At 62.1% G+C, this 112,031-nt stretch carries 112 protein-coding genes (1 of these 112 only partly in view); 48 read left to right on the plus strand and 64 right to left on the minus strand.

Features of this window, described 5'->3' with window-relative positions; translation table 11 throughout:
* Positions 1–100: 100 nt before the first annotated feature.
* From madM to pilG, 18 genes are all read right to left on the minus strand, one after another.
* Positions 101–865: a malonate transporter subunit MadM gene (madM, locus tag C0058_RS30430; protein ID WP_003216820.1), complete on the minus strand. Its 765-nt coding sequence runs from the start codon at positions 863–865 to the stop codon at positions 101–103.
* 1 nt (position 866) lies between these two features.
* A complete protein-coding gene (gene madL, locus C0058_RS30435) occupies positions 867–1,280 on the minus strand; it encodes a malonate transporter subunit MadL (protein ID WP_003216818.1) in 414 nt (137 codons plus the stop codon).
* A gap of 246 nt (positions 1,281–1,526) precedes the next feature.
* Positions 1,527–2,432: a malonate decarboxylase subunit epsilon gene (gene mdcH / locus C0058_RS30445; RefSeq protein ID WP_102370087.1), complete on the minus strand. Its 906-nt coding sequence runs from the start codon at positions 2,430–2,432 to the stop codon at positions 1,527–1,529.
* On the minus strand, positions 2,429–3,025 hold the full coding sequence (locus tag C0058_RS30450) for a malonate decarboxylase holo-ACP synthase (RefSeq protein WP_102370088.1): 597 nt from the start codon (positions 3,023–3,025) through the stop codon (positions 2,429–2,431). The genes mdcH and C0058_RS30450 overlap by 4 nt, the downstream gene beginning before the upstream one ends.
* A complete protein-coding gene (gene mdcE, locus C0058_RS30455) occupies positions 3,019–3,795 on the minus strand; it encodes a biotin-independent malonate decarboxylase subunit gamma (protein ID WP_102370089.1) in 777 nt (258 codons plus the stop codon). Before mdcE ends, C0058_RS30450 begins: the two co-directional genes overlap by 7 nt.
* Positions 3,792–4,634 (minus strand): biotin-independent malonate decarboxylase subunit beta, encoded by an 843-nt coding sequence (locus C0058_RS30460; RefSeq protein ID WP_102370090.1) that lies wholly within the window; start codon positions 4,632–4,634, stop codon positions 3,792–3,794. The genes mdcE and C0058_RS30460 overlap by 4 nt, the downstream gene beginning before the upstream one ends.
* On the minus strand, positions 4,627–4,926 hold the full coding sequence (locus tag C0058_RS30465) for a malonate decarboxylase subunit delta (RefSeq protein WP_003216806.1): 300 nt from the start codon (positions 4,924–4,926) through the stop codon (positions 4,627–4,629). Before C0058_RS30465 ends, C0058_RS30460 begins: the two co-directional genes overlap by 8 nt.
* Complete coding sequence (locus C0058_RS30470) at positions 4,926–5,774, minus strand: triphosphoribosyl-dephospho-CoA synthase (RefSeq protein ID WP_102370091.1); 849 nt, start codon at positions 5,772–5,774, stop codon at positions 4,926–4,928. The genes C0058_RS30465 and C0058_RS30470 overlap by 1 nt, the downstream gene beginning before the upstream one ends.
* Positions 5,775–7,445: a malonate decarboxylase subunit alpha gene (mdcA, locus tag C0058_RS30475; RefSeq protein ID WP_102370092.1), complete on the minus strand. Its 1,671-nt coding sequence runs from the start codon at positions 7,443–7,445 to the stop codon at positions 5,775–5,777.
* Between the two features lie 327 nt (positions 7,446–7,772).
* Positions 7,773–8,201 carry a hypothetical protein gene (locus tag C0058_RS30480; RefSeq protein ID WP_003216800.1) on the minus strand — a complete coding sequence of 143 codons (429 nt, stop codon included), beginning with the start codon at positions 8,199–8,201 and terminating at the stop codon, positions 7,773–7,775.
* On the minus strand, positions 8,164–8,793 hold the full coding sequence (locus C0058_RS30485) for a nucleotidyltransferase domain-containing protein (protein WP_003216798.1): 630 nt from the start codon (positions 8,791–8,793) through the stop codon (positions 8,164–8,166). Before C0058_RS30485 ends, C0058_RS30480 begins: the two co-directional genes overlap by 38 nt.
* Positions 8,794–8,855: 62 nt before the next feature.
* Positions 8,856–9,182 carry a DUF6124 family protein gene (locus tag C0058_RS30490; RefSeq protein ID WP_102370093.1) on the minus strand — a complete coding sequence of 109 codons (327 nt, stop codon included), beginning with the start codon at positions 9,180–9,182 and terminating at the stop codon, positions 8,856–8,858.
* A 497-nt stretch (positions 9,183–9,679) separates the two neighbouring features.
* Positions 9,680–10,135: a chemotaxis protein CheW gene (locus C0058_RS30495; protein WP_003213725.1), complete on the minus strand. Its 456-nt coding sequence runs from the start codon at positions 10,133–10,135 to the stop codon at positions 9,680–9,682.
* Positions 10,128–15,968 carry an Hpt domain-containing protein gene (locus C0058_RS30500; RefSeq protein ID WP_102370094.1) on the minus strand — a complete coding sequence of 1,947 codons (5,841 nt, stop codon included), beginning with the start codon at positions 15,966–15,968 and terminating at the stop codon, positions 10,128–10,130. Before C0058_RS30500 ends, C0058_RS30495 begins: the two co-directional genes overlap by 8 nt.
* Before the next feature lie 198 nt (positions 15,969–16,166).
* A complete protein-coding gene (locus tag C0058_RS30505; protein WP_003213729.1) occupies positions 16,167–18,218 on the minus strand; it encodes a methyl-accepting chemotaxis protein in 2,052 nt (683 codons plus the stop codon).
* The gene (locus tag C0058_RS30510; RefSeq protein WP_003213731.1) at positions 18,215–18,739 is read right to left on the minus strand and encodes a chemotaxis protein CheW; all 525 of its coding nucleotides are present in this window, start codon (positions 18,737–18,739) and stop codon (positions 18,215–18,217) included. Before C0058_RS30510 ends, C0058_RS30505 begins: the two co-directional genes overlap by 4 nt.
* 12 nt (positions 18,740–18,751) lie before the next feature.
* Positions 18,752–19,117, minus strand: coding sequence for a twitching motility response regulator PilH (gene pilH / locus C0058_RS30515; protein ID WP_003213734.1), 366 nt, complete (start codon positions 19,115–19,117; stop codon positions 18,752–18,754).
* 47 nt (positions 19,118–19,164) lie between these two features.
* Complete coding sequence (pilG, locus tag C0058_RS30520; RefSeq protein ID WP_087693247.1) at positions 19,165–19,572, minus strand: twitching motility response regulator PilG; 408 nt, start codon at positions 19,570–19,572, stop codon at positions 19,165–19,167.
* 239 nt (positions 19,573–19,811) lie between these two features.
* On the opposite strand from pilG, the gene gshB reads away from it, so the two are divergent.
* From gshB to C0058_RS30555, 7 genes are all read left to right on the plus strand, one after another.
* Positions 19,812–20,765: a glutathione synthase gene (gene gshB, locus C0058_RS30525; protein ID WP_003213738.1), complete on the plus strand. Its 954-nt coding sequence runs from the start codon at positions 19,812–19,814 to the stop codon at positions 20,763–20,765.
* A gap of 77 nt (positions 20,766–20,842) precedes the next feature.
* Positions 20,843–21,742 carry an energy transducer TonB gene (locus C0058_RS30530; RefSeq protein WP_003213740.1) on the plus strand — a complete coding sequence of 300 codons (900 nt, stop codon included), beginning with the start codon at positions 20,843–20,845 and terminating at the stop codon, positions 21,740–21,742.
* Positions 21,743–21,809: 67 nt separating this feature from the next.
* Positions 21,810–22,379, plus strand: a complete 570-nt coding sequence (locus C0058_RS30535) for a YqgE/AlgH family protein (protein ID WP_102370095.1) — start codon at positions 21,810–21,812, stop codon at positions 22,377–22,379.
* Positions 22,379–22,816 (plus strand): Holliday junction resolvase RuvX, encoded by a 438-nt coding sequence (gene ruvX, locus C0058_RS30540; RefSeq protein WP_003213744.1) that lies wholly within the window; start codon positions 22,379–22,381, stop codon positions 22,814–22,816. The genes C0058_RS30535 and ruvX overlap by 1 nt, the downstream gene beginning before the upstream one ends.
* A 72-nt stretch (positions 22,817–22,888) precedes the next feature.
* Positions 22,889–23,395 carry a bifunctional pyr operon transcriptional regulator/uracil phosphoribosyltransferase PyrR gene (gene pyrR / locus C0058_RS30545; RefSeq protein WP_003213746.1) on the plus strand — a complete coding sequence of 169 codons (507 nt, stop codon included), beginning with the start codon at positions 22,889–22,891 and terminating at the stop codon, positions 23,393–23,395.
* A gap of 24 nt (positions 23,396–23,419) precedes the next feature.
* A complete protein-coding gene (locus C0058_RS30550; protein WP_003213748.1) occupies positions 23,420–24,424 on the plus strand; it encodes an aspartate carbamoyltransferase catalytic subunit in 1,005 nt (334 codons plus the stop codon).
* The gene (locus C0058_RS30555) at positions 24,421–25,692 is read left to right on the plus strand and encodes a dihydroorotase (RefSeq protein ID WP_003213750.1); all 1,272 of its coding nucleotides are present in this window, start codon (positions 24,421–24,423) and stop codon (positions 25,690–25,692) included. The genes C0058_RS30550 and C0058_RS30555 overlap by 4 nt, the downstream gene beginning before the upstream one ends.
* 134 nt (positions 25,693–25,826) lie before the next feature.
* On the opposite strand, the gene C0058_RS30560 is transcribed toward C0058_RS30555, so the two are convergent.
* On the minus strand, positions 25,827–26,255 hold the full coding sequence (locus C0058_RS30560; protein WP_003213752.1) for a TM2 domain-containing protein: 429 nt from the start codon (positions 26,253–26,255) through the stop codon (positions 25,827–25,829).
* Between the two features lie 250 nt (positions 26,256–26,505).
* Here C0058_RS30560 and C0058_RS30565 point away from each other — a divergent pair, with 250 nt between their 5' ends.
* Positions 26,506–27,141, plus strand: coding sequence for a C40 family peptidase (locus C0058_RS30565; protein WP_023659314.1), 636 nt, complete (start codon positions 26,506–26,508; stop codon positions 27,139–27,141).
* A 115-nt stretch (positions 27,142–27,256) separates the two neighbouring features.
* Here the strand turns inward: C0058_RS30565 and C0058_RS30570 are convergent, their stop codons facing one another.
* Positions 27,257–28,291 carry a type IV pilus twitching motility protein PilT gene (locus tag C0058_RS30570; protein WP_008434153.1) on the minus strand — a complete coding sequence of 345 codons (1,035 nt, stop codon included), beginning with the start codon at positions 28,289–28,291 and terminating at the stop codon, positions 27,257–27,259.
* 57 nt (positions 28,292–28,348) lie between these two features.
* On the opposite strand from C0058_RS30570, the gene C0058_RS30575 reads away from it, so the two are divergent.
* The 9 genes from C0058_RS30575 (at position 28,349) to C0058_RS30615 (ending at position 35,088) form a co-directional block, all read left to right on the plus strand.
* Positions 28,349–29,035 (plus strand): YggS family pyridoxal phosphate-dependent enzyme, encoded by a 687-nt coding sequence (locus C0058_RS30575; protein WP_008434154.1) that lies wholly within the window; start codon positions 28,349–28,351, stop codon positions 29,033–29,035.
* A 33-nt stretch (positions 29,036–29,068) separates the two neighbouring features.
* Positions 29,069–29,887, plus strand: a complete 819-nt coding sequence (gene proC / locus C0058_RS30580; RefSeq protein WP_008434156.1) for a pyrroline-5-carboxylate reductase — start codon at positions 29,069–29,071, stop codon at positions 29,885–29,887.
* A gap of 24 nt (positions 29,888–29,911) precedes the next feature.
* Positions 29,912–30,499 (plus strand): YggT family protein, encoded by a 588-nt coding sequence (locus C0058_RS30585; protein ID WP_003213764.1) that lies wholly within the window; start codon positions 29,912–29,914, stop codon positions 30,497–30,499.
* A gap of 230 nt (positions 30,500–30,729) precedes the next feature.
* Entirely contained in the window at positions 30,730–31,869 is a 1,140-nt protein-coding gene (locus tag C0058_RS30590; RefSeq protein ID WP_008434158.1) for a homoserine O-acetyltransferase, read from the plus strand.
* A gap of 7 nt (positions 31,870–31,876) precedes the next feature.
* Positions 31,877–32,497, plus strand: a complete 621-nt coding sequence (gene metW, locus C0058_RS30595; protein WP_102370096.1) for a methionine biosynthesis protein MetW — start codon at positions 31,877–31,879, stop codon at positions 32,495–32,497.
* Positions 32,498–32,518: 21 nt separating this feature from the next.
* On the plus strand, positions 32,519–32,953 hold the full coding sequence (locus tag C0058_RS30600) for a DUF4426 domain-containing protein (RefSeq protein WP_003213770.1): 435 nt from the start codon (positions 32,519–32,521) through the stop codon (positions 32,951–32,953).
* Complete coding sequence (gene rdgB / locus C0058_RS30605) at positions 32,950–33,546, plus strand: RdgB/HAM1 family non-canonical purine NTP pyrophosphatase (RefSeq protein ID WP_102370097.1); 597 nt, start codon at positions 32,950–32,952, stop codon at positions 33,544–33,546. Before C0058_RS30600 ends, rdgB begins: the two co-directional genes overlap by 4 nt.
* Positions 33,543–34,745, plus strand: coding sequence for a radical SAM family heme chaperone HemW (gene hemW / locus C0058_RS30610; protein WP_102370098.1), 1,203 nt, complete (start codon positions 33,543–33,545; stop codon positions 34,743–34,745). Before rdgB ends, hemW begins: the two co-directional genes overlap by 4 nt.
* A gap of 19 nt (positions 34,746–34,764) precedes the next feature.
* Positions 34,765–35,088 carry a DUF3392 domain-containing protein gene (locus C0058_RS30615; protein ID WP_102370099.1) on the plus strand — a complete coding sequence of 108 codons (324 nt, stop codon included), beginning with the start codon at positions 34,765–34,767 and terminating at the stop codon, positions 35,086–35,088.
* 143 nt (positions 35,089–35,231) lie between these two features.
* Here the strand turns inward: C0058_RS30615 and trmB are convergent, their stop codons facing one another.
* The 4 genes from trmB to C0058_RS30640 all read right to left on the minus strand — a co-directional run bounded on the left by trmB (position 35,232) and on the right by C0058_RS30640 (position 37,476).
* On the minus strand, positions 35,232–35,957 hold the full coding sequence (gene trmB, locus C0058_RS30625) for a tRNA (guanosine(46)-N7)-methyltransferase TrmB (protein ID WP_003213778.1): 726 nt from the start codon (positions 35,955–35,957) through the stop codon (positions 35,232–35,234).
* Positions 35,958–35,966: 9 nt separating this feature from the next.
* Entirely contained in the window at positions 35,967–36,761 is a 795-nt protein-coding gene (locus tag C0058_RS30630) for a thiazole synthase (protein ID WP_102370101.1), read from the minus strand.
* 65 nt (positions 36,762–36,826) lie between these two features.
* Positions 36,827–37,027 carry a sulfur carrier protein ThiS gene (thiS, locus tag C0058_RS30635; RefSeq protein WP_008434168.1) on the minus strand — a complete coding sequence of 67 codons (201 nt, stop codon included), beginning with the start codon at positions 37,025–37,027 and terminating at the stop codon, positions 36,827–36,829.
* A 71-nt stretch (positions 37,028–37,098) separates the two neighbouring features.
* On the minus strand, positions 37,099–37,476 hold the full coding sequence (locus C0058_RS30640; protein ID WP_003213781.1) for a DUF423 domain-containing protein: 378 nt from the start codon (positions 37,474–37,476) through the stop codon (positions 37,099–37,101).
* 74 nt (positions 37,477–37,550) lie between these two features.
* Between C0058_RS30640 and mtgA the strand changes: the two genes are divergently transcribed.
* The gene (gene mtgA, locus C0058_RS30645) at positions 37,551–38,273 is read left to right on the plus strand and encodes a monofunctional biosynthetic peptidoglycan transglycosylase (RefSeq protein WP_102370102.1); all 723 of its coding nucleotides are present in this window, start codon (positions 37,551–37,553) and stop codon (positions 38,271–38,273) included.
* Between the two features lie 134 nt (positions 38,274–38,407).
* On the opposite strand, the gene rpoH is transcribed toward mtgA, so the two are convergent.
* The 4 genes from rpoH to ftsY form a co-directional block, all read right to left on the minus strand.
* Positions 38,408–39,262, minus strand: coding sequence for an RNA polymerase sigma factor RpoH (rpoH, locus tag C0058_RS30650; protein ID WP_003176698.1), 855 nt, complete (start codon positions 39,260–39,262; stop codon positions 38,408–38,410).
* A 129-nt stretch (positions 39,263–39,391) separates the two neighbouring features.
* Positions 39,392–40,414: a permease-like cell division protein FtsX gene (gene ftsX / locus C0058_RS30655; RefSeq protein WP_003213783.1), complete on the minus strand. Its 1,023-nt coding sequence runs from the start codon at positions 40,412–40,414 to the stop codon at positions 39,392–39,394.
* Positions 40,411–41,082, minus strand: a complete 672-nt coding sequence (gene ftsE, locus C0058_RS30660; protein WP_003213784.1) for a cell division ATP-binding protein FtsE — start codon at positions 41,080–41,082, stop codon at positions 40,411–40,413. Before ftsE ends, ftsX begins: the two co-directional genes overlap by 4 nt.
* Positions 41,079–42,494, minus strand: a complete 1,416-nt coding sequence (gene ftsY / locus C0058_RS30665) for a signal recognition particle-docking protein FtsY (protein WP_102370103.1) — start codon at positions 42,492–42,494, stop codon at positions 41,079–41,081. The genes ftsE and ftsY overlap by 4 nt, the downstream gene beginning before the upstream one ends.
* Before the next feature lie 232 nt (positions 42,495–42,726).
* Between ftsY and C0058_RS30670 the strand changes: the two genes are divergently transcribed.
* The 4 genes from C0058_RS30670 to C0058_RS30685 all read left to right on the plus strand — a co-directional run bounded on the left by C0058_RS30670 (position 42,727) and on the right by C0058_RS30685 (position 47,296).
* A complete protein-coding gene (locus C0058_RS30670) occupies positions 42,727–44,082 on the plus strand; it encodes a pitrilysin family protein (protein ID WP_003213786.1) in 1,356 nt (451 codons plus the stop codon).
* On the plus strand, positions 44,075–45,565 hold the full coding sequence (locus C0058_RS30675) for a pitrilysin family protein (protein ID WP_003213787.1): 1,491 nt from the start codon (positions 44,075–44,077) through the stop codon (positions 45,563–45,565). Before C0058_RS30670 ends, C0058_RS30675 begins: the two co-directional genes overlap by 8 nt.
* Positions 45,565–46,170 carry a 16S rRNA (guanine(966)-N(2))-methyltransferase RsmD gene (gene rsmD, locus C0058_RS30680; RefSeq protein WP_003213788.1) on the plus strand — a complete coding sequence of 202 codons (606 nt, stop codon included), beginning with the start codon at positions 45,565–45,567 and terminating at the stop codon, positions 46,168–46,170. The genes C0058_RS30675 and rsmD overlap by 1 nt, the downstream gene beginning before the upstream one ends.
* Positions 46,171–46,300: 130 nt before the next feature.
* On the plus strand, positions 46,301–47,296 hold the full coding sequence (locus C0058_RS30685) for a hydrolase (protein ID WP_102370104.1): 996 nt from the start codon (positions 46,301–46,303) through the stop codon (positions 47,294–47,296).
* A gap of 47 nt (positions 47,297–47,343) precedes the next feature.
* Here the strand turns inward: C0058_RS30685 and C0058_RS30690 are convergent, their stop codons facing one another.
* Positions 47,344–48,198, minus strand: coding sequence for a sulfurtransferase (locus tag C0058_RS30690; protein WP_008438971.1), 855 nt, complete (start codon positions 48,196–48,198; stop codon positions 47,344–47,346).
* Positions 48,199–48,237: 39 nt separating this feature from the next.
* Positions 48,238–48,909 carry a TetR/AcrR family transcriptional regulator gene (locus C0058_RS30695; protein ID WP_003213791.1) on the minus strand — a complete coding sequence of 224 codons (672 nt, stop codon included), beginning with the start codon at positions 48,907–48,909 and terminating at the stop codon, positions 48,238–48,240.
* Positions 48,910–49,055: 146 nt separating this feature from the next.
* Between C0058_RS30695 and C0058_RS30700 the strand changes: the two genes are divergently transcribed.
* The 5 genes from C0058_RS30700 (at position 49,056) to C0058_RS30720 (ending at position 53,715) form a co-directional block, all read left to right on the plus strand.
* A complete protein-coding gene (locus tag C0058_RS30700) occupies positions 49,056–50,483 on the plus strand; it encodes a coniferyl aldehyde dehydrogenase (RefSeq protein WP_008438970.1) in 1,428 nt (475 codons plus the stop codon).
* Positions 50,484–50,511: 28 nt separating this feature from the next.
* Positions 50,512–51,057, plus strand: coding sequence for a twin-arginine translocation pathway signal protein (locus C0058_RS30705; RefSeq protein WP_102370105.1), 546 nt, complete (start codon positions 50,512–50,514; stop codon positions 51,055–51,057).
* A gap of 33 nt (positions 51,058–51,090) precedes the next feature.
* Positions 51,091–52,686, plus strand: coding sequence for a GMC family oxidoreductase (locus C0058_RS30710; RefSeq protein WP_003213795.1), 1,596 nt, complete (start codon positions 51,091–51,093; stop codon positions 52,684–52,686).
* A 114-nt stretch (positions 52,687–52,800) separates the two neighbouring features.
* Complete coding sequence (gene coaD, locus C0058_RS30715; RefSeq protein WP_003176711.1) at positions 52,801–53,280, plus strand: pantetheine-phosphate adenylyltransferase; 480 nt, start codon at positions 52,801–52,803, stop codon at positions 53,278–53,280.
* Between the two features lie 183 nt (positions 53,281–53,463).
* On the plus strand, positions 53,464–53,715 hold the full coding sequence (locus C0058_RS30720; RefSeq protein WP_003213796.1) for a YfhL family 4Fe-4S dicluster ferredoxin: 252 nt from the start codon (positions 53,464–53,466) through the stop codon (positions 53,713–53,715).
* A 133-nt stretch (positions 53,716–53,848) separates the two neighbouring features.
* Here C0058_RS30720 and mutM read toward each other — a convergent pair whose 3' ends face one another.
* A complete protein-coding gene (mutM, locus tag C0058_RS30725) occupies positions 53,849–54,661 on the minus strand; it encodes a bifunctional DNA-formamidopyrimidine glycosylase/DNA-(apurinic or apyrimidinic site) lyase (RefSeq protein WP_008438968.1) in 813 nt (270 codons plus the stop codon).
* A gap of 21 nt (positions 54,662–54,682) precedes the next feature.
* The gene (locus tag C0058_RS30730) at positions 54,683–55,495 is read right to left on the minus strand and encodes an HDOD domain-containing protein (protein ID WP_174717803.1); all 813 of its coding nucleotides are present in this window, start codon (positions 55,493–55,495) and stop codon (positions 54,683–54,685) included.
* A gap of 299 nt (positions 55,496–55,794) precedes the next feature.
* Between C0058_RS30730 and C0058_RS30735 the strand changes: the two genes are divergently transcribed.
* From C0058_RS30735 to ilvD, 4 genes are all read left to right on the plus strand, one after another.
* Positions 55,795–56,991 (plus strand): class I SAM-dependent rRNA methyltransferase, encoded by a 1,197-nt coding sequence (locus tag C0058_RS30735; RefSeq protein ID WP_003213799.1) that lies wholly within the window; start codon positions 55,795–55,797, stop codon positions 56,989–56,991.
* Positions 56,992–57,223: 232 nt separating this feature from the next.
* On the plus strand, positions 57,224–58,420 hold the full coding sequence (locus C0058_RS30740; RefSeq protein WP_102370107.1) for an MFS transporter: 1,197 nt from the start codon (positions 57,224–57,226) through the stop codon (positions 58,418–58,420).
* A 218-nt stretch (positions 58,421–58,638) separates the two neighbouring features.
* Positions 58,639–59,097 carry a transposase gene (locus C0058_RS30745; RefSeq protein WP_003213801.1) on the plus strand — a complete coding sequence of 153 codons (459 nt, stop codon included), beginning with the start codon at positions 58,639–58,641 and terminating at the stop codon, positions 59,095–59,097.
* Positions 59,098–59,427: 330 nt separating this feature from the next.
* Positions 59,428–61,269 (plus strand): dihydroxy-acid dehydratase, encoded by a 1,842-nt coding sequence (gene ilvD / locus C0058_RS30750; RefSeq protein WP_003213802.1) that lies wholly within the window; start codon positions 59,428–59,430, stop codon positions 61,267–61,269.
* Between the two features lie 193 nt (positions 61,270–61,462).
* Here ilvD and C0058_RS30755 read toward each other — a convergent pair whose 3' ends face one another.
* Positions 61,463–62,521 carry a phosphorylcholine phosphatase gene (locus C0058_RS30755; protein WP_003213803.1) on the minus strand — a complete coding sequence of 353 codons (1,059 nt, stop codon included), beginning with the start codon at positions 62,519–62,521 and terminating at the stop codon, positions 61,463–61,465.
* Positions 62,522–62,762: 241 nt separating this feature from the next.
* On the opposite strand from C0058_RS30755, the gene C0058_RS30760 reads away from it, so the two are divergent.
* Positions 62,763–64,154, plus strand: a complete 1,392-nt coding sequence (locus tag C0058_RS30760; RefSeq protein WP_003213804.1) for an L-cystine transporter — start codon at positions 62,763–62,765, stop codon at positions 64,152–64,154.
* A gap of 94 nt (positions 64,155–64,248) precedes the next feature.
* On the opposite strand, the gene C0058_RS30765 is transcribed toward C0058_RS30760, so the two are convergent.
* Positions 64,249–64,761, minus strand: coding sequence for a dihydrofolate reductase (locus tag C0058_RS30765; RefSeq protein WP_008438965.1), 513 nt, complete (start codon positions 64,759–64,761; stop codon positions 64,249–64,251).
* Positions 64,762–64,851: 90 nt separating this feature from the next.
* Here C0058_RS30765 and C0058_RS30770 point away from each other — a divergent pair, with 90 nt between their 5' ends.
* Positions 64,852–66,231, plus strand: a complete 1,380-nt coding sequence (locus C0058_RS30770; RefSeq protein WP_102370108.1) for a DUF2868 domain-containing protein — start codon at positions 64,852–64,854, stop codon at positions 66,229–66,231.
* Positions 66,224–67,597, plus strand: coding sequence for a DUF3482 domain-containing protein (locus C0058_RS30775; RefSeq protein ID WP_102370109.1), 1,374 nt, complete (start codon positions 66,224–66,226; stop codon positions 67,595–67,597). Before C0058_RS30770 ends, C0058_RS30775 begins: the two co-directional genes overlap by 8 nt.
* Here C0058_RS30775 and C0058_RS30780 read toward each other — a convergent pair.
* From C0058_RS30780 to C0058_RS30810, 7 genes are all read right to left on the minus strand, one after another.
* Complete coding sequence (locus C0058_RS30780) at positions 67,594–68,148, minus strand: phosphonate degradation HD-domain oxygenase (protein WP_102370110.1); 555 nt, start codon at positions 68,146–68,148, stop codon at positions 67,594–67,596. The genes C0058_RS30775 and C0058_RS30780 overlap by 4 nt on opposite strands.
* Positions 68,148–69,272, minus strand: a complete 1,125-nt coding sequence (locus tag C0058_RS30785; RefSeq protein WP_102370111.1) for a TIGR03364 family FAD-dependent oxidoreductase — start codon at positions 69,270–69,272, stop codon at positions 68,148–68,150. The genes C0058_RS30780 and C0058_RS30785 overlap by 1 nt, the downstream gene beginning before the upstream one ends.
* Positions 69,273–69,397: 125 nt before the next feature.
* Positions 69,398–70,414: a putative 2-aminoethylphosphonate ABC transporter substrate-binding protein gene (locus tag C0058_RS30790; RefSeq protein WP_102370112.1), complete on the minus strand. Its 1,017-nt coding sequence runs from the start codon at positions 70,412–70,414 to the stop codon at positions 69,398–69,400.
* A 23-nt stretch (positions 70,415–70,437) separates the two neighbouring features.
* On the minus strand, positions 70,438–72,162 hold the full coding sequence (locus C0058_RS30795) for a putative 2-aminoethylphosphonate ABC transporter permease subunit (protein WP_102370113.1): 1,725 nt from the start codon (positions 72,160–72,162) through the stop codon (positions 70,438–70,440).
* A gap of 1 nt (position 72,163) precedes the next feature.
* Positions 72,164–73,228 (minus strand): putative 2-aminoethylphosphonate ABC transporter ATP-binding protein, encoded by a 1,065-nt coding sequence (locus C0058_RS30800; RefSeq protein ID WP_023659299.1) that lies wholly within the window; start codon positions 73,226–73,228, stop codon positions 72,164–72,166.
* 225 nt (positions 73,229–73,453) lie between these two features.
* Complete coding sequence (locus C0058_RS30805; RefSeq protein ID WP_102370114.1) at positions 73,454–74,317, minus strand: LysR family transcriptional regulator; 864 nt, start codon at positions 74,315–74,317, stop codon at positions 73,454–73,456.
* A 16-nt stretch (positions 74,318–74,333) separates the two neighbouring features.
* Positions 74,334–76,604 (minus strand): heavy metal translocating P-type ATPase, encoded by a 2,271-nt coding sequence (locus C0058_RS30810; RefSeq protein WP_102370115.1) that lies wholly within the window; start codon positions 76,602–76,604, stop codon positions 74,334–74,336.
* 85 nt (positions 76,605–76,689) lie between these two features.
* Between C0058_RS30810 and cadR the strand changes: the two genes are divergently transcribed.
* A complete protein-coding gene (cadR, locus tag C0058_RS30815; protein ID WP_017476559.1) occupies positions 76,690–77,139 on the plus strand; it encodes a Cd(II)/Pb(II)-responsive transcriptional regulator in 450 nt (149 codons plus the stop codon).
* Positions 77,140–77,263: 124 nt separating this feature from the next.
* Here cadR and C0058_RS30820 read toward each other — a convergent pair whose 3' ends face one another.
* The 3 genes from C0058_RS30820 to C0058_RS30830 form a co-directional block, all read right to left on the minus strand.
* Positions 77,264–78,097: a thymidylate synthase gene (locus tag C0058_RS30820; protein WP_003213821.1), complete on the minus strand. Its 834-nt coding sequence runs from the start codon at positions 78,095–78,097 to the stop codon at positions 77,264–77,266.
* 51 nt (positions 78,098–78,148) lie between these two features.
* Positions 78,149–78,961 (minus strand): prolipoprotein diacylglyceryl transferase, encoded by an 813-nt coding sequence (gene lgt, locus C0058_RS30825; RefSeq protein WP_010167785.1) that lies wholly within the window; start codon positions 78,959–78,961, stop codon positions 78,149–78,151.
* Positions 78,962–79,027: 66 nt separating this feature from the next.
* Positions 79,028–79,810, minus strand: a complete 783-nt coding sequence (locus tag C0058_RS30830; protein ID WP_003213825.1) for a sulfite exporter TauE/SafE family protein — start codon at positions 79,808–79,810, stop codon at positions 79,028–79,030.
* Between the two features lie 89 nt (positions 79,811–79,899).
* Here C0058_RS30830 and C0058_RS30835 point away from each other — a divergent pair, with 89 nt between their 5' ends.
* Positions 79,900–80,646 (plus strand): NRDE family protein, encoded by a 747-nt coding sequence (locus C0058_RS30835; protein WP_102370116.1) that lies wholly within the window; start codon positions 79,900–79,902, stop codon positions 80,644–80,646.
* A 137-nt stretch (positions 80,647–80,783) separates the two neighbouring features.
* On the opposite strand, the gene ptsP is transcribed toward C0058_RS30835, so the two are convergent.
* Both ptsP and C0058_RS30845 read right to left on the minus strand, forming a co-directional pair.
* Entirely contained in the window at positions 80,784–83,063 is a 2,280-nt protein-coding gene (gene ptsP / locus C0058_RS30840; protein WP_003213828.1) for a phosphoenolpyruvate--protein phosphotransferase, read from the minus strand.
* A 22-nt stretch (positions 83,064–83,085) separates the two neighbouring features.
* Complete coding sequence (locus tag C0058_RS30845) at positions 83,086–83,565, minus strand: RNA pyrophosphohydrolase (RefSeq protein WP_003176750.1); 480 nt, start codon at positions 83,563–83,565, stop codon at positions 83,086–83,088.
* A gap of 143 nt (positions 83,566–83,708) precedes the next feature.
* On the opposite strand from C0058_RS30845, the gene C0058_RS30850 reads away from it, so the two are divergent.
* Positions 83,709–84,365 carry an HAD family phosphatase gene (locus tag C0058_RS30850; protein ID WP_102370117.1) on the plus strand — a complete coding sequence of 219 codons (657 nt, stop codon included), beginning with the start codon at positions 83,709–83,711 and terminating at the stop codon, positions 84,363–84,365.
* Between the two features lie 112 nt (positions 84,366–84,477).
* Here the strand turns inward: C0058_RS30850 and C0058_RS30855 are convergent, their stop codons facing one another.
* Together C0058_RS30855 and ilvA are read right to left on the minus strand one after the other, a co-directional pair.
* On the minus strand, positions 84,478–84,891 hold the full coding sequence (locus tag C0058_RS30855; protein ID WP_102370118.1) for a DUF2269 family protein: 414 nt from the start codon (positions 84,889–84,891) through the stop codon (positions 84,478–84,480).
* Positions 84,892–84,931: 40 nt separating this feature from the next.
* Positions 84,932–86,446 (minus strand): threonine ammonia-lyase, biosynthetic, encoded by a 1,515-nt coding sequence (gene ilvA, locus C0058_RS30860; RefSeq protein ID WP_003213834.1) that lies wholly within the window; start codon positions 86,444–86,446, stop codon positions 84,932–84,934.
* Positions 86,447–86,582: 136 nt separating this feature from the next.
* Between ilvA and rpiA the strand changes: the two genes are divergently transcribed.
* Positions 86,583–87,254, plus strand: coding sequence for a ribose-5-phosphate isomerase RpiA (gene rpiA / locus C0058_RS30865; RefSeq protein WP_003213836.1), 672 nt, complete (start codon positions 86,583–86,585; stop codon positions 87,252–87,254).
* 118 nt (positions 87,255–87,372) lie between these two features.
* On the opposite strand, the gene C0058_RS30870 is transcribed toward rpiA, so the two are convergent.
* From C0058_RS30870 to C0058_RS30885, 4 genes are all read right to left on the minus strand, one after another.
* The gene (locus C0058_RS30870; protein ID WP_003213837.1) at positions 87,373–88,287 is read right to left on the minus strand and encodes an SdiA-regulated domain-containing protein; all 915 of its coding nucleotides are present in this window, start codon (positions 88,285–88,287) and stop codon (positions 87,373–87,375) included.
* Positions 88,288–88,404: 117 nt separating this feature from the next.
* On the minus strand, positions 88,405–89,334 hold the full coding sequence (locus tag C0058_RS30875) for an SdiA-regulated domain-containing protein (protein ID WP_003213840.1): 930 nt from the start codon (positions 89,332–89,334) through the stop codon (positions 88,405–88,407).
* A gap of 246 nt (positions 89,335–89,580) precedes the next feature.
* Entirely contained in the window at positions 89,581–90,246 is a 666-nt protein-coding gene (locus tag C0058_RS30880) for a fumarylacetoacetate hydrolase family protein (protein WP_003213842.1), read from the minus strand.
* Positions 90,247–90,268: 22 nt separating this feature from the next.
* Entirely contained in the window at positions 90,269–91,663 is a 1,395-nt protein-coding gene (locus C0058_RS30885) for an FAD-binding oxidoreductase (RefSeq protein ID WP_003213844.1), read from the minus strand.
* Between the two features lie 204 nt (positions 91,664–91,867).
* On the opposite strand from C0058_RS30885, the gene serA reads away from it, so the two are divergent.
* Complete coding sequence (gene serA / locus C0058_RS30895; protein ID WP_003213846.1) at positions 91,868–93,097, plus strand: phosphoglycerate dehydrogenase; 1,230 nt, start codon at positions 91,868–91,870, stop codon at positions 93,095–93,097.
* 61 nt (positions 93,098–93,158) lie between these two features.
* On the opposite strand, the gene C0058_RS30900 is transcribed toward serA, so the two are convergent.
* A complete protein-coding gene (locus tag C0058_RS30900) occupies positions 93,159–93,599 on the minus strand; it encodes a DUF4399 domain-containing protein (protein ID WP_003213848.1) in 441 nt (146 codons plus the stop codon).
* 134 nt (positions 93,600–93,733) lie between these two features.
* On the opposite strand from C0058_RS30900, the gene C0058_RS30905 reads away from it, so the two are divergent.
* Complete coding sequence (locus tag C0058_RS30905; protein ID WP_003213851.1) at positions 93,734–94,513, plus strand: transporter substrate-binding domain-containing protein; 780 nt, start codon at positions 93,734–93,736, stop codon at positions 94,511–94,513.
* 110 nt (positions 94,514–94,623) lie between these two features.
* On the opposite strand, the gene C0058_RS30910 is transcribed toward C0058_RS30905, so the two are convergent.
* Together C0058_RS30910 and C0058_RS30915 are read right to left on the minus strand one after the other, a co-directional pair.
* Positions 94,624–95,118 carry a DUF523 domain-containing protein gene (locus C0058_RS30910; protein ID WP_063033885.1) on the minus strand — a complete coding sequence of 165 codons (495 nt, stop codon included), beginning with the start codon at positions 95,116–95,118 and terminating at the stop codon, positions 94,624–94,626.
* A 2-nt stretch (positions 95,119–95,120) separates the two neighbouring features.
* Positions 95,121–95,753, minus strand: coding sequence for a 2OG-Fe(II) oxygenase (locus tag C0058_RS30915; RefSeq protein WP_003213854.1), 633 nt, complete (start codon positions 95,751–95,753; stop codon positions 95,121–95,123).
* Between the two features lie 131 nt (positions 95,754–95,884).
* On the opposite strand from C0058_RS30915, the gene C0058_RS30920 reads away from it, so the two are divergent.
* Complete coding sequence (locus C0058_RS30920; RefSeq protein WP_008438922.1) at positions 95,885–96,637, plus strand: DUF2059 domain-containing protein; 753 nt, start codon at positions 95,885–95,887, stop codon at positions 96,635–96,637.
* A gap of 104 nt (positions 96,638–96,741) precedes the next feature.
* On the opposite strand, the gene C0058_RS30925 is transcribed toward C0058_RS30920, so the two are convergent.
* Positions 96,742–97,683, minus strand: coding sequence for an alpha/beta hydrolase (locus tag C0058_RS30925; protein ID WP_008438921.1), 942 nt, complete (start codon positions 97,681–97,683; stop codon positions 96,742–96,744).
* A gap of 111 nt (positions 97,684–97,794) precedes the next feature.
* On the opposite strand from C0058_RS30925, the gene C0058_RS30930 reads away from it, so the two are divergent.
* The 4 genes from C0058_RS30930 (at position 97,795) to C0058_RS30945 (ending at position 100,517) form a co-directional block, all read left to right on the plus strand.
* Positions 97,795–98,379 carry a DUF6436 domain-containing protein gene (locus C0058_RS30930; protein WP_102370119.1) on the plus strand — a complete coding sequence of 195 codons (585 nt, stop codon included), beginning with the start codon at positions 97,795–97,797 and terminating at the stop codon, positions 98,377–98,379.
* Between the two features lie 145 nt (positions 98,380–98,524).
* Positions 98,525–98,881 carry an EamA family transporter gene (locus C0058_RS30935; RefSeq protein ID WP_102370120.1) on the plus strand — a complete coding sequence of 119 codons (357 nt, stop codon included), beginning with the start codon at positions 98,525–98,527 and terminating at the stop codon, positions 98,879–98,881.
* Positions 98,881–99,294: a multidrug efflux SMR transporter gene (locus C0058_RS30940; RefSeq protein ID WP_008438917.1), complete on the plus strand. Its 414-nt coding sequence runs from the start codon at positions 98,881–98,883 to the stop codon at positions 99,292–99,294. Before C0058_RS30935 ends, C0058_RS30940 begins: the two co-directional genes overlap by 1 nt.
* Entirely contained in the window at positions 99,291–100,517 is a 1,227-nt protein-coding gene (locus tag C0058_RS30945) for a DegT/DnrJ/EryC1/StrS family aminotransferase (protein WP_102370121.1), read from the plus strand. The genes C0058_RS30940 and C0058_RS30945 overlap by 4 nt, the downstream gene beginning before the upstream one ends.
* On the opposite strand, the gene C0058_RS30950 is transcribed toward C0058_RS30945, so the two are convergent.
* The gene (locus tag C0058_RS30950) at positions 100,514–101,389 is read right to left on the minus strand and encodes a hypothetical protein (protein WP_003213870.1); all 876 of its coding nucleotides are present in this window, start codon (positions 101,387–101,389) and stop codon (positions 100,514–100,516) included. The genes C0058_RS30945 and C0058_RS30950 overlap by 4 nt on opposite strands.
* Positions 101,386–102,471 (minus strand): GNAT family N-acetyltransferase, encoded by a 1,086-nt coding sequence (locus tag C0058_RS30955; protein WP_102370122.1) that lies wholly within the window; start codon positions 102,469–102,471, stop codon positions 101,386–101,388. The genes C0058_RS30950 and C0058_RS30955 overlap by 4 nt, the downstream gene beginning before the upstream one ends.
* 239 nt (positions 102,472–102,710) lie before the next feature.
* On the opposite strand from C0058_RS30955, the gene C0058_RS30960 reads away from it, so the two are divergent.
* Complete coding sequence (locus C0058_RS30960) at positions 102,711–105,074, plus strand: penicillin acylase family protein (protein WP_102370123.1); 2,364 nt, start codon at positions 102,711–102,713, stop codon at positions 105,072–105,074.
* A 131-nt stretch (positions 105,075–105,205) separates the two neighbouring features.
* Here the strand turns inward: C0058_RS30960 and C0058_RS30965 are convergent, their stop codons facing one another.
* Positions 105,206–106,108, minus strand: coding sequence for an AraC family transcriptional regulator (locus C0058_RS30965; RefSeq protein ID WP_102370124.1), 903 nt, complete (start codon positions 106,106–106,108; stop codon positions 105,206–105,208).
* A 99-nt stretch (positions 106,109–106,207) separates the two neighbouring features.
* Here C0058_RS30965 and C0058_RS30970 point away from each other — a divergent pair, with 99 nt between their 5' ends.
* Positions 106,208–106,561: a carboxymuconolactone decarboxylase family protein gene (locus C0058_RS30970; protein ID WP_102370125.1), complete on the plus strand. Its 354-nt coding sequence runs from the start codon at positions 106,208–106,210 to the stop codon at positions 106,559–106,561.
* Here C0058_RS30970 and C0058_RS30975 read toward each other — a convergent pair.
* Entirely contained in the window at positions 106,539–107,504 is a 966-nt protein-coding gene (locus tag C0058_RS30975; RefSeq protein WP_102370126.1) for a GlxA family transcriptional regulator, read from the minus strand. The two genes, C0058_RS30970 and C0058_RS30975, sit on opposite strands and share 23 nt — an antisense overlap.
* 264 nt (positions 107,505–107,768) lie before the next feature.
* Here C0058_RS30975 and C0058_RS30980 point away from each other — a divergent pair, with 264 nt between their 5' ends.
* Positions 107,769–108,410, plus strand: a complete 642-nt coding sequence (locus C0058_RS30980) for an HD domain-containing protein (RefSeq protein WP_003213877.1) — start codon at positions 107,769–107,771, stop codon at positions 108,408–108,410.
* A 144-nt stretch (positions 108,411–108,554) separates the two neighbouring features.
* Here C0058_RS30980 and C0058_RS30990 read toward each other — a convergent pair whose 3' ends face one another.
* From C0058_RS30990 to C0058_RS31005, 4 genes are all read right to left on the minus strand, one after another.
* On the minus strand, positions 108,555–109,442 hold the full coding sequence (locus C0058_RS30990) for an ABC transporter permease subunit (protein WP_008438909.1): 888 nt from the start codon (positions 109,440–109,442) through the stop codon (positions 108,555–108,557).
* Entirely contained in the window at positions 109,439–110,359 is a 921-nt protein-coding gene (locus C0058_RS30995; RefSeq protein WP_102370127.1) for an ABC transporter permease subunit, read from the minus strand. Before C0058_RS30995 ends, C0058_RS30990 begins: the two co-directional genes overlap by 4 nt.
* Positions 110,356–111,498: an ABC transporter ATP-binding protein gene (locus C0058_RS31000; RefSeq protein ID WP_003195240.1), complete on the minus strand. Its 1,143-nt coding sequence runs from the start codon at positions 111,496–111,498 to the stop codon at positions 110,356–110,358. Before C0058_RS31000 ends, C0058_RS30995 begins: the two co-directional genes overlap by 4 nt.
* A gap of 75 nt (positions 111,499–111,573) precedes the next feature.
* Positions 111,574–112,031, minus strand: partial view of a polyamine ABC transporter substrate-binding protein gene (locus tag C0058_RS31005; protein ID WP_102370128.1) — the 3' end only. The gene runs 637 nt beyond the window's last position; 458 of the gene's 1,095 nt are visible here — the last part of the coding sequence; the start codon falls outside the window, past its right edge; it ends in the stop codon at positions 111,574–111,576.

A 112,031-nucleotide genomic window follows, 5' to 3' on the forward strand; every position in this document is an offset into this window, starting at 1 on the left:
AATCAGCGCCCGCGTTGTTTCAGGAAGAATGCATTGGGACCGCTTCGCGCTCCAGCGGGAGCAAGCTCCCTCGCCACAAAAGCGGTCGACACATCTCGGGTCAGCCGACAATCCCGCGCACGATGAAGTACAGCACCGACGGCCCCAGCAAACACCCAAGCCCGGTGTGAAAGGTGGCGGTCAGTGCGCCATACGGCACCAACCGCCGGTCCGTCGCTGCCAGGCCTGCCGTCACGCCGCTCACCGTACCGGCCAGGCCGCCAAACACCATCGCCGAGCGCGGGTTATCCAGGCCCATCCAGCGTGCCGCCATGGGCGTGCCCACCATCACCAGGATCGCCTTGATCAACCCAGTCGCGATGGACAGCGCCACCACATCCGAGCTTGCACCCAACGCCGCCCCGGTCACCGGCCCGACGATGTACGTCACCGCGCCCGCGCCGATGGTGGTCATGCTGATCGCATCACGATAACCAAACGCCCAGGCGATACTCGCGCCCACGATAAACGGCAGCACCGTGCCCAACAGCAAGGCAATCGCACCAATCAAGCCGGCCTTGCGCGCCTCGGTGGCCTGTACTTCAAACGCCGTGGCCACGATGGCAAAGTCCCGCAGCATGGCGCCGCCCATCAAGCCGATCCCGGAAAACAGCGCCACATCCGCCAGGCCTTTCTGCCCGCCGGTCAAGGTACCGCCCACCCAGGCCAGCACCAGCCCGATCACAATCGCGATGGCTGAGCCGTGGATGCGTCCGAAGGTCAGGCGCTTGGACAGCACCACCGAAATCCACATCACCACGCCAACAAATGCAAAGGCGGTGACCAAGCCGTTATTTGCCAGGCCTTTCTCGATGAGTTCCCACATATCAGCGACCTCCCGCGACAGGTGCAGCCGCAATCAGCGGCTCTTCATCGGGCAGCGGTTCGCCCTTGTGCGTGCGGCTGATCAAGGCAATCGTGCAACCGCACACCACCACCGAACCAATCGCCGCCAGCACCGCCACCGGGCCGCCGTGCAGCGCGGTCACCACGTTCTGTTGCGCCGCCATCGCCACCACTACCGGGATGTACATGGCACCCCAGAAGCCGACACCCATCTCGCATTCCTTGGTCATGCCGCCGTGTTTGTGCATCCACAACCGTGCGCAGATCAGCAGGATCATCGCGATCCCCACCCCGCCCACGTTGGATTTGACTCCCAGCAACACGCCGAGCATGTCGCCCAGAATCACGCCGGCCAACATGCAGATCGCCAGCAACGCCACACCGTAAATAATCATGATGGTTGTCCTCAAAGTGCTTCATCGAAATTGTTGTTTTTGTGCTTCGAAAGCCTTGGGCGGCAATGCCGATCCGATAAAGATGAATACCGTACCTGTGGCGAGGGAGCTTGCTCCCGCTGGGCTGCGTAGCGGCCCTGAAATCCTCGGAGCGCTGCGCACTCCAACGGGAGCAAGCTCCCTCGCCACAGGTCATTGATGACCCGCTCTATCTCTTGACCGACCAGCATCAGCCTTGGTGGAGCTCTATCGGTGATGGTTTCCCTCCTCTCGCAGCAAGGCCTGCAAGGTGTCCAGGCGGGCGCCTTCGAAGGCGATGACGGTGCCTTGCTCGAACACCCGGCGCGCAAGGCCTGTAAGCACGGCACCGGGAGGCAGTTCGATATGCAGGCGCACACCGCGCTCGAAGGCGCTTTGCACGGTGCCGCGCCAGTCGACGATGCGGCACATGTTGAAGGCGAGGTCGTCGCGCAGGTGTTCGGTGTTGTGGATCGGCCGGGCGCGGGTGCTGCTCAGGTAGGTGATGCTCGGCGGTTTCAGTGTCACTTGGGCGAATGCTTCGGCCAGGGCCTCGGCGGGTTTTTCCAGCAGTACGCAATGAGACGGCACGCTGACGGCCAGGCGTTTGGCGACGCCGTTGCCGCGCACCAGATTGGCGACCGCCTTCATGGCCTCATCGCTGCCGGCGATGACCGTCTGGTTGTCGGCATTGATATTGGCCAGGTAAACCGGGGTTTGCGGGCTGTGGACCTGAGCAAGCAAGGCTTCGACGGTGGACAGGTCCGGGCCGATAAGGGCGGTCATGCCGTAGCCGTGGGGATACGCTTGCTGCATCAGTTCGCCGCGCAGGCTGACGAGTTTCAACGCGTCGGCAAAGTCCAGCGAGCCGGCGATCACGGCGGCCGGATAAGCACCAATGGACAGGCCGGCGACGTAATCGGGGGTGTGTTCCAGCAAACGCGCACTGGCCACACCGGCAATCAACAGGCAGAGCTGCACGGCACGGGTCGAGGCCAGCGCTTCGGCAGAATCCAGGGTAAGCACATCCTCATTGAGGGCAGCACTGGCTTCGTCCAGCACCGCACGCGGCAGTTGCTGGAGCATGCCGGGACGCTGGGCGCCCTGCCCCGGGAATGCCAGGAGGCTGCTCATGCCAAGGCCTGCCACGGGTCGAGCACCAACTGCGCGCCACCGGCATTTTTCAGCAGCACGCGACGCGAACCACCGGCCCATTCACGCAACGCGACCGCGCCAAAAGGCGTTTGCAGTTGCAGGTCCACGGCGCACACCGGCGTATCCAGTATCGCCAGCAGGTCCTCTGCATCGCTGCGTTCAAGGCGCTCGGGCGTGCGCAGAATCAAATCCAGATCGCTCTTGGCATGCAGCGCTTCGACGCCGCTGGCCAACTCGAAACCCGCACTGCCGGTGACGCCCCAACTCTCTCCCGCCAGCACCGGTCGTAACTGAGCGAGAGCCTGCAACGCCGGCAAATCCCTTGGCGAGATCACACCGCGCAGGTCTTCCGGCACCACGCGCCGCTGCACGGCCGCCATCGGCATCACGGCGGCGAAGCGCTGCTCGCGCAAGCGCCCGCGTACCCCCACCGCTACCTGGCCCGGTGACGCGACGGCACGCCGCACCACCACCGGATGCCCAGCGGCCAATGCTTCCAGCACCCAGGCCGGCGCATCAGCGGGCGCATGCGCCGGGGTCATGCCCCAGAGCAAGTCGTGAGCGTTCACCATTGCTCCCGCAGCAGTTGGCGCACGTGGCTGGAGGCCGCGCGGTTAGTGGCGCCCAGGCGACCGCTCAGGTCCCGACCGCCGGCCTGCACATCCTTGATCGCCTGCACCAGGCAATCGCTGACACGCGCCACATCTTCGCTGGTGGGCTGCTCGATCTGGCTGACCGACAAGGTCTCCCAGAGCAAGCCGAGGCTGGCATAGCTGTCGATGTCATAGGCCATCGGCGGCACGCTGGCGGCCAGGGTTTCCAGCTCTTCAACACTGCGCAGGGTTACCCGTGCCGCCGAAGCCTTGCCCATGGCATGCACCATCACGCCGGGGTCGCGCAGGGCAATCAGGCGGTTGGCCTGGTAACCATGGGCGAGGAAGGCGCCGGACATCGCCTTGCCCACCAGCAGCGCGATCACCGGGTGACCGGCCAGGCGGGCACGGGCGTAGCTGTCGGCAGCGGCGGCCAATGCCTGGTGAATGCCCAACGCCTCTTCGCGACGACCGTAGGCCTGGCTCGGCACATCCACGATGGCAATCAGCGGACGCTTGTCGCCGGTGTTGATCGCCTCATCAACGGCCTTGGCCAAGCCCCAGCCTTCCAGCAAACCGACTTCACCGTTGCGAGCGCGAGGGAAGCGGTTTTGTGGGTCGGTGACCACCGCGATAAAGCGCACTGGCTGATCACCGAGCACACCGTCGGCGACTTTCAGCGAGTTCGGCAAACCGCTCACTGGCGCTGCGTCGCCGCTCAATGCGTTGAACCACTGCAAACCTCTCATGAGCGTTCTCCCTGATACAGATCGCGAACCGTCGCCGGGTCGATTTGCGGTTCGGCGTTCAGTGCGGCCAGGCGTTCCAGATAGTGATCAACCTGACGGCTGCGCTGGTTTTCCGGCAAGCCTTGTTGCAGCAACTCAGTGATCTGCTGCTGAATCTGCGCCACGTCGTCGGCCACATACCGGTCGGCCAAGCCGCTGTTGAAACGCTGCTCACCGCCGGTCAGGCTCCAGATGAAGGGCCGGTCGCGGGAGTCGTATTCTTCAAGGCCGGCTTCCTGCTCGATCACCTGCGGGCCGTTCAGGCCAAGGCGCGCCTCACGGGTCACCAGCAGATAACTGCACAAGCCTGCCGCGATGGACATGCCGCCAAAGCAACCGACGCTGCCCGCCACCACGCCGATCACCGGCTGGTACTGGCGCAGGTCGACAATCGCTGCGTGGATATCGGCGATGGCGGCCAAGCCCAGGTTGGCTTCCTGCAAGCGCACGCCGCCGGTTTCCAGCAGCAGGATCGCGCGAGTAGGGATACCGTTGCGATTGTCTTCAGCAGCCAACTCCAGTGCACCGGCCATCTTCGCGCCGCCGACTTCACCGAGACTGCCGCCCTGGAAATTGCCTTCGATGGCCGCGATGACCACCGGCAAGCCGGCGATGCTGCCCTTGGCGATCACCACGCCGTCATCTGCCTGCGGCACCACGCCCTGGCGGCTCAGCCACGGCGACATGACGCGCTGGAACGGGTCGATCAGTTCGCGATAGCTGCCCGCGTCGAGCAAGGCCTTGGCCCGTTGCCGGGCGCCGAGTTCGACGAAGCTGTGTTTGTTCAGCAAGTCAGTCATGACCGATCTCCTCGAAGCCTTGCTCCAGGCGCAAGCGCACCACGCCGGGTGTGGCGCCGAAGTCGTGGATATCGATGTTCAATGCGGGGGGTGTCTGTTCCTGGAAGATCCGCTCGAACAGATGCTGCCAACGCAGCTGCGCACCGTTCACCGAGGTCTGCACCTGGATCGTCAGGGTGCCGGCGGTTCCCGGTTCCAGCAGCACTTCGAGGTCGCCGGAGCCGACGCAACCTACCAGCGCGCGGCCCTTTGCGGGCTGCCCGGCGGGGAATTCAAAGGATAAGGTTTCCATCACAGCGCTCCGTCGAGGCGGTCGATAAACAGGCAGGCGGCCAACAGGTCGGCGGCGCCACCGGGGGAGGCATTCAGCGCCAGCAGTTGCTGGTCCAGCTCATGCAGTTGGCGGCGGCCGGCGAGGCTTGCACTGCCGCCGGCGTCCAGCACCGCTTGGGCGCCTTGTTGCATGGCCTGCAAGCCTTCAGGACCGGCGCGGTAGAGCACGCAGGTGTCGGCCAGGTCGGTCATGATCGCCAGCAAGGCGTCGAGGCGCGCGTTCTGTTCGCCGTGTTGCTGCAGGCGGCTTTTCTTCAGTTGGGGCAGGCCGCGTTGCAGCACCGACGGGAAGCCCAATTGCGCTTCTTCGCGGGCACCGCGTGCACCGTAGCGTTGTGCGACCTGGGCGCCGTGGCTCAGCGGTTGCGGTGCGTAACGGTCGTTGAGCAAGGCCAGGCGGGCGGCGCGCAACGTCACCGCGCTGGCAGTGCAGGATTCCGGTTGCAGTGCGGCGGCGGCGACTAACAGGCCGAGCGCCCAGATCGCGCCACGATGGGTATTAACGCCGCTGGTGGTGACGAGCATCACCTGCTCACCTTCGCGACCGATGCGCCCGAGGGCTTCACGCAGGGGCAAACCGACTTCGCCAAATTCGACAGCGGCCTCGGCCATTTCCTTGAACGCCGGCCACAGCGACAGCGCCGAGGCGTGCATCAAGCCGAGGTGCAAATCGGTATGGGCGCCGTTGCCGCGACGGTCTACCAGGGCGGGTTTCGGCGACAGGTCTGCCTCATCGATCAACGCGTCGACGGCCATGTCGGCCAGGCGTTCGGCCAGCGTCAGGTCGTGCAGTTTGAGTGCGTGCATTTACCAGCTCCTGAACTTGGCGGGCGGGTTGTACAAGCCACCGGACCACTCCACCAGATCGGCCACGCTCTTGGCGGCCAGCAGCTCGCGGGTGGCATCGGTGCGGCGGATGCCGAGGTCTTCGGGCAGCGCAATCAAGCCTTCGCGACGCATGCGTGCGGTGTCCTTGGGGTTGTGGCGCAAGCCGATGGCGGTCACCCCGGCCACGGCGGCGATCATCGCCTGGCGCTCTTCCAGGGAGCGGGCCTTGTACAGGTAGGCGATGCCTTCTTCGGTGAGCAGGTGTGTGACGTCATCGCCGTAGATCATGATCGGCGCCAGGGGCATGCCGCTTTTGCGGGCGACTTCCACCGCGTCGAGGGTTTCGACAAAGGTGGGTTTGCCGCCTTCCTGGAAGGTCTCGACCATCTGCACCACGAGCTTTTTGCCGCGTTCGAGCAAGGCTTCCGGGGCGTCGTCGTGGCGCATGTCGAGCCAGGCGGGTGTGCCATGGCGGCGACCGCGCGGGTCGTGGCCCATGTTCGGCGCACCACCAAAACCGGCGAGGCGGCCACGGGTAACGGTGGAGGAATGACCGTCGCCATCGACCTGCAAGGTGGCGCCGATAAACAGGTCCACCGCGTACTGGCCGGCCAGTTGGCAGAACATCCGGTTGGAACGCAGCGAGCCGTCGCGGCCGGTGAAGAACACATCCGGCCGGGCGGCGATGTAGTTCTCCATGCCCAGTTCGGTGCCGAAGCAATGCACGCTTTCGACCCAGCCGCTTTCGATGGCCGGGATCAGGGTTGGGTGCGGGTTGAGGGTCCAGTTGCGACAGATCTTGCCCTTCAGGCCCAGGGATTCACCGTAGGTCGGCAGGATCAATTCGATGGCGGCGGTGTTGAAACCGATGCCGTGGTTCAGCGATTGAACGTTATGTTTTTCATAGATGCCGCGGATCGCCATCATCGCCATCAACACATGCACGGGCTTGATGTGGCGTGGGTCGCGGGTGAACAGCGGTTCGATGTAGAAGGGCTTGTCAGCGACCACCACGAAATCGACCCAGCTCGCGGGGATGTCGACGCGCGGCAGGTCGGTGACGTCATCCACCAGTTGGTTGACCTGGACGATGACGATGCCATCGCTGAAGGCGGCCGGCTCGATCAGCGCGGGTGTGTCTTCGGTGCTCGGGCCGGTGTAGATATTGCCGGCGCGGTCGGCCATGAAGCCGGCCGACAGGACCACGTTGGGGATCAGGTCCACCACCAGCCGCGCGTAGAGTTCGATGTAGGTATGAATCGCGCCAATTTCCAGCAGGCCGTCTTCCAGCAAATGGCTGATGCGCAGGGACTGGGTGCCGGCAAAGGAGAAATCCAGCTTGCGGGCGATGCCCTTTTCAAACAGGTCCAGGTGCTCGGAGCGGCCGACGCTGGGCATGATCATGTGCAGGTCGTGGAGCTTGGCGGGGTCGGCCTTGGCCAGGGAGCGCGAGAGGAAATCGGCCTGCTTCTGGTTGTTGCCCTCCAGCACCACGCGGTCGCCGGGGAGGATCAGGGCTTCCAGGGCTTCGACAATGCGGTCGCTGGGGAGCACGGCGCCATCGGCGAAGGATCGCACCAATGCGAGGCGGCGCTGCTTCTCATCGCGCCGCCGCGTCCAGCGCGAGTCGGGGGAAGTTGTTGTTGTCATGGTCGCTCCACGGGATTTGCTGTCGTGGGCTGTACCTTAGGAGGGTATTGGGGGGGCATCAATCAAGCTGCGCGGTGAACCATTACGATTGGAGTAATGGTTGATCAGCAAATGCTGAGGCTCGGGCTCAACACAGTTCAAATGTGGGAGCGGGCTTGCTCGCGAATGCGGTGGGTCAGTTGATAAATCGGGTACTGACACACCGCATTCGCGAGCAAGCCCGCTCCCATATTTGCTCAGCGCTGTTCGGGAGAACGTGCGCAGAAGTCCCCAAATGGGAACGATCAGTCCCTTTTTGGGACTGATCTCGCTTCATCACCCAACCCGCTATTTCTGGTTAGTCACCCACTGTTCGACCTCCTTCAATAGCGCTTGAGTATGCGCAATCAGTTGCTCCAACAACCCCTCATCCTCATCCATATACCCTTCATATTCCGCCAGGTTGCGGCGCTCGTGGCATAGCGCAAACAGTCTTACCTGAACCTTGTTGGCTGCGGTGGTATGAAGCAGGCATTGGAACACCAGATAGCGCTTGTCCGAGCGATAGCCGTGCAAGCGCAAGGCTGTGAGGGCGATTGCGTGGGCCGCGTTGTAAGCCAAATCAAAACGGCTGGCGAAAGATAATTGCGGGGTTTTGGCGTCCTTCAATCGATCACGAGCAGAGCGCATCAACCCATCACATTCCGTGCGATCCGGCGGCTCAGCCTTCAAGCCACCACTACGTTGCAGGTTCTCCAGGTTTGCCTTGCTGTCCATCCTTGGACTCCACGGGGTTTTCCCCAATCAGGTTGATCTTGTCCTGCTCCGCCACCCGCTGCACAAAACTATGACCGGCATTCCATTTGCCGATCCAGTCTTCGGGGGTATAGAGCGTCGGGTTGATGGTGCGGCCCAGTTGCTCTTCCAGCGGCATGAGCTGCTCCATGACTTCACTGTAGTTGAGGCTTTCGCCGATCAGCATCAGATCTATGTCACTGGATGAGTGCGCCTCGCCCTTGGCGATGGAACCGTAGATAAATGCCCACTTCAGTTGCGTGGCAAATGGAGCCAGTGCGTTGCGCAATGGCTCATCCAGGCTCAGGGTCTTGCGCACGATGGCCAACAGCTCCGAGTAAACGGGGCACTGCGGGTTGGCCTGGTAGTGGGTTTGGTTGCCCTGGCGCGTCACCGTCAGGATGCCTGCCAACTGCAAACGCTCCAGCTCGCGGGTCAGGCTGCCCTTGCCCACCTTTGCCCAGCGGGCGATTTCATTGGTGAAGAAGCTATGGTCGGGCTTGCCAAAGAGCAAACCCAAGACTTTCTGCTGAGTCACGGTGAATAGCGCAGTGCTAAGGGGCAGGGTTTGCATGGCAGCGACCGAAGAGTCCCAAAAAGGGAACGATAGGTCCCTTTTTGGGAACGATCAAGTTTTTAGGCTGCGCAAGAAGGAGCAACCTGCTCCAGTGCCTGATCAACCAGTAACTGCCCCAGCTCACTCATCTGCTGAATGGCCAGCACAACGCCGCGCTGGGAACCTTCCAATTCAAAGGCCAGGTTGGAAGTCAGGGCGTTGAGTGAGGCAAAGGTTTCAGAAGCGTTGGCCAGCAGGGCTTCGGTGGATTGAGAGGGGGTGACGGTAAAGAGTGAAGATGAAGCCGAAGTCGGAAAGTAATGATCCATCGCACGCTCGGCGGCGGCCTGGAGTTTGCGGTGTTCGATTTCGGTGTTGTGGGGCGGATTGGGGGTAGGTTTGAACATGATGTGCAGCTCCGATATGTATTAGGGAAGCTGACACCGTCCGCTTGCACGCGAATAAGGTGGCAGCTGTGCGCAGGTGTGCAAGACCGGGCATATCGGACCCCGGCAGACCCCAAGGGATCTCCCACGCACAGCCGCCATAAGAAATACAGCAGGCATAAAAAACGCCCGTTGAATGGCTATGGGCGTTGGTGCGCCGATATGTAACCGGACTTGCACGTCCGTGTCACCGTTTTTTGCGATGACGGACGAAGACTAGGCGCGATCGCAGGGCACAACAAGTTCATGCACAGCGCGAGAGGTTGCAGGAAAAATCCGACTGTAAAGCGCACGCCGATGCGATCGTTCCCACGCTCTGCGTGGGAATGCATCCCGTGACGCTCCGCGTCACCACAGCGCGAGACTTAAGCCTTGCATCGCCAGCTGGACGCAGAGCGTCCGAGGCTGCATTCCCACGCGGAGCGTGGGAACGATCATCAATTGACTGACGGTTACACTCAGGCCAATCCGGCCTCGACCAACAACGCCTCCAATCCCATCAAGTCCGGCACCCTGGCCACATGCTCCCCCACCTGCACCGCCGCCAACTCCAGCGGGCACAACGGCACGTCCACATAACTCAACTGGCTATCGAGCTTGTACGAGCGCGGAATCCCCTGGATCACCAACGCAATAAACTTCAACGTCGGCCGTCCTCCGAGGGTGTTCAACACCACAATCCGCGCCCGCTCTCCCACCACGCCCGACTCGCCACACGCGGCCTCAAAGCTGATCAACGGCAACTGCCGATCCCGCCAGGTAACCTGCCGCAAATACCACGGCGGCGCATCACTGGCCGGTTCGCCGCGCTGGAAGTCGATCAGCTCGGCCACGGCGACGTTGGGCAACAACAGGTGACGGTCGGCCAATGGCAGCAGCAAGCCGGTGAGTTGAGTTGCGCGGTGATCAAGCACGGGACTTGCTCCAGTAAGCGATGCTTTCCAGCAGCACCGACTCTTGATAAGGCTTGCCGAGGTAGTCGTTGACGCCAATCGCCATCGCACGATCACGGTGTTTTTGCCCGGTGCGGGAGGTGATCATGATGATGGGCATGCGCATCAGCCGCGGGTCGTCGCGCACCTGGATGGCCACTTCGAAGCCGTCCATGCGCGGCATTTCGATGTCGAGCAGCATCAGGTCCGGGGTGTGCTCTTCCAGCACGGCCATGGCGTCGATGCCGTCCTTGGCGGTGAGCACGTTCATGCCGTTGCGCTCCAGCAGGCGGCTGGTGACTTTGCGCACGGTGACCGAGTCGTCCACCACCAGCACCAGCAGCGGGCGCTTTTTCAGCGGGTCGTTGAGGATCAACGGAGCGTCCGCCGCCTGGGCCGGCAACGCCGGTGGCCGGGCGCGGATATGCGCCATCAGGTCGATGATCAGCACCACGCGGCCATCGCCAAGGATGGTTGCGCCAGACACGCCCTTCACCCCGGCAAACTGCGGCCCGAGGCCCTTGACCACGATCTCCCGGGTGCCGGCCATGGCGTCCACTTGCACCGCCACGCGCCGTTCGTTGCATTGCACCAGCAGCACCGGCAGCGGCTGGTACTGGCCCAGCAGGTTCGGCCGGCCGACGGTGTGCAGCAGGTCGCCGAGGTAGAACAGTTCGTAGCGTTGGCCGGCGTATTCGTAGCGCGGCGGGTCCTGCTGATAGTGCCCTTCCAGCTCATGGGGCATGACCCGCACCAGGCCTTCGATGGTGTTCAGCGGGATCGCGTATTGATCGTCGGCACACTGCACCATCATCGCCCGGTTGACCGACACAGTGAACGGCAGGCGAATGCGAAAGTGCACGCCCTCTCCCGGCGTCGAGTCGATGACCATCGAGCCGCCCAGCTGGCGCACTTCTTCATGCACCACGTCCATGCCCACGCCACGCCCGGAAATCTGGGTGATTTTTTCGGCAGTGGAAAACCCCGGTTGCAGGATGAACTGCAACACGTCGCGGTCGCTGATTTCCAGGCTGGGGTCGAGCAAGCCACGCTTGATCGCCTTGCGCCGCACGGCTTCAAGCGGCACGCCGGCGCCGTCGTCGCGCATGTCGAAAACGATGTCGCCGCCTTCGTGGGTCAGGTCCAGGGTGATGCGGCCTTTCTCGGGTTTACCGGCCAGCAATCGTGCATCGCGGGATTCCAGGCCGTGGTCGACGGCGTTGCGCAGCATGTGTTCCAGCGGCGCGACCATGCGCTCCAGCACGTTGCGGTCCATCTCGCCTTCGGCATTGCCGACAATAAATTCCACGTCCTTGCCCAGCTCGCCCGCCACCTGCCGCACGATGCGTTTAAGCCGTGGCAGCATGCGTTCGAAGGGCACCATGCGCGTGCGCATCAGGCCTTCCTGCAACTCGGTGTTGATGCGCGCCTGTTGCTGCAGCAGGTTGTGGGCGTCCTGGTTGCGGCGGTCGAGGGTTTCCTTGAGGTCGAGCAGGTCGGAAGCCGACTCGAACAAGGCCCGGGACAGTTGTTGCAACTGGGAATGGCGGTCCATTTCCAGCGGGTCGAATTCTTCGTAGCCCAGGCGTTCGGCCTCGGCCTGCTGGCGGCTGAGGATGCGGCCCTGGGTCTCGGTGTCGAGGCGGCGCAGTTGATCGCGCATACGCTCGATGGTGGTTTCCACCTCGTTGAGGGCAACGCTCGCATCGTTGACCTGCTGCTCGATACGCCCACGGAAGATCGAAGTTTCACCCGCCAGGTTGACCAGGTCATCCAGCAAGTCGGCAGAGATCTTCACCATGTCGGCGGCCGGATCGCTGGCCGGCACCGCCTCGGTTTTGGTTGCCGTCAACGCCAGCGGTGCGTCCGTCACTTCAGCCGGACGCACCAGGCTCTTGATGCGCTCGATCAGCAGGTCCACCGAGCCCACCGGCATTCCCGCCGCCACCGCATCGATCATCTGCGCCAGGCGGTCGTGGCAGCCTTGCAGCAAGGCGAACAGCTCCGCCGAGGGCGCCAGCAAACCTGCCGACAAGCCCTCATAGAGAAACTCCAGCTCATGGGCCAGGTCGCCAATCGGGCCGATCTCGACCATGCGAGCGCCGCCCTTGAGGGTGTGCAGGTCGCGCAGCAGTGTCTCGACTTCCTGGCGATTTTTCGGCTCGGCCTGCCAGCGCAACAGCGCGGCGCCGGAGCTGTCGAGGATGTCGGCGGCCTCTTCGAGAAAGATATCCAGCAGCTCGGGATCACTGCCCGGCGTCTCGACTTCGGCGGCCGCTGCGGGCGCCGCTTGTCCGGTGCCTTGGCGCAACTCACGCAAGTGGCTGATCAGGTCGGAGGAGTCGCTCAACGGTTGCTGGTGTTGCAGTTGCTCAAGCAACAGCGCCAGCCGCTCATGACTGGCCATCAACACATTGGCCAGCTCGCTGGAATAGCTGTAGCGCCGGTCCACCAAACCTTCGTAAAGGTTTTCCAGCTCAAGGGCCAGGTCGCCCACTGCGCCGATTTCAGCCATGCGCGCGCCACCCTTGAGGGTGTGCAAATCCCGCTGCAACGATGACAGCGGCGCTGCGTTATCCGGGTCCAGCAGCCAGCGTTTCAAGGACTGGCCGGCGCTGTCGAGGATGTCCACCGCTTCCTCAAGGAAGATCTCGACGATCTCGTCATCCACCGCAAAACCCTGATCGAGCTTCGCCGTAGCGGCGCCCAGCTCGGAGATGCTCAGCGCGCGGCTGCCATCGGTCTTGATCAAGCCGGTGGCGGACGGGTCGAGGCCTTCATCCAGCAGCTCGCGCAGGGCGCGTACCCGGGCCGGCGCCGCGCTGATTTCCTGGCCGGCGGCCAGTTGGTCGAGCATGTTGATCAGGGCTTCGTGGGCCTGTTCGGCCTCGTGGAAGAAGCGCTCGCTGACCGCCAGGCTGCTTTCTTCCACTGCGCCGTAGAGGTCGAGCAAGGCTTCGCACAATTCGTCCATCGGGTGCAGGTCGGCGAGGTGCGCGCCTTCGCCGAGGGTGGTCAGTTCGTCCAGCAGCGCGCTCAGTTCCTGGCGTTCGCCGGGGTGCTGTTGCCAGCGGCGCAGCAGGCTTTCGGCGTCCAGCAGGATGTCCATGCCCTGGGCCAGGAAGTTGGCGATCAACTGCGGGTCGCGCTTGATCCGCAGGCCGGTGTTGGGCGCATTCAGCAAGGCTTCAAGCTGGCTGTTCAGCAGGTTTTGCGTGCGCTCGATCAGCCCTGCTGCACCATTGATGGCCGCGTGAGGGTCACTGTCCAGCTGGCGCACGCCGCGCTGGAACAACGCTTCGGCCTCCAGCAGCAATTCGATTTCATCCAGGTCCAGCGGCAGGCGGTGGGCCTTGTATTCGCGGGTCAGGTGATCCAGCGGGCGCGCCAGTTCGGCGATGGGCAACACACCGGCCATATAGGCGCTGCCTTTGAGGGTGTGCAGTGCGCGTTGCAGGTCATCACTGACTTGCAGCGGCAGGTGCTCGGTGGCCTGTTGCAGGAAGCGGTTGAGGCTGTCGAGGTGGCTCTGGGCTTCGTTGCGGAAGATTTCCAGCAACTGCGGGTCCAGGGCGGCCGGGTCTGTGGCCGACGGTTCGACACGGCTGGCCAGGGCGTGCGCCCGCGCCGCCAGTTCGTCTACGTCATCGCGCTGGCGCTGGGCATCGTCGGCAAAATCGGTGATCAGTTCCGGCAGCAATTCCAACACGTCATCCAGCACTGCTTGCACATCCGGGCCCGGCGCGACGCTGCGCTCCAGCACGCGGTTGAGCAGGTTTTCCACGGCCCAGGCCAGCTCTGCCAACACCAGGGCGCGCACCATGCGGCCACTGCCTTTCAAGGTGTGGAAGGCGCGGCGCATTTCGCTCAGGGTGGCCTTGTCTTCCAGGCTGGCGGTGCCGGCAGGCACATAGCGATGCAGCACGTCGAGAACTTCGGCGGTTTCTTCGAGGAATACTTCCCGCAGTTCATCATCGATGGCCTCTTCACCGGCGGGCGGCGGCAGCAGGCTGCCGGGACGCTGGAGTGCCGGCGGGTTGAGGCGCGAGGTGGGGCTGGCCAACGCATCGGCGAGGAACGGGGTTTGCTCCGTGGGCGTGTCACCCTGCTCAAGCAGTGCCTGGCGCCAGGGTTTTTCGGCCGGCAAATAGCCCAGCGCGGCCAGGCCTTCAGCGGCGACTTCCAGCACCCGTTCGCCCGGGGCGTCGTGGTCCTGAAGCATGCGTTCCAGGTAGTACTCGAGGCTGGTGAGCACATCGGCAAAATGCTCAAGCTGCGCCTCGGAAGGCGCGGCATCGCCGACCATCAGTTGCTCGTTGACGTAGTCATTGCAGCCACGCATCAGGCTCGCCGCACGGGGCAGCGGAATCATCGCCAGCGCGCCGCGCACCTGGGTCAGCAACTCGGGCAGCGACTCCAGGCGCTGGCGGTCCCAATGGGCCTCGATGCAGTCGATCACCAGCTCTTTGGCCTGGGTCAGGCACTGGCAGGATTCGCGGATGACGAGGTGATGGATCTGCGTCAGGTCGGTGGTAGGCAGGCGGCTTTCTTCGCGGCGCTCCGGCTCGACAGTGCCGACCATCCCGGCCAGCGTGGCCTCGACGTAGAGCAACGCACCGGCAACGTCCATCAATACCGCATCGTTGGGTTCGCGCTGCCCCTGGGCCAGGCCGAGTACCACCGCCAGTTGGTCGATGATCACTTTGCGCGGCTGGCCGAAGCCCAATACGGCGAGGGTATCGGCGATCTGCCGCAGCGGCGCCAGCAACGCCTCAAGGTCCGAGGCGTGCTGACGGTCGCTGCGTACGAACAGGTCCAGGCGTTCCTTGACCCGCACCAGCTCCTCGCACAACGCGCCGAGCACCGAGCCCATCGCGTCGCGGTCCGGGCCGGCCAGGCGGGCGCGTTCGGCGTCCACCACGGCGCTGTCGGGCAAAGCTTCATCGAGGCCATATCGTTCTTTCAAACTTTGCATCCGTGGAGTCGGTCGGGTGACTTTGGCGACGTAGAACAACAGGCTCTTGAGCAGCTCATCCGGGGCCGGGGTGTTGATCCCGTTGATGCCCTGGATCAGCAGGCGCTTGAGTTCCTTGTCGCAGGCCTTGAGCAAACTGCGCAACGCCGGGCTGTTGGCAACCACGCCAATGAGCATGCCTTCCACCAGCGCCGAGGTCACCTGCCACAACGGTAGCAGCGGCGCACCATGGCACAGGGCTTCGAGGCGGGCGAAGACCCGCGCCATGTCTTCCAGGTTGCTGGGGCCGTGGTCTTCGCGCAGCAAACCGACCAGCGCCTGTTGCAGCATCTGCCGCCACTGGCGCAGCAGCTCGGGGAAATCCTCTGGCGTGCGCTGGGCCAGGGCGTCTTCGGGCAGCGGCGGGATCACCAGCAGTTGCGGGCTGAACAGGCTGGTTTCCGAGAGCAGGCTTTCGCCGCGCACGCTGCGCAGGTCGTTGAGCAGCGGCAGCACCACCAGGGGCAGGTCGCGCCGGGCGCTGTGTACGCGGTCGAGGTACAGCGGCAGTTGGCCAAGGCCCTGTTGCAGCAGGCGAATGCCTTCGTCGCGCTGGCTGACGCGCGCGCCTTGCAGGGCGAGGGCCAGTTGTTCCATTTCTTCAGCGAACAGGGCCGCGCCGTAGAACTCGACCATCAACAGGCTGCCATGCACCTGATGGATGCATTCCAGGCACTGGCCGATGGCCTCGCTGCTGCTTTCTTCAACATAGGCGTCCAGCGCCGAGCGGGCCTGTTTCAGGGTTTCGGCAATTTCGCCCTTGACCCATTCGAGGGCCACGTAGTCGTGCCGATCAACCATAACCGCTCCCGTCTGAATTCATGAGTTGCTGGTAGTGCTGGGTCATGCGTACACCGATCTCAAAACAAAGGAGATCAACTGTGGGAGCGGGCTTGCTCGCGAATGCGGTGGGTCAGACAAAGCGTCGGCGACTGACACACCGCATTCGCGAGCAAGCCCGCTCCCACATTTGCTTTTCGGTGTTTTCGAGGGCGCATTTCACTCATCCACCCGCTTCGCCGCCGGCAAGGTGAACCCCGACACCGACCGCCGCAACTGACTGGCCATTTTTGCCAGGTTGCCGATGCTCTCGGCAGTGGCCGTAGAGCCCGACGAAGTCTGAGTGGTGATCTGCTGGATCACGTTCATCGTCAGGGAAATCTGCCCCGCCGACGACGTCTGCTGCTGCGCCGCGTTGGAGATACTCTGGATCAGCGCCGCCAGGGTTTTCGACACGCCTTCGATCTCTTCCAGCGCAACCCCGGCGTCCTGGGCCAGCCGCGCACCGCGCACCACTTCGGTGGTGGTCTGCTCCATGGAAATCACGGCTTCGTTGGTATCCGTCTGGATCGCCCGCACCAGGGTTTCGATCTGCCGCGTCGCCGCCGAAGAACGCTCGGCCAGGCGCTGTACCTCATCGGCTACTACCGCAAAACCACGCCCGGCATCACCGGCCATGCTCGCCTGGATCGCGGCGTTGAGCGCGAGGATGTTGGTCTGCTCGGCGATGTCATCGATCAGGCTGACGATGTCGCCAATTTCCTGGGACGATTCCCCCAGGCGCTTGATGCGCTTGGCGGTGTCCTGGATCTGTTCGCGGATGTTGTCCATGCCGTGGATGGTGTTGTGCACCACCTCGTTGCCCTTGTTGGCAATCTCTACCGAACGCTCGGCCACTGCCGAAGATTCGGCGGCGTTGGCCGACACCTGGTCGATGGACTGGGCCATCTGGTTGATCGCCGTGGACGCTTCGGCAATCTGCTGTGCCTGATGCTCCGACGCTTGGGCCAGGTGCATGGCGGTGGCCTGGGTGTCCTGCACCGCACCAGCCACCTGGCCGGCAGTGAGGTTGATGGTGGCCACCAGGTCGCGCAGTTGGTCCACGGAATAGTTGATGGAGTCGGCGATGGTGCCGGTGAAGTCTTCGGTGACCGAGGCGGTGACGGTCAGGTCGCCGTCGGCCAAGTCTTCAATCTCATCCAGCAGGCGCATGATCGCGTTCTGGTTGCGCTCGTTCTTCTCGGCGGTTTCCCGCAACTGGCGGTTGGTCTCGCGGACCATCACCAGGCCGATCAGGATGATCGAGGCCAGCGCCAGCAAGCCCAGCACGTAGCCGCCGATGGTGTCGAAAGTGCGCCCGTCCGCCAGGTTTTCAAAGCCGGTGGCCAGGTGCGAGGCTTCGTCCAGCAGGGTTTGCGACAGGTTGAAGATATTGCTCGCCGAGGCGCGCACCTGGAACAGCTGCGGCGAGGTCTCGAGGATTTCGTCCACGGAACCGGAGACGAATTCGAACAGCTCGGAAATCTCCGCCAACCGGGCGCGGGCGTCGTGGTCCTCAACCTGGGTGATGCGCAGCCCGGGATTGCCGTTGAGCATGCCACTGAGCACCACGCCGAAACGGCTGGCATCGCGGCCAAAGGCATCGGCGGCCTGCACGGCAGTCTCGTCCCCCGCCAGCACGGTGTTCACCGCCCCCAGGATGCGTTCGGCCAGCAATGACTGGCGCTGGGCCAACGCTACCTGGCTGGCCGGTGCGCCGCGTTGCAGCAGAATATCGACAACCTTTTCCGACTCCATCTGCAACTGCGGAACGGTTTCCGCCAGGGTCGCGGCCACTTGATGCAGCGACAGCACCGTTTGCTCGCTGGCCAGAATCGCATCGGCGTTTTTCAGCAGCGCTTCCCAGTCGGTCTGCACGGCGCGCATTTCGGCACGCACGGCGGTGGGTGCAGCGGGCAGGCCGGTGGCCGGGTCGCCTTTTTTCAGGTAACCCCAGCGCTGGGCAAAATCGTTGCGTGCATCCCCCAGCAGCTTGAACGCCGCCGCCTTGCCGGCGGCAGCCTCGGTGGCGTTCTTGGCGATGCGCTGGGACAGCACCCGCAGCTCACCGGCGTGGCCGATGTACTGTTTGTCGTAGGTAGACTGGGTGTTGAGGTACGCGAAGTTGGCGAACAGCAGCATGATGAACACGATCAGCGCGATAAACAGCACGATGATCTGCGAGCGGCTGCGGGAGGCTTCCTGGGGTTTGACCGGGGTGACGGTACTCATGCGGCGACATCCATGAAACCTGGAGCCTGGGCCAGGGCGAAGGGGCTGAAGACCTGCCACAGCTGGTCGCCGTCGAACTGGCCCTGGATAAACGGCGCGCCGCCTGCGGTGCTCGTCGACAACGCGTCTTGTGCGAAATGCTGCATGCCCACCACCTCGTCCACCAACAGGCCGACAAACACGTCCTGATACTCCACCACCAGCACCCGCCGTTGTTTGCGCGCCACCGACAGCTCAAGGCCAAGGAAACCGCCCAGGTCCATCACCGGCAGCAAGCGCCCGCGCAGGTTGGCCACGCCCTTGATCCACGGCTTAACCCCGGGCATCAAGGTACAGCGCGGTTCGTGCAGCACTTCCGCCACCTCGCCCATGGGCGCCACGTACCAGTGTTCGCCCAGGCGAAACCCGATCCCACTCCAGCTGAGCAGCCGGGTTTCCTGGGACGGCAGGTCGGCAGCCAGCAAGCGGCAGCGGCGGTCGATGTCCAGCAGCAGCTCGAAGGCGGTTTGCGACTCGGTCATGGGAACGTGCCGTCAGCCGGCCAGCACCTTGTTCAGGGTGGCGATCAGGGTTTCTTCGTCTACCGGCTTGGTCAGGTAATCCTTGGCGCCCTGGCGCTCGCCCCAGATCTTGTCGGTTTCCTGATCCTTGGTGGTGATGATGATCACCGGGATGTGGCTGGTCTCGGCATCTTTGGTCAACTGACGGGTGGCCTGGAAGCCATTGAGGCCCGGCATCACGATATCCATCAGCACCGCATCCGGCTTTTCCTGACGGGCCAGCGCAACGCCATCGCCGCCGTTCTGGGCCTTGAGGACGGTGTGACCGTGCTTTTCGAGCATTTCGGTCAGTTTGTACATTTCAGTCGGCGAATCGTCGACGATCAGAACACGTGCCATGTTTTTCCCCACTTATCTAGTAGACGCAAGCCCTCGTGGGGCCCCCGTCAGTGTGCTTGTTCTACTGCGGCGAAGCCCGGTACATAGGCCTTGATCACGCTCAGCAGTTCTTCCTTGCTGAAAGGCTTGGTCAAAAACTGATCAGAGCCGACGATGCGCCCCTTGGCCTTGTCGAACAGACCATCTTTGGAGGACAGCATGATTACCGGGATCGACTTGAACGCCGGGTTGTTCTTCACCAGCGCGCAGGTCTGATAGCCATCCAGGCGCGGCATCATGATGTCGACAAAGATAATGTGTGGATGATGGTCAACAATCTTGGCCAGGGCATCGAAACCGTCGATGGCCGTGATGACGTCGCACCCTACGTTCTTCAACAGTGTTTCGGCCGTGCGGCGAATCGTTTTCGAATCGTCGATCACCATCACTTTCAAGGCGTTGGAATGCTGTTCCATATCTGCTCTACCATCGCCACAGCGAATAGGTTTTCGGTGTGTACTGCCTGATGTTGCACAGGACGAGCGCCAAAAGCCTCGGAATTCAAGGGCTGATGTGCCATGGCAGCCTTTTTAGCACAGTCTCAGAACGCAATCTATCGGCCGACCCGCGTGGTGGTTTTTCCTTGACCCACAACAGCCGCAGCGCCACTCTGACGCCACTTTTATGCGCCCTTATTTGCTAGAGGAAATCCCCCATGAGCGTTCGCGTCGGCATTGTCATGGACCCTATCGCCAGCATTTCCTATAAAAAGGACAGCTCGCTGGCCATGCTGCTGGCCGCCCAGGCCCGCGGCTGGAGCCTGTTCTATATGGAGCAGCCGGACCTTTACCAGGGCGACGGTGAAGCGCGGGCGCGGATGCGTCCCCTGCAGGTGTTTGCCAACCCCGAGAAGTGGTTCGAGCTGCAAGACGAAATCGACAGCCCCCTGAGCGACCTCGACGTGATCCTGATGCGCAAGGATCCGCCGTTCGACATGGAGTTCGTCTACTCCACCTACCTGCTGGAGCAGGCCGAGCGCGCGGGCGTGCTGATCGTCAACAAGCCCCAGAGCCTGCGCGACTGCAATGAAAAGCTGTTCGCCACGCTGTTCCCGCAATGCACGCCGCCGACCGTGGTCAGCCGCCGCGCCGATGTGCTGCGTGAATTCGCCGCCAAGCACGGCGATGTGATCCTCAAGCCGCTGGACGGCATGGGCGGCACCTCGATCTTCCGCCACCGTGCCGGCGACCCGAACCTGTCGGTGATCCTGGAGACCCTGACTGCGCTGGGCACCCAGCAGATCATGGGCCAGGCCTACATTCCGGCGATCAAGGACGGCGACAAGCGCATCCTGATGATCGACGGCGAGCCGGTGCCTTACTGCCTGGCGCGCATTCCGGCCGCCGGCGAGACCCGCGGCAACCTGGCCGCCGGTGGCCGGGGTGAAGCCCGCCCGCTGACGGACAAGGATCGCTGGATTGCAGCCCAAGTCGGCCCGACCCTGCGCGAAAAAGGCTTGCTGTTCGTAGGCCTGGACGTAATCGGCGAGAACCTCACCGAAATCAACGTCACCAGCCCGACCTGTATTCGCGAGATCGACAACGCATTTGGCACGAACATCGGCGAAATGCTGATGGCTGCGATTGCCGCCAAGCTACAAGCCAAGTGACATAGAACAGCCGGACACAAACCAACATTGCGTTATCATGCGCCACCTGTGAAACGCGCGATGTTGGTTTTCTTGTCATGACGCTCCCGTCCGATCTGCCCCCCGAACTCTCCCACAGCGGCGTGCGCCCGGCTGATCGGCTCGGATTTACCCTGTTTCTGGCGGCGTTGATTCACCTGGCGCTGATCCTCGGCCTGGGCTTCACCTTTGCCGAACCCAAGCAGATCACAAAGACCCTGGAAATCACCCTCGCCACGTTCAAAAGCGAAAAGAAGCCCGAAAAGGCCGACTTTCTCGCCCAGGACAATCAGCAAGGCAGCGGCACCCTCGACAAGAAGGCCGTGCCCAAGACCACTGAAGTCGCGCCATTCCAGGACAACAAGGTCAATAAGGTCACGCCACCGCCGGCGCCCAAGCCGGAGGTGAAACAGGCCGCACCCAAGGCGGCGGTCACCACCGTGGCGCCCAAGCCGCAAAAAGCCCCGACCCAGCGCGAAAAGGCCAAGACCGAACCCACGCCTGCCCCGCCTGCCCCGACTTTTGACAGCTCGCAACTCTCCAGTGAGATCTCCAGCCTGGAAGCCGAACTGGCCCACGAACAACAGCTGTACGCCAAGCGCCCGCGGATCTACCGCCTCAACGCCGCCTCCACCATGCGCGACAAAGGCGCCTGGTATAAGGATGAGTGGCGCAAGAAGGTCGAGCGCATCGGCAACCTGAACTACCCGGACGAAGCCCGTCGCCAGCAAATCTACGGCAATTTGCGACTGCTGGTGTCGATCAACCGCGACGGCACCTTGTACGAGGTGCAGGTGCTGGAGTCCTCCGGCCAACCGCTGCTGGACCAGGCAGCGCAACGCATCGTGCGCCTGGCGGCGCCTTTTGCGCCGTTTACCGGAGACCTGAACGACATCGATCGCCTGGAAATCATTCGCACCTGGCGCTTTGCCAAGGGTGATCGGCTGTCGAGCAATTGATGCTGGCGGTGATTTCCTGCGCATCCTCAGCTTGTCAGTTCGCCCCTCCAACGCCACACTAGCGGACATGAAAAATGTCAGCCCGACCTACCTCAAGCACCAATTCCTGATCGCCATGCCCCATATGGCCGACCCGAACTTTGCGCAGACCTTGACCTACATCGTCGAGCACACCGCCAATGGTGCGATGGGGTTGGTGGTCAACCGCCCGCAAGACCTGAACCTGGCCGATATCCTCGAGCAACTGCGCCCGGACATCGACCCACCCGCCAGCTGCCAGCACGTACCGATCTACATCGGCGGGCCGGTGCAGACGGACCGGGGTTTTGTGCTGCACCCCACCGGGCCGAAATTCCAGGCGACCGTGGACCTTGAAGGGTTGTCCCTGTCCACGTCCCAGGACGTCCTGTTCGCGATTGCCGACGGCGTAGGGCCTGATCAAAGTGTGATCACCCTCGGCTACGCCGGCTGGGAAGCCGGGCAACTGGAGGCGGAGCTGGCGAGCAATGCCTGGCTGACCTGCCCGTTCGATGCCGACATCCTGTTCAACACCCCCAGCAAACTGCGCCTGGAAGCGGCCGCCGCCAAGCTGCGGATCAACCTCAGCCTGCTGACCAGCCAGGCGGGGCACGCCTGATGGCCTTGCGTCTGATCCTCGGTTTCGACTACGGCACCAAACAGATCGGCGTCGCCGTCGGCCAGGTGATTACCGGCCAGGCCCGCGAGCTGTGCACCCTGAAGGCCCAGAACGGCGTGCCGGACTGGAACCAGGTCGAAGCCCTGATCAAGGAGTGGAAGCCCGACGCCGTGGTGGTCGGCCTGCCGCTGAACATGGACGGCACCCCGAGCGAGATGTGCCTGCGGGCCGAAAAGTTCGCCCGCCGCCTGAACGGCCGCTACAACCTGCCCTTCTATACCCACGACGAACGCCTGACCACGTTCGAAGCCAAGGGCGAGCGCCGTGACCGTGGCGGGCAGAAAGGCAGTTACCGCGACAACCCGGTGGATGCCATCGCCGCGGCCCTGCTGTTGCAGGGCTGGCTGGATGAAAACACCGCTTTATTTGAATCCTGACTGACGCGGCTTGCCGCGTCTTCTTACGTTTGAGCCCGGACCTTGCCTGCGCGAGGCCTAGAAGGAGCACCCATGAGCCTGCCCAATCCCGCCGACCTGATCAGCCAGATGGCGATCCGCCTCAAGGCGCACCTGGAACACCGTGCCATCAGCGAGCCGCGCTTTATCGGCATCCGCACCGGTGGCGTGTGGGTGGCCCAGGCGCTGCTGGAAGAACTGGGCAGCGACTCGCCCCTGGGCACCCTGGACGTGTCTTTCTATCGTGACGACTTCAGCCAGAACGGCCTGCACCCGCAAGTGCGCCCCTCGGCCCTGCCCTTCGAGATCGAAGGCCAGCACCTGGTGCTGATCGATGACGTGCTGATGAGCGGTCGCACCATACGTGCCGCGATGAACGAACTGTTCGACTACGGCCGCCCGGCCAGCGTGACCCTGGTCTGCCTGCTGGACCTGGACGCCGGCGAATTGCCGATCAGCCCGGACGTGGTCGGCGCCACCCTGTCCCTGGAAGCCCACCAGCGGGTAAAATTGTCCGGTCCCACGCCGCTCGAACTCGAACTGCAAGACCTTGCCCTTTAAACCGCCTTGTAAAGAGTCCCCGCGATGACGCCTCTAGATGCCAAGCGCCCGCTGCAGCTCAATGCTCAGGGCCAGCTGCAACACTTCCTGTCCCTCGACGGCTTGCCCCGCGAACTGCTCACCGAAATCCTCGACACGGCCGACTCGTTTCTCGAAGTCGGCGGCCGGGCGGTGAAGAAAGTCCCGTTGCTGCGCGGCAAGACCATCTGCAACGTGTTCTTCGAGAACTCGACCCGCACCCGCACCACCTTTGAACTGGCGGCCCAACGCCTGTCGGCTGACGTGATCACGCTGAACGTGTCCACCTCGTCGGCGAGCAAGGGCGAAACCCTGCTCGACACCCTGCGCAACCTGGAAGCCATGGCCGCCGACATGTTCGTGGTGCGCCACGGCGATTCCGGTGCTGCGCACTTCATCGCCGAGCACGTGTGCCCGAATGTGGCGATCATCAACGGCGGCGACGGCCGTCACGCCCACCCGACCCAGGGCATGCTCGACATGCTGACCATCCGGCGGCACAAGGGCAGCTTTGAAAACCTCTCGGTGGCCATTGTCGGCGACATCCTGCACTCGCGGGTTGCACGCTCGAACATGCTGGCCCTGAAAACCCTGGGTTGCCCGGACATCCGCGTGATCGCCCCCAAGACCCTGCTGCCGATCGGTATCGAGCAGTACGGCGTGAAGGTCTACACCGACATGGCCGAAGGCCTGAAGGATGTGGACGTGGTGATCATGCTGCGCTTGCAGCGCGAGCGTATGGCGGGCGGCCTGCTGCCGAGCGAAGGCGAGTTCTATCGCCTGTTCGGCCTGACCACCGCACGCCTGGCCGGCGCCAAGCCGGACGCCATCGTGATGCACCCGGGGCCAATCAACCGTGGCGTGGAGATTGAGTCGGCGGTGGCCGATGGCGCGCAGTCGGTGATTCTCAACCAGGTCACGTACGGCATCGCCATCCGCATGGCGGTGTTGTCCATGGCCATGAGCGGGCAAACCGCGCAACGTCAATTCGAGCAGGAGAACGCCCAGTGAAGCTCAGCATTCTCGGCGCCCGAGTCATCGATCCGGCCAGCGGCCTGGATCAAGTCACCGATCTACACCTGGAAGCCGGCAAGATCATTGCCATCGGCGCCGCACCCGCAGGCTTCAGCGCCAGCGAAACTATCGACGCCAAAGGCCTGATCGCCGCGCCTGGCCTGGTTGACCTGAACGTCGCCCTGCGTGAGCCGGGCTACAGCCGCAAGGGCAACATCACCAGCGAAACCCGCGCCGCCGCTGCCGGTGGCGTGACCAGCCTGTGCTGCCCGCCCCACACCAAACCGGTGCTGGACACCTCGGCGGTGACCGAACTGATCCTCGACCGCGCCCGCGAAGCCGGCAACTGCAAAGTGTTCCCCATCGGCGCCCTGAGCAAAGGCCTGGACGGCGAACAACTGGCCGAGCTGATCGCCCTGCGCGACGCAGGCTGCGTGGCCTTCGGCAACGGCCTGGAGAGCTTTCGCAGCACCCGCACCCTGTGCCGTGCGCTGGAATATGCGGCGACTTTCGACCTGACCGTGATTTTCCACTCCCAGGACCGTGACCTGGCCGAAGGCGGCCTGGCCCACGAAGGCGCCACCGCGAGCTTCCTCGGCCTGCCGGGCATCCCGGAAACCGCCGAGACCGTGGCCCTGGCCCGCGACCTGCTGCTGGTGGAACAAAGCGGCGTACGCGCGCACTTCAGCCAGCTGACCAGCGCTCGCGGCGTGGCCCTGATCGCTCAGGCCCAAGCCCGCGGATTGCCGGTGACGGCGGATGTGGCGCTGTATCAGCTGATTCTGACGGATGAGGCGCTGATCGACTTCTCCAGCCTGTATCACGTGCAGCCGCCACTGCGTACCCGCGCTGACCGTGACGGTTTGCGGGCGGCGGTGAAGTCCGGGGTGGTTTCGGCGATTTCCAGCCATCACCAACCCCACGAGCGGGATGCCAAGCTGGCGCCGTTCGGCGCGACGGAGCCAGGCATCAGCAGCGTCGAGCTGTTGCTGCCGCTGGCAATGACGTTGGTGGAAGATGGTTTGCTGGACCTGCCGACCCTGCTGGCGCGTCTCAGTGCAGGCCCTGCCGAGGCGCTGCGCCTGCCGGCGGGCAAGCTGGCGGTGGGTTCGGCGGCGGACCTGGTGCTGTTTGATCCGGCCAGCTCCACGATTGCCGGGGAACACTGGCTGTCCAAGGGTGAAAACTGCCCATTCATCGGCCATAGCCTGCCGGCGACTGTGCGGTACACGCTGGTGGATGGGCGGATCAGCTACCAGGCTTAAATCCGGTCCGGAGTGGGCACAGTAAATGTGGGAGCGGGCTTGCTCGCGAAAGCGCTGGGTCAGTCAATAGAGATGTCGACTGACACATCGCATTCGCGAGCAAGCCCGCTCCCACATTTGGATCTTCACAAATCTTAACGGCCGCCGTTGCGCTCGGCATTGCGGATCGAAATCTGCGTATTCAGCGTCCAGAAGTCATACAGCACCCCGATCAGGAACAAGCCCCCGGTCAGCAGGTAAATGATCCCGCTGATCCATTTGCCCTGATACATGCGGTGCAAACCGAACACACCCAGGAACGCCAACAGAATCCAGGCCACGTTGTACTCGATCGGCCCGGCGGTAAATCGCAGGTCCGCTTCGCGGTCCATTGCCGGAATCAGGAACAAGTCGATCAACCAGCCAATCCCGAACAAACCGAAGGTGAAAAACCAGATCGTCCCGGTCACCGGCTTGCCGTAATAAAAGCGGTGAGCACCGGTAAAACCGAAAATCCAAAGCAGGTAGCCGATCACCTTGCTGTGGGTGTCTTGTTGCGAAACATCCTGTCGATAGGTGTTCATGGAGTACCTCTTTAGCCTCGATAGATAAATATTTCTGGTTTCTTTGTGACTTTTTTACGGGCGCCCGACATGCGGCAAATGGTATCTTCGCTTCCCTCAAAGCCTTATACCGCCTGACTTGTGTAGGACAATCGCGGCAATTCGTCACGGTTTTCCTGAATTTGACCCCAGGGTTCAGTCGACAAACGGCCTTAGCACGACACAAAAAGCTGTTATAAAGTTGCGCGCAAACCAAAAAGAGCCACGCCTAATGCGACCATTTTTCAAGACATGGCTAACCATTTGCCTATTAATGCCACTGGCCGCCCACGCCACCAATCGTGAGCAACGACTTCCCAACGTTAACGGTTTCACCCCTAAAGTTCACGCCACCACCAGCTCCGCCAAATCGGTAAAGCTGACCGTGAAGCGCCCGACTCAACTGAGCAAGGCCCACGGTAATGCAGCGCCAGGGCTGATGGCCGTCAACACCAAGCAAAGCAGCAACGTCCTCAGCCGTGCCGTCAACGTGCTCGGTACTCCTTATCGTTGGGGCGGCAGCAGCCCAAGTAAAGGGTTCGACTGCAGTGGTTTGGTGAAATATGCGTTTAACGACGTAAAAGCCGTGGATTTGCCGCGCACTTCCAACGCCATGGCCGCCGGCCACGGGCTGAAGGTTGAGCGCAAGGATTTGAAACCGGGTGACCTGCTGTTCTTCAAACTGAAGAGCCGCCAGGTGAACCACGTTGCCATCTACCTGGGCAACGACCGTTTCATCCACGCACCGCGTCGTGGCAAGTCCGTGAGCATCGATACGCTGAAGAAGCCGTTCTGGGACAAGAACTACGTGATTGCCAAGCGTGTCCTGCCTAAAGAACAGAACAACCTGCGGATTGTGCAGCGCTGATTGATCGTTCCCACGCTCTGCGTGGGAATGCCTCACTGGACGCTCCGCGTCCGCTCCTGTGACGCAGAGCGTCACGGGCTGCGTTCCCACGCGGAGCGTGGGAACGATCATGATCTTAAATATCCCCAGGCACCCTCGCCTTCTCCCGGGCATGTTCCCGGCTGATCAGCCCCTGGCTGACCAACGCCTTCAAACTCATGTCCAGCGTCGTCATCCCCAGCGCCCCACCCGTCTGGATCGCCGAATACATCTGCGCCACCTTGTCCTCGCGGATCAAATTACGAATCGCCGGTGTGCCGAGCATGATTTCGTGAGCCGCCACCCGCCCGCCGCCGACCTTCTTCACCAGCACCTGGGACACCACCGCCTGCAATGACTCCGAGAGCATCGAGCGGACCATGGTCTTTTCCCCCGCCGGAAACACATCCACCACCCGGTCCACGGTTTTAGCCGCCGACGTGGTGTGCAACGTGCCAAACACCAGGTGCCCGGTTTCCGCCGCCGTCAGCGCGAGCCGAATGGTTTCCAGGTCTCGCAATTCGCCAACCAGGATCACATCCGGGTCCTCCCGCAATGCCGAACGCAGGGCCGCCGAGAAACTGTGGGTATCGCGATGCACCTGTCGCTGGTTGATCAGGGCATTTTTCGGTTGGTGGATAAACTCGATCGGGTCTTCAAGGGTGAGGATGTGCTGGCGACGATGGGTGTTGAGGTAGTCGATCATCGCTGCCAGGGTGGTGGACTTGCCGGAACCGGTCGGCCCGGTGACCAGCACCAGCCCCCGTGGCAGGTCTGCGATGCGCCGGAACACCTCGCCCAACCCCAGGTGTTCCAGGCTCTGCACCGTTGAGGGGATGGTACGAAACACCGCGCCCATGCCCCGGTGCTGCTGGAACACATTCACCCGAAACCGCGCCACCTCGGGCAACTCGAAGGCAAAATCCGTTTCAAGAGATGTTTCGAAATCCTTTTGCTGGTGATTGTTCAGCAAAGGGCTGAGCAACGCCGCCACTTGCACCGGCGCAAGTACAGGCCAATCGAGTGGCCAGACCTCGCCATCCACTCGCAGCATCGGCGCCAACCCGGCCGACAGATGCAGGTCCGAGGCCCGCAGGCGTACGCCGGCGGCCAGCAGTTCAGTGATATCCATAGGGCTTTCCATTTCCAGTAGAATGCCGCGGACTCCATATCCACGGGCGCAACTTGAATGTCGACCATAGCAGACAACATCGGCCTGGTTTCCGAGCGGATCCGGGCAGCCGCCGAGGCCGCGCAGCGCGACGCAGGCAGCGTGCACCTGCTGGCCGTGAGCAAGACCAAACCCGCACAGGCCGTGCGCGAAGCCTATGCCGCCGGGATGCGTGACTTTGGCGAGAACTATCTGCAGGAAGCCCTGGGCAAACAGGCCGAATTAACCGACCTGCCCTTGAGTTGGCACTTCATCGGCCCCATTCAATCGAACAAGACTCGTGCGATCGCCGAGAACTTCGCCTGGGTGCATTCCGTGGACCGCCTGAAAATCGCACAACGCCTGTCCGAACAACGCCCGGCTGACCTGCCGCCGCTGAATATCTGCATCCAGGTCAACGTCAGTGGCGAAGCCAGCAAGTCCGGCTGTACACCCGCCGACCTGCCCGCCCTGGCCGAAGCCATCAGCGCCCTGCCGCGCCTGAAGCTGCGCGGCCTGATGGCGATTCCCGAGCCGACCGACGACCGTGCAGAGCAAGACGCAGCCTTCGCCACCGTGCGCGACCTGCAAGCGAGCCTCGACCTGGGGCTCGACACACTTTCCATGGGCATGAGCCATGACCTTGAGTCGGCCATCGCCCAAGGGGCCACCTGGGTGCGGATCGGTACCGCCCTGTTTGGTGCCCGCGACTATGGCCAGCCGTGAAATGGCTGACTTCCATCTGAGTAAGGACCTGTCATGAGCAACACGCGTATTGCCTTTATCGGCGCCGGCAACATGGCGGCCAGCCTGATCGGCGGCCTGCGGGCCAAGGGCCTGGAAGCACAACAGATTCGCGCCAGCGACCCGGGCGCCGACACCCGCTCCCGCGTCAGCGCCGAGCACGGCATCGACACCTTCGCCGACAACGCAGAAGCGATTGAAGGCGTGGACGTGGTAGTGCTGGCGGTCAAGCCACAAGCCATGAAAGCCGTGTGCGAAAGCCTGCGCCCAAGCCTCAAGCCCCATCAACTGGTGGTGTCCATCGCCGCCGGCATCACTTGCGCCAGCATGACCCACTGGCTCGGCGCCCAGCCGATTGTGCGTTGCATGCCCAACACCCCGGCGCTGCTGCGCAAGGGCGTGAGCGGCTTGTACGCCACATCCGAAGTCACTGCCCAACAGCGCGACCAGGCACAAGAGCTGCTGTCCGCCGTAGGTCTCGCCGTGTGGCTGGAACAAGAGCAGCAACTGGACGCCGTCACCGCCGTCTCCGGCAGTGGCCCGGCGTATTTCTTCCTGCTGATCGAGGCCATGACCGCCGCTGGCGTGAAACTCGGCCTGCCGCAGGAAGTCGCCGAGCAACTGGCCGAGCAGACCGCACTGGGCGCCGCGCAGATGGCCGTGACCAGCGATGTCGACGCGGCCGAGTTGCGCCGTCGCGTGACCTCGCCGGGCGGCACGACCCAGGCGGCAATCGAATCATTCCAGGCCGGAGGCTTTGAAGCCCTGGTGGAAAAAGCACTGGGTGCCGCAGCACATCGTTCGGCCGAAATGGCCGAGCAGCTGGGCAAATAGTCGTCCCCCACATAGGAATCAAACATGCTCGGAATCAATGACGCTGCCATTTTCATCATCCAGACCCTGGGCAGCCTGTACCTGCTGATCGTGCTGATGCGTTTTATCCTGCAACTGGTGCGGGCGAACTTCTACAACCCGCTGTGCCAGTTCGTGGTAAAGGCCACGCAGCCGCTGCTCAAGCCTCTGCGCCGGGTGATCCCGAGCCTGTTCGGCCTGGACATGTCGTCGCTGGTATTGGCGCTGCTGCTGCAGATCCTGCTGTTCGCGGTCATCCTGCTGCTCAATGGCTATCAGGCCACCACGCTGCTGTTGCTGCCGTGGGCCTTGATCGGGATCTTCTCGCTGTTCCTGAAGATCATTTTCTGGTCGATGATCATCAGCGTGATCCTGTCCTGGGTCGCTCCGGGCAGCCGCAGCCCGGGTGCCGAACTGGTGGCACAGATCACTGAGCCGGTGCTGGCACCGTTCCGTCGCCTGGTACCTAACCTGGGTGGCCTGGACATCTCGCCGATCTTCGCGTTTATCGCGATTCAGCTGCTGCAAAGCTGGGTGATTCCACGCTTGGCTTTCTACGCGTTCATGCCCAAAGAACTGTTCGGTCTGATCTGACGACAATGTGGCGAGGGAGCTTGCTCCCGCTGGGCTGCGCAGCAGCCCCAAAACGGCCGACCGCGTTGCATATGCAAAATCGCGGCAACCGGACCGGGACCGCTTCGCGCTCCAGCGGGAGCAAGCTCCCTCGCCACAAAAAGCCTTAAAAACACCAGCCGCAGGCCTTTGCTTGCCGCTGGGTGCAGCGGTCTTTAGACTTACGCCTCATTTAAACGAGAGCAGGGTCGATGCCAACTGCCTTCCCCCCCGATTCTGTTGGACTGGTCGTGCCCCAAGTGGCGCACTTCAGCGAACCGCTGGCCCTGGCCTGCGGCCGTTCGCTGCCCGCCTACGACCTGATCTATGAAACCTACGGCCAACTGAACGCTACGGCCAGCAACGCCGTGCTGATCTGCCACGCCCTGTCCGGCCACCACCACGCTGCGGGTTTCCACAGCATGGACGAGCGCAAGCCCGGCTGGTGGGACAGCTGCATCGGCCCCGGCAAGCCCATCGACACCAACAAGTTCTTCGTGGTCAGCCTGAACAACCTCGGCGGCTGCAACGGCTCCACCGGCCCCAGCAGCCTCAACCCGGAAACCGGCAAGCCGTTTGGCGCCGATTTCCCGGTGCTGACCGTGGAAGACTGGGTGCACAGCCAGGCGCGCCTGGCCGACGTACTGGGCATCGCCCAATGGGCCGCCGTGATCGGCGGCAGCCTGGGCGGCATGCAGGCCCTGCAATGGACCATCACCTACCCGGACCGCGTGCGCCATTGCCTGGCCATCGCCTCGGCCCCCAAGCTGTCGGCGCAGAACATCGCCTTCAACGAAGTGGCGCGCCAGGCGATCCTGACCGACCCCGAGTTCCACGGCGGTTCGTTCCAGGAAGCGGGCGTGATCCCCAAGCGCGGGCTGATGCTCGCGCGCATGGTCGGGCACATCACCTACCTGTCGGATGACTCCATGGGCGAGAAATTCGGCCGTGGCCTCAAGAGCGAGAAGCTCAACTACGACTTCCACAGCGTCGAATTCCAGGTCGAGAGCTACCTGCGTTATCAAGGCGAGGAGTTTTCCGGGCGTTTCGACGCCAACACCTACCTGCTGATGACCAAGGCCCTGGACTACTTCGACCCGGCGGCGAATTTCGACGATGACCTGGCGCGCACCTTCGAGGCGGCCACCGCAAAGTTCTGCGTGATGTCGTTCACCACCGACTGGCGCTTCTCCCCGGCCCGCTCGCGGGAATTGGTGGATGCGCTGATGGCCGCCAAGAAAGACGTCTGCTACCTGGAGATCGACGCACCGCAAGGCCACGACGCCTTCCTGATCCCGATCCCGCGTTACTTGCAGGCTTTTAGCAATTACATGAACCGAATAGCACTGTGAGAACGCCATGAGAGCCGACCTGGAAATCATCCAAGACTGGATCCCCGCCGGCAGCCGCGTGCTCGACTTGGGTTGCGGCGATGGCGAACTGCTGAACTGGCTGCGCGACAACAAGCAAGTCACCGGCTATGGCCTGGAAAACGACCCGGACAACATCGCCCAGTGCGTGGCCAAGGGCATCAACGTGATCGAGCAGGACCTGGACAAGGGCCTCGGCAACTTTGCCAGCAACAGCTTCGACATCGTGGTCATGACCCAGGCCCTGCAAGCCGTGCACTACCCGGACCGGATCCTCGACGAAATGTTGCGCGTCGGCCGCCAGTGCATCATTACTTTCCCCAATTTCGGCCACTGGCGCTGCCGCTGGTACCTGGCCACCAAGGGCCGCATGCCGGTGTCGGACTTCCTGCCGTACACCTGGTACAACACGCCCAACATCCACTTCTGCACCTTTGAAGACTTCGAAGCGCTGTGCGGCGAGCGCGAAGCCAAAGTCATCAACCGCCTTGCCGTCGATCAACAGCATCGTCACGGCTGGGCGAGTAAGCTATGGCCCAACCTGCTGGGTGAGATCGGGATCTACCGGGTCAGCAGCCCGGGCCTGACGGACCACCAGATTGCCGTCTAACCATTTTCAAGGAGGACGATCATGAGTCGCCTGGCTGTTTTTCTACTCACCGCGTGCCTGAGCGTCAGCGCTATGGCGGCGGATGTTATCGATGGTAATCGTCAGAAAGAATTCGGCGATATCACGGTGCACTACAACACCCTGACCACCAGCTTCCTGACGCCGGAAATGGCTCAGGAAGCCGGGATCGTACGCAGCAAAGAGCTGGGCATGATCAATGTGTTCGTAAACAAGGGCGTCGAATCGATAGACGCCACCGTTACCGGCACAATCAAGGATCTGGGCGGCAAGAGCGAGATGCTGACGTTCAAGAAAATCACCCAGAAAGGTTCTACGCTTTACGTCGCCCAGTACCCGGTGCCGCAGCAGGAAACCAAGATTTTCACCATCAACGTTGAAACCGGTGGCAAAGCCCACGGTTTCAGTTTCAACCAGGAACTGTTTCCGGCGCAATGATGAACCTTACTCAACTCGTACTGGCCAGCCATAACGCCGGCAAGCTCAAAGAACTCCAGGCCATGCTCGGCGACTCGGTGCAACTGCGCTCGATTGGCGAGTTCAGCCAGATAGAGCCGGAAGAGACCGGCCTGTCGTTTGTCGAGAACGCCATCCTCAAGGCCCGCAACGCCGCGCGTATTTCCGGCCTGCCGGCACTGGCTGACGATTCGGGCCTGGCCGTGGACTTCCTGGGCGGCGCGCCTGGCATCTACTCGGCACGTTACGCCGACGGTAAAGGCGACGCGGCCAACAAAGCCAAGCTGCTGGACGCCCTCAAGGACGTGCCCGACGCGATGCGCGGCGCGCAGTTCGTCTGCGTGCTTGCCCTGGTGCGTCACGCCGATGATCCATTACCGATCCTCTGTGAAGGCCTGTGGCACGGGCGCATCCTGCACGCGGCCAGCGGCGAGCACGGCTTTGGCTACGACCCGCTGTTCTGGGTGCCGGAGCGCAACGTCTCCAGTGCCGAACTGAGCCCGGCCGACAAGAACCAGATCAGCCACCGCGCCCGCGCAATGGATTTGCTGCGCCAGCGTCTGGGCCTGAAATGACTCAGAACACCTCCGCGCAGCCACTGATTCTCGGTGGCGCGCAAACACCTCGGGCGGCCCTGCCTCACCTGCCGCCCCTGGCGCTGTATATCCACATCCCGTGGTGCGTGCGCAAATGCCCCTATTGCGACTTCAACTCCCACACCGCCAGCAAGGTGCTGCCGGAGGAAGAGTACGTCGACGCGTTGCTGGCCGACCTCGATCAGGACCTGCACGCGGTTTACGGCCGTGAGCTGAGTTCGATCTTTTTCGGCGGCGGCACCCCAAGCCTGTTCAGCGCCGTTGCCCTGGGCCGGTTGCTCAAGGGCGTGGAAGCGCGCATCCCGTTTGCCGGCGATATCGAGATCACCCTGGAAGCCAACCCCGGTACCTTCGAGCAAGAGAAGTTCGTGGCGTACCGCAAGCTGGGGATCAATCGGCTGTCGATTGGCATCCAGAGTTTCCAGCAGGAAAAACTCGAAGCCCTGGGCCGCATCCACAACGGTGACGAAGCCGTGCGTGCCGCCGGCATGGCGCGCGAGGCCGGGTTCGACAACTTCAACCTGGACTTGATGCACGGTTTGCCCGATCAGTCCCTGGAGGACGCCCTGGGTGACCTGCGCCAGGCCATTGCCCTAAAGCCCACGCATCTGTCCTGGTATCAACTGACCCTGGAACCCAACACCGTGTTCTGGAACCAGCCGCCCGTGCTGCCGGAAGACGACACCCTGTGGGACATCCAGGAAGCCGGCCAGGCGTTGCTCGCCGAACACGGTTACGCCCAGTACGAAGTCTCGGCCTACGCCCAACCGGGCCGGCCGGCGCGGCATAACCTGAACTACTGGAGCTTTGGCGATTTTATCGGCATCGGTGCCGGCGCCCACGGCAAGCTCAGCCATCCGGATGGGCGCATCGTGCGCACCTGGAAAACCCGGGCACCGAAGGACTACCTCAACCCGGCGAAAAACTACCAGGCCGGCGCGAAAGAACTGACCAACGAAGAGTTACCGTTCGAGTTCCTGATGAACGCCCTGCGCCTCACCGACGGCGTCGAAGCCAGGCTTTACGCCGAGCGTACCGGCCTCGAACTGGCCAGCCTCGATGAAGCTCGCCGCGAGGCAGAACAAAGTGGCCTGATGCAGGTCGAACCGTCACGCCTGGCGGCCACCGACCGCGGGCAACTCTTTCTCAATGACCTGCTGCAGAAGTTTTTGAGCTGATTGCTCTTAAGGAAATCAAATGGATCTGGTACTCGACCTGCTCGCCACCGCATCCCGCTGGAGCCGTAGCAACCTGTCGGAAATCTCCCTGGCGTTAGTAGGCTGCCTGCTGGTGCTGTTTGGCGCCGACATCAAGGGCTGGGTCGAAGCACGGCTGGGCAGCATCGCGGGTGCGCTGCGCGTGCCGCTGATGGCGCTGGTGTGCATGATCGGCAGCGGTGCAGCACTGATCTATGCCACGCCGTGGATTGTTCGCGGGTTGAGCCAGTTCAACAACTACAGCCTGGCGCCGGTGTTGTTGGTGGTGCTGGTGTTGATTGGGGTGGTGGCGGATCGCCGCTGACCTTAAGCGCGGCACAAAACAAATGTGGGAGCGGGCTTGCTCGCGAATGCGGTGTGTCAGTCAGCGTAAATGTCGACTGATCTACCGCATTCGCGAGCAAGCCCGCTCCCACATTTTTTACTGCATTTCAAGCCTGGGACTTATCAGTCCACTTTCTCGAACTTCAAATCCCAAACCCCATGCCCGAGTCGCTCGCCGCGACGTTCGAACTTGGTGATCGGCCGCTCGGCCGGGCGCGGGACGCATTTGCCGTCTTCCGCCAGGTTGCGGTAGCCAGGGGCGACGTTCATCACTTCCAGCATGTACTCGGCATACGGTTCCCAGTCGGTGGCCATGTGCAGGATGCCGCCCACTTTCAGCTTGCTGCGCACCAGTTCCGCGAAGGAAGCCTGGACGATGCGGCGCTTGTGGTGGCGGCTCTTGTGCCAGGGGTCCGGGAAGAACAGCATCAGGCGGTCGAGGCTGTTGTCGGCGATGCAGCGGTTGAGCACTTCGATCGCGTCGCAGTCGTAGACCCGCAGGTTGGTCAGGCCCTGAGTCAGCACGCCGTTAAGCAGCGCGCCGACACCCGGACGGTGTACTTCAACCCCGATAAAATCCTGCTCCGGCGAAGCCGCGGCCATTTCCAGCAGGGAATGGCCCATGCCGAAGCCAATCTCCAGGGAGCGTGGTGCCGAGCGGCCAAACACCTGGTCGTAATCCACCGGCGCGTCTGCCAGCGGCAGGACGAACAGCGGCGTGCCCTGCTCCAGGCCCTTTTGCTGGCCCTCGGTCATGCGACCGGCGCGCATCACAAAACTCTTGATGCGGCGGTGCTTGGACTCGTCGCCTTCTTCCAGGGTGTTCGGCGTTTCGTTTGATTCAGTCATCAATGGCTCTTACTTGATCAGACCATCCAGCGGCGAGGAGGCGCTGGCGTAAAGTTTTTTCGGCATGCGCCCGGCGAGGTACGCCAGGCGGCCGGCGACAATTGCGTGGTTCATGGCTTCAGCCATCAGGACCGGCTGCTGGGCATGGGCGATGGCCGAGTTCATCAGCACCGCATCGCAACCCAGTTCCATGGCGATGGTGGCGTCGGAGGCAGTGCCCACGCCCGCATCCACCAGCACCGGGATCTTGGCTTCTTCAAGGATGATCTGCAGGTTGTACGGATTGCAGATACCCAGGCCGGAACCGATCAGACCGGCCAGCGGCATCACCGCGATGCAGCCGATTTCGGCCAGTTGGCGGGCGATGATCGGGTCGTCGCTGGTGTAGACCATCACGTCGAAGCCTTCCTTGACCAGGGTTTCGGCGGCCTTGAGGGTTTCGATCACGTTGGGGAACAGGGTTTTCTGGTCGGCCAGCACTTCCAGCTTCACCAGGTTGTGGCCGTCGAGCAGCTCACGGGCCAGGCGGCAGGTGCGCACGGCTTCGATGGCGTCGTAGCAACCGGCGGTGTTCGGCAGGAAGGTGTAGCGATCCGGCGACAGCACTTCGAGCAGGTTCGGCTCGCCCTCGATCTGGCCGAGGTTGGTGCGGCGCACGGCGAAAGTAACGATCTCGGCGCCCGAGGCTTCGATGGCCAGGCGGGTTTCTTCCATGTCGCGGTACTTGCCGGTGCCGACCAGCAGACGCGACTGGAAGGTACGACCGGCCAGGACGAAAGGCTTGTCGCTACGAACGATGCTCATGGGAAATCCTCGAGTTGGGGTGAGGTTCTGCAGAATGCGGGTTGGCGCCCTGGAGCGCCGGACGGCTAGCCGCCGCCGATGGCGTGGACCACTTCGACCTGGTCACCCTCGGTGAGCGCGGTCTCGACGTGCTGGCTACGCGGGACGATATCCTGGTTGAGCTCCACTGCGACGCGGCGTCCGGTCAAGTCCAGACGGGTCAGCAGGGCCGCAACGGTTTCACCGTCGGGCAGTTCAAAGGGTTCGCCGTTCAACTGAATGCGCATGCCACGGGCCGCCATCGTTTTTAGGGGCCAGCATTCTAGCGTGATTGGCGTTGCTGGCCCAAGCCCCTTGGTCAGGCAGCCTGTAGACGCCACGCCGCCAAACCGAGGAAGAACCAGCCCAGCAGGAACGCCAGGCCACCAAACGGGGTGATGATGCCGAGCTTGCTGATGCCGGTCATGGTCAGCACATACAGGCTGCCGGAGAACAGCAGGATGCCCACGGCAAAAGACACACCCGCCCACGTCACCAGCCTGCCCGGGATGTGCGCCGCCAACAGTGCCACGCCGAACAGCGCCAGGGTGTGCACCAACTGGTAGGTCACGCCGGTGTGGAAAATCGCCAGGTACTCGGCGCTCAGGCGGTTTTTCAGGCCGTGGGCGGCAAACGCACCCAGGGCGACGCCGGTGAAACCGAAAAAGGCAGCCAGCATCAGAAAGCCACGCAACATGAGGAACTCCAGTCAGACTCAGGGGGCAGGGTCTGTATAATGGCCCGCTCAACGGGTTCGGCCAAGCCATCTCTATGCTGCGTCTCCTCTTCAAGCGTTTTCTCAAAGCCCTCAAGTGGTTTGCCATCGGCAGCGTGCTGCTGGTGCTGCTGTTCCGTTTCGTGCCACCACCGGGCACTGCGCTGATGGTTGAGCGCAAGGTCGAGTCCTGGGTCGACGGCGAGCCGATTGACGTACAGCGCACGTGGGTGCCGTGGGATCAGATCTCCGACGAACTGAAAGTGGCGGTGATGGCGGGCGAAGACCAGCGCTTCCCGCAACATTGGGGTTTTGATTTCGACGCGATCCAGGCGGCGTTGCTGCATAACGAGCGCGGCGGTTCGATTCGCGGCGCCAGCACCTTGAGCCAGCAGGTGTCGAAGAATCTGTTTTTGTGGACCGGCCGCAGCTATTTCCGCAAGGGCCTGGAAGCCTGGTTTACCGGGCTGATCGAGATTCTCTGGCCCAAGCAGCGAATTCTTGAGGTGTATCTCAACAGCGTGGAGTGGGATGAAGGCGTGTTCGGCGCCGAAGCGGCGGCGCGGCATCACTTTGGCGTGAGCGCCAAGGCGCTGACCCGCCAGCAGGCCAGCTACCTGGCGGCGGTGTTGCCTAACCCGCGGGTGTGGAGTGCCAGCCATCCAACGTCGTATGTCGCGCGACGGGCGGCGTGGATTCGGCAGCAGATGAGTCAGTTGGGTGGCGACAGCTATTTGAATGAGCTGAACAACTCGCGCAAGGCGCCTTGGGCTGACTGACACCCACAAAACAAAAGTGGGAGCGGGCTTGCTCGCGAAAGCGGTGTGCCAGTCAATACCTTAGGTGACTGATCCACCGCCTTCGCGAGCAAGCCCGCTCCCACATTTCGATCGCGTTGTCCTAGCTACCTGTGTCAGGCGGCGATCGACAGTTTCAGCTTGTTCATCGCACTCTTCTCGAGCTGACGAATCCGCTCGGCCGACACGTTGTACTTCTGCGCCAAGTCGTGCAGCGTGGCTTTTTCTTCTGCCAACCAGCGCTGGTAGAGAATGTCACGGCTGCGGTCGTCCAGCACTTCCAGCGCTTCGTGCAGGTTGTGATTGGAGTTGTCGCTCCAGTCGGCATCTTCCAGCTGACGCGCCGGGTCGTACCGGTGGTCTTCCAGATAGTTGGCCGGCGATTGGAAGGCGCTGTCGTCGTCCGCTTCGGCGGCCGGGTCGAAGGCCATGTCATGGCCGGTCAGGCGACTTTCCATCTCGCGCACTTCACGTGGCTCTACGCCGAGGCTTTCGGCCACGCGATGCACTTCTTCGTTGTTCAGCCACGCCAGGCGTTTCTTCTGGCTGCGCAGGTTGAAGAACAGTTTGCGCTGGGCCTTGGTGGTCGCGACTTTCACGATGCGCCAGTTGCGCAAGATGAATTCGTGAATTTCCGCCTTGATCCAGTGCACAGCAAACGACACCAGGCGCACACCCATTTCCGGGTTGAAGCGCTTCACGGCTTTCATCAGGCCAACGTTGCCTTCCTGAATCAGGTCAGCCTGGGCCAGGCCGTAGCCGCTATAGCTACGGGCGATATGTACGACAAAACGCAGGTGGGCGAGCACCATCTGCCGAGCCGCCCCCAAATCCTGCTCATAGTAGAGACTCTCGGCCAGTTCACGCTCCTGCTCGGGCGTCAGCAATGGAATGCTGTTGACCGTGTGCACATAGGCCTCCAGGTTCGCACCCGGGACCAGAGCATAAGCAGGTTGCAAAGAAGTGGTCATACGAAAAAACCTCCGACTCACATAACTCGTGCAGTTCAGCACTGCGAAAATTGACCGGGAACCGTAGGACAAGTTCCCTAAACCACTGATACGGTCAATACAAACGAAACCACATTACCCTGACATTAACTACTTCGGTGCCAGCTCACGTAAATGCCGTGCGACCGCAATCCAAGCACCGATATACCCCAAGAGCACTGCCCCAAGCAACAATGACAGACCATCGGCTGCCGGCACGCCGGCCAGGGCAAAATCGCTGCCGTACAAACCGGCAAGCCCCACCACCGCATCGTTCAGCCAGTTCAGGCCAAAAGCCAGTACGCCCCAGGACAAAATTCCCGCACCGAAGCCATACAGCGCGCCCATGTACAGAAAAGGCCGACGCACATAGCTGTCCGTGCCGCCGACGAGTTTAATCACTTCTATCTCGGTGCGGCGGTTTTCAATATGAAGACGAATGGTATTGCCTATCACCAAAAGTAATGCAGACACCAGCAACACCGTCAGGCCGAACACAAACCGGTCGCCCAGCTTGAGAATCGCGGCCAACCGCTCTACCCAGACTAGATCAAGTTGTGCCTGTTGGACCTTCGGCAGCTCTGCGAGTTTTTGTCGCAGGGCTTCCAGGGTGGTCTTGTCGACCTCGTTCGGGGTGACCAGCACCACGCCCGGCAGCGGGTTTTGCGGCAACTCCTTGAGCGCCTCGCCCAGGCCGGACTGTTGCTGGAACTCTTCCAGGGCTTGATCGCGGCTGATGTACTCAGCCTCGGCCACACCCGGAATGCCCTTGATCTGGTCGCGCAGGGACTCACCGTCCTGGGCGCTGGCATCCAGGTTCAGGTACAGGGAAATCTGCGCCGCCCGCTGCCACGAACCGCCAAGGCGCTCGACATTGTTCAGCAGCAATGACAAGCCCATGGGCAGGCTCAAGGCCACGGCCATGACCAGGCAGGTAAAAAAGCTGCCGATCGGCTGCTTGCCGAGGCGGCGCAGGCTGTCTACCAGGCTGGCACGGTGGCTTTCGATCCAGGCATGCACCAGGGTGCCGAAATCCGGGCCATCGTCTTCGTCGCGTTTTTTCTTCTGTGGCTGCGGGTCGGCCGCCTTTGGCGCGACGCGCTCGGAAACCTTCGGGCTGCGTGTTGCACTCATACCCCAGCCTCCCCGTCACCGATCAGGCGGCCGCGTTGCAGGGTCAGCATGCGGTGGCGCATGCGGGCGATCAGCGCCAGGTCGTGACTGGCGATCAGCACGCTGGTGCCCAGGCGGTTGATGTCTTCGAACACGCCCATGATTTCTGCGGCCAGGCGCGGGTCGAGGTTACCGGTGGGTTCGTCCGCCAGCAGCAAGGCCGGGCGATGGACGATGGCGCGGGCGATGCCGACGCGCTGTTGCTGGCCGGTGGACAGGTCGCCTGGGTACAGGTCGGTCTTGTCCGACAGCGCCACGCGCTCCAGGGCCGAATCCACGCGCTTGACGATTTCGGCCTTGGACAGACCGAGAATCTGCAACGGCAAGGCGATGTTGTTGAACACCGTGCGATCGAACAGCAACTGGTGGTTCTGGAACACCACGCCGATCTGGCGGCGCAGGAATGGAATCTGTGCGTTGCTGATGGTTGCCAGGTCCTGGCCCGCCAGCAGCAGTTTGCCGGTGGTTGGGCGTTCCATGGCCAGCAGCAGGCGCAACAAGGTACTTTTACCGGCACCCGAATGGCCGGTCACAAACAAGAATTCGCCGCGACGCACCCGGAAACTCAGCTCATGCAAGCCGACATGCCCGTTGGCGTAGCGTTTACCGACCTGTTCGAAACGAATCATGAACGCTCCCGCTCGGCAAACAGTGCCTGTACAAAGGGTTCGGCTTCAAAAGTGCGCAGGTCGTCGATGCCTTCACCGACGCCGATGTAACGAATCGGCAACCCGAACTGCTTCGCCAGGGCGAAGATCACACCGCCCTTGGCCGTGCCGTCGAGCTTAGTCAATGCCAGGCCGGTCAGTTGGACCGTCTGGTGGAATTGTTTGGCCTGGCTGATGGCGTTCTGGCCGGTACCGGCGTCCAGCACCAGCAATACCTCGTGGGGCGCGTCGGCATCGAGCTTGCCGATCACGCGGCGAACTTTCTTCAGCTCTTCCATCAGGTTGTCTTTGGTGTGCAGGCGACCGGCGGTATCGGCGATCAGCACATCAATGTTGCGCGCTTTGGCGGCCTGCACCGCATCGAAGATCACCGAAGCCGAATCGGCGCCGGTGTGCTGGGCGATGACCGGGATCTTGTTGCGCTCGCCCCAGACCTGCAATTGCTCCACGGCGGCGGCACGGAAGGTGTCACCGGCGGCGAGCATGACTTTCTTGCCTTCCAGTTGCAGCTTCTTCGCCAGCTTGCCGATGGTGGTGGTCTTGCCGGCGCCGTTGACGCCAACCACCAGGATCACAAACGGCTTTTTCTGCGTATCGATGATCAGCGGCGCTTCCACCGGCTTGAGCATGTTGGCCAGCTCGGCCTGCAGCGACTTGTAGAGCGCATCGGCGTCGGTCAGCTGCTTGCGCGCGACCTTCTGGGTCAGGCTCTGGATGATCACGGCGGTGGCTTCGACGCCCACGTCGGCGGTCAGCAGGCGGGTTTCGATGTCCTCCAGCAGCTCGTCATCGATGGTCTTTTTGCCGAGAAACAGGCTGGCCATGCCTTCGCCGATGCTGGCGCTGGTCTTGCTCAGGCCTTGCTTGAGGCGGGCAAAGAAACCGGTCTTGCCGGTTTCGGCAGGAACAGCAGGCTCTTCGATGACTGCTGGCGCGGCGACCGCGACCGGAACAGGTTCGGCGACCACCGGTGCAGGCACCTCAACCACTGGCGGCGCCTGGACCACAACGGGCACAGGCTCCACGAGGGCCGGAATCGGCGGCGTCACATGCGCGGCCTGCTCGTCTTCAACCAGTGCTACAGGCTCTTCTGCCACCGGCAACACCAGCCATGGCTTGTGCTCTGGCTCTGGCTCTGGCGCAGGTTCTGGCTCAACCACCGGCTGCAACACCGGCTCGGCCATCGGCAACACCACCGGGGCCGGTGTTTCGGCAACCGGTTCGGCTTCTACTATGGATTCGGGGATCGGTTCAGCTTGAACCTGCGGCTGTTCGACGACGGTTTCCTGCGGCTTTTTGCGCAGCCATCCGAACAGGCCTTTTTTCTCGCCAGCCGCAGCTGGGGTCTTCTTGTCGTCGTTGGAACCAAACATGGAGACGGCTATCTCAAGGTAGCGACGCGCCAGGGGGCGTGCCGGTAAATAAAATTCGATGCGTAACAGACTGTTTTTTAGCCAGCTCGTTCATGCGCAACATTTTGTAAGGCCTAAATAGAGCCTTAACAAGACAGCCATAGTGGCCGTCCCTAGGTCGGACCAGTATCCTAGCACCTCCTCGCCCGCCGACGCTAAGACCAAGCGGGCAGCCCAACAGGTTTAAAAACGAATGAATGCTCTAGCCCGCCGCGCCGCAGGCCTGCTGCTCAGCACAGTTTGTCTGCCCCTTTCAGCTTTGGCTGCCGACCCACAACCCACCCACGAATTCACCCTGGACAACGGCCTCAAGGTCGTCGTGCGCGAAGACCATCGCGCCCCGGTGGTGGTTTCCCAGGTCTGGTACAAGGTTGGCTCCAGCTACGAAACCCCGGGCCAGACCGGTTTGTCCCACGCCCTGGAACACATGATGTTCAAGGGCAGCGCCAAGGTCGGCCCCGGCGAGGCTTCGTTGATCCTGCGTGACCTGGGCGCCGAAGAAAACGCCTTCACCAGCGACGACTACACCGCCTACTACCAAGTGCTGGCCCGTGACCGCCTGGGCGTCGCCTTCGAGCTGGAAGCCGACCGCATGGCCAGCCTGCGCTTGCCGGCCGACGAGTTCAGCCGCGAGATCGAGGTGATCAAGGAAGAGCGCCGGATGCGCACCGACGACAACCCGATGTCCAAGGCCTATGAGCGCTTCAAGGCCATGGCCTACCCGGCCAGCGGCTACCACACGCCGACCATCGGCTGGATGGCCGACCTGGACCGCATGAAGGTTGAAGAACTGCGCCACTGGTACCAATCCTGGTACGTGCCGAACAACGCCACCCTGGTAGTGGTGGGCGACGTAACCCCGGATGAAGTCAAAACCCTGGCCCAGCGCTATTTCGGCCCGATCCCCAAGCGCGACGTCCCCCCGGCGAAAATCCCGCTGGAGCTGGCCGAGCCCGGTGAACGCCTGCTGACTATGCATGTACAGACCAAACTGCCGAGCGTGATCCTTGGTTTCAACGTGCCGAGCCTGGCCACCGCTGAAGACAAACGCTCGGTCAACGCCCTGCGCCTGATCTCGGCCCTGCTGGACGGCGGCTACAGCGCGCGCATCTCGACACAACTGGAGCGCGGCGAAGAGCTGGTGTCCGGCGGCTCGTCGAGCTACGACGCCTACACCCGCGGTGACAGCCTGTTCACCCTGACTGCCACACCGAACCTGCAAAAGAAAAAGACCGTGGCCCAGGCTGAAGCCGGCCTTTGGCGCCTGCTGGATGAGCTGAAGGCCAAGCCACCGAGCGCTGAAGAACTGGAGCGTATCCGCGCCCAGGTCATCGCCGGCGTGGTTTACCAGCGCGACTCGATCACCAGCCAGGCCACTGCCATCGGCTCCCTGGAGACGGTGGGCCTGTCCTGGAAACTCATGGACACCGAGCTGGCCGAGCTGCAAAGCGTCACCGCCGAAGATATCCAGAAAGCTGCACGCACCTATTTCACCCGCGAACGTCTCAGCGTCGCCCATGTCTTGCCTGAGGAGACCGCTCATGAGTGAACGTAAAAACAACCGCCTGGTGCTGCCCGGCCTGATCGTGGTGACTTTGGCTGCGGCCTGCGCGGTGTACTTGCTGCGCCCCAGCGAATCCGTCGCCAGCCAGGCGCTGGAGCAGGCCAAGTCCGCCAACAAGCTGCAATCCCTGGCCGAGCTGGACGACAAGGCGCCGACCAACCGCAAGCTCGACGTGCAAACCTGGACCACCGCCGAAGGCGCCAAGGTGCTGTTCGTCGAAGCCCATGAACTGCCGATGTTCGACATGCGCATCCTGTTCGCCGCCGGCAGCAGCCAGGACGGCGCAACACCAGGCCTGGCGCTGTTGACCAACGCAATGCTCAACGAAGGCGTGCCGGGCAAGGACGTCAGCCAGATTGCCGCCGGTTTCGACGGCCTGGGTGCTGATTTCAGCAATGGCGCCTACCGCGACATGGCGCTGGTTTCCCTGCGCAGCCTGAGCGCCAGCGACAAGCGTGACGCCGCCCTGTCACTGTTTGACGACGTGATCGGCAAGCCGACCTTCCCGGCAGACTCTCTGGCGCGGATCAAGAACCAGCTGCTGGCCGGCTTTGAATACCAGAAACAGAACCCCGGCAAACTGGCGAGCATCGAGCTGTTCAAGCAGCTCTATGGCGACCACCCTTACGCCCATCCGAGCGAAGGCAACGCCGAGAGCGTGCCGAAGGTGACTCTCGCGCAATTGAAGGACTTCCACGCCAAGGCCTACGCCGCCGGCAACGCAGTGATTTCTGTAGTCGGCGATCTGACCCGCGCCGAAGCCGAAGCCATGACCGCCAAGGTTTCCGCGTCCCTGCCAAAAGGCCCGGCGCTGGCGAAAATCGCCCAACCGGTCGAGCCCAAGGCTGGCACCACCCACATCGAGTTCCCGTCCAAGCAGACAACCCTGCTGCTGGCGCAACTGGGTATCGACCGTGCCGACCCGGATTACGCCGCGCTGTCCCTGGGTAACCAGATTCTCGGCGGCGGTGGCTTCGGCACCCGTTTGATGAGCGAAGTGCGCGAGAAACGCGGCCTGACCTACGGCGTATACTCCGGCTTCTCGCCGATGCAGGTACGCGGTCCGTTCATGATCAACCTGCAAACCCGCGCCGAAATGAGCGCCGGCACGCTGCGATTGGTGCAGGACGTACTCGCCGACTACCTCAAGACAGGCCCGACACAGAAAGAACTCGATGACGCCAAGCGCGAACTGGCCGGCAGCTTCCCGCTGTCCACCGCGAGCAACGCCGATATCGTCGGGCAGCTGGGCGCCATGGGTTTCTACAACCTGCCGCTGAGCTACCTGGAAGATTTCATGAAACAATCCCAGGCGCTGACCGTTGACCAGGTCAAAGCTGCTTTGAACAAACATTTGAGTGCCGACAAGATGGTCATCGTGACCGCCGGCCCGACGATTGCGCAAAAGCCACTACCGCCCCCCACTGATAAACCCGCCGAGCAACCGCTCGGGGTTCCGGAGCATTAATGGCCCGTCCATCCCGTCCCAAAAAACCTGTCCACAACGTTCACAACGGTGTGGGCCAACTGCGCATCATCGGCGGAGAGTGGGGCAGCCGTAAGCTGAGCTTCCCTGATGTCGTGGGCCTGCGCCCGACGCCAGACCGCGTGCGTGAAACCCTGTTCAACTGGCTCGCGCCGTATATCGCCGGGGCCAAGGTGCTGGACCCGTTCGCGGGTAGCGGCGCGCTGTTCCTGGAGTCGCTGTCCCGTGGCGCGGCGCTGGGCCAGGCGCTGGATGCCAGCAATGTGGCGGTCGCCAGCCTCAAGGAACACCTGGGCACCCTGCGTTGCACCACCGGGCAAGTGCAGACGGCTGATGCGTTGCGCTACCTGGAAACCCAGGAAGCCCGTGAGTTTGACGTGGTGTTTCTTGATCCGCCGTTCAACCAGAACCTGCTGCCGACTGTATGTGCGCTGCTGGAAGAGCGTCAGTGGTTGGCGCCGGATGCCTGGATCTACACTGAAAGCGAGACGGCACCGTCCACACTCGGCCTGCCGGGCACGTGGCGCCTGCACCGCGAGCAGAAATCCGGGCGGGTGTATTACGCGTTGTGGCAACGCACCGTGTAGGAGCGAGCTTGCTCGCGAAGATCGTTAACGATGACGCGGGAAACCAGGGGAACGCGGTGATCTTGAGTTTTTCGCGAGCAAGCTCGCTCCTACAATGATTGGAGCAAGCCCATTCGGCACCGAGAATTTCATGACTCCGCCCCTCGACCGCTTCTCCCCCGCCTTCGGCCTCGGCAACCCGCACCTGCAAACGCTGTGGGGACCGCTGTGGCGCAAAACCACCCACATCGAACGCCAGCGCGAACGGCTGTGGCTGGCAGACGGCGACTTTCTCGACCTCGACTGGCACGGGCCCCATGACGCAACCACCCCGCTGGTGCTGGTGCTGCACGGGCTGACCGGCTCGTCCAACTCCCCTTACGTCGCCGGCCTGCAAAAAGCCCTCGCAACCCAAGGCTGGGCCAGCGTCGCGCTGAACTGGCGTGGCTGCTCCGGCGAACCCAACCTGCTCGCCCGCAGCTACCATTCCGGCGCCAGTGAAGACCTGGCCGAAACCATCGCTCACCTGCGGGCCAAGCGCCCGTTGGCGCCGCTGTATGCGGTGGGGTATTCACTGGGCGGCAATGTGCTGCTCAAGCACTTGGGTGAAACCGGTGAAGCCTCCGGGCTGCAAGGCGCGGCCGCCGTGTCGGTACCGTTTCGCCTGGATCAGTGCGCCGATCGCATTGGCCTGGGCTTTTCTCGGGTTTATCAGAAGCATTTCATGCGCGAAATGCTGGCCTATATCCGCGTCAAACAAAGCCGGTTTCTCAAGGATGGCCGCGAGGCAGGCCTGAAAACCCTCGCCGACCTGGGCTCGCTGGAGAAGATGCGCACGTTCTGGGACTTTGACGGCCGCGTCACCGCGCCGCTGCACGGGTTCCTCAGTGCCGAGGACTACTACCGCCGCGCCTCCAGCCGCTACTACCTCGGGGGCATTCGCACACCAACCCTGATCATCCAGGCCGCGGACGACCCGTTCGTGTTCGCCCACAGCCTGCCCGAGGCCAGCGAACTGTCGGATTGCACCGAGTTCGAACTGCTGGCCAAGGGCGGGCATGTGGGGTTTGTGGACGGCTCACTGAAGCAGCCAACTTACTACCTGGAACGGCGAATCCCGGAGTGGCTACTGACACAACGCCGATAAAAATGTGGGAGCTCCCACACTTTGGATCAGACCGGGTCAGGCAGACCTCAGTCGCCTGTTGCAACTTCCCGCTTTGGATCAGTGATCCACTCGCTCCACGACCCCGCGTACAACTTGCCCAACGGGTAACCCGCCAGGCACAGCGCAAACAGGTTGTGGCAGGCAGTCACGCCGGAGCCGCAGTAGGCCACCAGGTCATCCGGCGAGCGGCCTTGCAGCTTGGCGGCGAAGCGTTGCTTGAGCTGGTCCGCCGGCAGGAAACGGCCGTCGCTGCCCAGGTTTTCATTGAATGCGGCACATTGCGCGCCGGGGATATGCCCGGCAACCGGGTCGATCGGCTCCACTTCACCACGAAAACGCGGCTGGGCGCGGGCGTCGATCAGGGTCAGGCCGGGCTGGCCAAGGCGTTTCTGCAGGTGTTCGGCGTCCAGTTGCAAGTGGTTGTCCGGCGTGCCGCTGAAGGTGCCGGGCTCGATCACCGGCGCATCCAGGCTCAACGGGAAGCCCGCCGCGTGCCAGGCTTTCAGGCCGCCATCGAGGATGAACACGCCGTCGCGCTTGCCCAGCCAGGCCAGCAGCCACCAGGCACGGGCGGCATAGGCACCCGGGCCGTCGTCATACAAAACGATATCGCTGTCGGCGTTAACGCCCCATGCCCGCAGTTGCCGGATAAACGCATCCGGCGCCGGCAACGGATGGCGACCGGTCACGCCCTTGATTATCGGCCCGCTGAGGTGGCGCTCCAGATCGGCATACTGCGCCCCTTCGATATGCCCTTCGGCGTAGCTGCACAGGCCGTAGTCCGGGTCTTCCAGGGCAAAGCGGCAATCGAGGATTACCAGCCCGCCGGACTTCTGGCGCTCGGCCAGTTGCTGGGGGCTGATCAGTTGGGCAAGCGGCATGACTGACTCCTGTGGCTAGGTTAGCGTTCGGGAAACATCCTACTTCACTTCTTCCAGCGCCTGATTCAACGGCACGTAAAACTCTTTGAACAGTGCATCCACCGCGTCCTTGGCCTTGGGGGTGATAAACCCGGCTTCCAGCACCAGCACCTGATACACCCCGCGCTTGATCGCCTCAGCGCTCAGGTGCGTGGACTTTTCATTGGTGGTGCACAGGAAGCGCACCCATGAGGTGAGGATGATCCAGGCGTTGAGGGTCAGGGCTTCGGTTTGCACCGGGTCCATGTTCAGGATGCCGGCATCGACAAACCCCTGGTAGATGGCTGCGCCCTGGATCAGGCAGCGCTGGGAGAACCGCCGGTAGCCGGTGGCCAGCTCCGGGTCGCTTTCCAGCAGGTGTTCGAGGTCACGGTGCAGGAAGCGGTAGCGCCACATGCCGGCCAGCACCGCCTGCAGGTAGAAGCGCTTGTCTTCCACGGTCACCGCACGGCCCTGGGGCGGGCGCAGGAAACTGTCCACCAACGCTTCGTACTCACGAAACAGCACCGCGATAATCGCCTGCTTGTTGGGGAAGTGGTAGTACAGGTTGCCCGGGGAAATTTCCATATGGGCGGCGATATGGTTGGTGCTGACACTGCGCTCGCCCTGCTGGTTAAACAGCTCCAGGCTGGTTTGCACAATGCGCTCGCTGGTCTTTACTCGTGGTGCCATGGGAAATCAACTTCTAGACCCGTGATGGCGGCATCTTACGGACTATCCTTGTCCGGATAAATCGGCACGTTGTGCAATGTTATTTGACAATTTAGAGCAATTACTCTAAAAACTGAAGCATTCCAATAACAATCGGGAACTTCGCCATGTCTGCCAACGTTGCCTACCTGCAAGATTCCCAGGCGCTGGACCAGCTCCAGGAACTGTTCGACGCCCAGCGCCAAGCCTACGCCGCCAACCCGATGCCGCCGGCCACCCAGCGCCAGCAATGGCTCAAGGCCTTACGCGAGCTGCTGAGTGACGAACGCCAGGCGCTGATCAACGCCATCAGCAGTGATTTCAGCCACCGCAGCGCCGACGAAACCCTGTTCGCCGAACTGATGCCCAGCCTGCATGGCATTCACTACGCCAGCAAACACCTCAAGGGTTGGATGAAACCTTCCCGCCGCGCTGTAGGCATTGCCTTCCAGCCCGCGTCCGCCAAGGTCATCTATCAACCCCTGGGTGTGGTCGGGGTGATCGTGCCCTGGAACTACCCGTTGTACCTGGCCATCGGCCCGCTGGTGGGTGCATTGGCGGCCGGCAACCGGGTGATGCTCAAGCTCAGCGAATCCACCCCCGCCACCGGCCAGTTGCTCAAGGCGCTGCTGGCGAAGATCTTCCCCGAGGACCTGGTGTGCGTGGTGCTCGGCGAGGCTGAAGTGGGCATGGCGTTTTCCAAGCTGCGCTTCGACCACCTGCTGTTCACCGGCGCCACCAGCATCGGCAAGCACGTGATGCGCGCGGCGGCCGAACACCTGACGCCGGTCACCCTGGAACTGGGCGGCAAATCACCGGCGATTGTTTCCGCCGACGTGCCGCTCAAGGACGCCGCCGAACGCATCGCCTTCGGCAAGGCGCTGAATGCCGGGCAAACCTGCGTGGCGCCGGACTATGTGCTGGTGCCGGAAGACCGTGTAGACGGCTTCGTCGAGGCCTACAGCAAGGCGGTTCGCGGGTTCTATCCGACCCTGGCCGACAACCCGGACTACACCGCCATCATCAACGAACGACAGTTGGCCCGGCTCAACGGCTACGTGAAAGACGCCACCGACAAGGGTGCCACCCTGGTCCCGCTGTACGACCAGGGCCAGGACCGCCGCATGGCCCACAGCCTGCTGCTGAATGTCAGCGACGAGATGACCGTGATGCAGGACGAAATCTTCGGCCCGGTGCTGCCGATCGTGCCGTATCGCGGCCTCGACCAGGCCTTTGCCTACATCAATCAGCGCCCTCGCCCACTGGCGCTGTATTACTTCGGCTACAACAAGGCGGAACAGAACCGCGTACTGCACGAAACCCATTCCGGCGGCGTGTGCCTGAACGACACGTTGCTGCACGTAGCCCAGGACGACATGCCCTTCGGCGGCATCGGCCCGTCGGGCATGGGCCATTACCACGGCCATGAAGGTTTCCTGACGTTCAGCAAGGCCAAGGGCGTGCTGATCAAGCAACGCCTGAACGCGGCCAAGCTGATTTACCCGCCCTATGGCAAATCCATCCAGAAGTTGATCCAGAAGCTGTTCGTCCGCTAACAAACCCATCACCGGGATAACAATAAGAATGAACCCTAGCCTGACTGAATCACCCGCGCTGTCACGGCGCGGCGTCTTGAAACTCGGCCTGTGCGCCAGCGCCTTCCTGGCCACCGCCGGGCTGGGCGCCAGCCTCAGCGGCTGCTCCAGCAGCACCCCGGCCAGCGGCTTTGCGATGTTGCGCAGCAGTGACCTGCCGTTTTTGCGGGCAGTGATTCCGGTGCTGCTGGAGGGCGTGGCCAGCGCCGAGATAGTGGTGGCCGGCATCGACGACACCCTGAAAAAGCTCGACTTCAGCCTGCAACACCTGTCGCCCGAGATGTTCAAGCTGACCCAGCAACTGTTCGACGTCTTGGGCATGGCCATCACCCGTGGGCCCCTGACCGGGGTGTGGGGCAGCTGGGAAAACGCCAGCGGCGAACAGATCCGCAACTTCCTGCACCGTTGGGAAAACAGCTACCTGAACCTGCTGCGCATGGGCCAGGGCTCGTTGCTCAAGCTGGTGATCATGGCCTGGTATTTCCGCCCCGAGTCCTGGGCGCATTGCGGCTACCCCGGCCCACCGAAAATCTGATCTGCATCCCGATAAAAACAAGAGACGACCCTGATGCCCGTACCTGATCTGTTCCGCGATGGCATGGCCCGCGGCTGGAAGACCCACAATGGCGCCGCCCTCGACCAGGACCTGACCCTGGAAGCCGACGTCGCGATCATCGGCAGCGGCGCCGGCGGCGGCACCACCGCCGAAATCCTCAGCGCCGCCGGCTACAAGGTGCTGCTGATCGAAGAAGGCCCGCTGAAGACCAGCAACGACTTCAAGCTGCTGGAAGACGAGGCCTACGCCAGCCTCTACCAGGAAGGCATCGGCCGCATGAGCAAGGACGGCGCTATCACCATCCTGCAGGGCCGCGCGGTCGGCGGCACCACGCTGATCAACTGGACCTCCAGCTTCCGCACCCCGGACCCGACCCTCGCCCACTGGGCCAGCGAGTACGCGGTCAAGGGCCACAGCAGCGCCGAAATGGCGCCCTGGTTCGAAAAAATGGAACAACGCCTGGGCATCGCGCCTTGGGCCATGCCACCGAATGCCAACAATGACGTGATCCGCAAGGGCTGCGAAAAGCTTGGATACAGCTGGCACGTGATCCCGCGCAATGTGCGCGGCTGTTTCAACCTGGGGTATTGCGGCATGGGTTGCCCGGTCAACGCCAAGCAATCAATGCTGGTGACCACCATTCCGTCCACCCTGGAGAAAGGCGGCGAGCTGCTGTACCTGGCCCGTGCCGAACGCCTGAAGTTCAGCGGCGACACCATCACCAGCCTCGAATGCGTGGCCATGGATCAGTATTGCGTGGCACCCACCGGCCGCAAGATCACAGTCAAAGCCAAGCATTACGTACTGGCCGGCGGCGGCATCAACAGCCCGGCGCTGCTGCTGCGCTCGGACGCGCCCGATCCCCACTCGCGCCTGGGCAAGCGAACCTTTTTACACCTGGTGAATTTTTCCGCCGGGTTGTTCGACGAGGTGATCAACCCGTTTTACGGCGCGCCGCAGTCGATTTATTCCGATCACTTCCAATGGCAGGACGGCACTACCGGCAAAATGTCCTACAAGCTCGAAGTACCGCCACTGCATCCGGGCCTGGCCAGCACCTTGCTCGGCGGCTACGGCACGCAGAACGCGCTGGACATGGGTCAACTGCCGAAAACCCACGCCATGCTGGCGCTGCTGCGGGACGGCTTCCACCCCGACAGCCCGGGTGGCACAGTCGAATTACGCGGCGATGGCACACCGGTGCTCGATTATCAGGTTTCGCCCTACGCCTGGGACGGCCTGCGCCGGGCATTCCACAGCATGGCGGAGATTCAGTTTGCCGGCGGCGCCAAGTCGGTGATGCCGCTACACGGCGATGCGCGCTACGTGAACACCTTGGCTGAAGCCCGCAGCATGATCGACGGGTTGAACCTCGAATTGCACCGAACCCGGCTCGGCAGCGCTCATGTAATGGGCGGTTGCGCGATGGGGGAAGAACCGAAAAACGCCGTGGCCGACAGCCTTGGGCGCCATCATCAACTGCGCAACTTGTCGATCCACGATGGCTCGCTATTCCCCACCAGCATTGGCGCTAACCCGCAGTTATCGGTGTATGGATTGACGGCGCAACTGGCGACGGCATTGGCCGAACGTCTGAAAACGGCCTGAAAAAACCGGGTATTCGCGGTGTCTATAGTGCTTTCTTCTGAATAAGTTGACTTGGCCGACCGGGATGGCTGCGATACCATCCGGTTCCCCAACGGACTCCGCCAGGACGACGCGATGAACCGAGTGTTGTACCCAGGTACCTTCGACCCAATCACCAAGGGCCATGGCGATCTGGTCGAACGCGCCTCGCGCTTGTTCGACCATGTGATTATCGCGGTCGCTGCCAGCCCCAAGAAAAACCCGCTGTTTCCCCTGGAACAGCGCGTGGAGCTGGCCCGTGAGGTCACCAAGCATCTGCCCAACGTTGAAGTGGTCGGCTTCTCGACGCTGCTGGCGCACTTCGCCAAGGAACAGAACGCCAATGTGTTCCTGCGCGGCCTGCGGGCGGTGTCGGATTTCGAATACGAATTCCAGCTGGCCAACATGAACCGCCAACTGGCGCCGGACGTGGAAAGCCTGTTTCTTACGCCTTCGGAACGTTATTCGTTCATTTCCTCGACGTTGGTCCGGGAAATCGCGGCGTTGGGCGGGGATATCACCAAGTTCGTGCACCCGGCTGTGGCGGATGCTCTCACCCTGAGATTCAAGAAATAATCCCGGACTGCAGGAGCTGGCTTGCCAGCGATCCAGGCGCCACGGTGCAACTGACCCATCGCCATCGCCGGCAAGCCGGCTCCTACTGTCCATCGCTGTGACTCGCACTGCGGGCGCCAATGCGGCACAATTGCGCGCATTAGTTTTCAGATGCCTTGGCTGACAGCCCTGGCAGGAGTTTCCATGTCCCTGATCATCACCGACGATTGCATCAACTGCGACGTCTGCGAACCCGAGTGCCCGAACGCTGCCATTTCCCAGGGTGAAGAGATCTATGTGATCGACCCCAACCTGTGCACCCAGTGTGTCGGCCACTACGACGAACCCCAGTGCCAGCAGGTTTGCCCGGTGGATTGCATTCCGCTGGACGAGGCTCATCCGGAAACGGAAGAGCAACTGATGGAGAAGTACCGGTTGATTACCGGGAAGGCCTAAGTCCCTTGGCGCTTCATTAAGCCCCTTCGCGAGCAAGCCCGCTCCCACATTCGACCGAGTTCCACCTTTGGAATGCAGTCGAATGTGGGAGCGGGCTTGCTCGCGAAGACGCCATCAGCAGCACCACAAATCGTCAGCTCTGACACTTCGGGCAAAACACACTCGCCCGCTGCCCCAGCATCACGTTGCGCAACTCAGTCCCACAGACCTTGCACGCCTCGCCACCACGGCCATAGACGAACAATTCCTGCTGGAAATACCCCGGCTGCCCGTCGCCGCCGATAAAGTCACGCAACGTGGTGCCGCCGCGCTCGATGGCCGCCGCCAGGATGCGTTTGATCTCAATCGCCAGCTTCAGGTAACGCCCACGGGAAATGCCCTTGGCTTCCCGGCGCGGATCAATCCCGGCGGCAAACAGCGCCTCCGTCGCGTAGATATTGCCCACGCCCACCACCACCGCGTTGTCCATGATGAACGGCTTCACCGCCATCGAGCGTCCACGGGACAGCTGGAATAGCCGCTCGCCGTCGAACAGGTCGGTCAACGGCTCCGGCCCCAGGCGGATCAGCAGCTCGTGGTTCAGCGGGTCGAGGCTCCAGAGCATCGCGCCAAAGCGTCGCGGGTCGGTGTAGCGCAGGGCCAGGCCCGACTCCAGTTCTATATCCACATGCTCATGCTTGGCCGCCGGGCTGCCGGCTTCCACCAGGCGCAGGTTGCCCGACATCCCCAAGTGGCTGATCAGCGTGCCGACCTCGGCATTGATCAACAAATACTTGGCCCGCCGCTCCACCAGCACGATGCGTTGCCCGGACAGCCGCACATCCAGGTCTTCCGGGATCGGCCAGCGCAGGCGCCGCTCACGCACCACCACACGGCTGACCCGCTGGCCTTCCAGGTGCGGTGCAATTCCGCGCCGGGTGGTTTCGACTTCCGGTAACTCGGGCATGTGTACCTCTTGGAAAAAGGGTTAGTGCGCGCCCAGCTCGCGGATCGACAACTTCAAACTCTCGAAGTCGTAGTCCGACAGGCCGATATGGTCCAGCACCAGCGGGCCGATGGCGTTCCACTCATGGTCATCCACCTGGTTGCCCAGCACGCGGTACGACGCACAAATGTGCTCGGCCATCTTCAGGATCGCCAGCAGGTTTTTCAGCTGCGGCTTCTGGTTGGACTCGTCGCTGAAAATCGCCAGGGCATTGTGGTGATTGGCGATGGCATCGGTCACATGTTCCGGCAGGCGCCAGGATTTGGCGGTGTAGTAACCCACCACGGCATGGTTGGTGTTGAACGCCTGGTTCTCGGTGTCGACCACACGGCACTCCGGGCCGGCGTTGGCATAGGCCTCTTCCAGCACACTCATGTAGTTCGGGAAACGCTTGAGCATCAACGGCACGCCGCAATCGTGGAACAGCCCCAATGCGTAGGCTTCATCGACCGCCTGGCTGCCGGTGCGCTTGGCCAGGGCCAGGCAGGTCATGGCCACGTCCTGGGCTGTGTCCCAGAAACGGTTGAGGGTGACGATCGTGTCGTCGCTCATCTCGCCCTTGATCGACTGCGCGTTGATCAGGTTGACGATGGAGCGGCTGCCCAGCAGGTTCACCGCGCGCTGTATCGAGACGATCTTGTTGCTCAGACCGTAATACGGCGAATTGACGATCTTCAGCAGCGAGCCGGAGAGGCCCGGGTCCTGGGCGATCAACCGGGCGATCACTTCCAGGTCCGGATCGGGCATGTACTGCTCCATCTGCAAATCCACCATGATTTGCGGTTGAGGCGGCACACTGATGCCTTGGAGGCTCTGTTGGATCTGTTCGGCGGATAGCTCTTGGGACATAGGGGGCACACTCTGGACTAGGCGGCGATTCTAACCTTTATGGCAACCAGGCTGACACCTCAAAAACCCGAACTGAAACCGGACCGAATGTGGGAGCGGGCTTGCTCGCGAAAGCGGTGTGTCAGCCACGGAATGGGTTTACTGATCCTCCGCTTTCGCGAGCAAGCCCGCTCCCACATGTCCGGCGGCACCGCCAAGTACTGCACAACACGGTATACTCCCGCTCTTTTTTCCGGAGCGACGTCATGTCCCTGCCAAGCCTGCGTCTCAAAGCCAACGCCGATCGTCGTTTGCGTAACGGCCACCTGTGGGTCTACAGCAACGAAATCGATGTGGCCGCCACACCTCTTCACGGCTTCCAGGCAGGCGACCAGGCGATCCTGGAAGCAGCCGGCGGCAAGACCCTCGGCATCGTGGCCATGAGCCCGAACAACCTGATCTGCGCCCGCCTGCTGTCCCGCGACATCAAGTTGCCGCTGGACAAGTCGCTGCTGGTACACCGCATCAACGTCGCCCTGTCCCTGCGTGACCGCCTGTTCGACAAGCCGTTCTACCGCCTGGTGTACGGCGATTCCGACTTGTTGCCAGGCCTGGTGGTCGACCGTTTCGGCGACATCCTGGTGGTGCAGATCGCGTCGGCGACCATGGAAGCCCACAAGGAAGACGTGATTGCCGCACTGACCCAAGTGCTCAAGCCAAGCGGCATCCTGTTCAAGAACGACTCCGCCGCGCGTGATGCCGAAGGCCTCAACCGCTACGTCGAAACCGTGTTCGGCCTGGTGCCGGAGTGGGTTGCCCTCGAAGAAAACGGCGTGAAGTTCGAAGCGCCGGTGATCCAGGGCCAGAAGACCGGCTGGTTCTACGACCACCGCATGAACCGCGCCCGCCTGGCCCCGTATGCCAAAGGCAAACGCGTACTCGACCTGTACAGCTACATCGGCGGCTGGGGCGTGCAAGCGGCCGCCTTCGGTGCCAGTGAAGTGTTCTGCGTCGACGCCTCCGCCTTCGCCCTCGACGGCGTGGAGCGCAACGCGGCACTGAACGGCGTTGCCGAGAAAATGACCTGCATCGAAGGCGACGTGTTCGAAGCCCTCAAAGAGCTGAAAGCCAGCGAAGAGCGTTTCGACGTGATCGTCGCCGACCCGCCTGCCTTCATCAAGCGCAAGAAAGACATGAAAAACGGCGAAGGCGCCTACCGCCGCCTGAACGAGCAAGCCATGCGCCTGCTCAGCAAGGACGGCATCCTGGTCAGCGCTTCGTGCTCGATGCACTTGCCGGAAGACGACCTGCAAAACATCCTGCTGACCAGCGCCCGTCACCTGGATCGCAACATCCAGATGCTGGAACGCGGCGGCCAGGGCCCGGACCACCCGGTGCACCCGGCGATTGCCGAGACCCGGTATATCAAGAGCATTACTTGCCGGTTGTTGCCGAACAGCTAACGCCCAATTGGAACCGGATCAACTGTAGGAGCGAGCTTGCTCGCGAAAGACGAATAGACAACACGGGCTACCTGATAGCGCTGCGTTATCGTTGACGTTCTTCGCGAGCAAGCTCGCTCCTACAGCGGCAACACACACCATCATGGGCTTGGCCTCCCACAACACTTTTGATTGAATTCCCCGTTTCGCAGACTAGTATCGGTTTCTGGTTTTACTCCGGAAAATAAAAACAATGTCTGAGTCCTCTTATTCGCCACCCCATGGCGACGTAAAACGCCAACAACGCTCGCGCTTCATCCTCATCACCTGCATCTCGCTGATCAGCTTCTTCCCGATCAATATCCTGCTGCCCTCCTTTCCAGCCCTGGCCGCGAAGTTCGATACCTCAACTGCTGAGGTCGCCTTATCCATCAGCCTGTTCACTCTGGTTTTTGCGATTTCCCAACTGATCGCCGGCCCGCTTTCAGATAAATTCGGGCGCAAGGAAGTGCTGCTGGGGTGCATCGTGGTTTCCACCCTAGGCTCGATCGGCTGCGCACTGGCGGCGAATTACCCGAGTTTCCTGCTGTTTCGCGCCGTCCAGGCCATCGGCTGTGGCTTTTTTGTACTCGGCCATGCGCTGGTTGAAGACCTTTTCGAAGAGCAGGATCGCGCCCGCATCCGCATCTACTACATGACCCTGAGCGGATCGTTCGTTGCGCTGTCGCCGCTGCTCGGCTCCTGGCTGCAAACCACATTTGATTGGCAGGGCAGCTTTTATGGATTTGCGGTGATGGCGCTGGGCATGTTTATCCATGCCTGGCTGATATTGCCGTCCAAGGCGGCCAGCCCTGAAAGAGCCCCTGTTTCGATCATCGCCACGCTGAAATCCATCGCAAGCAACCGGGACTTCATCCGTTACTGGTGGATCGCCGCGTTGGTATTCGCGTGTTACTTCGCCTTGATCAGCGTGACACCGCTGATTTTCATGGATGAGTTGAAGCTGTCCGAATACCAGTACGCGGTAGTGCTGATGGTGTATGGCGTTGCCTACCTGCTGGGCGGCGTTGCAGCAACTGCACTGCAGAAACATATCTCCCTCACGCGACAAATCAACCTCGGGCTGGGCCTGCTGGGGATCGCAGGCGTATTGCTGACGCTGGTGATCAGCTATGAGGCCATGACCACCATCACCCTGCTGATCCCGATGCTGATCAGCGCCCTGGCCGTGACCCTGGTACGCCCCGCCGCGATTTCCGCGGCCATGTTGCTGTTCTCCAGCAGCGCCGGCACCGCCGCGTCGGTCGGCAACAGCATCATGTTCATCACCGCCGCCGTCAGCAGCGCCGCGCTCGCCCAAGCCGGAGACAACTTGCTGATGACCATCGCCATCAGCTTCATCGTGCTCAGCGTTTGGGGCGTAGTGACGAACATCAGAGTCGGACGCTAACGCTCTCCCACTCCCACTCCCACTGTAGGAGCGAGCTTGCTCGCGAAAAACATATAGGCGACACGGGCCACCTGATAGCGCTGCGTTATCGTTGACGTTCTTCGCGAGCAAGCTCGCTCCTACAGAAGGCATGACATATTCAGAACCAGTGTTTAAACGCCAATAGACACTGTTGCCTCCTACCGTCTCTCTTCTACCCACACGAAGAGGACGAAGGAATGTCCACCCAACAAAACGCCCATCGGCTGCGTAAAGGCCGCTATTCGGAATCCGGCCGCATTTACCTGCTCACCGCCGTCACCCATCAACGACAGCTGGTCTTCCAGGACTGGCGCATTGGTCGCCTGCTTGTTCGCGAATTCAGAAAGGCTCAGGACGACGGCGAGGCGACCTCACTGGCCTGGGTCGTGATGCCGGACCATTTCCATTGGCTGGTGGAATTGCACAACGGCGATTTGCCGAGACTGATGCGGATTACCAAGTCGCGAAGTGCCCACGCCATTAACAAAGCGAGGAGTTGCCACGGGACACTTTGGCAAAAGGGCTACTTTGATCGGGCGCTACGCCGGGAAGATGACCTGAAAGCAACAGCTCGATACATCGTCGCCAATCCATTAAGAGCAGGGCTGGTTGAGCGTATCGGCGACTATCCGCTCTGGGACGCCATGTGGCTGTGAAATACGCAACCCTGTAGGAGCGAGCTTGCTCGCGAAAAACCAACAGACGACACGGACCACCTGATAGCGCTGCGTTACCGTTGACGTTTTTCGCGAGCAAGCTCGCTCCTACAGGTAGACGGCCATTCCCTCCGGCCGCCAGCGGTGTAGAATCGGACCTATTCATCGCCAGTCATCCCCCGGCGGGTTTATGAGCTCGAGGCCCAAGCAAGCGGCGATCCCGCGACGCGAGTGGCAACTTCCGGACACACGGCCATTTTTCGGGTGTTCCAGTCGTCAATTAGAAGCTCACTCCCCTTTAGTACTTGATTAGCCGCCCGGAGTGCTCCAATGCCTGATTACCGCTCGAAAACATCCACCCACGGCCGCAACATGGCCGGCGCCCGCGCACTGTGGCGCGCCACGGGGATGAAAGATGACGACTTCAAGAAGCCGATCATCGCGATTGCCAACTCGTTCACCCAGTTCGTACCCGGCCACGTCCACCTCAAGGACCTGGGCCAACTGGTCGCCCGCGAGATCGAACGCGCCGGCGGTGTAGCGAAAGAATTCAACACCATCGCCGTGGATGACGGCATCGCCATGGGCCATGACGGCATGCTGTATTCCCTGCCGAGCCGCGAGATCATCGCCGACTCCGTGGAATACATGGTCAACGCCCACTGCGCCGACGCCATCGTGTGCATCTCCAACTGCGACAAGATCACCCCCGGCATGCTGATGGCCGCCCTGCGCCTGAACATCCCGGTGATCTTCGTCTCCGGCGGCCCGATGGAAGCCGGCAAGACCAAGCTCGCCTCCCACGGCCTCGACCTGGTGGACGCCATGGTCATCGCCGCCGATTCCAGCGCTTCTGACGAGAAGGTCGCGGAATACGAGCGCAGCGCCTGCCCTACCTGCGGTTCGTGCTCCGGCATGTTCACCGCCAACTCGATGAACTGCCTGGTGGAAGCCCTGGGCCTGGCGTTGCCGGGCAACGGCTCCACATTGGCCACCCACAGCGACCGCGAGCAGCTGTTCCTGCAGGCCGGCCGCACCATCGTCGAGCTGTGCAAGCGCTACTACACCGAGAACGATGAGTCGGTGTTGCCGCGCAACATCGCCAATTTCAAGGCGTTCGAAAACGCCATGACCCTGGACATCGCCATGGGCGGTTCCACCAACACCATCCTGCACTTGCTGGCCGCCGCCCAGGAAGCCGAGATCGACTTCGACCTGCGGGACATCGACCGCCTGTCCCGCCACGTGCCGCAACTGTGCAAAGTCGCGCCGAACATCCAGAAGTACCACATGGAAGACGTGCACCGTGCCGGCGGGATCTTCTCGATCCTCGGCTCCCTGGCCCGTGGCGGCCTGTTGCACACCGACCTGCCGACCGTGCACAGCAAATCCATCGCCGAAGGCATCGCCAAGTGGGACATCACCCAGACCACTGACGAAGCCGTGCATCACTTCTTCAAGGCCGGCCCGGCCGGCATCCCGACGCAGACCGCGTTCAGCCAGTCGACCCGTTGGGAAACCCTCGACGACGACCGTGAAAACGGCTGCATCCGCAGTGTCGAGCATGCCTATTCGAAAGAGGGCGGCCTGGCCGTGCTGTACGGCAACATCGCGCTGGATGGCTGCGTGGTGAAAACTGCCGGTGTCGACGAGTCGATCCACGTGTTCGAAGGCCGCGCCAAGATCTACGAAAGCCAGGACAGCTCGGTACGCGGCATCCTCGCTGACGAAGTGAAGGAAGGCGACATCGTCATCATCCGTTACGAAGGCCCGAAAGGCGGCCCGGGCATGCAAGAGATGCTGTACCCGACGTCGTACCTGAAATCCAAGGGCCTGGGCAAAGCCTGCGCCTTGCTGACCGACGGCCGTTTCTCCGGCGGGACCTCGGGCCTGTCCATCGGCCACGCTTCGCCGGAAGCTGCTGCGGGCGGCGCCATCGGCCTGGTGCAGGATGGCGACAAGGTGCTGATCGACATTCCGAACCGCTCGATCAACCTGTTGATCAGCGATGAAGAACTGGCGGCACGCCGGGTCGAGCAGGACAAGAAAGGCTGGAAGCCGGTGGAGAAGCGTCCGCGCAAAGTCACCACCGCCTTGAAGGCTTATGCCCTGCTGGCCACCAGTGCCGACAAAGGTGCTGTGCGTAACAAGGCGATGCTTGACGGTCTGTAAACCTCGCCCATAAAAATGCCCCGCCATGTGCGGGGCATTTTTTTGTCTGGAGATAATTCCCCAAACAAAGAAGATCAACTGTGGGAGCGGGCTTGCTCGCGAATTGCGGTGTGCCAGTTACTGAATAAGCTGGCTGATCCACCGCCTTCGCGAGCAAGCCCGCTCCCACATTTTTGACCGAGTCCAGCCGTACTTACTGAATCTCGTCCGGCTTGACGATCACCCAGTTTTTATCCGCCGTCACCGGCAACCCTTCCTTGGCCTGGGCCGCAGCGTGCTTGGCCATCATGCCGTTGAGCTGGGTCATGTATTTGTCTTTACGGTTGATCCACAGGTGGATGCCGCCCTTGGCCACGTCCACGTCATGGAACAGCATGTAGCCGTCACTGGTCGGCGTGTCGCCACCGACGATCACCGGTTTTTTCCACTCGTCGATATAGGTCAGGATCGCCGCGTGCTTGCCGGCCATCCAGGTGGCCGGGGTCCACAGGTACGGGGTCAGCTCCAGGCCGAGGTTGGCCTTCTCGTCATACTTGCCGGCGGCAATCTGCTTGCGGGCGGTGGTCAGCTCGCCGGTCTTGCGGTCCTTGAGCAAGGTGCTCACGCCGATGACATTCTCGGGTTTGACGTTGTAGCCGTACTTCGGATCGGCCGCGACCATGCGCACCAGTTCCTCGGACGCGGCGGTCATCACGTAGACCTCGATGCCGTTTTCCATCAGCTTGTTGAACAGCTCAGCCTGGCCGGTGAAGACCTTCGGCGGCTGCACTTCCATGTTCTTGACCACGTCACCGTCGTAATAGGTGACCGGCACCGGCTTGCCTGACGCCATCATCTCGTCGACGTAGCCCTTGAGTTCCTTGAGGGTGAAGCCGGAGAAAATCTGCGCGACCCACGGGTAGCAGACCATGTCGTCGACTTCGCAGAGGCGGTAGTAGTAGCTGAAGAGGCTTTCCTTGTGGTCGGCGGTGTCTTTGAACGGGATCAGCTTCAGGGAGGGGTCCATGGTGTCGCGGGTGATCAGGCCCTTGTTTTCCAGGTACGGCAGCAACGACTCTTCAAGGTCGTAGCGGTAACTGGTGTTGTCCATGTCGAACACCGCGAAGTTGCCCTTGTTGGCATTGGCGGCAATCATCGTGTCCAGTTGCTTGGCGGCAGCCGCCGGCCAATGTTTCAACTCGGTGGCGGCAAAGGCCTGGCTCGCGAGGCCCAGGCACAGCGCGGCGGCAAACAGTTTCGGCGCTAGCTTCATGTGCGTTTTCTCCCTGAGTGAAAGACATCGACGCTAACAAATCTGTATGACAGTTATCGCCCGAGCGCGACCGCTTTCGTCTTGATCGCGCCAATGCCATACGCCTGCGCGTCATTCGCTTATTCCAAAAACGACAGTCGCCATGCGATAACGTTATTAAATCAATATATTTCAAGCTGTTAGGCTTGCCGGTTCGCAATCGCAGGCTCCTGCGATTGGCTGCCTTCTCAACGGAGCTTCAATGAATCTGCCCCTGATTCTCAACTTACTGGTGTTCGTGGCCTTGCTGCTGGGCCTGGCACAAACCCGCCGAACCAACTGGAGCCTCGCCAAGAAGGTGTTGTTTGCGTTGGTACTCGGCGTGATCTTCGGTGTGGTGCTGCACGCGATCTACGGTGCCGGCAACCCGGTGCTCAAGGCCTCGATCGGCTGGTTCGACCTGGTCGGCAACGGTTACGTGCAGTTGCTGCAAATGATCGTGATCCCGCTGGTGTTCGCCTCGATCCTCAGCGCCGTGGCCCGTCTGCATAACGCCTCGTCCCTGGGCAAGATCAGCTTCCTGACCATCGGCACGCTGCTGTTCACCACGGCGATTGCGGCGCTGATCGGTATCGGCCTGACCAACCTGTTCGGCCTCACCGCCGAAGGCCTGGTGGCCGGCACCCAGGAAATGGCGCGCCTGCAAGTGATCCAGAGTGATTACGCGGGCAAGGTTGCCGACCTGAATATCCCGCAGCTGCTGCTGTCGTTCATCCCGCAGAACCCGTTCGCCGACCTGGCCCGGGCCAAGCCGACGTCGATCATCAGTGTGGTGATCTTCGCTGCATTCCTTGGGGTTGCCGCGCTGCAACTGCTCAAGGATGACGTGGAAAAAGGCCAGAAAGTCCTCAACGCCATCGACACCCTGCAAGCCTGGGTGATGCGCCTGGTGCGCCTGGTGATGAAGCTGACCCCGTACGGCGTATTGGCGCTGATGACCAAAGTGGTCGCCAGCTCCAACCTGCAAGACATCATCAAGCTCGGCAGTTTTGTGGTGGTGTCGTACCTGGCCCTGGGCCTGATGTTTGTGGTGCACGGCCTGCTGCTGTCGCTGGCCGGGATCAACCCGCTGCGGTTCTTCCGCAAGGTCTGGCCGGTACTGACGTTTGCCTTCACCAGCCGCTCCAGCGCCGCGAGCATCCCGCTGAGCATTGAAGCGCAGACCCGTCGCTTGGGGATTCCGCAGTCCATCGCCGGTTTTGCCGCCTCGTTTGGCGCGACGATTGGCCAGAACGGTTGCGCGGGTCTTTACCCAGCGATGCTGGCGGTGATGGTTGCGCCGACCGTGGGTATCAACCCGCTGGACCCGCTGTGGATCGCAACACTGGTGGCGATTGTGACCTTGAGTTCGGCCGGTGTGGCGGGCGTGGGCGGCGGTGCGACGTTTGCCGCGCTGATCGTGCTGCCGGCGATGGGCTTGCCGGTGTCACTGGTGGCGCTGCTGATTTCGGTTGAGCCGCTGATCGACATGGGCCGTACGGCATTGAACGTGAACGGTTCGATGACGGCGGGGGCGATTACCAGCCAGATCATGCAGCAGACGGATAAAGAACTGCTCAATGCCGATGAGCATGCGGAATTGGCGCAGGCCTGACAGACCGCTATCGCAGGCAAGCCAGCTCCCACATTGAACCGGTTTTTTCAGTAATACTCGGTCAACTGTGGGAGCTGGCTTGCCTGCGATGCTCTTAGGCTTTTTCCCAGACTTCGAAGTTGTACGCCGGCTTGTCACCCTCAGCCGCATTCTCGACATTCGACACCAGCTTCCACTGGTTCAAATCAAACTCGGGAAACCACGCATCCCCGTCCGGGCTCAACGCCACCCGCGTCAAATACAGGCGATCCGCCTGCTCCAGCCCCTGGGCATACAACTGCGCGCCGCCGATCAGCATCAGCTCATCCACGCCCTGCGCCTTGGCCCATTCCTCAGCCCGCTCCACGGCCGCGTCCAGTGACGGAAAAACTTCCGCACCTTCCAGCGCCAGATCGGTCTGACGGCTGACCACAATGTTCAACCGGCCCGGCAACGGTCGCCCCAGGGAATCCCAGGTCTTGCGCCCCATGATGATCGGCTTGCCCAGGGTGGTGGCCTTGAAATATTTGAAATCCCCCGGCAAATGCCAGGGCATGCTGTTGTCGACGCCGATCACACGGTTTTCACCGAGGGCTGCGATCAGGCTTAAAGGGAGAGTTTTTTTCATGGCGACGAGAATACCAGAGCCGCGCGCGGCATACCCCAACCGGCGTTCCAGCGGTTATGCTCCAGACTCACTGGCTCAACAGGACGGCGCGTGACAGCTCTGACCCCCCTGCAAACACTCTGGCTGACCGAGACCGTGCGCCTGCGCGAGGAACACGCGGGCGCCCTGGAAGACCAGGAAGCCAATCGCCTGGCCCGCAACACCGGCGGCGATTTGCCCACGCGCATTCAAAACCGTGCGCTGTGGCTGGCCGAACGCGATGGCCTGACCGCCGCCCTGACCCGCTGGCTGCAAGGCGCGCGCCTGGCGCTGATCCTGCTGGCGGTAGTCGCCATTATCAGCGGCGCCGGCCTGGCGTTTGCCGCGCTGGGCAACGGGTTGGCGCCGGTCAATGTGTTCTGGGCCCTGGGCAGCCTGCTGGGTTTGAACCTGATCCTGTTGTTGAGCTGGGCCCTGGGCCTGCTGTTTGCCGGTGAACACGGCGCCAGTCTTGGCCGCCTGTGGTTATGGCTCAGCGAAAAACTCGCCCGCGACGCCAAGGCCGCGCAACTGGCGCCCGCCCTGCTGCTGTTGCTGCAACGGCGCAAGCTCAATCGCTGGGCCGTCGGTGTGCTGGTCAACAGCCTGTGGCTGCTGGCCCTGCTCAGCGCCCTGGTGATCCTGCTGACGCTGTTGGCCACCCGGCGCTACGGTTTTGTGTGGGAAACCACCATCCTGCGGGCGGACACCTTTGTCGCCGTGACCCAAACCCTCGGCGCCCTGCCCGCCTTGCTCGGCTTCAATGTGCCCACTGTCGAGATGATCCGCGCCAGCGGCGATGCCGCCCTGAATATCGAAAGCGCCCGCCAGGCCTGGGCCGCCTGGCTGGTGGGCGTGCTGCTGGTGTACGGCATCCTGCCGCGGCTGATCCTTGCGTTGCTGTGCCTGTGGCGCTGGAAACGTGGGCGCGCCGCCTTGAGCCTCGACCTTAACCTGCCCGGCTACAGCCAACTGCGTGAACGGCTGATGCCCAGCAGCGAACGGCTTGGGGTCAATGATGCGGCGCCCGAACAATTGCACTACGTGACCGGCGGCGTCAGTGAACTGGAAAGCAACGGCGCCCTGCTGGTGGCCATCGAGCTGGACGACCAGCGCCCATGGCCGCCGAAGCTCCCGGCCAGTGTCAAGGACGCCGGCATCCTCGACAGCCGTGAATCCCGCAACAAGCTGCTGGAGCAACTCACCCGCTTCCCGCCCGCGCGCCTGGCCATCGCCTGCGACCCACGCCGCTCGCCGGATCGCGGCAGCCTTGCGCTGATTGCCGAACTGGCCCGCAGCGCCACCGCCACTCGGGTCTGGCTGCTGCAAGCGCCCGCCGGCCAAGCCCTGGATGCTGAGCGCCTAGGTGATTGGCACACGGCCTTGCAACAACTGGAGATACCGTTCGCCGATTGCGCGCCGCTCACCTGGCTGGAGACCGGTCATGACTAAGCCCCTGAAACTTGCGGTGGTCGGCCACACCAACGTCGGCAAGACCTCGTTGCTGCGCACGCTCACGCGAGACGTCGGCTTTGGTGAAGTCTCCCATCGTCCCAGCACCACCCGGCATGTCGAAGGTGCGCGCTTGTCGGTGGACGGCGAAGCCTTGCTGGAGCTGTACGACACGCCGGGCCTGGAAGATGCCATCGCCCTGCTCGATTACCTCGAACGCCTGGACCGCCCCGGCGAACGCCTCGACGGCCCGGCACGGCTGGCGCGTTTTCTGGAAGGCAGCGAGGCCCGGCAACGCTTCGAACAGGAAGCCAAGGTGCTGCGCCAACTGCTCGCCTCCGACGCCGGGCTGTATGTGATAGACGCCCGGGAGCCGGTGCTGGCCAAGTACCGCGATGAGCTGCAAGTGCTCGCCAGTTGCGGCAAACCGTTGCTGCCAGTGCTCAATTTTGTCAGCAGCGCCGACCACCGCGAGCCGGACTGGCGCGAAGCCCTCGCCCGCCTCGGCCTGCATGCGCTGGTGCGTTTCGACAGCGTCGCGCCGCCGGAAGACGGCGAGCGCCGGCTCTATGAAAGCCTCGCCCTGCTGCTGGAAAACTCCCGTGGGCAACTGGAACGGCTGATACTTGATCAGGAAGCCCAGCGCCAGGCCCGCCAGCAAAGTGCGGCGCGGCTGATCGCCGAACTGCTGATCGACTGCGCCGCCTGCCGCCGCAGCGTGGTCAGCGAAGCCGAAGTGGAACAGCAGGCCATCAGCGAACTGCGCAAAGCCGTGCGCCAGCGCGAACAGCGTTGCGTGGAGGCCTTGCTCAAGTTGTTCGGCTTCCGCCCGCAGGACGCCGCCGCCAGCGATCTACCGCTGCTGGACGGGCGCTGGGGCGATGACCTGTTCAACCCCGAGACCCTCAAGCAACTGGGCGTGCGGGTCGGTGGCGGAATCGCAGCCGGCGCGGCGGCCGGCGCAGGTGTGGATCTACTCGTAGGCGGCCTGACCCTCGGCGCCGCCGCCCTCGCCGGAGCCATCGCGGGAGGCGCGCTGCAAACTGCCCGCAGTTATGGCAGCCGCCTGCTGGGCAAGATCAAGGGCCAGCGCGAGCTGACCGTCGACGACAGCGTGCTGCGCCTGTTGGCCCTGCGCCAGCGGCAACTGCTCAAGGCCCTGAACCTGCGGGGGCATGCGGCGATCCACAGCATCAAGGTCGACACACCCCAGGACAAGACCTGGCGCGAAGGCAAATTGCCCGAAGCCCTGAACAAGGCCCGCGCCCATCCGCAATGGTCGTCCCTCAACCCGCACCCCAGGTTGAGCCAGGCCGAACGCCAGGAACAGGTCGAAGCCCTGGCCCAGCGCCTGGACGAGACCTAAGCCGCCAACAACTGCCGGGCCTTGGATTTCAACACTTCAAGGTCCAGCACCGGCACGTGCATTTCCTTGGCTTGTTCATCCCAGTGACGCATGCGCAGGCTGACGGCGCACAACGGGTCCTGCTCAAACGCCCGGGCTTCCTCGGCGGTCATCACGCCGCCCTGGTAACCCAAGGTACGACGGCTGGCTTCGCTCAAGCGTGCGTAATAATCCGGCTGGCTGAAGGTCAGATAACGCTTGGCCTGCACGTGGTATTCCACCAGTTTTGCCATCCGCTCGCTGAAGCCCGCCCGGCGCAGATAATCGGCGCCCAGCCGTTCATGGCTGACCACGCCATAACCGCCCATGTTCTCGCCACCTTGGCCGCAGATATGCCCGATATCGTGGAAGAACGCCGCCAGCACCACTTCATCATCGAAGCCTTCAGCCATGGCCAACTGCGCGGCCTGGGACATGTGTTCGATCTGCGAGACCGGCTCGCCGATGTAATCGGCGGTGCCGTGTTGTTCGTACAGGCCGAAGACCTCGGCGATTGCCTGCTCTGCTTTCATCACGCACTCCCCCACAGCTCAGTGATATTGCGCTCGGCCATCGCCGGCCCGACGCTCATGCCCACGCCGGTGTGCATCAACGCCGCGCTCACCCCCGGCGCCGCCCGCGTGAACGAGAACGGCCCCGGCCCACGGGAACCATAGACGCCCTGCCAGCGCTCCACGACCTGGATCTTGCAGCCCAGGGTATGTTCGGCCAGTTCGATCATCCAGTTGTCCACCTGTTCGGCGTTGAACGGTGAAGGATCGCTGCCGTAATGGTGAGAATCCCCGATGATCAGTTCGCCATAGGGTGTCGGGCTGATCAGCAGGTGAATACCGTTTTCATGCAGGTGCGGTACATCCCGCAGAATTTCGGCCTGTACCGGCGCGGCTTCCGGCAAGTCGGCGAAGGCGCCGTAGTGCACGCAGCTGAGGCCGGTCAGCAGCGCGTGTTGCAGGTTCAACTCCACCACTGGCCGGGCGCGCAGCATTTGCAGGCGGCAGATTTGCGGGTTGAGTTCGGCAATCTGCTCGGCCAGCAGCGTCTGGTAGTCGTGACCGGAGCAGACAATGATCTGCTCGCCGCGAAAGGAGCCGGCAGTGGTGTGCACCTGGCCGGGCTCGATGTCGCGCACCAGGGTGGAGAAATGAAACTCCACGCTCAGTTCGCGGCTGAGGTAGTTGATCAGCGCCGGGATAGCCTCGCGCGAATACAGTTGTTGATCATCCAGGCCGTGAAGCGCAGCGCGGTGATGGGCGAACTGGCCACCGTACAGCTCGTGCAGGGCGGCGCCTTGCAGCAACTTGACGCGATAACCGTGTTCTTGCGCGCGACCGGCGCAGAAGGCTTCAAGCAAGTGCTCTTCGGCTTCGGTGCGGGCGAACAAATAAGAGCCGTTGCGCTTGAGCTGGATGCCGGCGAGTTGCGCCCACTGGCCCCAGATCTCGCGGCTGTCCCGCGCCAGGTCGAGCATGGGCCCGGGCGGCTGGCCGGTGACCAGTGCCTGGCCGAAGTTGCGCACGGAAGCACCCAGCGGGGTGGCGCTGCGCTCGAAGACCTTGACCTTGAGGCCGCGTTTGGCAGCGGCAAAGGCATGGGACAGGCCGAGGATGCCGGCGCCGATGATCAGCAGTTGTGTCATGAAGACCTCTCGTTCCCACGCTCCGCGTGGGAATGCATCCTGTGACGCTCCGCGTCACGACTACAAAAGCGGACGCAGAGCGTCCAGAGCAGCGTTCCCACGCAGAGCGTGGGAACGATCGGTGGTTATTGTTTTTCCGACTTGCCGTCATAGCGCTTGCGCCATTCGGTCAGGATGCTGTCGCGGTTTTTCGACGCCCAGGCAAAGTCATTCTTGATCAACCGCTGCTCGTAGTCCGCCGGCAACTCGGTCTGCGGCTTGGCGATGCCCGGCTGGGCCAGTACCGCGAAGTTTTCCTTGTACAGCTCCATCGCCGCGGGGCTGGCGGAGAAGTCGGCGAGTTTCTGTGCCGCGTCTGCGTGGGCAGCGCCCTTGATCACGGCAGTGGCTTCGATATCCCAGCCCAGGCCTTCTTTCGGCAGGATGATGTCCAGCGGTGCGCCCTGGCGCTTCAGCTGAACGGCCGGGTATTCGAAGGAAATGCCGATCGGGAATTCACCCGAGGCCGCCAGCTTGCAGGGTTTGGAACCGGAGTGAACGTACTGGCCGATGTTCTGGTGCAGGTCGTCCATGTACTGCCAGCCCTGCTTCTCGCCGAAGGTCTGCAACCAGGCACTCACATCCAGGAAGCCCGTGCCGGACGAGGCCGGGTTGGGCATCACGATCTTGCCCTTGTATTCAGGCTTGGTCAGGTCCTGCCAGCTCACGGGCTTGCTCAGGCCCTGCTTTTCGGCTTCGACGGTGTTGAAGCAAATGGTCGCAGCCCACACGTCCATGCCGACCCAGGCAGGCGGGTTGGCGGCGTCGCGGTAGTTCGCACCGATCTTGCTCAAATCTGCCGGTGCGTAGTTTTGCAGCATGCCCTGCTGGTCGAGGATCGCCAGGCTGGAAGCCGCCAGGCCCCAGACCACGTCAGCCTGCGGGCGGGCTTTTTCGGCCAGCAGCTTGGCGGTGATGATGCCAGTGGAATCGCGCACCCATTTGATATCGATGTCCGGGTTAGCCTTTTCGAAGGCTTGTTTGTAGGTCTTCAATTGCTCGGCTTCGAGGGCCGTGTACACGGTCAACTCGGTCTTGGCGGCAAAGGCATTCAGGCTGAACGCAGTGAGCACAGCAGCGGCTAACGCCAGGGGCTTGAACATGGTGCAGTTCCTTTATGGATGATTTATTGACCGGGCGCGGTTTGGCGCCAGGCCTGGGAGCGGCGCAACAAGCCGCGTGAGGCCCACGCCAGCAGCAAGGACACGCCCGCCGAGGTGAACAGGATCAGGGTCGACATGGCCGCCGCACCGCCGACGTTGCCGGCGTCGTCCATGTTCAGCACGGCGACGGCGGCGAGAATGGTGTCGGGGCTGTAGAGGAAGATCGCGGCAGAGACGGTGGTCATCGCCGAGACGAACAGGTAGCGCACGATGTCCAGCAGCGCCGGCAGGCAGATCGGCACGGTGACCCGCAGGTAATGGCGGTACAGCGGCGCCTTCAGCGACAGCGCGGCGGCTTCGAATTCCGCGTCCAGTTGGCGCAGGGCCGTGGTGGCGGTCATTTGGGCGGTGGTCAAATAGTGAGCAATGGTGCACACCACCAGCAACGTCATGGTGCCGTAGAGCACATGCAGCGGGTTGCCGTTGAGGTTGAAAAAGAACACGTAGCCCAGGCCGAGCACCAACCCCGGCACCGCCATCGGCACGAAGCTGAGCATGCGCAGCGCCAGGTTCAGGCCCTTCTGGCCCCTGGTCTTTTCCATCAGGTAGGCGCCGGTGAAGATCAGCACGCTGCCGATCAACGCGGTGCACAAGGCCATGGTGATGCTGTTGCGGTAGGCCAGCCAGCCGCCGCCGGCCGTGTCTTCGAACTGGTAGTGGGCCAGGGACAGCGACAGGTTGTAGGGCCAGAATTTCACCAGGGATGAGTAGACCGCCATGCCGAACACCAGCAGCAGGATCGCGCAGATCAGCAGGACGATGGCCAGGTAGCAGCCATCCCGCAGTTTCGACGGTGCCGGCTGGAACACCTGGGCGCGGCCACTCATGCAGTCGCCATGGCGGCGGCGCAACCAGGCGTCGACACCGAAGCTGAACAGTGCCGGCAGCAGCAGGACCATGCCGATCAAGGCACCGCGGCCGAATTGCTGCTGGCCGACCACAGCTTTGTAGGCTTCCAGCGCCAGTACTTGATAGTCGCCACCGACTACCACGGGCACGCCAAAGTCAGTGATGGTCAGAGTGAACACCAGGCAAAACGCGGCAAACACGGCCTGGCGCGTCGCCGGCCAGGTGATGCTGCGAAACGCCCGTGCGGGACTCGCACCCATGCTCGATGCGGCGTCAAACAAACGTGCATCCGCCAGGGAAAGCGCCGACAACAGGATCATCAAGGCATGGGGAAAGGTGTAGATCACTTCGCCGAGGACGATGCCCCAGAAGCCATAGATGTTGTCCGACAGCAGCCCGCGCAGCATGCCCTGGTTACCGAATAGGTAGACCAGCGCAATCCCGGGCAGCATCGACGGCGCCATCAACGGCAGCAGCGACATGCCACGCCAGATCGCCTTGCCGGGAATCAGCGTGCGTTGCAGCGCGTAGGCAAACAGATAAGCCAGCGGTACGACGATGACCGCCACGCTGCCGGAAACCTTCAGGCTGTTACCCAGCAACCAGTGGAAGTTATCGCTGGTGACCAACTCCCGCGCCGCCACCAGGCCACCGCCCTGCCCGGCTTCACTGCTGAAGCCGCGCCAGAAGATCGCCAGCAGCGGCATCAGCACCGCGACGCCCAGCAGGCACAGCCAGAGCAGCTTGCCGCCGACTACAAAAATACGGTCGCCGAGTTCGGCACGGGAAACCTGACGAGCCACGTTATCGGGTATCGGCAGAGTCATATCGCGGGCCATCTCAGGCAAACACCTGCAGGCTGCGCGGGGGCAGCGCGACCCAGATGTCCTGGGCGCCAAGGCGCGGCATGGCTTCCGGGGCCAATTCGGCCAGCAGCGGATGGCCGGGCAGTTGGTCCAGCTCGAAGCTCATGCGGCAGCGGTTGCCGAGGAAAGTGATCTCGCGGACCTTGGCCGGGAACAGGTTTTCTTCATGCACCGGCGGGTTGACGCTGATGGCTTCCGGGCGGCAGAACAGACGGCCCGATTTCGCGACGCCTGCGTTGTCCGCCAGGCGCATGTTCATGCCGCCAACCTGAGCGTGGCTGGCGCTGTTGCGACTGAACGGCAGCCAGTTGCCCTGGCCGACAAACTCGGCCACGAACGGTGTGGCCGGGCGGTCGTAGATTTCCTGGGGCGTGGCGTACTGCTCGACCTTGCCGTTGTTCATCACGGCAATGCGGTCGGCCATCAGCATGGCCTCGTCCTGGTTGTGGGTGACCATCAGGGTGGTGATGCCCAAGCGGCGCTGCAATTGGCGCAGCTCGGTGCACAGATGCTCGCGCACCCGGGCGTCGAGGGCCGACATGGGTTCGTCCAGCAGCAGCAAGGACGGCGCCGGCGCCAGGGCGCGAGCCAGTGCCACACGCTGTTGTTGGCCGCCGGAAAGTTGGCCGGGGTATTTCTTTTCGCTGCCCACCAAACCCACCAGTTCGAGCATCTGCCCGACACGCTTGCGCACTTCATCACGGCCACTGCCGGTGAGGCCGTAGCCGATGTTCGCTTCGACGGTGAGATTGGGAAACAGCGCGTAGGACTGGAACAGAATGCCGTAGTCCCGAGCCTGGGGTGCCAGTAGGGAAACATCGCGGTCGCCGAGGTACAACTCGCCGCTGTCCTGGCGCTCCAGGCCGGCGATGCAGCGTAGCAAGGTGGTCTTGCCGCAGCCCGACGGGCCCAGCAGGCACACCAGTTCGCCAGCGGCGACGTCCAGGGACACGTTATCCAGCGCGGTGAAGGCGCCGAAGCGTTTCTGTACACCGCGCACCTTCATTGGCGCGCCGGGATTAGTCATGGCTGTGTTCATGGAGGCACCTCATCAAACTGATGAAGGTCATCCTAGGCAGGCAATGCGTCCCTCTTGTGGCAGAAAGGCAAAACGTGGCGATAGTGGTATTGGTGGATTTGGGTTGTGCCAACAGATTGTTCCTACGCTCTGCGTGGGAATACATCCTGTGACGCTCCGCGTCACGACCTTAAGAGCGGACGCGGAGCGTCCAGGCCAGCATTCCCACGCAGAGCGTGGGAACGATCAGAGCGGCGACATTTCCTGCACCAACCCCAGGAAAGCAGCCGGCAACCGCGCGCCCTTTCGCTCTTTGAGGCAGTACAAATACTCGGGAATCTGCGGCGCATTTTCGATGGTCAGCACGCGCAATTGCGGGTCGTGGGGCACTTCCTGGCGGGCAATGATGCTGATGCCGATATTGCGCAACACCGCCTCACGGATCGATTCCCGGCTGCCGATCTCCAGCAACGGCCCGTAACTCACGCCGGCGCCCTGCAACATCTCTTCCGTCAATCGGCGGGTGGTGGAGCCCGGCTCGCGCATCAGCAAGGTGTGCCCGGCCAGCGCGGTCAGTGGCACATGGTCGAGCACTGCCAGCGGATGATTGCGATGCACCGCCAGCACCAGCGGGTCCATGCCCAGTACCCGCCGGATCAGGCGCGGGTCTTCAAGCAATTGGGATGAGGCAGCGACGTCGACGCGGTAGTCATCCAGCGCTTCCAGCACCTGCTGGGAGTTGCCGATCTCCACCGAAACCTCGACCTGCGGCAGTCGCTCGCGGAAGGTCTTGACCAGGTCGAGGATGTAATAAGGTGCCGTCGCGGCAATCCTCAAGGCCCCTTGTACCTGGCCACTGTTGCGCAGGAAAAACTCGATGTCCGCTTCCTGCTGCAACAGCGCCTTGACCATCGGCAACAGCCGCGCGCCTTCGTCGCTGACGGTCAGGCGGCGCCCGCCACGGTAGAACAACTCCACCGAGTACTGGCTTTCCAGGTGACGAATCTGGGTGGTCACGGTGGGCTGGCTCAGCCCGAGCTTTTTCGCCGCCTGGGTAATACTGCCCAGGCGGGCGACCATGTAAAACGCCTTCAGCTCGGCACTCAGCACACCACCCTCTCATCGACTATTTGCGCAGCAGGCGCAGACCATTGAATACCACCAGCAGGCTCACGCCCATGTCGGCGAACACCGCCATCCACATGGTGGCCATCCCAAGGAAGGTCACCGCGAGGAAGATCGCCTTGATCACCAAGGCCAGGGCGATGTTCTGCTTGAGGATACTCGACGTTTGCCGCGACAGCCGAATGAATGCCGGAATCTTGCGCAGGTCATCATCCATCAGGGCCACGTCGGCGGTCTCGATGGCGGTGTCGGTACCGGCCGCCGCCATGGCAAACCCGATCTCGGAACGGGCCAGGGCCGGGGCGTCATTGATACCGTCGCCGACCATGCCCACCCGGTGGCCCTTGGCGTAGAGCGCTTCGATGGCTTGCAGTTTGTCGGTGGGCAACAAGTCGCCCTGGGCCTGGTCGATACCCACCTGATCGGCGATCGCCTTGGCAGTGTGGGTGTTGTCGCCGGTCAGCATCAGCGTCTTGATGCCCAGGTCATGCAACTGCTGGATGGCTTCGCGGCTGGTGTCCTTCACGGTGTCGGCCACGGCGAACAGCGCCAGCGGGCCGGACTTGTCCAGCAACAGGACCACGGACTTGCCTTGTTTTTCCAGGGCGAAGAGCTTCTTCTCCAGGGCCGGCGAGCACAGGTTCAGCTCTTCCACCAGACGGTGGTTGCCCAGGTAATAGACCTCTCCATTGATCTCGCCCTTCACACCGCGCCCGGTCAGGGCCTCGAAGTTATCCACAGTGTGCACGGTGAGGTTTTTGTCCACAGCCGCGTTGGCGATGGCCAGGGACACCGGGTGATCGGAACGCCCGGCCAGACTGGCGGCCAGGGCCGGCGCGCTGTCTTCCATGTTCGGGAACAGCGCCAGGTAATCGGTTTGCACCGGTTTGCCGTGGGTAATGGTGCCGGTCTTGTCGAGGGCCAGGTAGTCGAGTTTGTAGCCACCCTCCAGGTACACACCGCCCTTGATCAGGATGCCTTTGCGCGCCGCAGCGGCCAGGCCGCTGACGATGGTCACCGGGGTGGAAATCACCAGTGCACATGGGCACGCGACCACCAGCAATACCAGTGCGCGGTAGACCCATTCAAACCACACTCCGCCCATGAACAGCGGCGGGATCAACGCCACACCCAGGGCAAAGATGAACACCGCCGGGGTGTAGACCTTGGCGAAGGTGTCGACAAAACGCTGGGTTGGCGCGCGGGCGCCCTGGGCCTGTTCCACGGCGTGGATGATCCGCGCCAGGGTGGAGTTGTTGGCGGCTGCAGTGACTTTGTATTCCAGGGAGCCGGCCTGGTTGATGGTGCCGGCGAAGACTTTGTCGCCCACGGTCTTTTCGATCGGCAGGCTTTCACCGGTAATCGGCGCCTGGTCGATGGTGGACTGGCCGGAGGTGACTTCACCGTCCAGGCCAATGCGCTCGCCGGGACGAACCCGCACGATGGCGCCCAGTTCAATGACTTTAACCTCCTGTTCAACCCAACTGCCATCTGCCTGACGGACCGTGGCCTGTTCCGGCGTCATCTGCATCAAGCCGCTGATGGCGTTACGTGCGCGGTCCAGGGACTTGGCCTCGATCAACTCGGCCACGGTGAACAGGAACATCACCATCGCCGCTTCCGGCCACTGGCCGATCAGGATCGCGCCGGTGACGGCGATGCTCATCAGGGCGTTGATGTTCAGGTTGAGGTTTTTCAGGGCAATCCAGCCCTTTTTGTAGGTGGTGAGGCCGCCGCTGAAGATCGAGATCAGCGCGACCAGGGCAATCACCCACGTCGGGGCTGCGTTGGTGAAGTGCAGCACTTCAGCACCCAGCGCGCCCACGCCGGACACGGCCAGCGGCCACCAGTGCTTCTTCGCCGGCGGCTCAGCCGGGGCGACGCCTTCTTCGATGGGGTCCGCCTGCATGCCCAGGGACTTGATGGCGTCGATGATCGGCGCGGTCGTCGGCAGGTCGTGAGTGACGCCGAGAATGCGGTTGATCAGGTTGAATTCCAGCTGCTGCACACCCGCAAGCTTGCCCAGTTTGTTCTGGATCAGCGTCTGCTCGGTGGGGCAGTCCATGGCTTCGATGCGGAAGGTGCTCAGCCGCGAGCCCGCTGTCGGGGCTTCGGTCAGCTTCACCAGCGCCGGCGCCGCCTTGCTGGAACAGCAGGAGTCGCCATGGCTGCCATGGTCGTGCTTCTGCACAGGTTTCAGCTTGGGGCCGTGATCGTGCGCGTGGTCATGATCATGGTCGTGCTTGTGCGGGGTGTGGAGGGAATCGCTCATTCTGTCGCGTCCGTAAAGGTGCCTGTTGCCAAGTAAAGACCCTGTAGCCACTATAGGGTCAAGCATCCTTTAGGAGATTGCTGCGATGAAGATCGGCGAATTGGCAAAATTGACGGATTGCCAGGTGGAAACCATCCGTTATTACGAGAAAGAAGGCCTGCTGCCGCCGCCTGCGCGCAGTGACGGTAATTACCGGCTGTACACCCAGGCGCACACCGAACGGCTGGTGTTTATCCGCAACTGCCGCAGCCTGGACATGACCCTTGAGGAAATTCGCAGCCTGCTGGGCCTGCGTGACAGTCCTCAGGACCAGTGCGAAAGCGTGAATGCATTGATTGACGAGCATATCCACCACGTCAAGGCGCGGATCGACGGGCTGCTGGCGTTGCAGGAACAGTTGCTCGACCTGCGCCAGCGCTGTGGCGGCGGGCCGGATCTGGATCAGTGCGGGATTTTGCAGCGGCTGGAAGTCAGCGGGAGTGTCGCGGCCAGCGAGGCTGAGCCCTCACATGTGGGCAGAAGCCACGGGCATTGAATGTGTACACAAAAAAATGTGGGAGCGGGCTTGCTCGCGAAAGCGGAGTGTCAGCCACTGAATGTGTTTCTGATACACCGTATTCGCGAGCAAGCCCGCTCCCACATTTGGACCGAGATCGCTTTTAGATCGCTACATCGGCCTTGATGCTCGGATCAGCGTCATAGCCCACGATTTCAAAATCTTCGAATTTGTAATCGTAGATCGACGCGGGTTTGCGCTTGATCACCAGTTCCGGCAGCTTCTTCGGCGTGCGCGCCAGCTGGGTCTGGATCTGTTCCATATGGTTGCTGTAGGCATGGGTGTCGCCCGTGGTGACGATGATCTCGTGAGGGATCAGGTCGCACTGCTGGGCCAGCATATGGGTCAGTAGCGCCAGGGCCGCGGTGTTGTACGGCAGGCCGAGGAATACATCTGAGCTGCGGATGTACAACTGCATCGACAGATGACCGTCATGCACAAACGCCTGGTACAGCAGGTGGCAAGGTGGCAGCGCTTGCTTGCCGTCCCGGGCGTTCTGCTGCGGGCTTTTGGTCTCGTCCGGCAGGTACTCGACGTTCCAGCCGTGGAACAGGATGCGGCGGCTGTTGGGGTTGGTCTTCAGCGTCTCGACCATGTAGTCGATCTGGTTGATCTTGCCGCCGTCCTTGGTGGGCCAGGCGGTCCACTGCTCGCCGTACACCGGGCCCAGGTCGCCGTCTTCGGTGGCCCATTCGTCCCAGATACGCACGCCATTTTCGTTCAGCCACTTGATGTTGGTGTTGCCACTCAACATCCAGATCAATTCATTGGCGATGCTTTTGAAGTGAAGCTTCTTGGTGGTCAGCAGCGGGAAGCCGTCGGCCAAGCTATGCCGAAACTGACGGGCAAACACGGCCTTGGTGCCGGTGCCGGTGCGGTCGCCCTTGGTCAGGCCATTGGTCACGACATCGTTCAGTAGTTCGAGATATTGCTTCATGTGTATACCTGTATCGTTGAAGCCGGGACCCTCGGGCCCCGGCGTCCGAATTTAAAGCGCGGTGTTCTTGATGCCTTGCGGGCGATTGTAAGCCCACCACAGCAGGCCCAGGCCGGCGATGATCATCGGCAGGCTGAGAATCTGACCCATGGTCACCCAGCCCCACGCCAGGTAGCCCAGTTGCGCATCCGGCACCCGTACGAACTCGACGATAAAGCGGAAGATCCCGTAGAACAACGCGAACATCCCCGATACGGCCATGGTTGGGCGTGGCTTGCGCGAGAAGATGTAGAGGATCAGGAACAGCGCCACGCCTTCCAGGGCGAACTGGTACAGCTGCGAGGGGTGGCGCGGCAATTGCGCCGGGTCGCTGAACGGCGGGAACACCATGGCCCACGGCACGTCACTCGGCTTGCCCCACAATTCAGCGTTGATGAAGTTGCCGATGCGCCCGGCACCCAGGCCAATCGGCACGAACGGCGCGACGAAGTCCATCAACTGGAAGAACGACTTACCGTTACGCCGGCCAAACCACCAGGCGGCGATCATCACCCCCACAAACCCGCCGTGGAACGCCATGCCGCCCTTCCACACCTCGAAGATCAGCGTCGGGTTGGCGATGTAGGCTGGCAGGTCATAGAACAGCACATACCCCAGGCGTCCGCCGACGATGACCCCCATCGACATCCAGAACACCATGTCGGAGAGCTTCTCCTTGGTCCAGGTCGGGTCGAAACGGTTCAGGCGCCGGGAAGCTAGCAGCCAGGCACCGCCGATGCCGATCAGGTACATCAACCCGTACCAGTGGATTTGCAGCGGACCGATGGCCACGGCCACCGGGTTGATCTGCGGGTAAGGCAGCATTGCGACTCCTCGTTAAATCAATAGTCATGGCGCATCGGACCATGCCGGTGCGCGATTAAGCCTGCGTTACAGCAAAAAATTCAGCCCTACGCAAAACAGCAGCCCGGCGAACAGCCGCTTGAGCAAGCGCGGCGACAACCGGTGCGCCAGGCGCGCGCCGAAACGGGCCGCCACCATGCTGGTCAGGGCGATGCCCAGCAGCGCCGGCAAGTACACAAAGCCGAGACTATGATCGGGCAGCAGCGGATCATGCCAGCCCAGAATCATGAAACTTAACGCACTGGCCAGGGCGATCGGCAAGCCGCAGGCCGACGAAGTGGCCACTGCCTGCTGCATCGGCACGCTGCGCCAGGTCAGGAACGGCACGGTCAACGAACCGCCGCCGGTGCCGAAAATCGCCGACGACCAGCCGATCACGCCGCCCGCCAGGGTCAGGCCGAGCTTGCCCGGCACCTGGCGGCTGGCCTTGGGCTTGAGCTCCAGAGTCATCTGCACGGCGATCACCAGGGCGAACACACCGATGATCTTCTGTAGATGCGGCCCGGAGATCGCCTCGGCGGTCAGCGCGCCAACGCCCGCGCCCAGCAGGATACCCACGGCCATCCATACGAAGATCGGCCAGCGCACGGCGCCGCGCCGATGATGCTCACGCACCGCATTCACCGACGTGAAGATAATAGACGCCAGGGACGTGCCGACAGCGAGGTGGGTCAGCACCGCGGGATCGAAGCCCTGCAAGGTGAAGCTGAACACCAGCACCGGCACAATAATGATGCCGCCGCCCACGCCGAACAGCCCGGCGAGCATGCCCGCGCAGGATCCCAGCAGCAAATACAGCAGAAATTCCATGGGAGCCCCCGAAAACAGACCGGCATGTTAACGGATGCAAAGCACAGGGTTCTATGGGTAGAGTGGGCAAAACACAAAGGGATCGCCTTATGTGCCTGATTGTTTTCGCCTGGCGGCCGGGCCACGCCCAGCCGCTGATCGTCGCGGCCAACCGTGATGAATTTTATGCCCGGCCCAGTTTGCCGTTGGCCCAGTGGCTGGATGCGCCCCATGTTTACGCCGGGCGCGACCAGGAAGCCGGCGGGACCTGGCTGGGGGTCGGGACGGATGGGCGCTTTGCGGCGCTGACCAATATTCGTGACCCGCACCAGCCGCCGGCCCGCAAGTCGCGGGGCGAATTGGTGGCGCGGTTTCTCAGTGGTTCGCTGCTGATTGAGGATTACCTGGCCGACGTTAACGGCAGATCGATTGAATATGCCGGGTTTAACCTGTTGCTGGGGACGCGGGACGAGTTGTGGCACTACAACGCCAAGGAGTCCGCTCCGACGCGCTTGGAAGCAGGGGTTTATGGGCTATCCAATGCGGGGCTGGATACGCCGTGGCCGAAGCTGTTGAAGGCGAAGGCGGCGTTGGCGCAAGTGTTGGCGGATCCACAGCCCGAAGCTTTGCTGGGGATTTTGAGCGATCCGCAGACTGCGCCGTTTGCCGAATTGCCGGACACCGGCGTGGGCTTGGCGACGGAGAGCTTGCTGTCGAGTGTGTTTATTGCCAGCCCCAGTTATGGGACGCGGGCGAGTACGGCGCTGATTGTGAATGCCGACGGTACGCGGCATATCGTGGAGCGCAGTTTTGGGCCGTATGGTGGGCAGTTGGGTGAAGTTGAACTCAAAATCTGAACCTCACGCAAATCAAATGTGGGAGCGGGCTTGCTCGCGAAGGCGGCGTGTCAGCCAATACATAAGCTGGCTGATGCACCGCTTTCGCGAGCAAGCCCGCTCCCACATTTCGATTGGGGACAGGCTCTGAAATCCGGTTAGAGGCTCTTTGCAGACGCCGGGTTGATCATCCGCGCCAACCCAAGGTTCTTCAGCGCCAATTGCAGCGAGCTGTGGATAACTTGCGGGTTGTCGATAGTCATCAACTCCGCCAGCAGCTCCTTGGCCCGGCTCAGGTTGATCTGGCGCAGCATCCATTTCACCTTCGGCAAGTTGGTGGCGTTCATCGACAGGCTGTCAAAGCCCATCGCCATCAACAGTACGGCCGCCGCCGGGTCACCGGCCATCTCGCCGCAGATACTCACCTGCTTGCCTTCGGCATGGGCATCGCGCACCACGTTCTGCAAGGCTTGCAGCACCGCCGGGTGCAGGTAGTCGTAGAGGTCGGCCACCCGCGGGTTGTTGCGGTCCACGGCCAGCAGGTACTGGGTCAGGTCGTTGGAGCCCACCGACAGGAAGTCCACCTGCCGCGCCAGCTCTTTAGCCTGGTACACCGCCGCCGGAATCTCGATCATCACGCCAATCGGCGGCATCGGCACGTCGGCGCCTTCGTCGCGCACTTCGCCCCAGGCCCGGTGGATCAGGTGCAGGGCTTCTTCCAGCTCGTGGGTGCCGGAGATCATCGGGAGCAGGATGCGCAGGTTGTTCAGGCCTTCGCTGGCCTTGAGCATCGCGCGGGTCTGGACGAGGAAGATTTCAGGATGGTCGAGGGTAACGCGAATACCGCGCCAGCCGAGGAAGGGGTTGTCTTCCTTGATGGGGAAATACGACAGTGACTTGTCGCCGCCAATGTCCAGGCTGCGCATGGTCACCGGTAACGGATGGAAGGCGGACAATTGCTCGCGATAAATCGCCAGCTGCTCCTTCTCACTCGGAAAACGCTGGTTGATCATGAACGGCACTTCGGTGCGGTACAGGCCCACCCCTTCGGCGCCGCGCTGTTGTGCACGTGCCACGTCCGCCAGCAGGCCGGTGTTGACCAGCAGCGGTACGCGGTGGCCGTCGAGGGTCACGCACGGCAGTTCCCGCAGGGCGTCGAGGCCCTGGGACAGCTGGCGTTCTTCTTCCACCACTTCGGCGTATTGCTTGCGCAGCACTTCGCTGGGGTTGGTGTAGACCTCGCCGTGGTAGCCGTCGACGATCATTTCGATGCCGTCGACCTTGGAATACGGCAGGTCCACCAGCCCCATCACCGTCGGAATGCCCATGGCCCGAGCCAGGATCGCGACGTGGGAGTTGCCCGAACCCAGTACCGAGACCAGGCCCACCAGTTTGCCTTCCGGCACTTCGCCGAGCATGGTGGCGGTCAGTTCTTCACTGATCAGGATGGTGTTGTCGGGGTACACCAACGTGGTCGAGCGCTCTTCCTGCAGGTAGGCCAGCAGACGGCGACCGAGGTCCTTCACGTCCGAGGCGCGCTCGCGCAGGTAGGCGTCGTCCATCAATTCGAAACGGTTGACGTGATCGGTGACCACCTGGCGCAGCGCGCCCTGGGCCCACTGGCCGGTCTTGATCACGTCCTTGACTTCGCTGCCCAGGGACGCGTCGTCGAGCATCATCAGGTACACGTCGAACAACGCCCGCTCTTCAGGCCGCAGCTGGGTGGCCAGCTTGGTCGAGAGGGTGCGCATGTCATTGCGCACGCCTTCGAGGGCGGTCTTGAACAGGATGATTTCAGCGTCGATGTCGGTGACGGTCTTGTCCGGCACCACGTCCAGGTCGGCGGGCGGCAGCATGACCACGGCGGTACCGACAGCAGCACCCGGCGAACCCGGCACGCCGACGAACTTGGCTTCCTGGATGCCCTTGCCCTGGCGCCCCAGGCCGCGAATCGAACCGGTGGCCTCGGCGTGGGCGATAACCCCGGCGAGCTGCGCGCTCATGGTCACGAGGAAGGCTTCTTCACCTTCGTCGAACTGGCGGCGTTCTTTCTGCTGGATGACCAACACGCCGACAACGCGGCGGTGGTGAATGATCGGCGCACCGAGGAACGAGGCGTAGCGCTCTTCACCGGTTTCGGCAAAGTAGCGATAACGCGGGTGATCGGCCGCGTTTTCGAGGTTCAGGGGTTCTTCACGCGTCCCCACCAGGCCCACCAGACCTTCATTGGGCGCCATGCTGACCTTGCCGATGGAGCGCTTGTTCAAGCCCTCGGTGGCCATCAGGACAAAACGGTTGGTCTCGGGGTCCAGCAGGTAAACCGAGCAGACCTGGCTGCCCATGGCTTCCTTGACGCGCAACACAATAATCCCCAACGCCGCCTTGAGATCCTTGGCGGAGTTAACTTCCTGGACGATCTTGCGCAGCGTATTGAGCATGGCTCGGGGTCGAACTCCGTCGTCAGTCGCGCGCTAAAAGGCGCGGGGCAAGCTCTTTAAGAGCGCGACGATAAACCTCGCGCTTGAATGTCACCACCTGGCCCAACGGATACCAATAACTGACCCAGCGCCAGCCATCGAACTCCGGTTTACCGGTCAAATCCATCCGCACCCGCTGCTCGTTGGAGATCAGGCGCAGGAGAAACCATTTCTGTTTCTGGCCGATGCACAGCGGTTGGCTGTGGGTACGCACCAGACGTTGCGGCAAACGATAGCGCAACCAGCCTCGGGTGCAGGCCAGAATTTGCACATCTTCACGTTCAAGGCCTACTTCTTCGTTCAACTCACGGTACAAGGCGTCTTCAGGGGTTTCGTCGGGGTTGATTCCGCCTTGAGGAAACTGCCAGGCATCTTGGTTGATACGGCGAGCCCATAGCACCTGTCCGGCATCATTCGTAAGAATAATCCCGACATTAGGACGGAAACCATCGGGGTCGATCACGGCAACAACCTCGCAAACGCATGTCACCGCATTGTTCCACAAAGATTGATACAGCGGCAACGAGGCTGCTTACCTTATGTGCACTCTTGTGAAAAGACCGTATTCTGGACGCCTTTTTACAGACTTTTCAGCGAGTAACTGCAATGCGCCTGGCTTTATTCGACTTGGACAACACGCTTTTGGGGGGTGACAGCGATCACGCCTGGGGCGATTACCTCTGTGAACGCGGGATTCTCGACGCGGTAGCCTACAAGGCCCGCAACGACGAGTTCTACCAGGACTACCTGGCCGGCAAGCTGGATAACGCCGAGTACCTGAACTTCTGCCTGGAAATCCTCGGCCGCACCGAGATGGCCCAGCTGGATGAATGGCATCGCGACTACATGCGCGACTGCATCGAGCCGATCATGCTGCCCAAGGCGGTTGAGTTGCTGGCCAAGCACCGGGCGGCGGGCGACAAGCTGGTGATCATCACCGCGACCAACCGTTTTGTGACCGCGCCGATTGCCGAGCGGTTGGGGGTTGAAACCCTGATTGCGACGGAATGCGAGATGCAGGATGGCCGTTACACCGGGCGCAGTACGGATATCCCGTGCTTTCGCGAGGGCAAGGTGACGCGCTTGAATCGCTGGCTGGAAGAGACCGGGTACAACCTGGAGGACAGCTACTTCTATAGCGACTCGATGAATGACCTGCCGCTGCTGGAGCAGGTGACCCACCCGGTGGCAGTGGATCCGGATCCGAATCTACGGGCTGAAGCCGAGAAGCGTGGCTGGCCGGTGATTAGCCTGCGCGGCTGATAAAGCTTTCGCGAGCAAGCCCGCTCCCACATTTGCTCGAGTTCCACCTTTGGAATGCAGTCAAATGTGGGAGCGGGCTTGCTCGCGAATGGAGGCAACTCGGTCTCAAGCCTTAAACCGGCTTGGCACCCATCAACCCGGCAATCGCCACAAACCCCACCAGGCTCACCACCGCCAGCGCCACGGTAAAGTTCAAACTCCCCGCCCCGCCCAGCCGCAGTCGATTAAGCCGCACCACCAGCCAGAACCAGCTCAGCGCCGCCACGGTGTAGATCACGCTGGAACCCAGGATCCAGGTTTGCCCCAGCGGCCAGCCGATCAGGTGCGCCAGCCACCAGCCGGTGAACGGCATGCTCACCACGCAAATGCCCATCAACAACCACACAAACACCCACGGCCGCTGAACGGTATAGGCCGGCCCCGCGCTGCGTTTGCGCCAGGCCAGCACTGCCAGGGCGAGGCCGCTGAGCAGCAGCAACACCGTGGCCGCGATGTGGATAACTTTAAGGGTGGTCAGCGTTTCCATGTTCTCGATTCCTTGAAGGCCGCCCAGTCAGCGTAGTCGCTCAACCGAGGAACAGCTGGTAGGCCGGGTTATCACTTTCATCCCAGTACGGGTAGCCAATGGCCTCCAGCGCCGCCGGCACCAGGTGACGCTCGTCCGCCGGTACTTGCAGGCCCGCCACCACGCGCCCATCGGCGGCGCCGTGGTTGCGATAGTGGAACATCGAGATGTTCCAGCGCCCGCCCAATTTGTTAAGGAAGTTGAACAGTGCCCCCGGACGTTCCGGGAATTCGAAGCGGAACACCACCTCGTCGCTGACGTGCGCCGCATGGCCGCCGACCATATGGCGGATGTGCAGCTTGGCCAGTTCGTTTTCCGTCAGGTCCAGCACCGGGAAACCCTGGCTGGTGAGGCTGGCGATCAGCGCGCTGCGCGGGTCGTTTTCCGGGTGGGTCTGCACGCCGACAAAGATGTGCGCCTCGCGGCCTGAGTGGTAGCGGTAGTTGAATTCGGTGATCTGGCGCTTGCCCACGGCCTCGCAGAAGGCCTTGAAGCTGCCCGGTTTCTCGGGGATGGTCACGGCGATGATGGCTTCGCGGCCTTCCCCCAGCTCGGCGCGCTCGGCCACATGGCGCAGGCGGTCGAAGTTGACGTTGGCCCCGGAATCGATGGCCACCAGGGTTTGCCCGGTGATGCCACGGGTCTCGACGTATTTCTTGATACCCGCCACGCCCAGGGCGCCAGCAGGTTCTGTGATGGAGCGGGTGTCGTCGTAGATGTCCTTGATCGCCGCGCAGATTTCATCGGTGCTGACGGTAATCACTTCATCCACGTAATCCTTGCAGATGTCGAAGGTGTGCTGGCCGATCTGCGCCACCGCCACGCCGTCGGCGAAGATGCCCACGGTCGGCAGTACCACGCGCTCGCCCGCCGCCATGGCGGCTTGCAGGCAGTTGGAGTCGTCCGGCTCGACGCCGATGATCTTGATTTCGGGCCGCAGGTATTTCACGTAGGCCGCGATACCGGCAATCAGGCCGCCGCCGCCCACCGGGACGAAAATCGCGTCCAACGGCCCCGGGTGCTGGCGCAGGATCTCCATCGCCACGGTGCCCTGCCCGGCAATGGTGTGCGGATCATCGTAGGGGTGAATGTAGACGTAGCCTTTTTCGTCGACCAGCTTCAGCGAATACGCCAGGGCTTCCGGGAAAGAATCCCCGTGCAGCACCACTTTGCCGCCACGGGAACGCACGCCTTCGACCTTGATCTCGGGGGTGGTCTTGGGCATCACGATGGTGGCCTTGACCCCCAGCACCTTGGCCGCCAGGGCCAGGCCCTGGGCATGGTTGCCCGCCGAGGCGGTGACCACGCCGCGCGCACGTTCTTCGGCGCTCAGTTGGGTCAGCTTGTTGTAGGCACCGCGAATCTTGAACGAGAACACCGGCTGCAAGTCTTCGCGCTTGAGCCAGACCTTGTTGCCCAGCCGCTCGGAGAGCTGGCGGGCGGTCTGCAGCGGGGTTTCTACGGCAACGTCGTAAACGCGCGAGGTGAGGATCTTTTTGACGTACTGTTCAAGCATCGGAAAGCATCACTGGGCGGGTTGGGCAGGGCCAAGGAGTCTAACCCAGCGTTTGGCCGGGCGACCACACGAAAACCGAGGTTTTGTTGGGTTATACTCGCGCCCCTCTTTACTCCCCGCCCGTTCCGGAGCCCGCATGACCCAGGATCAACTCAAACAGGCAGTGGCCCAGGCCGCCGTCGATTTAATCCTTCCTAAACTCGACGATAAAAGCATCGTCGGTGTCGGCACCGGTTCCACCGCCAATTGCTTTATCGATGCGCTGGCCCTGCACAAGGGCGCGTTCGACGGCGCGGTTGCCAGCTCCGAAGCCACCGCTGCACGGCTCAAGGGCCACGGTATTCCGGTGTACGAGTTGAACACCGTCAGCGACCTGGAGTTCTACGTCGACGGCGCCGATGAAAGCGACGCACACCTGAACCTGATCAAGGGCGGCGGCGCAGCCCTGACCCGCGAGAAGATCGTCGCGGCCGTGGCCAAGACCTTCATCTGCATCGCCGACGCCAGCAAACTGGTGCCGGTACTCGGCGCGTTCCCGCTGCCAGTGGAAGTGATCCCGATGGCCCGCAGCCACGTGGCCCGCGAACTGGTGAAACTGGGCGGCGACCCGGTGTACCGCGAAGGCGTGCTGACCGACAACGGCAACATCATCATCGACGTGTTCAACATGCAGATCACCAACCCGGTGGAACTGGAGCGCCAGATCAACGCGATCGTCGGCGTCGTCACCAACGGTTTGTTTGCGGCCCGTCCGGCTGACGTACTGCTGCTGGGCACCGCGGAAGGCGTGAAAACCCTTAAGGCGTAATGCAAAACCCGTGTGGGAGCGGGCTTGCTCGCGAATGCGCAGTGTCAGTCACCGAATATGGCGCCTGATACACCGCATTCGCGAGCAAGCCCGCTCCCACATTTGTTCTGCACATGACTCAAGACTTGGTTTTTTTGAATACATAGAAAAGATTGGGCTCACTGACCATGTACAACGTGCCGTCGTTGTCCATGGCGATCCCCTCGGCCTGAGGCACGCGCTGCTTCAGGCCATGGCGCCCCTTGAGCAGCGACAGGCTGCTCAGGGGGCGACCGTCGATATCCAGTTCCAGCACCAAAAATGACTCATCCGACAGCGCCAGCAGATGACCGCTACGCTCGTCGTATTGCAGGCTCGACAGGTCGCGCACAAACAACCCGGCATCGCGCTTGGGGTTGTTGATCACGTGCACCGAGTAGGTTTTTTCCGGTTTGAAATGCGGAAAGCCGTGGACCTCGTAGATCAGCATCGGGTCGCGTTCCTTGGCCACAAACAGGCGCTTGCCCACCGAGTCATAGGCCAGGCCTTCGAAGCCCTTGTTGCCGCCCAGGTGCACGCCGAGGGTCATTTGCTCGGCGTCGGCGGCATCGAGGAATTGGGTGTCGTCATCCACGTGGACCTTGATCAGCCGCTGCTGGCGTTCGTCGCTGATCACGTAGGTGTTGTCGCTGATGTACTCCACGGCCTCGGCATCGCCAAACCCCACCAGCGCAATGCGCCGCAGGATTTTGCCGTCCAGGGACAGTTCGACCAGCTCAGCGTTCTTGTTGGTCACGGTAAACAGGCTGTTGCGCACCGGATCAAAGGTCAGTGCCGAGACATCATCGTTGAGGCCGTCGATCACCTGCGCCTCCAGGGCCACCCGGTAATCCCCAAGGCCAATGGAGTGCTCCCCGGCGGGATTGCGCCAGGATTGCCAGTTGAACCAGGCACGCTCAAACAGGCGCAATTGCTGGGCAACCACACCGCACGCCACCAGGGCGATCAGGATCAGGATAAAAAAAGCAGGTTTGGGGCGGGCAAGTCGACGCATCGGGCGGGGCTCAGAGTAAAAACTGGCGAATGAATATCATGGTCGCCTGAATTTAAACTTAAACGCCCCGGGTGTCTGGCATATGCCGCAGATAGAGAAAAATCTGACGTAATCGAACTACTGCGCTTGCTTCTCGAAGCGATAGAACAGGTTCGGCTCGCTGACCATATACAGCGTGCCGTTCTCGTCCATGGTCACGCCTTCGGCACGCGGGATGGTGTTCTTCAAGCCATTGAAGCCGCCGAGCAAGGTCATGAAGCTGACCTGCTCGCCCTTCTCGTCCAGTTCCAGCAACAGATGGGAGTCCGCCGACAGCGCCAGCAGGTGGCCGGTACGCGGGTCGACGGTCAGCGCCGACAGGTTACGCATGTCCAGTTCAGTGCTGGCGAGCTTTTGCTTGGCGCCGGAGAGGGTCTGGCTGCCGTCGCTTTTCCAGGTGAACAGCGCCGGTGGGCGTTCTTCGCCGAGGATCAGCTGTTGGTTGCGCTTGTCCCAGGTCACCGCCTCAAAGGCTTTGTTCTGGTCCTTGGACGGGCCCAGGTCATAGGACGGGAAGTCGGCTTTGTTCAACTGCTGGGTCTGCGGGTCGACCTTGACGATGGTCAGGCTGTGCTGGCGCTCATCGACCACGGCCATCAGGCCGTTTTCCATCATGGTCACGCCTTCCGGGTTGTTCCAGCCGTTGAGCGGCATCTTGCGCAGCACGTCGCCTTGCAGGGTCAGTTCAACCAGGAACGGGTTCTTGCCCATCACCGAGAACAGGGTCTTGGTCAGCGGGTTGTAGGTGAGGTCCGAGGCTTCGTCCTTCTCCATGCCAGGCAGCAGCTTGGCGTCGATCACCGCGTGGTAGTCCGGGAGCCAGACGCTTTCCAGGCGCTCGGCCGGGGTTTCGAAGCCCTCCGCCACCCACAGCACGCCGCGGTCGTCCCAGTGCATCGCCCAGGCCACGCCGTAAATGATCGCGCCGGCGAGGAACAGCCAGGAATACCAGCGCATGGCAAGGCGTGAACGAAACGTGGGTTTTACGGATGGGAGAGGCACGGCCATTACGCTTTCCAGAAAGTCAGCTTTAGGGGATAGCACAGGATCACAAGGTCCGCGCGCAGGAGGCTGAGGATTATCCGGATGGGGTGTGAAAAAAATGCAAAAACCCGATTGGGTGGCAGTACACAGATCAAATGTGGGAGCGGGCTTGCTCGCGAATGCGGAGTATCAGTCACTGAATCTGTCACTGATACACCGCTTTCGCGAGCAAGCCCGCTCCCACATTTTTGACCGCGTTTTGCCCGGGTCTTAGCGAACGCTGCTTTCGAAGCGGCTCACACCCGGCAATTCCAGCACCAGCTCGTCACCCACATTCAGCGGGCCCACGCCTGCCGGCGTACCGGTGAGGATCACATCCCCGGCCTGCAACGAGAAGCAGCCGGCCATGTACTGGATCATCGGGATGATCGGGTTGAGCATGATCGCGCTGTTGCCGTCCTGGCGCACTTCGCCGTTGATGGTCAGGCGGATGCCGATATCCGTCACATCCGGGAAAGTGCTGCCGACCACGAACGGGGCAATCACCGCCGCACCGTCAAACGACTTGGCGATTTCCCACGGCAGGCCCTTGGCTTTCAGCTCGGCCTGTTTGTCCCGCAGGGTCAGGTCCAGGGCCGGGGCGAAGCCGGAGATGGCGTCCAGCACTTCCTCGCGGCTCGGTTTGGCCGACAACGGCTTGCCGATCAACACCGCGATTTCCGCCTCGTAATGCACCGAACCGCGCTCGGTAGGGATGGCAAAACCGCCTTCCAGTGCCACTACGCAACTGCCGGGCTTGATAAACAGCAGCGGCTCGGTCGGTACCGGGTTATCCAGTTCCTTGGCGTGTTCGGCGTAGTTACGCCCGATGCACACCACCTTCCCCAGGGGAAAGTGAATATTGGTGCCGTCGACATACTTGTGCTGGTAGCTCATGGACCGACTCCTTCAGGGACTGTTAAACAGCGAAAATCTTGCCCGGGTTCATGATCCCGTTCGGGTCGAACACCGCTTTCACTGCCTTCATGTATTCAATTTCAACCGGCGAACGGCTGTAGGTCAGGTAATCGCGCTTGGTCATGCCCACGCCGTGTTCGGCGGAGATCGAGCCGTTGTACTTCTGCACGGTCTCGAACACCCACTTGTTGACGGTGGCGCACTTGGCGAAGAACTCGTCCTTGCTCAGGTTTTCCGGCTTGAGGATGTTCAGGTGCAGGTTGCCGTCGCCGATGTGGCCGAACCAGACGATTTCGAAGTCCGGGTAGTGTTCGCCGACAATCGCGTCGATTTCCTTCAGGAAGGCTGGCACTTTCGACACAGTCACCGAAATGTCGTTCTTGTACGGCGTCCAGTGGGAGATGGTCTCGGAGATGTACTCGCGCAGCTTCCACAGGTTGTGCAGTTGGGTTTCGCTCTGGCTCATCACGCCGTCCAGCACCCAGCCCTGCTCGACGCAGTGTTCGAACGTGGCCAGGGCATCGTTGGCCACTTCTTCGGTGGTCGCTTCAAATTCCAGCAGCGCGTAGAACGGGCAGTCGGATTCGAACGGCGCCGGCACGTCGCCACGACCGAGGACTTTGGCCAGGGCCTTGTCGGAAAAGAATTCGAAGGCGGTCAGGTCCAGCTTGCTCTGGAAGGCGTGCAACACCGGCATGATCGAGTCGAAATCGGTGGTGCCGAGCACCATCGCGGTGAGGTTTTTCGGCGCCCGGTCCAGGCGCATGGTCGCTTCGACCACAAAGCCCAGGGTGCCTTCAGCGCCGATGAACAGCTGGCGCATGTCGTAGCCGGTGGCGTTCTTGATCAGGTCTTTGTTCAACTCCAGCAGGTCGCCCTTGCCGGTGACGACTTTCATACCGGCCACCCAGTTACGGGTCATGCCGTAGCGAATGACCTTGATCCCGCCGGCATTGGTGCCGATATTGCCGCCAATCTGGCTGGAACCCGACGAGGCGAAATCCACCGGGTAGTACAGGCCTTTTTCTTCGGCGACGTTCTGCAATTGCTTGGTGACCACACCCGGCTGGCACACGGCGGTGCGGTCGGTGAGGTTCACGTCGAGAATCTGGTTCATATAGTCGAACGACACAACCACTTCGCCATTCGCAGCGACGGCAGCGGCCGACAGGCCGGTACGGCCACCGGACGGCACCAGCGCGACCTTGTGCTCATTGGCCCAACGGACGATGGCCTGCACCTGCTCGGTGGTCTTCGGGAAGACGATGGCCACCGGGGCCGGCGCGAAATGCTTGGTCCAGTCCTTGCCATAAGCCTCAAGGGAGTCAGCATCGGTCAGGACCTTGCCAGGCTCAACCAGGGTCTTCAGCTCATCAATCAGGGCAGGATGGGTCATCGACAGAACTCTCGAACAATTCATGGTCATCCTGAGAACGCTTCACGTCGCAGGAATGGGTGTTTAGCGGGGCACGTATGCTAGCATACCGCCCCCGCAGGATAGTGCCCAAGGGCGTTCTGCGGTGACGGCTTTCCTGCCGTCCGGGTCAGCTTACGTGATCCGATTCCCTGCCATTTTTCTCCGGGATACAGGTTTACGCAGATGAGCAAGACTTCTCTCGATAAGAGCAAGATCAAGTTCCTTCTTCTGGAAGGCGTCCACCCATCGGCCGTCGAAGTCCTGAAGGCCGCCGGGTACACCAGCATTGAGTACATCACCAGTTCTCTGCCGGAAGCCCAGCTCAAGGAAAAGATCGCCGACGCGCACTTTATCGGCATTCGCTCCCGCACTCAGCTGACCGAAGAGATCTTCGATCACGCCAAGAAGTTGGTAGCTGTCGGCTGTTTCTGCATCGGCACCAACCAGGTCGACCTCAACGCAGCGCGCGAGCGCGGCATCGCGGTGTTCAACGCACCGTACTCCAACACCCGCTCCGTTGCTGAGCTGGTATTGGCCGAGGCGATCCTGTTGCTGCGCGGTATTCCCGAGAAGAACGCTTCCTGCCACCGTGGCGGCTGGATCAAGAGCGCAGCCAACTCCTTCGAAATCCGCGGCAAGAAGCTGGGTATCGTCGGTTACGGTTCGATCGGTACTCAACTGTCGGTATTGGCCGAAGGCCTGGGCATGCAGGTGTTCTTCTACGACACCCTGACCAAGCTGCCATTGGGTAACGCCACCCAGGTGTCGAGCCTGACCGAGCTGCTGGGCATGTCCGACATCGTGACCCTGCACGTACCGGAAACCGCTGAAACCCAGTGGATGATCGGCGAGAAGGAAATCCGCGCCATCAAGAAGGGCGGGATCCTGATCAACGCTGCACGCGGCACCGTGGTCGAGCTGGACGCCCTGGCCGACGCGATCAAGGACAAGCACCTGATCGGCGCCGCCATCGACGTGTTCCCGGTAGAGCCGCGCTCTAACGACGACATCTTCGAAAGCCCGCTGCGTGGCCTGGACAACGTGATCCTTACCCCGCACATCGGCGGTTCCACCGCTGAAGCCCAAGCCAACATCGGCCTGGAAGTGTCGGAGAAACTGGTCAAGTACAGCGACAACGGTACGTCGGTGTCCTCGGTCAACTTCCCGGAAGTGGCTCTGCCGGCGCACCCTGGCAAGCACCGTCTGCTGCACATCCACCAGAACATCCCTGGCGTGATGATGGAGATCAACAAGGTCTTCGCGGAAAACGGCATCAACATTTCCGGTCAGTTCCTGCAGACCAACGAGAAAGTCGGCTACGTGGTTATCGACGTAGACGCCGAGTATTCGGACCTGGCGCAAGAGAAGCTGCAGCACATCAACGGCACTATCCGTAGCCGCGTGTTGTTCTAATCGCTAAACGCGCATAAAAAAGGGAGACCCTCGGGTCTCCCTTTTTTTGTCTGAACAAATCTTACTTGACGTTAACCGTGATGACTTTCGAGGCTACAGTCGGGTTGAACTGCATGTGCAGTTTGTCGCCGGCTACCAGTTGCAGCGTGTGCTTGCCTGGGGTGAGGGTCAGCTCGGTTTCGGTCTGTGCCTTGCCGTAGTGGATCACGGTATCGGTGGCCGGGATCGGCACGCTGGCATCCGGCAATTCTTTCTGGTCGATCAGCAGGTGGTGGTGGCCGGTGCCCGGATCCTGACTGGTGGCCGGAGCCAGTTTCAGGCCTTCCATGCCGAATTTCACGGTGAAGGTTTTATCGACGGTGGCGCCATCTTTTGGCGACACGATGAACACTTTGGCACCTTCTGGTGGAGCGCTGCGCGGGATGCCATCAGCAGCGGTCGCCAGCATCGAAGCGCCCAGCAATAGGCTGGCCAGGGTTGCACGGGTCAAAAAGGCTTTCATTCACTTCTCCAGTTTTTCCGGGAAATCTGTAGGGTTATGACAACTTCGCGACAAATTGCTGTCCAAGGCATTCAACACCATAGCAAAGCGAGCCTGAACAACGCTTCGCTCATTCGAATTCTTTAGGAGCGACCATGCGTTTCCTGCCTGGCCTGTTACTTTTACTGCCCCTTGCAAGTCCCTTGGCCCATGCCGAACTGATCGACGATGTATTTGACCGCGGGGAACTGCGCATCGCAATGGAAGCCAACACCCCGCCCTTCAACTTCAAGGAAGGCGACAAACTCACCGGTTTTGAAGTGGAGCTGGGTGAGTTGCTGGCCAAGGAAATGGACGTACGCCCCTCCTTTATCACTGTCGATGCCGCCGAGTTGCTGCCCGGCGTGGAAAGCGCCAAGTACGACGTGGCCATCAACCATATCGCTATGACTCCTGAACTGGCGGATCGTTTCGACTTCAGCGAGCCCTACAGCTACTCCAGCGCACAGCTGATCGTGCGCAAGCAGGAACAGCGCCCGTTGGGCAGCTTTGCGGCGCTCAAGGGCAAGGCGTTGGGCGTGGCCCAGGGCAGCCAGTTTGTGGAGCAGGCGCGCACCGCCGAGGGCGTTGATTTGCGCAGCTATGCCGATGCCAGGCAGCCGATCAAGGACGTTGCCGATCAACAGATCGATGCCGCCATCAGTGATCGGCTGCTGATTCCCTACGCGATTCGCGACAGCCAGCTGCCGGTGAAGGAAGGCGCAGACGTCGGCCCGACGCTGAGCCTGGCGATTCCGTTCCAGAAGGGTAACCCGGCGTTCAAGGCCAGCCTGGACAAGGCCCTGCAACGAGTGAAGGCCGATGGCCGGCTGGCGGCGTTGTCGGAGAAGTGGTTCGGGATGGATGCGAGCAAGCCGGTGAAAAAGGCCGAATAAACGACTCGGTCAATGTGGGAGCGGGCTTGCTCGCGAATGCGGTGGCTCGGCTTGAGCATCGGATGACTGACACTGCGCTTTCGCGAGCAAGCCCGCGCCCACATGTTGATCTATGTCGGGCTTGAGCATTTTGCCAGGGCCGCTGCCGCTTCGGGCAATTCCAGCTCACTGAACACCAGCACCCCATGGCGCTTGAGCAATGCCGCCGTCACGCCTTCGCCGGTGACCTTCACGCCGGTGAAGGTGCCGTCATAGGTCAGCAGATTGCCGCACGACGGGCTGTTGGCCTTGAGTACGGCGACGCGGATATTGTGACGCTGTACCAGCGCCAATGCCTGGCGGGCGCCATCGAGGAAGGCTTCGCTGAAGTCTTCCCCCTGGGCCGTCAGCACCTGGGCGCGGCCTTCCCACACATCAATCCCCTGCCCGCCCGGGATTTCGGCAGACGGCCGTGGCGTCGGCAAGCCACCCGCCACTTCCGGGCACACGGCAACCACCCGGCCTTCGGCCTGCCACGCGGCCAATTGATCGAAAGGCCCGCTGGCCCCTCCGTCGTAGCGTACCCGGTGCCCCAGCAGGCAGCGGCTGACCAGAATCTTTTGCATCATCAAAACGGCTCGTTGCCCCGCCGGCGAAACCAGCCGGTGAGGGACAGGCGTTCGCGGGTGGCGGGCATGACTTCATGGGGGATTTCCCCCGACAGGAATACCACCAGGCAACCGCCGGTGGGCACCACATCGTATTCGACGTCGCCCTTGAGGTACATGCGCAACTGGCCGCCATGTTCCGGCAGCCAGGCGTTGTTCAAGTAGATCACCGCCGACACCATGCGCCGGTCGTCATCGCGAAAACGGTCCACATGCTTGAGGTAAAACGCCCCCGGCGGGTACATCGCGAAGTGGCTTTCGAAGTCTTCCAGGCCCAGGAACAGGCCACGGTTCATCGCCACCCGCAGGCTGTCCATCAGCTCCAGGTAGTTATCGCAGGCCACCACCTCGCCCGGCTCCAGCCACTGGATATGGTCACCCCGGATGCCCTCGCGAATCTCCTGGGAAGGCCCCCGTCCGACCGCCGCGGGCGCCAATTCACCTTCGGCGGCGCGTTTTTGGCACTCAGCCGCCAGTTCGAGGGTCAGAGCCTCGGGCAGGAAGATATTCTGCTGCGACCAGCCTTGTGCGGCCAGGTCATCGACAATGCGTAACAGCAGCGGGTGATCGGAGGGTATGGGCATGGCGCGCATAGTATCCATACGCCTGTGAATCCGACAGAGCCGCCGAGCGTCTGAATACACTTTAGTCAGGTGACCGATAGGATTTCTCGACAAATCCTACGCCCGACACGGACAATAGTGGCCGACTGACAGGAGTCCATATGCGTCGTTTGTTTTTTTCCTTGCTGATGTTCTGCGTTTTGCCCGCCTGGGCAGACAGCCATGACCAGTTGTACAAGGTCGCCGGCTGGGCAGACCAGCGCGCGCATTTTAATGACGCCCTCAGTGCCGCCCAGCAACGCTACCGCAACAGCCTGCCGCCGGCGGTGTATCAGGCGCTGGTGGACAACAGCAATAAACGCTTCGCGCCCCAGTCGGTAGACCAGCGCGCCGAAGCGCAACTGCGCAAGAATTTGGCGGACCCTAAGCCGGCACTGGCCTTCTTCCAGTCGCCGCTGGGCCGCAAGATTGTCGCCGCCGAGTTGCTGGCCACCCGCCGCGATCAACTGGCGAAGAACGCCCAGGGCTTGCCGCACATGGAAGCCGATGCCACCCGCAGCCTGATCATCGGCCACCTGGCCCAGGCCCTGCCTGCGCGGGAAGCCGGGGCTGAAGTCAGCCTGGCGATTGCCGGCGTGGCGGCCGACAGCTTGAGCCAGATGATCCCCGGGCTGTTGGGCGGAGGCCAGGCGCAGGGCATGTTGAACGGCCAGCGTGAGCGCCTGATGCAGCAGATCGGCAATGATCTGAACAACACGCTGTTGTACGTCTACCGGGATTTGTCCGACCCGGAGCTGGAAGAGTTCGCGACGTTCGCGGAGTCGCCGGAGGGCAAGGCGTACTACAAGGCGGCACTGGCGGCGATTCGCGCCGGGCTGGCGGTCGGCCAAAGCACCTCGAGCCTGGCGCAGTAACCCTGTGGGAGCGGGCTTGCTCGCGAAGACGGTGTGCCAGTCACTGGTTATGCTAACTGATCGACCGCCTTCGCGAGCAAGCCCGCTCCCACATTTGGATTGCGTTATTTCAGGTGGTCGGTGAGAAACCCGAAGTATTGCTGCCGAATCTCCGGAATCTCATTCGCCAAGTGATGCCTGCCGCGCGGCAGCATCAATACCTCCGGTTGGTCGAACTTGCTGCGCAGCACCTTCAGGTTGTGCTGCCAGTCCACCGTCATGTCTTCCTCACCCTGCACGATCAACGGCCGCCGCGTGCTGCGTGGCGCCGCTTCAACACGTTTGATCCAGCGCGCCAGGGCGCCCACCCAGGCAGTCGGCAACTGCCGTGGCTGCAACGGGTCGGCCTCCAGGAACGGCTTGAACTGCGGGTCGTTGGTGTTATCGCTGAAGCGCCGGGCAATGCCTTTGACGAACGGCCGGAGCAGGTAATAACTGAGCTGCGACCAGCCCCAGGCGCGGGGCCGCACCAGCGGTGACAACAGGAACGTCTTGCCCTGGGCCGGGCTGTCGACGCCATGGCTAAGCAGGTGATCCACCACAATCGCGCCGCCGGTGCTTTGCCCGAACAAGTGCCACGGCTGCGGCAATTGCAGCGCCCTGGCCTGTTCAAACAACGCCTGCACCACGTCCTGGTACACCGCAAAGTCATCAATGCTGGCCCGCTCGCCGCTGGACAGGCCGTGGCCCGGCAAGTCGCAGGCGATCACCACAAAACCCTGGTCCAGCGCCCAGTCCACGGCATGCCGGTACAGGCCCATATGGTCGTAGAAGCCATGGAACAGGAACATCGTCGCCACCGGCACCGGTGGCCACCACACCTGGCAGACCACGTCGAACCCATCCACCGCAAACCGCCCCAGGCGGCTTGTCGCGGGCACCTTGCGGGCAGCGAGGTCCAGGCCGTAGAAGCGCTGGTAGACCCGGGCCTCGGCTGAAAGCGGCTGCGCGTCCACCAGTGGGCGCAAGCTTTCGCGTAGATGATCAGGGTCAAACGTAACGGGCATAAGAACTTCCAGACTGTGGCTTCAACGCATTGAACAGATGAATATCGAGCCGCGATATTCATCTGTCAGGGCAAGCATGGCAAGCTACGCGTCCTCCGAGGATTGATCCAAATGCGACAGCCCTACCGCACCACCCTCTTCGCCAGCCTGATCGTGATCATTTGCGCCGGCGTGTTGTGGGCGGCGTATGACTGGTTCCAGGGACGCTACCTGCGGGCATTCAGTGAGCATACGGCGGTGTTTTCCGGTGACAGCCTGAGCCTGCCGGCCGAGCTTGCCGGCCCGGGCCCGATCCGCCTGGTGCACTTCTGGGACCCCGCCTGCCCGTGCAATGTCGGCAACCAGCAGCACCTTGGCGAGTTGATCGAGCAGTACGCCCCCCAGGGCGTGGAGTTCTATTCCCTGCAGAAAGCCGGCAGCCACGGCCAGTTGCCCGCCACCCTGGGCTCGATGAAGGCCCTCAAGGCCGTGCCCGGTGCCCAGCATCTGCCGGCCAGCCCTGCCGTGGGCATCTGGGACCGCAGCGGCAAGCTGGCGTATTTCGGGCCCTACAGTGAAGGGTTGACGTGTAACTCCAGCAACAGCTTTATCGAGCCCATCCTGCAAGCCCTCGAAGGCGGACGCGAGGTCAATGCGACCCACACCCTGGCGGTGGGCTGTTATTGCGAGTGGAACGCGGCCGCCCCTCCACCCTGAGGCGACGCGCCAAGCTGAACAGAGGCTGTTCATTCGGCAAACTCAAATAACTGTATCGGCATGCTCCTGTATCGTGAGCAGCTAGTGGAGCGGACGGCGTTTGAGTCGTCGGTGCCAGGCGCACAAGCAGACGATACGGGAACACATGAGCCAATTAACCATCATCCTCTGGATACTCAACGTCATCGTTGATACGTCCGGCCAGTTGGCGTTCAAAGCCGCAGCCTCCGCCAGCGCCGAGCATGACGGCATGGCCCACTGGCGCCATATGCTCAAGCGTCCGTGGATCTGGCAGGGCATCATCTGCTATGTGTTCGAATTCGTGCTGTGGCTGGCCTTCCTGACACTGGTGCCGTTGTCGGTCGGGGTGATGCTGGGCTCCATCAATATTGTCGTGATCATGATTGCCGGGCGTTTCCTGTTCAAGGAAAGCCTGAGCAAATGGCGGTTGATCGGCATCATGCTGATCGCCTGTGGCGTGACCGTCGTGGGGTTCGAGTAATGAAACGGTTTTATATCCTCGGTTTTCTGTCGCTGATCATTTTCGATACCTTGGCGCAGGTCAGTTTCAAGTTCGCCTCGATTCATGCCGAACCGCTGACGATGGACGCCGCCTGGTTGATCCGCGTGTTCGGTGCGCCATGGATCTACGGCGCATTCGTGGGCTACATCGGCGCGTTTTTCACCTGGATGACGCTGTTGAAATACGCCCCGGTGGGCCCGGCGTTTGCGGCGTCACACCTGGAGCTGATCAGCGTGACGCTGATCTCCGTCTGGCTGTTCAACGACACCCTTACCCTGCCCAAAATCGTCGGTGGCGCGCTGATTATCGCGGGCATACTGTGCCTGGCGCGCAGCGAAGACAAAGAAAGCAAGACCGTCGAGGCCGAACCCTCGCAGACGCTGGCGTCATGACGCCCGTTGTCAGCCAGCGGGAGATTCCGCCAACGGCGGGGCTTCCCCTGCGCTGGCAGGACTTGTTCAACCGCTCGGGCGACCTGGCCCGCGACCTGGCCCGACAGCTCGACATCCCGCTGCCGGCCCTGCCCTGCTCCGGCACCGCCGCGCTGATCATGACGCTGCGGGTGTTGCAGCAGCGCACGCCGGGGCGCACCGAGCTTATCGTGCCGGCCTATACCTGCCCGCTGGTGGCCCTGGCGGCCCATCACTGCCCGCCTTTGCGCGTGGTGGCGTGCGATCTGCAGCCCGGCAGCATCGACCTGGACGAACACCAGCTGGCGCAGCTGTGCAACCAAAACACCTTGGCGATCGTCGTCACTCACCTGGCCGGGCGTGTGGCGGATGTGGAGGCTGCCAAGCGCATTGCCGAGCCACTCGGCATTGCGGTGATCGAAGACGCCGCCCAAGCCATGGGCGCACTGGATGATGGAAAAAGCGTCGGACTGAAAGGCGACATCGGCTTTTTCAGCATGGCGCTGGGCAAAGGCCTGACGACGGCTGAAGGCGGTGTGTTGTTCAGCCGGGATCCGGCGCTGCATCAGGCGTTGCACCAGCAATGCCGGCAGGACTTGCCCTTCAGCCTGCGCTGGGAAGTGCAACGCAGCGCCGAGCTGTGGGGCTATGCCGCGGCGTATCAGCCCCGCGGGCTGAAGTACGTGTACGGCAAACCGCTGCGGGCGGCGCTGGCGCGGGGCGATGAAGTGGCGGCGGTGGGCGATGATTTTTCCGTCAACGATATTCCGTTGCACCGGTTGGGCGGCTATCGCCAGAAGGTCGGCGCCGCAGCCCTGGCACGCTTGCCCGAGCATTTGCAGCAAGGCCGCCTGCGGGCCTTGCGTCGCGTGGCGCAGCTGAGCAGCTTGCCCGGCGTGTCGGTGTTGACCGACAGCCCGGGCCAGCAAGGCACCTGGCCGTTCCTGATGGTGGTGATGCCCAGCGCACAAACCCGCGATACCGCGATGGCGCAGCTGTGGACGGCAGGCCTGGGCGTGACCCGCCTGTTCATCCACGTATTGCCGGGCTACCCGGCACTCACCCCGCTGTTACAGCAAGGCGCCGATATCCCCCGCGCGCAAAGCTTCGCCGCCCAGACACTGTCGATCAGCAATAGCCACTGGTTGACGGACGAGCTGTTCGAGCAAGTGCTGGATCATCTGCGGCGGATTCTTAAACGCTAGGCCCAGCTTTGATCGATACGGGTCAACAAGCGCGCATTCAGCTCATTCTGCTGCTGTTGCCAGATCACCACCTGGTTCTCCGGCAGCTCTTCCTGGCCATCCGACGCACTCAGCCAGCGCTTGAACTTGCTCTGGTAGTGGTAGGCGGACACGTCGCCGGTAATGTCCGCGCCAATAATGCTGCCGTGGCAGGCATCGATCAGCGCATTCAAATGCTTCTCCAGAAACTCGCCCTGGTCCCAGTTGGTATTCACCACCTGCGGGCTCAGCACGTCTTTGTCGATGGAGAGATACACCGGCAGCGAAGGGTCGAGCTGCGCCAGGAACGCGCTCATCAACTCGTCCGCGCTGGTGAATGCACGATTGCTGCGGCCTGCGCCGATCCAGTTCAACCAGCGGGTATCGACGTTGGTGTTCCAGTAGGTCAGCTTGCGTTTCACCAGCGGCGACCAGTGATTCTCCCAGGCGTGCTTAAGGGAAATGTCCGGCGAGCCAATGCCCAGCACGTGAACGTGCTCGACCTGCGGCAGGCGGCTGGCCCAGTAGACCCAGGACCCACAATGGATACCAAACGGATAACGCATGTTGTCCGGGTGGTTATCGCAAATGATCAGCTGGATCTTTTGCTGGGTGGGAAGACGGTTCAACAACAGCTGGCTGAGGTGGTGATAATCACCGCTGCCGGTAAACACACAGCCGTAATCGCTGGGCATCTGCGCGTGCAGGGCGCTCTCCAGCTCCTTGAACTGCGCCCAGCGGCAGCCGAAACGGATTTTCTCCTGCCAGGCTTGCAACGGCAGGGTAAGGGCGCCGGGAATGTTATTCACGGCCCCGTCAAAATCGAGGATCAATGCGGGACGGGCCTGGCTCATGCGGTTTGCTCCTGCTGCCACTGGGTATCGCTTTCAAAATGGTGCCGGAAACGGTTCATCACTTTGCGCAGCAGCGGGTTCCTCACCCACACCAGATGGCGGGTAAACGTGAACTTGGCGCCGAGGCTGGATTTGACCTGCGGATCGGTCCACCCCGCGACATAAAACTGCAGGCCCTTTTCCAGGGCGAACTCCAGGTTCACAAACCAGCTGACGAAGTACAGGTTGTGCTCCAGCGCCAGCGGGTAGTTCAGGCCGATGTACTTGTCGAGCAACTTGCCGTCTTGCTGGTAGCACAGGTTATAGCCAACCAGTTCGTCCTCGTCCCAGTAGCAGAACACATGCCCGCCGCTGTCGGCATCGGTGAGCAACTGGATGAAGAATTCGGGCGTGAGCAAGTCGAAGTGGATTTCGCTCTGTGCGTACACCGCCTTGTACAGCCGATACAGTTCCTGCTGCCATTGCTCATCGCTGAAGCGGGCATCGCCGGTGTCCAGGATCTCGATGCGCAGCTCATCACGGCTGCGTAGCTTGCGGCGGATATTGCGGCGACGGCTGTGGGACAACCGCGACAGATACTCATCGGTCGAGCTGAAGTCGATCGGTACATAGGCCAGCGCCTGGCCCTCTACATTGATGAATCCGCGCTGGGTGCAGGCCTCGATCAACGCGTGTGCGTAGCGATTGTCCTCAACGCTGAGCAGCGGAGAATCCAGCGGCACATCCTTGACGATGGTGAGTTTGCGTTGCGGTGCACATTGCTCTTGCAGCCATTGCGCCATGTCCTGTGGCGCTACGTTCAGCGGGAACGGGGAATATTCGCTGACCGTGGTGCCGATAAAACAGGTGTCGATATGCAGCCATGACTGCCACAAACGGTACCCCGGCCAACTGCGCAGGCGGCTACGCAGCTCATCGTCGGCGGTGGTCTGCAGGTCGAACCGGGTAAAAAAGTACGGCAGTCCCTGTGCTGACAGCTGGGCAGTGAAACCCACCGGCGGGTATCGCAAAAAATTGCTGATCAGCGATGGCGTTTCCATGCAGCAGGCATAAGGCACCTGTGCACGGCTGGGATCTGTCATAAATTGCATTCCGAAAGTGATAGCAAAGGCGCGCCCGGATGACGGGGTGAATCATCGCGCCGCTGGTTTCATGTAACAGAGTAAACATAATACTCCGCCTACCCGCGGCCCACTTCAGAACCCCCACTTCATGCAGCTCAGGTTCAGGGAGCACGAACCCGAGAGCATTTTCCGCAGCGCTCGCCAAACCCACTAAACTGCCCGAATCTTCACGGTGACCGACTAATAAGGGACAACCCATGAAACGCATCCTGACCGCGCTGGCCATCCTGCTCGTAGCCCTTATGGTTGGCGCCGGCTGGTACGTGTACAGCAAGCAGCCGACCCGCCAGGGCACGGTGGAGCTGGCCCATCTGCAAGGTTCGGTCACGGTGCGCTACGACGACCGAGGCGTGCCGCATATCCGCGCCGAGAACGAGACCGACCTGTACCGTGCCCTCGGCTACGTGCATGCCCAGGACCGGTTGTTCCAGATGGAAATCATGCGGCGCCTGTCCCGTGGCGAGCTGGCCGAGGTGCTGGGACCCAAGCTGCTGGAGACCGACAAGCTATTTCGCAGCCTGCGCATTCGCGAGCGCGCCTTGAGCTACGTCGAGCACATGGACCATGAGTCTGCGTCCTGGAAGGCCCTGCAAGCCTACCTGGACGGGGTCAACCAGTATCAGGACAGCCACGCCAAACCCATGGAGTTCGACGTACTGGGCATCCCCAAGCGCCCGTTCACCGCCGAGGACACCATCAGCGTCGCCGGCTACCTGGCCTACAGCTTTGCCGCAGCCTTTCGCACCGAACCCTTGCTGACCTACGTACGCGATCAGTTGGGCAACGACTACCTGAAGGTCTTCGACCTCGACTGGCAGCCCAAGGGCGCGCTGAACCTGGCGGCCGGTGACTGGAAAGACCTCGGCGCCATTGCCCAGTTGAGCGAACAGGCCATGGCCGACAACGGCCTGCCGCAGTTCGAAGGCAGCAACGCCTGGGCCATCAGCGGCAGCCGCACCAAGAGCGGCAAGCCGTTGCTGGCGGGTGACCCGCATATCCGTTTCTCGGTGCCGTCGGTGTGGTACGAGGCGCAGCTGTCGGCGCCGGGCTTCGAGCTTTACGGCTATCACAACGCGCTGGTGCCGGTGGCGTTCCTGGGCCACAACAAGGATTTCGGCTGGAGCCTGACCATGTTCCAGAACGATGACCTCGACCTGATCGCCGAGAAGGTCAACCCGGACAACCCCAACCAGGTCTGGTACCACGACAAGTGGGTGGACATGACCAGCAGCGAGCAACAGATCGCGGTCAAGGGCCAGGACCCGGTAACCCTGACCCTGCGCACCTCGCCCCACGGTCCGATCATCAACGACGTGCTCGGCGAGAATGCCGGCAAGACGCCGATTGCCATGTGGTGGGCATTCCTGGATACCGAAAATCCGATCCTCGACGGTTTCTATCAGCTCAACCGTGCCGATACCCTCGCCAAAGCGCGTGCGGCGGCGGCCAAGGTCCAGGCGCCTGGCTTGAACATCGTATGGGCCAATGCCAAGGGCGATATCGGCTGGTGGGCGGCGGCGCAATTGCCGATCCGCCCGGACGGGGTCAACCCGGGCTTTATCCTCGACGGCAGTACCGCCCAGGCGGACAAGCTCGGTTTCTACCCATTCAGCGCCAACCCCCAGGAAGAAAACCCGGCCCGCGGATATGTGGTGTCCGCCAATGCCCAGCCGGCGTCACCCACCGGCATGCCGATCCCCGGGTATTACAACCTGGCGGACCGTGGCCAGCAGTTGAACGCGCAACTGAGCGACAACAGCGTGAAATGGGACGTGGAAAACAGCCAGGCCTTGCAGCTCGGCACCACCACCGCCTACGGCCCACGGCTGCTGGCACCGCTGCTGCCGGTGCTGCGTGAGGTGGTCAAGGACCCGGCGCAGTTGAAGCTGGTGGAGCAACTGGCAGCCTGGAAAGGCGATTACCCGCTGGACTCCACCAGTGCCACGCTGTTCAACCAGTTCCTGTTCAACCTCACTGACGCGGCGTTCCACCCGAAACTGGGCGATGGGATGTTCAAGACCTTGCTCACCACTCGGGTAGTGGACGCAGCCTTGCCGCGCCTGGCCGCTTCAGCGGATTCGCCGTGGTGGGATGGCCACCGCGCCGAGACCGTCAAGCTTGCCTGGGACAACAGCCTGCAACACCTCAAGGCGACCTTTGGTGAGGATCCATCGCAGTGGCAATGGGGCAAGGCCCACACCCTGACCCACGGCCATCCACTGGGCTCGCAGAAGCCGTTGGACAAGATCGTCAACGTAGGCCCGTTTGCCGCTCCCGGCAGCCATGAAGTGCCCAACAACCAATCCGCACAGATCGGCCCGGCGCCGTGGCCGGTGACGTACGGGCCGTCGACCCGACGCCTGATTGATTTCGCCGATGCCGCACATGGGCTGACCATCAACCCGGTCGGGCAGAGTGGTGTGCCGTTCGACAAGCACTATTCCGATCAGGCGGAGACGTACATCGAAGGCGGGTATGAGCAGGCGCATTTCAATGATGAGGAAGTGACGGCGAATACTCGTAGTACGCTCAAGCTGTTGCCGGCCCGGACACCGCAATAACTGAAGAAACAAAAAACCAATGTGGGAGCGGGCTTGCTCGCGAATGCGGTGGATCAGTCAATACATCTGGTGACTGACACTCCGCATTCGCGAGCAAGCCCGCTCCCACATTTTGATCTGCGTTGTTGCGTCTACCGTGCTCGCAGCCGCCCCGGCGCCTCACCGTAGGTTTCCTTGAATTTCTTGCTGAACGCCGCCTGGGATTGATACCCCGCCCGAGCGGCAATATCCGTCAGGCTCAGCCGCGACTGATGCAGCAGGTTGAACGCCAGCTCCATGCGCAACTGCGTCAGCAACACCCACGGCGACACGCCCGCCACTTTGACAAACCCACGCATGAAGGTCGCCCGGGACATCGACGCGGCGCTGGCCAGGCTGTCGATGGTCCACTCATGCCCAGGATCCGCCAGCATCGCCTGCCAGGCCTTGCCCAGGCGTTTGTCGGTCAACAAGGCAAAGGTGCCCGCCACCGGCGCTTGCTGCGTCAGCCATGCCCGCAGGATCAGGGTGAACAACGCCGACGACAGCGCATCAATGAAAAACCGCGCCCCCAGCCGCTGCCCGTCCGCCTCGCTGCGCAGCAGTGCGATCAATGCCGCCAACTGTCCATCGGCCTGCCACTGCCGGCTGGACACCACCAGGTAGTCCGGCAACGCACTGAACAGCAACGACTGGCGGTTGTAGCGAAAGCTGCCGCAGAGCATGTCCACGTCCGGCTGCTCACCGCCCAGGCGATGGATCGGCAGCAAGCCGCCTTCGATCACGGTCTGCGCCACCGGCTTTACCCGCGCGCCCTGGCTGCGCACCAGGTGCGTCGCGCCACCGGGCATCAACAGGATGTCGCCCTCCTCCAACGTCACCTGCTGCCCGCCGGACAATTCGGCGCGGCAGGTGCCCGCCAGCACAATGTGGTACGGCGCCACGCCCAGCGGCTCGGGCTCGTGGTCCATGGCCCAGGCGCCCTGGAACTGGCAACGCAGGTCCAGGCTGCCCCGCAGGTTGGCCAACGCGATGAGGGTGTCGATGGAGTTCATTTGCGAGCATCGGTCAAAAAGGTGAGTGGATCGAACAAAAGCGCCAAACCTGAACCGCGCACACTGGCTTCACACCCAACCCGTTCAGGAGTTAACACGATGTTCAATAACTGGTCAGACTTGCTGCCTACCGTGAAGAAAGCCTTTGGCACGCTGGGCAAGAGCAACCCGAAGATGGTCAAAGCCTACATGGCGCTGGGGGAAGCTGCCGAGGAAAACAACGTCCTGGATGCCAAGACCCGTGAGCTGATTTCCATCGCCGTGGCCATCACCACCCGCTGTGACGGCTGCATCGGCGTGCATGCCGACGCGGCGATCAAGGCCGGCGCCACCCGCGAAGAAGTGGCCGCGACCCTGGCCACCGCGATCTCGCTGAATGCCGGCGCGGCGTATATCTACTCGCTGCGCGCCCTGGAAGCCTATGACACGCTCAAACCGGCGCAGCAAAATTAAGCCGGAATTGTTGCGGCGTCACGCCCAGCCGGCGATTGAACACACTGCGCATGTGCTGGGCGTCGCGAAAGCCGCATTGATACGCCACGGTCTTGAGCGGTGCGTGGGTGCTTTCGAGCATTACCCGCGCCGCATCCACCCGCGCCCGCTCGACGAACTCCGCCGGAGTGATCTGCGCTTCCCGGGCAAATACCCGCGAGAAGTTGCGCGCGCTCATGTTGGCGGCTTTGGCCAGGTCGGCGATGGTCAGGTCGCCCGTCAGGTTGGCCAATACATACAGCTGCACCAGCGCCACCGCCGAGGTGGCTTCGGCGTGGGGTGTCAGAAACGGGCTGAACTGCGACTGTCCGCCTGAACGCTGGGTGAACACCACCAGGCGCTTGGCCACGCTGAGGGCGACTTCCGGGCCGTGGTCCTGGGCCAGCAGGTACAGCGACAGGTCGATGCCCGCCGTCACCCCGGCCGAGGTGTAGAGGTTGCCGTCCTGCACATAGAGGCGGTCGGCTTCGACCTGGGCCGATGGGCATAAGGCGGCCAGGTCGGCGGCATCGCCCCAGTGGGTGGTGACGGTGCGCCCGTCCAGCAACCCGGCGCGGGCGAGCATGAAGGCGCCGTTGCAGATGGAGCCGAAACGTTTGGCTCGCGCGCTGGCGTCACGCAGCCATTGATTGAACACCGGGCCGAAATCCTCGAAGGGCAGCTGCGGCCCGCCGGCCATCAACAGCAAGTCGTAAGGCTCGAGGGCCTCGCTGAAATGCCGGTGTGCCTGCAACGACAAGCCGTTGGAACAGGCCATGTTGCCGTGCCCCAGGCCAATCACCTCCAGCTGGTAATGCGCCTCGGGCGGCAGAAAACGGTTGGCCTCGCAGAACACATCCAGGGGCCCGGTCACGTCCAGTGACTGGACGCCGGGGAAGATCAGGATGGCGACGGTTTTGCCCATGAGCAGGAACACCTTTTTCTAACTGAATAAACACAACCCTTGTAGGAGCTGGCTTGCCGGCGATGCAGACACCTCGGTGTAGCAGGTATACCGAGGTGATGCTATCGCAGGCAAGCCAGCTCCTACATTTGATCGCGCATAGCCTTGGCGCGATATCGCGGCACATTGGCCGGGATCGCATCCTCGCCGCGATGGCCCCTTCGCGGGCGCGCGACCAGACTGGACTCATCGGCGCCACCCGGCGCTTTCTTGAGGAGAACGACCATGAGCACCACCATCGCCGGCATCAAGATCCCGGACAGCGCCCTGGCCAAGGCCACCACCGAATACATCCGCGACATCGAATCCGACCTGCTCTACCACCACTCCCGCCGGGTGTTCCTGTTCGGCGCATTGAGCGGCGAGCGCCAGCAGTTGGCCTACAACCCGGAGTTGCTGTACGTCGGCGCGATGTTCCACGACCTGGGCCTGGTGGAAGGTCACCGCAGTGACGACGAACGCTTTGAAGTGGACGGCGCCAACGCGGCGGCGGACTTTCTCAAGCCTTACGGGTTGAGCGATGACGACATCGAACAGGTGTGGTTGTCCATCGCCCTGCACACCACACCGGGGGTGCCCAAGCACTTGCGTCCAACCGTGGCGCTGGTGACGGCGGGCGTGGAAATGGACGTACTGGGAATGGAGTACGCGGCGTTTACCAGCGTGCAGCGCGAAGCGGTGGTGCATGCGCATCCACGGGGTGAAGGGTTCAAGGAGTGCATCATCTGCGCGTTTGCCGACGGCCTGCGCCATCGCCCGCAGACCACGTTTGGCAACGTGAAGACCGATGTGCTGGTGGATCAGGAGCCGGGGTTCAAGCCGATGAACTTCGTCGAGGTGATTCGCAAGTCGCCTTGGACTGCTTAACCCGAATTGGAATGCAATCAAAATGTGGGAGCGGGCTTGCTCGCGAAGGCAGTGGATCAGTCAATACATCCGGTGACTGACACTGCGCTTTCGCGAGCAAGCCCGCTCCCACATTTTTGATCCGGTTTCTTCAGGGCTACCTGATTAGACCGGTGCTGGAGCCCGACGCGAATCCGCCGGCTTCTCCCAACCATCCGCAGCCGCTTCTTCAATCGCCTGCTGGATCGCTTTCTTGCGATGCTCTTCGGCACGGCGGCTGAAGAACCACACCAGGAAGGTCACGATCGACACCGCCAACAGAATCAGGCTGGCCACGGCGTTGATCTCGGGTTTAACCCCCAGGCGAACCGCCGAGAATACTTCCATCGGCAACGTGGTCGAACCCGGCCCCGACACGAAGCTGGCCAACACCAGGTCATCCAGCGACAGCGCGAACGACATCATGCCGCCCGCCGCCAGCGACGGCGCGATCATCGGGATGGTGATCAGGAAGAACACCTTCCACGGCCGCGCACCCAGGTCCATGGCTGCCTCTTCAATCGACAGGTCCAGCTCACGCAAGCGCGCCGACACCACCACCGCCACATACGCCGAACAGAACGTGGTGTGGGCGATCCAGATGGTCACCAGGCCACGTTCCTGCGGCCAGCCGATCATCTGCGCCATGGCCACGAACAGCAGCAACAGCGACAGGCCGGTGATCACTTCCGGCATCACCAGCGGCGCCGTCACCAGGCCGCCGAACAGCGTGCGGCCCTTGAACTGGCTGATGCGCGTCAGCACGAACGCCGCCAATGTACCGAGTGCCACCGCCGCAATCGCGGTGTAGCAGGCGATTTCCAGGGAGCGACCGACCGAGCCCATCAACTGGGTGTTGTCCAACAGGCCGACGTACCACTTGATCGACCAACCGCCCCACACCGTCACCAGTTTGGATTCGTTGAACGAGTAGATCACCAGGATCAGCATCGGCAGGTAGATGAACAGCAACCCCGCCACCAGCATGAAGCTTGAGAAACTGACGCGCTTCATATCTTGCCCTCCATCTCTTTGGCTTGGCTGCGGTTGAACAGGATGATCGGCACGATCAGGATCGCCAGCATCACCACCGCCAGGGCAGACGCCACCGGCCAGTCACGGTTGTTGAAGAATTCTTGCCACAACACTTTACCGATCATCAGGGTTTCCGGACCGCCCAGCAGTTCCGGGATCACGAACTCGCCCACCACCGGGATAAACACCAGCATGCAGCCGGCGATGATGCCGTTCTTGGACAGCGGCACGGTGATTTTCCAGAAGCTGTTGAAGGTGCTCGAACCCAGGTCCGACGCGGCTTCCAGCAGGCTCTGGTCGTGCTTCACCAGGTTGGCGTACAGCGGCAGGATCATGAACGGCAGGTACGAATAGACCACGCCGATATACACCGCAATGTTGGTGTTGAGAATCTGCAGCGGTTCGTTGATCAACCCGATGGACACCAGGAAGCCGTTGAGCAACCCGTTGTTGCTGAGGATGCCCATCCACGCATAGACCCGGATCAGGATCGCAGTCCAGGTCGGCATCATGATCAGCAGCACCAGCACGGTCTGGATTTCCTTGCGTGCGCTGGCAATGGCGTAGGCCATCGGGTAGCCGATCAGCAGGCAGAGGATGGTGCTGAAAAACGCCATCTTCAGCGAGCCCAGGTACGCCGCGATGTACAACTCGTCATCGCCCAGCATCCCGTAGTTGGCCAGGTTCAGCACCAACTGCAGTTTCTGTTCAACGAAGGTGTAGATCTCGGTGTAAGGCGGGATCGCCACGTCGGCTTCGGCAAAGCTGATCTTCAAGACGATGAAGAACGGCAGCATGAAGAACAGGAACAACCAGAGGAAAGGGATCCCGATGACCACATGCCGGCCACCGGGGGTTATTCGTTGCAGCTGGCGTTTGAACTTCTTCATGTTCATGAGCGAAGTACCACGCCGCTGTCGTCTTCCCACCACACGTACACCTGGTCGCCCCAGGTAGGGCGCTGGCCACGGCGTTCGGCATTGGCCACGAAGGATTGCACCAGCTTGCCGCTCGGCAATTCGACGTAGAACACCGAATGGCCGCCGAGGTAGGCGATGTCGTGCACCTTGCCGCTGGACCAGTTGTGCTCGCAGGTCGGCATTTCGGTGGTCACCAGCAGCTTTTCAGGGCGGATGGCGTAGGTCACCGACTTGTCTTCCACCGAAGTGGCGATGCCGTAGCCGACGTAGATATCGCGGTCCAGGTCCGGGCACTTGAGTACCGCGTGGCCTTCGGCGTCGTCCACCACCTGGGTGTCGAAGATGTTGACGTTGCCGATGAACTCGCACACCAGGCGGCTGGTCGGCGTTTCATAGATGTCGATCGGGCTGCCGATCTGGGCGATCCAGCCCAGGTGCATGATCGCGATGCGCTCGGCCATGGTCATGGCCTCTTCCTGGTCGTGGGTCACCATCACACAGGTCACGCCCACGCGCTCGATGATCTCCACCAGCTCCAGTTGCATCTGCGAACGCAGCTTCTTGTCGAGTGCGCCCATCGGCTCATCGAGCAGCAGCAGTTTCGGACGCTTGGCCAGGGAACGCGCCAGCGCCACCCGCTGACGCTGGCCGCCAGACAGCTGGTGCGGCTTGCGCTTGGCGTACTGGCTCATCTGCACCAGCTTGAGCATCTCGGCCACACGGGCGTCGACCTCGGCCTTGGGGATCTTGTCCTGCTGCAGGCCAAACGCGATGTTCTGGGCCACGGTCATGTGGGGGAACAAGGCGTAGGACTGGAACATCATGTTGATCGGCCGCTCGTACGGCGGCATGTCGGTGATGTCCACACCGTCGAGGTAAATGCGTCCTTCCGTTGGGCGCTCGAAGCCTGCGAGCATGCGCAGCAAGGTGGATTTGCCCGAACCCGATCCGCCGAGCAAGGCGAAGATTTCGCCTTTCTTGATTTCCAGGGACACATCGTCCACCGCAATCGTCTCGTCGAACTTCTTCGTGACCCGGTCGATTTTGACCAGCACCTTTTTCGGTGTCTGGTCGCCCTCGAGGGCTTTCTTATAGGCGCCGGAGGCAACTGCCATTTACGAAACTCCCAGAATAAAAAGAGTGCAGCTCGCCCAATACGGGCCAGCCTTGGATAGTTTGAGCGTTAAGCCTTACTTGCCCGTCTTGACCTTGGTCCAGCTACGGGTCATCAAACGTTGCACTTTCGGGGGTAGCTCGAAGTTGACAAAAGTCCGGTCGAGAACCGCCTGCGGTGGGTAAACCGCTTCGTCGGTGCGTATCGATTGCTCCATCAGTTTGTCCGCCCCTGGGTTAGGGTTGGCGTAACCGACGTAATCACTGACCTGAGCGATCACTTCAGGTTTCAGCAAATAGTTGATGAAGGCGAGGGCCTCTTTGACGTTGGTGGCATCCTTGGGGATGGCCAGCACGTCAAACCACAGGTTGCCGCCTTCTTTCGGAATCACGTAGGCGATGTTCACGCCTTTGCCCGCCTCGGCTGCACGAGCCTTGGCCTGGAACACATCACCGGAGAAGCCGGCCGCCACGCAGATGTTGCCGTTGGCCAGGTCCGAGATGTATTTGGAAGAATGGAAGTAGGTCACATAGG

The sequence above is a fragment of the Pseudomonas sp. NC02 genome, assembly GCF_002874965.1.
Taxonomy (GTDB): Bacteria; Pseudomonadota; Gammaproteobacteria; order Pseudomonadales; family Pseudomonadaceae; genus Aquipseudomonas.

Bases quoted from the DNA above. Each gene is read 5' to 3' on its own strand.
- madM (WP_003216820.1), bottom strand. From the start codon at position 865: ATGTGGGAACTCATCGAGAAAGGCCTGGCAAATAACGGCTTGGTCACC.
- madL (WP_003216818.1), bottom strand. From the start codon at position 1,280: ATGATTATTTACGGTGTGGCGTTGCTGGCGATCTGCATGTTGGCCGGC.
- mdcH (WP_102370087.1), bottom strand. From the start codon at position 2,432: ATGAGCAGCCTCCTGGCATTCCCGGGGCAGGGCGCCCAGCGTCCCGGC.
- C0058_RS30450 (WP_102370088.1), bottom strand. From the start codon at position 3,025: ATGGTGAACGCTCACGACTTGCTCTGGGGCATGACCCCGGCGCATGCG.
- mdcE (WP_102370089.1), bottom strand. From the start codon at position 3,795: ATGAGAGGTTTGCAGTGGTTCAACGCATTGAGCGGCGACGCAGCGCCA.
- C0058_RS30460 (WP_102370090.1), bottom strand. From the start codon at position 4,634: ATGACTGACTTGCTGAACAAACACAGCTTCGTCGAACTCGGCGCCCGG.
- C0058_RS30465 (WP_003216806.1), bottom strand. From the start codon at position 4,926: ATGGAAACCTTATCCTTTGAATTCCCCGCCGGGCAGCCCGCAAAGGGC.
- C0058_RS30470 (WP_102370091.1), bottom strand. From the start codon at position 5,774: ATGCACGCACTCAAACTGCACGACCTGACGCTGGCCGAACGCCTGGCC.
- mdcA (WP_102370092.1), bottom strand. From the start codon at position 7,445: ATGACAACAACAACTTCCCCCGACTCGCGCTGGACGCGGCGGCGCGAT.
- C0058_RS30480 (WP_003216800.1), bottom strand. From the start codon at position 8,201: ATGGACAGCAAGGCAAACCTGGAGAACCTGCAACGTAGTGGTGGCTTG.
- C0058_RS30485 (WP_003216798.1), bottom strand. From the start codon at position 8,793: ATGCAAACCCTGCCCCTTAGCACTGCGCTATTCACCGTGACTCAGCAG.
- C0058_RS30490 (WP_102370093.1), bottom strand. From the start codon at position 9,182: ATGTTCAAACCTACCCCCAATCCGCCCCACAACACCGAAATCGAACAC.
- C0058_RS30500 (WP_102370094.1), bottom strand. From the start codon at position 15,968: ATGGTTGATCGGCACGACTACGTGGCCCTCGAATGGGTCAAGGGCGAA.
- C0058_RS30505 (WP_003213729.1), bottom strand. From the start codon at position 18,218: ATGAGTACCGTCACCCCGGTCAAACCCCAGGAAGCCTCCCGCAGCCGC.
- C0058_RS30510 (WP_003213731.1), bottom strand. From the start codon at position 18,739: ATGACCGAGTCGCAAACCGCCTTCGAGCTGCTGCTGGACATCGACCGC.
- pilH (WP_003213734.1), bottom strand. From the start codon at position 19,117: ATGGCACGTGTTCTGATCGTCGACGATTCGCCGACTGAAATGTACAAA.
- pilG (WP_087693247.1), bottom strand. From the start codon at position 19,572: ATGGAACAGCATTCCAACGCCTTGAAAGTGATGGTGATCGACGATTCG.
- gshB (WP_003213738.1), top strand. From the start codon at position 19,812: ATGAGCGTTCGCGTCGGCATTGTCATGGACCCTATCGCCAGCATTTCC.
- C0058_RS30530 (WP_003213740.1), top strand. From the start codon at position 20,843: ATGACGCTCCCGTCCGATCTGCCCCCCGAACTCTCCCACAGCGGCGTG.
- C0058_RS30535 (WP_102370095.1), top strand. From the start codon at position 21,810: ATGAAAAATGTCAGCCCGACCTACCTCAAGCACCAATTCCTGATCGCC.
- ruvX (WP_003213744.1), top strand. From the start codon at position 22,379: ATGGCCTTGCGTCTGATCCTCGGTTTCGACTACGGCACCAAACAGATC.
- pyrR (WP_003213746.1), top strand. From the start codon at position 22,889: ATGAGCCTGCCCAATCCCGCCGACCTGATCAGCCAGATGGCGATCCGC.
- C0058_RS30550 (WP_003213748.1), top strand. From the start codon at position 23,420: ATGACGCCTCTAGATGCCAAGCGCCCGCTGCAGCTCAATGCTCAGGGC.
- C0058_RS30560 (WP_003213752.1), bottom strand. From the start codon at position 26,255: ATGAACACCTATCGACAGGATGTTTCGCAACAAGACACCCACAGCAAG.
- C0058_RS30565 (WP_023659314.1), top strand. From the start codon at position 26,506: ATGCGACCATTTTTCAAGACATGGCTAACCATTTGCCTATTAATGCCA.
- C0058_RS30570 (WP_008434153.1), bottom strand. From the start codon at position 28,291: ATGGATATCACTGAACTGCTGGCCGCCGGCGTACGCCTGCGGGCCTCG.
- C0058_RS30575 (WP_008434154.1), top strand. From the start codon at position 28,349: ATGTCGACCATAGCAGACAACATCGGCCTGGTTTCCGAGCGGATCCGG.
- proC (WP_008434156.1), top strand. From the start codon at position 29,069: ATGAGCAACACGCGTATTGCCTTTATCGGCGCCGGCAACATGGCGGCC.
- C0058_RS30585 (WP_003213764.1), top strand. From the start codon at position 29,912: ATGCTCGGAATCAATGACGCTGCCATTTTCATCATCCAGACCCTGGGC.
- C0058_RS30590 (WP_008434158.1), top strand. From the start codon at position 30,730: ATGCCAACTGCCTTCCCCCCCGATTCTGTTGGACTGGTCGTGCCCCAA.
- metW (WP_102370096.1), top strand. From the start codon at position 31,877: ATGAGAGCCGACCTGGAAATCATCCAAGACTGGATCCCCGCCGGCAGC.
- C0058_RS30600 (WP_003213770.1), top strand. From the start codon at position 32,519: ATGAGTCGCCTGGCTGTTTTTCTACTCACCGCGTGCCTGAGCGTCAGC.
- rdgB (WP_102370097.1), top strand. From the start codon at position 32,950: ATGATGAACCTTACTCAACTCGTACTGGCCAGCCATAACGCCGGCAAG.
- hemW (WP_102370098.1), top strand. From the start codon at position 33,543: ATGACTCAGAACACCTCCGCGCAGCCACTGATTCTCGGTGGCGCGCAA.
- C0058_RS30615 (WP_102370099.1), top strand. From the start codon at position 34,765: ATGGATCTGGTACTCGACCTGCTCGCCACCGCATCCCGCTGGAGCCGT.
- trmB (WP_003213778.1), bottom strand. From the start codon at position 35,957: ATGACTGAATCAAACGAAACGCCGAACACCCTGGAAGAAGGCGACGAG.
- C0058_RS30630 (WP_102370101.1), bottom strand. From the start codon at position 36,761: ATGAGCATCGTTCGTAGCGACAAGCCTTTCGTCCTGGCCGGTCGTACC.
- thiS (WP_008434168.1), bottom strand. From the start codon at position 37,027: ATGCGCATTCAGTTGAACGGCGAACCCTTTGAACTGCCCGACGGTGAA.
- C0058_RS30640 (WP_003213781.1), bottom strand. From the start codon at position 37,476: ATGTTGCGTGGCTTTCTGATGCTGGCTGCCTTTTTCGGTTTCACCGGC.
- mtgA (WP_102370102.1), top strand. From the start codon at position 37,551: ATGCTGCGTCTCCTCTTCAAGCGTTTTCTCAAAGCCCTCAAGTGGTTT.
- rpoH (WP_003176698.1), bottom strand. From the start codon at position 39,262: ATGACCACTTCTTTGCAACCTGCTTATGCTCTGGTCCCGGGTGCGAAC.
- ftsX (WP_003213783.1), bottom strand. From the start codon at position 40,414: ATGAGTGCAACACGCAGCCCGAAGGTTTCCGAGCGCGTCGCGCCAAAG.
- ftsE (WP_003213784.1), bottom strand. From the start codon at position 41,082: ATGATTCGTTTCGAACAGGTCGGTAAACGCTACGCCAACGGGCATGTC.
- ftsY (WP_102370103.1), bottom strand. From the start codon at position 42,494: ATGTTTGGTTCCAACGACGACAAGAAGACCCCAGCTGCGGCTGGCGAG.
- C0058_RS30670 (WP_003213786.1), top strand. From the start codon at position 42,727: ATGAATGCTCTAGCCCGCCGCGCCGCAGGCCTGCTGCTCAGCACAGTT.
- C0058_RS30675 (WP_003213787.1), top strand. From the start codon at position 44,075: ATGAGTGAACGTAAAAACAACCGCCTGGTGCTGCCCGGCCTGATCGTG.
- rsmD (WP_003213788.1), top strand. From the start codon at position 45,565: ATGGCCCGTCCATCCCGTCCCAAAAAACCTGTCCACAACGTTCACAAC.
- C0058_RS30685 (WP_102370104.1), top strand. From the start codon at position 46,301: ATGACTCCGCCCCTCGACCGCTTCTCCCCCGCCTTCGGCCTCGGCAAC.
- C0058_RS30690 (WP_008438971.1), bottom strand. From the start codon at position 48,198: ATGCCGCTTGCCCAACTGATCAGCCCCCAGCAACTGGCCGAGCGCCAG.
- C0058_RS30695 (WP_003213791.1), bottom strand. From the start codon at position 48,909: ATGGCACCACGAGTAAAGACCAGCGAGCGCATTGTGCAAACCAGCCTG.
- C0058_RS30700 (WP_008438970.1), top strand. From the start codon at position 49,056: ATGTCTGCCAACGTTGCCTACCTGCAAGATTCCCAGGCGCTGGACCAG.
- C0058_RS30705 (WP_102370105.1), top strand. From the start codon at position 50,512: ATGAACCCTAGCCTGACTGAATCACCCGCGCTGTCACGGCGCGGCGTC.
- C0058_RS30710 (WP_003213795.1), top strand. From the start codon at position 51,091: ATGCCCGTACCTGATCTGTTCCGCGATGGCATGGCCCGCGGCTGGAAG.
- coaD (WP_003176711.1), top strand. From the start codon at position 52,801: ATGAACCGAGTGTTGTACCCAGGTACCTTCGACCCAATCACCAAGGGC.
- C0058_RS30720 (WP_003213796.1), top strand. From the start codon at position 53,464: ATGTCCCTGATCATCACCGACGATTGCATCAACTGCGACGTCTGCGAA.
- mutM (WP_008438968.1), bottom strand. From the start codon at position 54,661: ATGCCCGAGTTACCGGAAGTCGAAACCACCCGGCGCGGAATTGCACCG.
- C0058_RS30735 (WP_003213799.1), top strand. From the start codon at position 55,795: ATGTCCCTGCCAAGCCTGCGTCTCAAAGCCAACGCCGATCGTCGTTTG.
- C0058_RS30740 (WP_102370107.1), top strand. From the start codon at position 57,224: ATGTCTGAGTCCTCTTATTCGCCACCCCATGGCGACGTAAAACGCCAA.
- C0058_RS30745 (WP_003213801.1), top strand. From the start codon at position 58,639: ATGTCCACCCAACAAAACGCCCATCGGCTGCGTAAAGGCCGCTATTCG.
- ilvD (WP_003213802.1), top strand. From the start codon at position 59,428: ATGCCTGATTACCGCTCGAAAACATCCACCCACGGCCGCAACATGGCC.
- C0058_RS30755 (WP_003213803.1), bottom strand. From the start codon at position 62,521: ATGAAGCTAGCGCCGAAACTGTTTGCCGCCGCGCTGTGCCTGGGCCTC.
- C0058_RS30760 (WP_003213804.1), top strand. From the start codon at position 62,763: ATGAATCTGCCCCTGATTCTCAACTTACTGGTGTTCGTGGCCTTGCTG.
- C0058_RS30765 (WP_008438965.1), bottom strand. From the start codon at position 64,761: ATGAAAAAAACTCTCCCTTTAAGCCTGATCGCAGCCCTCGGTGAAAAC.
- C0058_RS30775 (WP_102370109.1), top strand. From the start codon at position 66,224: ATGACTAAGCCCCTGAAACTTGCGGTGGTCGGCCACACCAACGTCGGC.
- C0058_RS30780 (WP_102370110.1), bottom strand. From the start codon at position 68,148: ATGAAAGCAGAGCAGGCAATCGCCGAGGTCTTCGGCCTGTACGAACAA.
- C0058_RS30785 (WP_102370111.1), bottom strand. From the start codon at position 69,272: ATGACACAACTGCTGATCATCGGCGCCGGCATCCTCGGCCTGTCCCAT.
- C0058_RS30790 (WP_102370112.1), bottom strand. From the start codon at position 70,414: ATGTTCAAGCCCCTGGCGTTAGCCGCTGCTGTGCTCACTGCGTTCAGC.
- C0058_RS30795 (WP_102370113.1), bottom strand. From the start codon at position 72,162: ATGGCCCGCGATATGACTCTGCCGATACCCGATAACGTGGCTCGTCAG.
- C0058_RS30800 (WP_023659299.1), bottom strand. From the start codon at position 73,228: ATGAACACAGCCATGACTAATCCCGGCGCGCCAATGAAGGTGCGCGGT.
- C0058_RS30810 (WP_102370115.1), bottom strand. From the start codon at position 76,604: ATGAGCGATTCCCTCCACACCCCGCACAAGCACGACCATGATCATGAC.
- cadR (WP_017476559.1), top strand. From the start codon at position 76,690: ATGAAGATCGGCGAATTGGCAAAATTGACGGATTGCCAGGTGGAAACC.
- C0058_RS30820 (WP_003213821.1), bottom strand. From the start codon at position 78,097: ATGAAGCAATATCTCGAACTACTGAACGATGTCGTGACCAATGGCCTG.
- lgt (WP_010167785.1), bottom strand. From the start codon at position 78,961: ATGCTGCCTTACCCGCAGATCAACCCGGTGGCCGTGGCCATCGGTCCG.
- C0058_RS30830 (WP_003213825.1), bottom strand. From the start codon at position 79,810: ATGGAATTTCTGCTGTATTTGCTGCTGGGATCCTGCGCGGGCATGCTC.
- C0058_RS30835 (WP_102370116.1), top strand. From the start codon at position 79,900: ATGTGCCTGATTGTTTTCGCCTGGCGGCCGGGCCACGCCCAGCCGCTG.
- ptsP (WP_003213828.1), bottom strand. From the start codon at position 83,063: ATGCTCAATACGCTGCGCAAGATCGTCCAGGAAGTTAACTCCGCCAAG.
- C0058_RS30850 (WP_102370117.1), top strand. From the start codon at position 83,709: ATGCGCCTGGCTTTATTCGACTTGGACAACACGCTTTTGGGGGGTGAC.
- C0058_RS30855 (WP_102370118.1), bottom strand. From the start codon at position 84,891: ATGGAAACGCTGACCACCCTTAAAGTTATCCACATCGCGGCCACGGTG.
- ilvA (WP_003213834.1), bottom strand. From the start codon at position 86,446: ATGCTTGAACAGTACGTCAAAAAGATCCTCACCTCGCGCGTTTACGAC.
- rpiA (WP_003213836.1), top strand. From the start codon at position 86,583: ATGACCCAGGATCAACTCAAACAGGCAGTGGCCCAGGCCGCCGTCGAT.
- C0058_RS30870 (WP_003213837.1), bottom strand. From the start codon at position 88,287: ATGCGTCGACTTGCCCGCCCCAAACCTGCTTTTTTTATCCTGATCCTG.
- C0058_RS30875 (WP_003213840.1), bottom strand. From the start codon at position 89,334: ATGGCCGTGCCTCTCCCATCCGTAAAACCCACGTTTCGTTCACGCCTT.
- C0058_RS30880 (WP_003213842.1), bottom strand. From the start codon at position 90,246: ATGAGCTACCAGCACAAGTATGTCGACGGCACCAATATTCACTTTCCC.
- C0058_RS30885 (WP_003213844.1), bottom strand. From the start codon at position 91,663: ATGACCCATCCTGCCCTGATTGATGAGCTGAAGACCCTGGTTGAGCCT.
- serA (WP_003213846.1), top strand. From the start codon at position 91,868: ATGAGCAAGACTTCTCTCGATAAGAGCAAGATCAAGTTCCTTCTTCTG.
- C0058_RS30900 (WP_003213848.1), bottom strand. From the start codon at position 93,599: ATGAAAGCCTTTTTGACCCGTGCAACCCTGGCCAGCCTATTGCTGGGC.
- C0058_RS30905 (WP_003213851.1), top strand. From the start codon at position 93,734: ATGCGTTTCCTGCCTGGCCTGTTACTTTTACTGCCCCTTGCAAGTCCC.
- C0058_RS30910 (WP_063033885.1), bottom strand. From the start codon at position 95,118: ATGCAAAAGATTCTGGTCAGCCGCTGCCTGCTGGGGCACCGGGTACGC.
- C0058_RS30915 (WP_003213854.1), bottom strand. From the start codon at position 95,753: ATGCGCGCCATGCCCATACCCTCCGATCACCCGCTGCTGTTACGCATT.
- C0058_RS30920 (WP_008438922.1), top strand. From the start codon at position 95,885: ATGCGTCGTTTGTTTTTTTCCTTGCTGATGTTCTGCGTTTTGCCCGCC.
- C0058_RS30925 (WP_008438921.1), bottom strand. From the start codon at position 97,683: ATGCCCGTTACGTTTGACCCTGATCATCTACGCGAAAGCTTGCGCCCA.
- C0058_RS30930 (WP_102370119.1), top strand. From the start codon at position 97,795: ATGCGACAGCCCTACCGCACCACCCTCTTCGCCAGCCTGATCGTGATC.
- C0058_RS30935 (WP_102370120.1), top strand. From the start codon at position 98,525: ATGAGCCAATTAACCATCATCCTCTGGATACTCAACGTCATCGTTGAT.
- C0058_RS30940 (WP_008438917.1), top strand. From the start codon at position 98,881: ATGAAACGGTTTTATATCCTCGGTTTTCTGTCGCTGATCATTTTCGAT.
- C0058_RS30945 (WP_102370121.1), top strand. From the start codon at position 99,291: ATGACGCCCGTTGTCAGCCAGCGGGAGATTCCGCCAACGGCGGGGCTT.
- C0058_RS30950 (WP_003213870.1), bottom strand. From the start codon at position 101,389: ATGAGCCAGGCCCGTCCCGCATTGATCCTCGATTTTGACGGGGCCGTG.
- C0058_RS30955 (WP_102370122.1), bottom strand. From the start codon at position 102,471: ATGACAGATCCCAGCCGTGCACAGGTGCCTTATGCCTGCTGCATGGAA.
- C0058_RS30960 (WP_102370123.1), top strand. From the start codon at position 102,711: ATGAAACGCATCCTGACCGCGCTGGCCATCCTGCTCGTAGCCCTTATG.
- C0058_RS30965 (WP_102370124.1), bottom strand. From the start codon at position 106,108: ATGAACTCCATCGACACCCTCATCGCGTTGGCCAACCTGCGGGGCAGC.
- C0058_RS30970 (WP_102370125.1), top strand. From the start codon at position 106,208: ATGTTCAATAACTGGTCAGACTTGCTGCCTACCGTGAAGAAAGCCTTT.
- C0058_RS30975 (WP_102370126.1), bottom strand. From the start codon at position 107,504: ATGGGCAAAACCGTCGCCATCCTGATCTTCCCCGGCGTCCAGTCACTG.
- C0058_RS30980 (WP_003213877.1), top strand. From the start codon at position 107,769: ATGAGCACCACCATCGCCGGCATCAAGATCCCGGACAGCGCCCTGGCC.
- C0058_RS30990 (WP_008438909.1), bottom strand. From the start codon at position 109,442: ATGAAGCGCGTCAGTTTCTCAAGCTTCATGCTGGTGGCGGGGTTGCTG.
- C0058_RS30995 (WP_102370127.1), bottom strand. From the start codon at position 110,359: ATGAACATGAAGAAGTTCAAACGCCAGCTGCAACGAATAACCCCCGGT.
- C0058_RS31000 (WP_003195240.1), bottom strand. From the start codon at position 111,498: ATGGCAGTTGCCTCCGGCGCCTATAAGAAAGCCCTCGAGGGCGACCAG.